Origin of the sequence: Microbispora sp. H11081 (assembly GCF_012999535.1) — a bacterium.
Lineage (GTDB): Bacteria > Actinomycetota > Actinomycetes > Streptosporangiales > Streptosporangiaceae > Microbispora.
Genome location: NZ_JABBWV010000009.1, coordinates 171,258 through 270,670, shown reverse-complemented (window position 1 = coordinate 270,670; position 99,413 = coordinate 171,258). Strand labels below are relative to the sequence as shown.

Sequence of the window (99,413 nt, the reverse complement as noted above, 5' to 3'; positions counted from 1 at the left end):
TGAACCGGGTGCGGCAGCAGGTGATCCAGTTGCTGCACGGGTATCAGGGTAAGGAGCCGGCGGCGGCGGGGGGCCCGCAGGAGTCGGCGCCGTCGACGTCGCTGGTGCTGGACCAGTTCGGGCGGAATCTGACCCAGGCGGCGCGTGAGGGCAAGCTCGACCCGGTGATCGGCCGGGACAAGGAGATCGAGCGGGTCATGCAGGTGTTGTCGCGCCGGACGAAGAACAACCCGGTGCTGGTGGGTGAGCCGGGTGTGGGCAAGACCGCGGTGGTGGAGGGGCTGTCGCAGAAGATCGTCAAGGGTGAGGTGCCCGAGACGCTGAAGGACAAGCAGCTGTACACCCTGGATCTGGGTGCGCTGGTCGCGGGGTCGCGGTATCGGGGTGATTTCGAAGAGCGGCTGAAGAAGGTGCTCAAGGAGATCCGTACCCGGGGCGACATCATCTTGTTCATCGACGAGCTGCACACGCTGGTCGGTGCGGGCGCGGCCGAGGGCGCGATCGACGCGGCGAGCATTTTGAAGCCGATGCTGGCCCGTGGTGAGCTGCAGACGATCGGCGCGACGACGCTGGATGAGTATCGCAAGCATCTGGAGAAGGACGCGGCGTTGGAGCGGCGGTTCCAGCCGATTCAGGTGGCCGAGCCGTCGTTGTCGCACACGATCGAGATTTTGAAGGGGCTGCGGGATCGGTACGAGGCGCATCATCGGGTGTCGATCACCGATGGGGCGTTGGTGGCGGCCGCCACCTTGGCCGACCGGTATATCAGTGACCGGTTCCTGCCGGACAAGGCGATCGATCTGATCGATGAGGCGGGGTCGCGGATGCGGATCCGGCGGATGACGGCGCCGCCGGATCTGCGGGAGTACGACGAGAAGATCGCGAATGTGCGGCGGGAGAAGGAGTCGGCGATCGATGCGCAGGACTTCGAGAAGGCCGCGGCGTTGCGTGATCAGGAAAAGCAGTTGCAGCTGAAGCGGGAGCGGCGGGAGAAGGAGTGGAAGGCCGGCGACATGGATGTCGTGGCCGAGGTGACCGAGGAGCTGATCGCTGAGGTTCTGGCCACCGCCACGGGTATCCCGGTGTTCAAGCTGACCGAGGAGGAGTCGCAGCGGCTGCTGCGGATGGAAGATGAGCTGCACAAGCGGATCATCGGCCAGGATGATGCGATCAAGGGGTTGTCGCGGTCGATCCGGCGTACTCGTGCGGGGTTGAAGGACCCGAGAAGGCCGGGTGGGTCGTTCATCTTCGCGGGCCCGTCGGGTGTGGGGAAGACCGAGTTGTCCAAGGCGCTGGCGGAGTTCCTGTTCGGGGACGAGGACGCGCTGATCATGCTGGACATGTCGGAGTTCATGGAGAAGCACACCGTTTCGCGGTTGTTCGGCTCTCCGCCCGGTTATGTCGGGTATGAGGAGGGTGGTCAGCTGACCGAGAAGGTGCGGCGCAAGCCGTTCTCGGTGGTGCTGTTCGACGAGATCGAGAAGGCCCACCCGGACATCTTCAACTCGTTGTTGCAGATTCTGGAGGACGGCCGGCTGACCGACGCGCAGGGCCGGGTGGTGGACTTCAAGAACACCGTCATCATCATGACGACCAACCTCGGCACCCGCGACATCTCCAAGGGTGTCGCCCTCGGCTTCGCGAAGTCCAACGACGAGGAGAGCACGTACGAGCGGATGAAGGTGAAGGTGCAGGAGGAGCTCAAGCAGCACTTCCGGCCCGAGTTCCTCAACCGCGTCGACGACATCGTGGTCTTCCACCAGCTCACGCCCAAGGAGATCATCCAGATCGTGGACCTGATGCTCGCCCAGGTGGCCGAGCGTCTCAAGGACCGCGACATGGGCCTGGAGGTGTCCCCCGCGGCCAAGCAGGTGCTGGCCGACCGCGGGTACGACCCGGTCATGGGCGCCCGACCGCTGCGCCGTACGATCCAGCGGGAGCTGGAGGACACGCTGTCGGAGAAGATCCTCTACGGCGAGCTGCGGCCCGGCCAGGTCGTCAAGATCGACATCGAGGGTGAGGGCGACGCCGCGAAGTTCACCTTCGCCGGGGAGGCCGCACCGGCCGCCGTCGCCGCGCCGACCACCACCGCGTCGAACGGCTGATCCCGGCGGATGGCCGGCCAGCAGGCGTTCTGGATCGACGGGCGATCCGACCGCGAGCGCGCCCGCTACAGCGGCGTCAGCCACTACACGGAGCGGGTGTGGGAGAGCATCGGCGAGTTCGAGGGGGTGTGGGGTGACATCGCCCCGGTCGCGTTCGCGTGCGCGGCCTGGCGGATCGCCACCCCGCCCCTGACCTCGCCGGGGTTCGTGCGCTGGCATCGGCGGATCCTGTCGGCCACCTGTGAGCGCAACGGCTGGGACGGGTCGCTGACGGCGCGAGTCACGATCGTCTCCCCGCCGCCGGCCGCGCTGACGGTGTCGCGTGACTGGTGGCGCGACCGCGGCTGGCGGGGCTGGCCGGAGATCTTCGGCCAGTTCGTCGAGCCCGCCGAGCAGGACCTCGCGAAGATCCCCTACCTGCGTCCGACCCTGATGGTGGACGCCCCGGTGCCGCTGGACGACCTGCCCGCCGCGCCGGAAGGACCCGCGCACGACCTGGCCGAGACGGCACACCGGGCGCTCACGGTCCTCGTACGCGAGTTGAACGACCTCCTGGCCCCCGTCATCGCCCACCTCGAACAACCCCCCCGCTAACCCCCCACCCCCTCGCCGTGATCTTGTAGTTTGTCGCAGCGGGTGCCTCCCACCTGGGCATCCATCCTCCGTGATCATGCACGATTTCGTCGGCCGTCTGGCTGACCAGGGGCGTAGCCGTTCGTGATCATGCAATTGCATGATCGCGAACGATGAATGCCCAGGCCGGAAGGGCTGCTGGTGATTATTTGCATGATCACGGACGGTTTCCCCGCAGGTCACGGCCTCGGCTGCGACTAACTACAAGATCACGGCCTGGGGTGGGGGCCTTGACATGGGGGGTGGGCGGCCTCAATCTGTTGCGCATAGTGCTATGTGTTTCGTCTTGCACAACCAGCGCAGATTCGAGGGAAAGAGGCCATGGCGCACGAAGTCCGTGGGGTCGTCGCGAGGGGCAAGGGGCAGCCGGTCAGTCTGGAGACGATCGTCGTCCCCGATCCGGGCCCGGGTGAGGCGCTCGTCGCCGTGCGGGCCTGCGGGGTGTGCCACACCGATCTGCACTACCGCGAGGGCGGCATCAACGACGACTTCCCGTTCCTCCTCGGGCACGAGGCGGCCGGCGTGGTCGAGGCCGTCGGCGAGGGGGTGACCGACGTCGCCCCCGGCGACTTCGTCATCCTCAACTGGCGCGCCGTCTGCGGCGCCTGCCGGGCCTGCCTGCGCGGACGCCCCCAGTACTGCTTCGCCACCCACAACGCCACCCAGAAGATGACGCTGGCCGACGGCACCCCGCTGTCCCCGGCGCTCGGGATCGGCGCGTTCGCGGACAAGACGCTGGTGGCGGCCGGTCAGTGCACGAAGGTCGACCCGAGCGCGTCGCCGGTCGCGGTCGGCCTGCTCGGCTGCGGCGTCATGGCGGGCCTCGGCGCGGCCATCAACACCGGCGGCGTGACCCGCGGCGACTCGGTCGCCGTCATCGGCTGCGGCGGCGTGGGCGACGCGGCCATCGCGGGCGCCCACCTGGCCGGGGCGACCAGGATCATCGCCGTTGACGTGGACGACACCAAGCTCGACTGGGCCCGCCGTTTCGGCGCCACCCACACCGTCAACTCCCGCGAGACCGACCCGGTTGAGGCCATCCGCGAGCTGACCGGCGGGTTCGGCGCCGACGTCGTGATCGAGGCGGTGGGCCGCCCCGAGACGTACAAGCAGGCGTTCTACGCCCGCGACCTGGCCGGGACCGTCGTGCTGGTCGGCGTGCCGACCCCGGAGATGACGCTGGAACTGCCGCTGCTCGACGTCTTCGGCCGTGGCGGCGCGCTGAAGTCCTCCTGGTACGGCGACTGCCTGCCCAGCCGCGACTTCCCCATGCTCGTGTCCCTCTACCAGCAGGGCAGGCTCGACCTGGACGCGTTCGTCACCGAGACGATCGCGCTCGAGGACGTCGAGGCGGCCTTCGAGAAGATGCACCACGGCGAGGTGCTGCGCTCCGTCGTGGTCCTGTGACCGGTCTCCCCCTGATCACCTCGATCCCCGACGTGCGACGTACGACCTTCAGGAGCCACCAGTGAGCACCACGAGCCTGCCCCCGAGCCTGATGGCCACGCTGCCGGGCGAGCACTACACCGACCCCGGGGTCTTCGCGTCGGAGCAGAAGCGCATCTTCGAGTCGATGTGGTTCTGCGCGGTCCTGGCCGCCGACCTGCCCAAGCCGGGGTCGTTCAGGACCGTCCAGGTCGGCACCGAGAGCATCCTGATCACGCGGGCGCGGGACAACTCGATCCGCGCGTTCTACAACGTCTGCCGCCACCGCGGCGCCCGGATCAGCACGGAGGAGTGCGGCGAGGTCAAGCGGGCCTTCCAGTGCCCCTACCACGCCTGGACGTACGACCTGGAGGGCAAGCTCATCGCGGCCCCCAACCTCACCAAGATGCCCGACCTCGACCGGGTCGAGTACGGCCTGGTCAACGTGGCGGTGCGCGAGTGGCTGGGCTACGTGTGGGTGTGCCTCGCCGACGAGCCGCCCTCGTTCGAGGACACCGTGCTCGGCGAGGTGCGTACGCGCCTGGGCGACGTGGCGTCCCTGGACAACTACGACGTCGCCAACCTGGCGCTCGGCCGCCGGATCGTGTACGACGTGAAGGCCAACTGGAAGCTCATCGTCGAGAACTTCATGGAGTGCTACCACTGCGCGACGATCCACCCCGAGCTGACCGAGGTGCTGCCGGAGTTCGCCGACGGCTACGCGGCGCAGTACTACGTGGGCCACGGCGCGCTGTTCGGCGAGGACATCCAGGGGTTCACGGTGGACGGCTCCGAGGGGCTCGACCGTATCCCCACTATCAGCGCGGACCAGGACCGACGCTACTATGCCATCACTATCAAGCCGCAGGTGTTCGTCAACATGGTGCCCGACCATGTGATCATCCATCGGATGTTCCCACTCGCGGTGGACCGGACGGTGGTGGAATGCGACTGGCTGTATCTGCCGGAGGTGGTGGCAGAGGGCAGGGACATCAGCCGGTCCGTGGAGTTGTTCCACCGGGTCAACGAGCAGGACTTCGAGGCCTGCGAGCGCACCCAGCCCTCGATGAGCTCCCGTACGTATGCCAAGGGCGGGGTGCTGGTGCCAAGTGAGCACCACATCGGCCTGTTCCATGATTGGGTGCGCGGCAGGCTCGGCGAGTGAGGTCGCCGGGCTGGTGAAGTGAGGTTGGAGGAGATGCGGGGTGACGCGTAGGGCGCCTCGGGAGGACGTCGGAGACGAGGGGCTGGAGGTCGGTTCGCCCAAGAGCTGGGCGGGCGGGATCCCGGCGGTCGGTCACGCGCTGGGCACGGCGTACCGCCAGATGGGCGCGGGGCGGACGCTGCTGACTCTGTTGCGGGTCAACCAGAAGACCGGCTTCGACTGCCCAGGGTGCGCCTGGCCGGAGGGCGAAGGACACCGCAGTCCCGCGGAGTTCTGCGAGAACGGCGCGAAGGCGGTGGCCGAGGAGGCGACGGTCCGCCGGGTCACCCGCGACTTCTTCGCCGAGTATCCGGTGGACGAGCTGGCCCGGCGCAGCGACTATTGGCTGGGTCAGCAGGGCCGGCTCACCGAGCCGATGTACAAGCCGGCCGGCTCCGACCGTTACGAGCCGATCTCTTGGGAGGACGCCTTCGGCGTCGTCGCTCGTGAGCTGCGCGCGCTCGACGACCCCGACCAGGCCGTCTTCTACACCTCGGGCCGTACGTCCAACGAGGCCGCCTTCGCCTACCAGCTCCTCGTCCGCAGGTTCGGCACCAACAACCTGCCCGACTGCTCCAACATGTGCCACGAGTCGAGTGGTTCGGCGCTGACCGAGACGCTCGGCATCGGCAAGGGCACGGTGTCGCTGGAGGACCTGCACCGGGCCGACCTGGTCTTCGTGGTGGGCCAGAACCCGGGCACAAACCATCCGCGCATGCTCACCGCGCTGGAACGCGCCAAGCGGGGCGGCGCGCGGATCGTGGCGGTCAACCCGCTGCCGGAGGCCGGGCTGCTGCGGTTCAAGAACCCGCAGAAGGCCTCCGGTCTCGCCGGGACCGGGACGGCGCTGTCCGACCGGTTCCTGCAGATCCGCCTCGGGGGCGACCTGGCGCTGTTCCAGGCGCTGTCGCTGCTCCTGCTGGAGGCCGAGGACGCCGCGCCCGGCACGGTGGTGGACCGCGAGTTCGTCGAGGCGCACACGCACGGCTTCGACGCCTGGGAGCAGCACGTACGCGGGCTCGACTGGCCCGAGGTGCTGGAGGCGACCGGGCTGACCCGCGCCGAGATCGAGGAGACGGCCCGCGACGTGCTGGCCGCCCGCTCGGTCGTGGTCTGCTGGGCGATGGGCCTCACCCAGCACCGCAAGTCGGTGCCGACGATCAGGGAGATCGTCAACTTCCTGCTGCTGCGGGGCAACGTCGGGCGTCCCGGCGCGGGCGTGTGTCCCGTACGCGGGCACTCCAACGTGCAGGGCGACCGGACGATGGGCATCTACGAGAAGCCCAAGCCGGAGTTCCTCGACGCGCTGGCCGCGGAGTTCGGCTTCGCGCCGCCGCGCGAGCACGGCCACGACACCGTGGAGGCCATCCGGGCCATGCGGGACGGGCAGGCCCGGGTGTTCTTCGCCATGGGCGGCAACTTCGTCTCGGCGACGCCGGACACGGCGGCGACCGAGGCGGCCCTGCGCCGCTGCCGGCTCACGGTGCAGGTGTCGACCAAGCTGAACCGGTCGCACGGCGTGTGCGGCGAGCAGGCGCTGATCCTGCCCACGCTCGGCCGTACGGAGCGGGACGTCCAGGCCGGTGGCGAGCAGTTCGTCACGGTGGAGGACTCGATGGGCATGGTGCACGCCTCGCGCGGCCGGCTGAGCCCCGCGTCGGACACGCTGCTGTCGGAGGTGGCGATCGTGAGCCGGCTGGCCCGCGAGCTGTTCGGCGACGACCCGCACGTGCCGTGGGCGGAGTTCGAGGCGGGCTACGACGCGATCAGGGAGCGCATCGAGCGGGTCGTGCCCGGGTTCGACGACTTCAACGCGAGGGTGCGCGGGTCTGGCGGCTTCGCGCTGCCGAACGCGCCGCGCGACGAGCGCCGTTTCCCCACGGCCACGGGGAAGGCGAACTTCACGGTGAACCCGCTGGAGGTGCTGCGGGTGCCGCCGGGCCGTCTCGTGCTGCAGACGATCCGCAGCCACGACCAGTACAACACGACGATCTACGGCCTGAACGACCGCTACCGCGGCATCAAGAACGGGCGGCGGGTGATCTTCGTCCACGCCGACGACCTGGCCGAGCGCGGGCTGGCGGACGGCGACATGCTCGACATCATCAGCGAGTGGGCGGACGGCGAGCGCGTGGCCGAGGGGTTCCGCGCGGTCGCCTATCCGACGGCGCGGGGCTGCTGCGCGGCGTACTTCCCCGAGACGAACGTGCTGGTGCCCCTGGACTCGGTGGCGGAGACGTCGAACACGCCGACGTCCAAGAGCGTCGTCGTACGGCTGCGCCGCGCGGCGGCACCGGCCGTGGAAGCCGGCGGGGGAGAGGAAGGCTAGCCGCCGAGGCGGTGACTGATCTCCTCGGCTCCCTTGACGAGGACGGGGGCCAGTTCGCGCATGCGGCTTTCGCTGAACCGGTAGGCGGGCCCGGACGCGCTGACCGCCGCCACGACCTCTCCCCTGAAGGAGCGGACGGGGGCGGCGAGCGCGTTCAGGCCCGCCTCCAGTTCTTCGAGCGTGAGCGCGTAGCCGTGCTCGCGCACCTCCGCCAGTTCGCGTTCGAGGTCCTCCACGGAGGTCACCGTGCTGGGGGTGTAGCGCTGGAGGCCCGCGGCGCGCAGCAGGTCGTCGCGGCGCTGCCGGTCCACGTGCGCGAGCAGGACCTTGCCGCTCGACGTCGCGTGCAGGGGGGTGAGCTGGCCCACCCAGTTGTGGGCGGTGACGGCGGAGGGGCCGCGCACCTGGTCGAGGTTGACCGCGTAGTGCGAGCGCAGGACGGCGATGTTCACGGTCTCGCCGATCTCCTCGGCCAGCCGCCGGCAGACGGGCCTGCTCTGCTGGGTGAGGTCCATCCGCGTGGAGACGCTGCCGGCGAGCCGGACGAGCCCGAAGCCGAGGCGATACTTGCCGCGGTCCTCGGTCTGCTCGACGAGGCCGCGCGCCTCCAGGGCGCCCAGCAGCCGGAACGCGGTCGACTTGTGCACCTCGATCTCGGCCGCGATCTCGGTGACTCCCGCCTGCCCGCGATCGGCCAGGATCTCCATGATGCTGATCGCCCGGTCCACGGACTGCACGCCGCCGCCGCTGGCCTCGGTTCTGCCGGAAGCGTCGTTGCTCATAGCCGGACTGTAGCGCTTGAGCCTCCACGCCGCCCGGCCCACGGAAGCGGCCCTTCCGCGCGGACGCCGCACACCCGGGAAGGTGCGGTTTCGTGCCGTCTTTGACGCTTGACACCCGCGATATGACACGTCACGCTTGTTGCGTTAAACGCATAATGTTGCAAATTGCGCAACAGAATATGCAGCAACGGAGGTGGGTATGACGGGCCCGCGCGTCGTCATCATCGGAGCAGGCGTCGTCGGTGCGGCACTCGCCGACGAGCTGTCGGCCCGAGGCTGGACGGACGTCACCGTGGTCGACCAGGGCCCGGTGCCCGCGACCGGTGGCTCCTCCTCGCACGCGCCGGGACTGGTCTTCCAGATCAACGGCTCGAAGACCATGACCGAGATGGCGCGCTACACCGTCGAGAAGTTCAGCTCGCTCGACCTCGACGGCGAGCCCTGCTTCCTCCAGGTCGGCGGCCTGGAGGTCGCGACCACTCCCGAGCGGCTCGCCGAACTGCACCGCAGGCACGGCTGGGCCACCTCCTGGGGCGTCGAGTCGCACCTGCTCACCCCCGCGGAATGCGCCGGCCTCTTTCCACTGCTCGACCCCGGCGCCGTGCTCGGCGGCCTGCACATTCCCACCGACGGCATCGCCAAGGCCGTACGCGCGGTCGAAGCGCAGCTCAGGCGGGCGCGGTCCCGCGGCGTACGGGTGCTGGAGCGGCACGAGGTGCTCGACGTCCGCACCGAGGACGGCCGGGTGACCGGGGTGGTGACCGACCAGGGTGAGATCGCCGCCGACGTCGTGGTCTGCTGCGCCGGCATCTGGGGGCCGAAGGTCGCCGGCATGGCCGGGATGCCGCTGCCGCTGACCCCGCTCGCGCACCAGCTCGCCTGGACCGGCCAGGTGCCCGATCTCGCCGGGCGTGAGGAGGAGGCGACGCTGCCGATCCTGCGGCACCAGGACGCCGACCTCTACTACCGCCAGCGGTTCGACGGCGTCGGCATCGGCTACTACGGCCACCGCCCGATGCCGGTCAGGGCAGAGGACCTGCTGCCGGTGGACGAGGCCGAGGTCATGCCGTCGGTCCTGACGTTCACGCCGGAGGACTTCGAGGACGCCTGGACCGAGACCCGGCGGCTGCTGCCCGGCACCGGAGCCGCGAAGATCGACGAGGGCATCAACGGCGTCTTCTCCTTCACCCAAGATCACATGCCGCTCCTGGGCGAGTCGTCGGAGGTCAAGGGCTTCTGGGTCGCCGAGGCGGTCTGGGTGACCCACTCCGCGGGCGTGGGCAGGGCGATGGCCGAGTGGCTGGTCGACGGCCACTGCTCGTCGTTCGACCTGCACGAGTGCGACGTCAACCGGTTCGAGCCGCACCAGCTCGCGCCCGACTACGTGCTGGCCCGCGACTGCCGGAACTTCGTCGAGGTCTACGACATCATCCACCCGCTCCAGCCGATGGAGGAGCCCCGGCCGCTCCGCCTCAGCCCCTTCCACACCCGCCAGCGCGAGCTGGACGCCTTCTTCCTGGAGGCCGTCGGCTACGAACGGCCGCAGTGGTACGGCGCGAACGCCCGCCTGCTGGAGGGCCGCGACATCCCCACGCCGGGCGACTGGGCGGCGCGCTACTGGTCCCCGATCGTCGGCGCGGAGGCCCAGGCGACCCGCGAGTCCGTCGCGCTGTACGACATGACCGCGCTGAAGCGGCTGGAGGTCGCGGGCCCCGGCGCGCTCGCCTTCCTGCAGCGGCTGACGACCGGCCAGATGGACAAGTCGGTCGGATCGGTGACCTACTGCCTGCTGCTCGACACCGACGGCGGCATCCGCAGCGACGTGACCGTCGCCCGGCTTGGCCGCGACGTGTTCCAGGTCGGCGCCAACGGCAACCTCGACCTCGACTGGCTCCACCGCCACCTGCCCGCGGACGGCTCGGTCATGGTCCGCGACATCACGGCGGGCACCTGCTGCCTCGGCGTCTGGGGCCCGCGCGCCCGCGACCTCGTCCAGCCGCTGACCGACGCCGACTTCTCCAACCAGGGTTTCCGCTACTTCCGCGCGAAGAAGGCGTACATCGGCACGGTGCCGGTCACCGCGCTGCGGCTGTCGTACGTCGGGGAGCTGGGCTGGGAGCTCTACACCACCGCCGACCTGGGCGCCAAGCTGTGGGACACGCTCTGGGAGGCCGGGCAGCGGCACGGGATCATCGCCGGTGGGCGCGGCGCCTTCGCGAGCCTGCGGCTGGAGAAGGGCTACCGGTCCTTCGGCACCGACATGACCTTCGAGCACGACCCGTACGAGGCCGGGCTCGGGTTCGCGGTGAAGCTCGACAAGGGCGACTTCATCGGCCGTGAGGCGCTGGAGCGGCGCAAGGAGAACACGCGCCGCCGCCTCGCCTGCCTGACCGTCGACGACCCTGCCCAGGTGGTGATGGGCAAGGAGCCGGTGTACGACGGCGGCAGCGCCGTCGGCTACGTCACCAGCGCGGCCTTCGGCTACACGATCGGCAAGGGCATCGCGTACGCCTGGCTGCCCGCCGAGCTCGCCACGCCGGGACGCACGCTGGAGATCGGTTACTTCGACCGGCGGGTGACCGCCGTGGTCGCCGAGGAGCCACTGTTCGACCCCGCCATGGAACGGCTGCGCAGCTAGTGAGGACTGAAGTGAACGATTCGGTGATGGACGTGCCGCTCGCCGAGGCCGACCCGGAGGTCGCGGCGGCGATCGGCGCGGAGACGCGCCGCCAGCGGTCCACCCTGGAGATGATCGCCTCGGAGAACTTCGCGCCCGTCTCTGTCATGCAGGCGCAGGGCTCGGTGCTCACCAACAAGTACGCGGAGGGCTACCCGGGCAGGCGCTACTACGGCGGCTGTGAGCACGTCGACGTGATCGAGCGGCTGGCGATCGACCGGGTGAAGGCGCTGTTCGGCGCCGAGGCCGCGAACGTGCAGCCCCACTCGGGGGCGCAGGCCAACGCGGCGGCCATGTCCGCGCTGCTCGAACCGGGTGACACCATCCTCGGTCTCGACCTCGCGCACGGCGGTCACCTCACCCACGGCATGCGGATCAACTTCTCCGGCCGGCTCTACAACGTCGTGGCCTACCACGTGCGCGAGAGCGACAGCCTCGTGGACATGGACGAGGTCGAGCGGCTCGCCCGCGAGCACCGGCCCAAGCTGATCATCGCGGGCTGGTCGGCCTATCCCCGCCACCTCGACTTCGCGGCGTTCCGGCGGATCGCCGACGAGGTCGGGGCGTACCTGATGGTGGACATGGCGCACTTCGCCGGGCTGGTCGCGGCGGGGCTGCACCCGTCGCCCGTCCCGCACGCGCACGTCGTCACCACGACCACGCACAAGACGCTCGGCGGGCCCAGGGGCGGGGTGATCCTGTCCACCGAGGACCTGGCGAAGAAGATCAACTCGTCGGTGTTCCCGGGCCAGCAGGGCGGCCCGCTCGAGCACGTCGTCGCGGCCAAGGCCGTCGCGTTCAGGATCGCGGCGGGGGAGTGGTTCCGCGACCGGCAACGCCGCACGCTGGAGGGCGCGCGGATCCTCGCCGACCGGCTGCTCGCCCCCGACGCCGCCGAGGCGGGCGTACGCGTGCTGTCCGGCGGGACGGACGTCCACCTGGTGCTGGTCGACCTGCGCGCGTCGGAGCTGGACGGCCGCCAGGCCGAGGACCTGCTCCACGAGGCCGGGATCACGGTCAACCGCAACGCGGTGCCGTTCGACCCCCGGCCCCCGATGGTCACCTCGGGGCTGCGGATCGGCACCCCTGCCCTGGCCACCCGGGGCTTCGCCCGCCCCGAGTTCGCGGAGGTGTCGGACGTCATCGCCCAGGCGCTGCGTCCCGGCGCCGACCTGACGGCCCTGCGCGCCCGGGTCGAGGCGCTCGCGGCCAAGCACCCGCTCTACCCCGGCATGAACGGAGAGACTCGGTGAGTCCCGGAACTCAAGGGCGCAGGACGCCGGGAGCCGACCTCCCCGATCACCCCGACCGGCTGTGGCGCTCGGCCGAGCCCAGGCGCGCGTACGACGTGGTGATCGTCGGCGGCGGCGGCCACGGCCTGGCCACGGCCTACTACCTGGCCAAGAACCACGGGATCACCGACGTCGCGGTGCTGGAGCGCGGATGGCTCGCGGGCGGCAACATGGCCCGCAACACCACGATCATCCGGTCCAACTACCTGTGGGACGAGAGCGCGGGCATCTACGAGCACGCGCTGAAGCTGTGGGAGGGCCTGGAGGAGGACCTCGGCTACCCCCTGCTGTTCAGCCAGCGCGGCGTGCTCAACCTCGCGCACAGCCTGCAGGACGTGCGCGACAGCGTGCGCCGGGTCAACGCCAACCGGCTCAACGGCGTGGACGCCGAGTGGCTGACGCCGGAGCAGGTCAAGGAGGTCTGCCCGATCGTCGACGTCTCGCCCGATGTGCGCTACCCGGTGCTCGGCGGCACCTACCAGCCCAGGGCGGGCATTGCCAAGCACGACTACGTCGCGTGGGGCTTCGCCAAGGCGGCGGCCGACCTCGGGGTCGACATGATCGAGCACTGCGAGGTGACCGGACTCGACGTGCGCGACGGCCGGGTGACCGGCGTCCAGACCACCCGCGGCCCCATCGCCGCCAAGAGGGTCGCGCTCGCCGCCGCCGGGCACTCGTCGGTCGTCGCCGGGCACGCCGGGGTGTCGCTGCCGCTGCAGAGCCACCCGCTGCAGGCGCTGGTGTCGGAACTGCTGGAGCCGGTGCACCCCACCGTCGTCATGTCGAACGCGGTCCACGTGTACGTGAGCCAGGCGCACAAGGGCGAACTGGTCATGGGCGCGGGCATCGACGCGGCCAACTCCTACCGGCAGCGCGGCGCGTTCCACATCATCGAGCGGCAGATGTCGGCCGCGCTGGAGCTTTTCCCGGTCTTCGCCCGGGCGCACGTGCTGCGGACCTGGGGCGGCGTGGTGGACGTGACCCCCGACGCCTCGCCGATCGTCGGGCTCACCCCCGTCGAGGACCTGTACGTCAACTGCGGGTGGGGCACCGGCGGCTTCAAGGCCACGCCGGGCGTCGGCTGGTGCTTCGCCCACACCGTCGCCACGGGCGAGCCACACCCGCTCAACGCCCCCTTCTCCCTTGAGCGGTTCACCACGGGGAAGCTCGTCGACGAGCACGGCGCAGCCGCCGTCGCGCACTGATACGGAGAGGTACATGCTGCTGATCCCCTGCCCGTGGTGCGGGCCCAGGGACGAGGCCGAGTTCCACTACGGGGGGCAGGCCCACGTCGCCTACCCGGAGGAGCCCGCCGCCCTCTCCGACGAGGAGTGGGCCCGCTACCTGTTCTTCCGTGACAACCCCAAGGGCCTGTTCGCGGAGCGGTGGAGCCACGCCGCCGGGTGCCGCCGCTGGTTCAACGCCGTACGCGACACCGCCACCAACGAGGTCCACGCCGTCTACCGGGTGGGCGAGCCGCGGCCGGTGATCGCATGAGCGAGCGAAGCGAGCAAACCAGCAGGGCCGGGCAGCCCTACCGTCGCGAGGGCGCGACGGGCAAGACGCTGCGCTTCCGGTTCGACGGCCGGGACTACGAGGGCCTGGAGGGCGACACGCTGGCCTCGGCGCTGCTGGCCAACGGCGTGCGCGCGGTGGCGAGCAGCATCAGGTTCGGCCGTCCGCGCGGCGTGTACGCCGCGGGCAGCGAGGAGCCGAACGCGCTCGTGCAGATCGAGGAGCCCTTCCCCGAGCCCATGCTCCAGGCGACGACCGTCGAACTGTACGACGGACTGGTCGCCACGGGCCTGCCGGGGCAGGGCAGGCTGGCCGACCGCCCCGACCCCGCCCGCTACGACGCCGTGCACGCCCATTGCGACGTGCTCGTCGTGGGGGCGGGACCGGCCGGCATCGCCGCGGCCGGCGTGGCCGCGCGGGCCGGCGCCCGGGTGATCCTGGCCGACGAGCGGCCCGAGCCGGGCGGCAGCCTGCTCGGCACCGCCGAGACACTGGACGGCAGGCCCGGCCGTGAGTGGGCGGCCCGGGAGGTCGCCGCGCTGGCCGCACTGCCGGAGGTGCGCGTGCTGCGCCGCACCACCGTGCTCGGCCACTACGACGACAACTACGTGGTCGCGGTCGAGCGCCGGACGAACCACCTGGGCGCCGCCGCCCCCGCCGGCGTGGCGCGCGAGCGCGTGTGGCGGATCCGCGCCAAGCGCGTGGTGCTGGCGACCGGCGGCCACGAGCGGTTCGTCGCCTTCGCGGGCAACGACCTGCCCGGGGTGATGCTGGCCGGCGCGGCACGCGCGTACGCGAACCACCACCGCGTCCTGCCCGGACGCCGGGCGGTCGTGTTCACCACCAACGACAGCGCGTACGCCGCGGCGCTCGACCTCGCCGGCGCCGGGGTGGAGATCGCCGCGATCGCCGACGTACGGCAGGCCCCCGGCGAGACGTGGGCCGCGCGCTGCGCCGAGCGCGGCATCGAGGTCCTGACCGGGCACGTGGTCACCGCCGCCAGGGGCGAGGGCGAGGTCTCCTCGGTCGACGTCGCTCCGCGCCCGGAAGCACAGGGCTCGGGCGGCGAGGCCCGGGAGATCCCCGCCGACCTGCTGCTCGTGTCCGGCGGCTGGACACCGGTGGCGCACCTGTTCAGCCAGGCCGGGGGCACGCTGCGGTACGACGAGGCGCTGGGCGCGTTCACCCCCGGCGAGACCCGCCAGGCGGTGGAGGCCGCCGGCTTCGCCCGGGGCGTGGCGACGCTGCGCGGCTGCCTGGAGGACGGCGCGGAGGCGGGCCGCCGCGCGCTCGCCGGAGCCGGTCTCACCGCGCCGCCCGAGATCGACGTCCCCGCCGCAGAGGAGGAGCCCGCCGCCGCGCCCGCCGAGCATGTGTGGCTCGTGGAGAGCGGCGACTACGGCACGCACTTCGTGGACCTGCAGCGGGACGTCACGGTGGGAGAGGTGCTGCGCGCGGTCGGCGCGGGCCTCAGCTCGGTCGAGCACGTCAAGCGCTACACCACGGCGGGCACCGCGCACGACCAGGGCAAGACGTCCGGCCTGCTGACCAGCGGCGTCGTGGCGCACGCGCTCGGCGTCGACGTCGCGGAACTCGGGACCACGACGTTCCGCGCGCCGTACACGCCGGTCTCGTTCGCCGCGCTCGCGGGCCGGGACCGGGGGCCGCTGCACGACCCGGTCCGCGTCACCGCGATGCACGAGTGGCACGTCGCGCGCGGGGCGCTGTTCGAGAACGTCGGGCAGTGGAAGCGGCCCTGGTACTACCCGCAGCATGGTGAGGACCCGGGTGAGGACATGGAGGCCGCCGTGCTGCGCGAGTGCCGGGCGGCGCGCGAGGACGTCGCGGCGATGGACGCATCCACGCTCGGCAAGATCGAGGTGGTCGGCCCGGACGCGGCCGTGCTGCTCGACCGGCTCTACACGAACATGATGAGCACGCTCAAGGTCGGCTCTATCCGCTACGGCGTGATGTGCCGCCCCGACGGCATGGTCTTCGACGACGGCACCGTCATCCGCCTGGCGGACGACCGCTTCCTCGTCACCACGACCACGGGCAACGCGGCGGCGGTGCTCGACTGGATGGAGGAGTGGCTGCAGACCGAGTGGCCCGGCCTGCGGGCGCACTGCACCTCGGTCACCGAGCAGTGGGCCACCGTCGCGCTCGTCGGGCCGCGCTCCCGCGAGGTGCTGGCGCGGCTCGCCCCCGGCCTCGCGGTGGACAACCCGAGCTTCCCGTTCATGACGTGGCGGGACGCCGAGGTCGCCGGGATCGGGGCGCGGGTCTGCCGGATCAGCTTCTCCGGCGAACTGGCCTACGAGATCAACGTGTCCTCCTGGGCCGGGCTCGCCCTGTGGGAGTCGATCATGGCGTCCGGCGAGGTCACGCCGTACGGGACCGAGACCATGCACGTCCTGCGCGCGGAGAAGGGGTTCCCCATCGTCGGCCAGGACACCGACGGCACGGTCACGCCGCAGGACCTCGGCATGGAGTGGATCGTGTCGAAGAAGAAGGCCGACTTCGTCGGCAAGCGGTCCTTCGCCCGGGCGGACACCTCCAGGCCAGACCGCAAGCACCTGGTCGGCCTGCTGCCGGAGGACCCCGGCGTGCTGCTGCCCGAGGGCGCTCACCTCGTGGAGACCTCGGCGCTGCCCGAGCCGCCGGTGCCGACGCTCGGCTTCGTCACCTCCAGCTACCGCAGCGCCGCGCTGGGCCGTACGTTCGCGCTCGCGCTGGTGAGCGGCGGGCGCGAGCGGGCCGGTGAACGGCTGTACGCGCCGGTCGGGGCGGACCTGGTGCCCGTCACCGTGACGTCCCACGTGCTGTACGACCCGGAAGGAGCGCGCCGCGATGGCTGAGCCGACGGTTGTGCGCAGGAGTCCGGCCGCGGCGTTCGCGGCGAGGTTCGAGGCGGCGAGCGCGGGCGGCGGCCTGCGCCTGGCCGAGATCCCCTTCCTGTCCCAGATCAACCTCCGGGTGGACCCCAAGAGCCCGGCGGCGGAGCGCATCGGGACGGCGATCGGGGTGCCGCTGCCGATGGAGCCCGGCACCGCGGCGGGCGGCGGCGACCTGGAGGTCCTGTGGCTCGGGCCGGACGAGTGGCTGGTGCTGGGCCCTGACGGCGCCGCCCCCGGCCTGGTGGAGCGGCTCACCGAGGCGGCGGCCGGCGAGCACGTGTCGGTGGTCGACGTGTCGGCCCAGCGCACCACCCTGGTGGTCGCGGGGGAGCGGGCGCGGGACGTGCTGGCCCACGGCTGCGCCCTGGACCTGCATCCCCGGGCGTTCGGCCCGGGCCGGTGCGCCCAGACCACGCTGGCGAGGACCGGAGTCGTCCTGGTCGCGGACGAGGACGGCTTCCGGCTGCTGGTCCGCTCGTCCTTCGCCGCGTACGCCGCGGAGTGGCTGCTGGACGCGTCCGTGGAGTACGTCAAGCCCCCGGCCAGGGAGGCCGGACCGGCCTGACGACGGGCGGTGGTCCTGCCGGTGAGGCACGTGACATACCATCGAGGGCGCTCGAAGGAGGGCAGTCCGCACCCCGGTGGGAGATCATGTTCCGCACGCTGATGAAGTCGAAGATCCACCGCGCCACCGTCACGCAGGCCGATCTGCACTACGTCGGCTCGGTGACGATCGACGCGGACCTGATGGCCGAGGCCGATCTCGTCGAGGGCGAGAAGGTCGACATCGTGGACATCGACAACGGCAACCGCCTGTCCACCTACGTGATCGAGGGCCCGGCGGGCTCCGGCGTCATCGGCATCAACGGCGCGGCCGCCCGCCTCATCTCGGTCGGCGACCTCGTGATCATCATCGCGTACGCGCTGGTCGCCGAGGACGAGGTCAAGGCGCTCAAGCCCCGCGTCGTCTTCGTGGACAAGGACAACAGGCCGCTGCACGTGGGCTCCGACCCCGCCGCCGTGCCCGACGGCATGGGCCTGACCCCCGGCGACCTCGCCCCGCCCGCCCTTCCCTGACCCGACTTGCCCACCCCAGGCGCGGCCAGCGATGGCAAATGGCGAAACGTAACGTGGTTGGTCCGTTACTCTTCGGCGTGTGACCCCCGCACATGCTACGACCTACACTCGCGACATGAGTGAGAACGCGTTCGAGGTGCCGCTGGACGAGGCCGATGGCCACCTGCCCGACGTCATCGCCGCCGCTGCCCAGCGACACACGATCGCCTATCTCACTGATCAGGGTCGCCGAGTCGCCGCCATCGTGCCGACGGACGAAGCCTGGTACTGGACGCCCGGGTGGCAAGAGGCCGAGGCCGAGGCCGAGGCCGATATCCGAGAGGGTCGGATCCGATCCTTCGACAGCATGGATGATCTCTTCGCGGAAATAGACGCGGTCCGCGGACTTCGCCTCGCCTGACGGCAGGGCGACGTTCGAGTTCGACACGGCCGATGACGGTTCACCCCTCCTTCGCTGGCGCCGCATCGGTGATCATTCCATTTACGACCGGCCTTGACGTCGGCTGCTGCCGGTCCGGGCGGGTGGGGCTGCCGGTCAGAGGAGGGTCATCTGGCCGGTGCCGGCCAGGGGGTCGCGGTGCTTGCGCAGGTGCCGCCACCGGGGGAGGTCGTCGAGGTACGACCACGACAGCCGGTGGTGCGGTGTCGGTCCCGTCTCCGCCAGCGCCTGCTGGTGCACGGGGGAGGGGTAGCCCGCGTTGGCGGCGAAGCCGTACGCCGGGTGCGCCTCGCCGATCTCCGCCATCATGCGGTCGCGGTGGACCTTGGCCAGCACCGACGCGGCGGCCACCGACACCGACCGCTGGTCGGCCTTGACCTCGCAGCGCACCCGCCACGGCCGGCCGAGGAAGTCGTGCGCGCCGTCGAGGAGCACCACGTCGGGCCGTAGTGGCAGGGCCTCCAGAGCCCGGCACGCGGCCCGGCGCAGCGCCTCGGTCATGCCGACCTCGTCGATCTCCTCCGGACCCGACTCGCCGTACGCGTGGCAGGTGACCCAGCCCGGCAGGACCGCGGCGAACGCCTCACGCTGGGCCGGGCCGAGCAGCTTGGAGTCGGTCAGCCGGACCGTGCGCTCCCCGCGTCCTGCCAGCTCGGGCGGCGGGCCGAAGGCGGTGACGGCGGCGCAGACCACCACCGGGCCCGCCCACGCGCCGCGGCCCACCTCGTCCACGCCCGCGATGTGGATCGCCCCCGCCGCGCGCAGCTCGTCTTCGATCTCGTATCCGGCCGCCCGCCGCGGTGGCGCGGCGGGCGCGGATTCGGCACCGGTCTCAAGCCCGGGCAAGGCGTCGGTCATGCCGCCATCATCCCAGGAGCCCGCGCGCTGATCCCGGTGGTTCGCTCAGGAGCAGGTGGTGCCGTTGAGGGTGAAGGCGGCCGGGCTGGCGTTCGTACCGGTGTAGGTGCCGTTGAAGCCGATGTAGACCGACCGGCCGGGCTGGATGGTCTTGTTCCAGTCGAGGTTGGCGGCGGTGACGTTCGCTCCGGTCTGGGTCCAGGTGGCCGACCAGCCGGGCGGGGTGACCTTCTGGGTGCCGGGGAAGGTGAACGCCAGGGTCCAGCCGTTGATCGCGGTGGTGCCGGTGTTGGTGATCGTCAGGGACGTGGTGAACCCGCCGCCCCAGGTGGTGGGCGCGTACGTCACCTTGCACGCGGTATCGGACGGGGTCGGGCTGGGCGAGGACGTCCCGCCGGGCTGCGCGACGGCGGTGTACGGCGCCGAGGGGAGGCTGAGGTTGCCGGCGGCGTCGCGGGCCACGACCTGGAAGGTATACGGCCGGCCGCCTTCGAGGCCGGTGACGATGTCGCGGGGAGTGGCGTTCTCGCCTTCGTAGGCGTAGCCGTGCTCGGTCCGCCGGAACAGGTCGTACCGAGGTGGCACGCCGCTGTTGTCGCTGACGGTGTTCCAGGTCAGGTAGACCCCGCCGGGCACGGACATCCCGCTCGAGGCGGTCAGCCCCGTCGGCGTGCCGGGTGGCGTGGTGTCGGTCCCCGGGCTCGGGCTGGCGCCCGGGGGCTCCACCATGGCCCGCTGGCGGACCAGGTCGGAGGGCCCGCTCAGGTTGCCCGCGGCGTCCTTCGCCACGACGTAGAACAGGTAGTCGCGTCCGGGGGTGAGGTCGCCCACGATCGCGAGGACCTTGTCGTCGGACTGGTTGGAGACCTGGGCCGGCACCTTGCTGAAGGCGCCGTCGATCCAGGCGTACACGTCGTAGCCGGAGACCGCCACGTTGTCGGTGGAGCGGGTCCACGTCAGGCCCGCCGCTCCGTTGACGTAGACGCTGTACGGTCCCAGCCCCTCCGGACGGGTCGGCGGCGTCGTGTCCACCGGAGCGGACGGGGACGGGCTGGGCGGGGGAGCGGACGGCGACATGCCGCTGAGATAGTTCGCGGCCTGCGTCACCTCGTTGGACGGCGGGCCGGCGTTCCCGGCCGCGTCCCTGGCGATGACCCGGAACGTGTACAACTGCCCAAGGGTGAGGCCGCTGACGATGGAACCCGGGTCGGTCGTCGTACGGATGGCCGTGAAGACGCCGTCCTGCTTGACCTGGACGTCGTAGCCGGTCACCCCGACGTCGTCGGTGGCGGCGCCCCAGCACAACGACACGCCGACGCCGAGGCTCGACCCGGGCGCGCCGGGCAGCGGGCAGTGGAACAGTGTCCCCGGAGCGCTGGGCGGGGTGGTGTCCGCGCTGCCGGCGGCGGGTGCGGCGGACGCGGCGAGCGAGAGCCCGGCGCCCAGAACCGCTGCGACCGAACGAAGGCCCTTCAGGGGCATGTGGTTCACCTTTCTGATTGGGACGGCCCGGCGCGTCGCAGGACGCACCGGGCCGAGGCTGGATCAGGAGCAGGTGGTGCCGTTGAGGGTGAAGGCGGACGGGCTGGGGTTGGCGCCGGTGTAGGTGCCCTGGAAGCCGATCTGGGTGGACTGGCCGGGGTTGATGGTCCGGTTCCAGTCGAGGTTGACGGCGGTGACGCTGGTGCCGGTCTGGGTCCAGGTGGCCGACCAGCCGGGCGGGCTGATCTTCTGGGTGCCGGGGAAGGTGAACGCCAGGCTCCAGCCGTTGATCGCGGTGGTGCCGGTGTTGGCGATCGTGATGTTCGTGGTGAACCCGCCGCCCCAGTCGTTGGGCGTGTACGTCACCTTGCAGCCGGCCCCAGCAGAGGGAGAAGGCGACGGACTGGGGGACGGAGACCGGGTCGGGGACGGGCTGGGGGAAGGCCAGCCGCTCTGGGCGGTCGCGGTGAGCGTGGCCGAGGGCTGGCTGGTGTTTCCGGCCGCGTCCCTGGCCACCACGTAGAAGGTGTAGCTCGTGCCGGCGACCAGTCCGTCCGCGACGTGGAGGGTCATGGTGGTCGAGCCGATCTTGGTGAAGCCGGTGCCCTGCCGCATGTACACGTCGTAGCCCGTGACGCCGGTGTCGTCGGTCGAGGCGTTCCAGCACATCGGCACCGCGTTGGTGAAGTCCGCCCCGCAGACCCACAGCCCGGTCGGCGCGCTCGGCGGCGTCGTGTCCACCGGAGCGGACGGCGACGGGCTGGGCGGGGGTGCGGACGGCGACATGCCGCTGAGATAGTTCGCGGCGTGCGTCACCTCGTTGGACGGCGGGCCGGCGTTCCCGGCCGCGTCCTTGGCGATGATCCGGAAGGTGTACAACTGCCCGAGGGTGAGGCCGCTGACGATGGAACCCGTGCTGGTCGTCGTGCGGATGGCCGTGAAGACGCCGTTCTGCTTGATCTGGACGTCGTAGCCGGTCACGCCGACGTCGTCGGTGGCGGCGCCCCAGCACAGCGACACGCCGACGCCGAGGTTCGATCCGGGCGCGCCGGGCAGCGGGCAGTTGAAGAGCGTCCCCGGAGCGCTGGGCGGGGTGGTGTCCGCGCTGCCGGCGGCGGGTGCGGCGGACGCGGCGAGCGAGAGCCCGGCGCCCAGGACCGCTGCGACCGAACGAAGGCCCTTCATGGGCATGTGGTTCACCTTTCTGACGGGGGCGGCCCGGCGCGTCGCAGGACGCACCGGGCCGCGGGGGGTTCAGGAGCAGGTGGTGCCGTTGAGGGTGAATGCGGACGGGCTGGGGTTGGCGCCGGTGTAGGTGCCCTGGAAGCCGATCTGGGTGGACTGGCCGGGGTTGATGGTCCGGTTCCAGTCGAGGTTGACGGCGGTGACGCTGGTGCCGCTCTGGGTCCAGGTGGCGGACCAGCCGGGCGGGCTGATCTTCTGATTACCGGAGAAGGTGAACTTCAGCGTCCAGCCGTTGATCGCGGTGGTGCCGGTGTTGGCGATCGTGATGGTCGTGGTGAACCCGCCGCCCCAGTCGTTGGGTGTGTACGTCACCTTGCAACCCGCGCCAGCCGACGCGGACGGCGACGGCGACGGGCTGGGAGAGGGGGACGGGCTGGGAGAGGGAGACGGGCTGGGAGAGGGGGACGGGCTGGGAGAAGGAGACAGGCTCGGTGAGGGGCTGGGTGAAGGCATGCTGCTCTGGGCGGTCGCGGTCAGCGTGGCCGAGGGCTCGCTGGTGTTGCCGGCGGCGTCCCTGGCCACCACGTAGAACGTGTACGAGTTCCCGGGCGTCAGGCCGCCCGCGTAGTAGATCCTTTGCGTGGTCGACCCGAACTTGACGAATTCGGTGCCCTGTTGGATGTAGACGTCGTATGCGACGTATCCGGAGTCGTCGGTCGAGGCGCTCCAGCACATGGGCACCGCGCCCTGGAAGTGGTAATCGCACACGTGCAGATTCGTAGGCTGGGTCGGCGGCGTGGTGTCCACCGGAGAAGGCGAGGCGGACGGCGACGCCGACGGCGAGGGGCTGGGCGAGGCGGTGCCGCCGGGCGGCGTGCCCCAGATGAGGCGGCCGTCGTTGCCGTAGAGGGTCATGTGGTCCGCGCCCTTGGCCGACCAGTCGTTGGACGGGTCCCAGGACGCGCCGTCGGCGACGCCGATGCGGAGTTGCACCTCGCGGCGGAACTCCGACTGGCCGCCGGGGAAGATGAGCGTCCCGGTGCAGTCGACCTCGGCGTAGTAGGTGCGGCCCTCGAGCAGGTGCGGCCCGGTGGGCTGCTTGCACTGCGTGTACGACGAGCTCACCGTGACCTGGCTCGCCATGGTCGAGCCGTCGAGCGTGAAGTAGTAGCGGAACTTCGCCTTGTCGAGCACGGTCGCCGGCCAGGCCGACTTGTTGATGACGAACGTCTTGGCCGCGGTCTCCCGGGATGTGTGGGTGATCGTCGGCTCCAGGTAGAACTCGGGGCCGTCGGGCGTCTCGCGCGGGAGCGTGGCCAGGGGCGTGCCGCCGTACTTGCCGTAGAGGACGGCGAGCGAGCTGGTGATGCCGGAGTTGAAGTCGAGCGCGACCTCGTTCTTCACGTAGTCGCCGCGGCTGTCGGTGTAGGCGTCGGTGCCGTCGGGGCCGCCCACGAGTGCGCCGTACAGGATGTGCCTGCTGACGGCGGGCTCGCTGTCCGGGCCGGCGTTCGTCCAGGCGCCGTGCGCGCCGCGGTGGTGCGGGTTGCGCGGCGGATTGGTGCCAAAACCGATCATGTAGCTGGAGCGGCGCGGGTTGTCGCCGAGCGCGTAGTCGACCTGCCGCTTGCCGAAGTCGTGATAGCGGGAGTAGAGCGGGTCGCCGGAGCCGAGGAAGTCGGCGTACCTCATCGCGACGAAGGCCGTGTTGGCGGCCATGCGCAGCGAGGCCCAGTAGAAGATGTAGGCGAGGCCGCCCGGGGTGATCGTGCCCTTCTTGCCCTTGTAGCCGACCGTCCAGTAGTCGAGGTAGCGCTGGACGTCGTCCTTGTACTTCTGCTCGCCGGTGAGCTCGGCCATCTGCTCGTAGACGGCGTACTGCTTGTCGTTCCAGCCGAAGCCGAAGTTGAACACCGGCACCTGGACGCCGTTGCTTCCCGGGTCCTCCTGCGTGCCCATCTTGGGGTAGAACTCGCGCGCCCGGTCGAGGTAGCTCGCGGTTCCGGTGGCCCGGTAGAGCCAGACGGAGGCCCAGGCCAGCTCGTCCCAGTACATCTTGGTCGCGCCCTCGACCTGGCCGCCCTCGCCGGTGGAGTTGTAGAAGCCCTGCGCGGCGCTGACGCAGTTCACGTACGCCGTGTCCCGGCCGTTCGTGCCCTTGGTCGTGTCGGCGAACGTGAACAGCTGCTTGGCGTGGGTGAGCAGCGTGTCGGCGTAGGCGGGGTCGGTGGGCCGGAAGACGACCGACGACGCGGCCATCGCGGCGGCGGTCTCGGCGGCGACGTCGGTCCCCGGGCACGACGCGGTGATCTTGTAGACCGGCCGCTTGTGGCCCTTGGCCTCCACGGTCTCCGGCGCGCCCCAGTAGGAGTGGTCCTCACCGCCGTCGCCGACCTGGACGTAAAGGACGTTCGGCTCGGGGTGGGCGTTGATGAAGTAGTCGTTCGACTGCCGGAGCGTGTTCAGCAGGTACGGCAACTGGCCCGAGCGCTCGTACGCCGCCCGGTAGTCCGCGCCGCCCCAGGCCAGGGTGGTGGTCATCGACGCCATCGGGAAGCCGAACTTCACATGGTCGCCGGCGTCGTAGAAGCCGCCCGACAGGTCGACCCCCGCGGACTTGCCGTCGTTGACGGTCGAGTCCGCGCGCCAGGTCACCCGGTTGGTGGACGGGAGGCGCCCCGACTCCTGCGCCTCGTAGAACAGGAACGACTTCTGCAGCGCCTCGCCGTAGTTGAAGGTGGCGGCCGCAACGGGGGTGGAAGTCGAGGTGACGGCCAGCAGGGCGCCGGCCAGTGCGGTCGCCGTGCTCGCGCTCAGCAGCCGTCGCGGTAGTCGCATCACGTGCCCCTCGAAAGGACGACGGGCCGGCCCCGCCGTGCGGGGCCGCCCCGGAAGCGGGCGGGACGATCTCGGGAAGGCTCCCGCCCGGATCGTGTGTACGCGAGGCGGCCCGATCCAAGCACGCTCCGGTCACGGAGACGTACCACCAGGTCGGAGCGGGGAAGGCAGGTCGCGGAGCTGAAACTTTCAGCTCGCCGCCCACCGGCGCGATCGGCAGCCGGCGGGCGGCGGCTCGGGCGGCTACGCCTGTACGGGGGCGGGTGAGTACGACTCGACGTCGTCGTGCCGTATCCGGTGGATCAGCGTGTCCAGCGCCCAGGCGCCGGGCCCGAAGACGGCGATGAGGAAGAACGACCAGCAGAACATGGCTGCGGCCTCGCCGCCGTTCAGGAGCGGGAACAGGTCCTGGGGCGCGTGGACCACGAAGTAGGCGTACGCCATGGAGCCCGAGCAGAGCAGCGCGCTGACGCGGGTGAGCAGCCCGGCGAGCACGAGCGCCCCGAACACCAGCTGGATCGCGGCCGCCCACCAGCTCGGCCACGTGCCGAACGGCACGGCCTGGCCGGTTCCGCGGGCGCCGCCCAGCACGCCGAAGATCGTCGCCACACCGTGGCAGACGAACAGCAGCCCCGTCACCATGCGGAATAGCGAGAGGACCGGTCCGCGGATCTGTTCCGCTTTCATGTGATCACCTTTCTTGTCGTGCGTGCGGGATGGGCGTCGCCGCGTACGCGTGATCGCGCTCCGGGCAGCCCAAGGGAACGCGCCGGGAAAGAACCGGCGAAAGGGAAAAGGGAAAACTCCGGCCGCGCCTATCAGGAGTCAGGGCACAGTAAACAGGCCGTCATTTCCGTCGTCCCGTGGCTCACATTGTCGGCGAATGAGATGTCAGGCGGCGGGAAGCCGCGCGGGCGCGTGCCCAAGACGCGGATCACCTGGTCAAAGCCTGAAGAACACAGCGTCGTCGCTGATCGTGCAGTGTTTCGCCCGTGGACCACGGCGGCCGCTCATCCGCTTATTCAACGTTGAATACGCGTAGGCGGCGTAGCACAAAGATTGCTTATGCAGGCGCCACTAGTCAAGGGTTCAAGTATTTTTCTGTCAGGTTCCTGTCACGAGTCGTCGATACGCGCGTGGCGCGTCCCGGTCACCTGCCGCTTTTTCGATGGATGCTCCGCCGAATTCCGGGAGCCCGCCTGAAACTTTCTTCGGAACGCCTTCGTGACCAGCGGGTCACCTGGTCCACAGGCACTCCTGCGCCGTGCGCACCAGCGCCATCAACTCGGCCGACAGCCGTTCGCCCCGCCATGCCAGCGCGTACGTCAGGCGGAGGTCGTCCGCGTCCAGGGGGACGAAGGCGACGTCGTCCCTGCGGACGGAGGTGACGATCAGGAGCGGAGCAGGCAGCAGGCCGACGCCGGCCGCGACCAGGTCGAGCGCGGCGGCGAAGTCGTCGATCTCGTCCGCGACGACGTGCCGCCGGTGCGGCGGGACGCGGGCGGCGAGCCGTGCCCACACCCCGCCGGGCGGGCGTTCGCGCGGCATCAGCACCCGGCCGCGCGTCAGCCGCTCCGGCCGCAGGCAGGGCAGGCCGGCGAGCGGATCGCCGGCCGGCACGGCCAGGTGACCGACGGGCACGTGGAAACGGGCGGCCGTGGTCAGCTCCCGGGGGAAGGGCGCCGCGAGGACGGCCGCGGTCACCTCGCCGGCGGCGAGGGCCGCGACGGCGGCGGCACGGCCGGCCGGGCGCAACTCCACCTCGGCCGGGGGATCGTGGCGCGCCATCCGGCGGGCGATCCGCGCCGCGAGGCCGCCGGCGAGCGGGGGATAGGCCAGGCGGACGCCGCCGCCCTCGGTCGCCGCCAGCCGTCTCGCCTCGGCCGAGAAGACGGCCGCCGACTCCAGCAGTGCCTCGGCGTGCGGCAGCAGCGCCTTGCCGGCCGGTGACAGGTGGACCTCACGGCTCGTCCGCTCGAACAGGCGGACGCCTAGCACGCGCTCGAGACGGCCGACGGCCTGGCTCGCGGCGGGCTGGGAGACGCCCAGCTCGGCGGCGGCGCGGGAGAAGCTGAGGTGCCGGGCGACGACGGCGAAGCAGCCGATGTCGCGCAGCGGCGGGCCGGAGTCCACGCTCCAGTATGGGAGATCAGCCGGGCCGGCGCAGCCGCAGGTCGTAGCCCGTCTGGCGGTAGAACGTCAACTGGTCGTAGTAGACCCGCCCGCTGGCGAACACGCCGTCGTCGCCCATCGTGTACGCGCTCGCCGCGGGGACGACCACGCGGCGGCCGGTGCCCATGACCTCCGTGCCGCCCGGCAGCAGCAGCGGGCCGGTGTGGGTGCCGTTGAACGTCCACTCCACGACGACGGTGTCGTCGAGGACCGCCTGTGCGGTGGACTCGTTGCGCAGGTCGGGAAACGCGATGAAGAGCTGCCGGAAGTACCAGCCGATCTGCTCGTGACCCTCCGTCACCCCCGCGGGCGTCACGAAGACGGCCCTCGGGGTGAAGCAACGGACCAGCCGCTCCTCGTCGTGGTGGTTGATCGCGTCCGCGAGGGTCTCGATCAGCACGGCGATCTCGGCCATCGGTCTCCCACCCCCTCCTGGAACTCCTACCCCTGGCGACGGACGACGACGCCGGGGCGCGCGGCCCCAGGGCTCAGTGGGGGGCCGGATGAGGGCTCAGGGCTTGCGGGCGACGCCGCACAGCGCGTCGACCTCGGGCGCCTCACCGAACTGGCTGGGCTCGAGCCGCCACCGCGACACCGACACCACACCGGGCTCCAGCAGCGTGAGACCGTCGAAGAAGCGCGCGATCTGCTCGGGCGTACGCAGCCGGTAGGGGTCGCCGCCCTCGCGGCGGATGCGCTCCGCCTCGTCGGCGGCATCGGGCGCGACGACCTTCGTGCCGTCCTCGAACACCAGGTGGCTGCCGGACGGCAGGGCGTCCATGAGGTGACGCACGATGCCGTACGCCTCCTCGTCGTCGATCACCTGGCCCATGATCCCCAGCAACATGAGCGCCACCGGCTCGCCGAAGTCGAGCGTCTTCGACGCCGCCCGCAGGATCTTGTCCGGGTCGCGTACGTCGGCCTCGATGTAGTCGGTCACGCCGGGCGGGCTGCTGGTCAGCAGGGCGTTGGCGTGCACCAGCACCAGGGGGTCGTTGTCGACGTACACGACCCTCGACTCCGGCGCCACCCGCTGGGCCACCTGGTGGGTGTTGTCGGCGGTCGGCAGGCCGGTGCCGATGTCGAGGAACTGCCGGATACCGGCCTCGCCCGCCAGGTGCCGTACGGCACGGCCGAGGAAGCCCCGCGACTGCCGGGCGATGTCCACGATGCCGGGGTAGGCCTGCTGGATCTGCGCGCCGAGTTCCCGGTCGACGGTGAAGTGGTCCTTGCCGCCCAGGAAGTAGTTCCAGATGCGCGCCGAGTGGGGCACGCTCGTGTCGAGTGTGGGACGGTGCTCCTCGCCGGGGCCGTCCGCCGGGACTTCGCTCACCGGTCCTCCTACCGTCGGGATGATCACTCCACACCCTAGATAGTCGGGCGTCCCGGTGCGAAAGCCGCACCGGCATGCCGGTGCGCACGATCTGGTGATCAACGGCCGGGAGCCCAAGCCGTCGCACGCGGACGACTACGCCTGGCTACTCGAAGCCCTGCGCGCTCATCCCTGAGCCTTGGCACGGCCGGTCGAAGCGGAACGTCCGGACGCCGCCGCCCGGCTCAGACCCGGGCGCCGCCGTCGACCCGAAGGACGGCGCCGGTCACGAAGGAGGAGCGGTCGCTCAGCAGCCACGCGGCGGCCTCGGCGATCTCGGCGGGGTCGGCTCCCCGGCGCAGCGGGGTGTGCGCCTTGAGCCGCTCCTGGAGACCCGGGGACTCCGCCTCCCAGGCGCGGATCATCTCGGTGAGCGTGTTGCCGGGAGCGATCGCGTTGACGCGGATGCCCTCGGGGCCGTAGGTAACGGCGGCCGACTCGGTGAGGCTGTTGACCGCCCGCTTCATCGCCCCGTACGCCGGAAGCTCAGGGTTGCCTCCCCAACTGCCGACGGACGAGTTGTTGACGATGGCGCCCGTGCCCGCGGTGGCCCGGATCGCCTCCACCTCCGCGGCCATGGCCAGCCAGACGCCCTTGAGGTTCACGGAGTAGAGCAGGTCGAAGTCGGCCTCGGCCAGCCGGTCCATCGGGCCGGGCGGCTGGCTGACCGCCCCGTTGTTGAACGCGACGTCGAGCCGGCCGTACAGGTCCACGGCGCGGCGCACGGCGGCCCGCACGCTCGCCGCGTCGGCCAGGTCGCACACGACGTGGTCCGCGGTGCCGCCCGCCGCCCGGATCTCCTCGGTCACGGCCTTGAGCTGGGTCTCGGTCCGGGCCGCGAGCAGCACCCGGGCGCCCTCCCAGGCGAACAGCCGCGCCGCCGCGGCTCCGATGCCGCGTCCCGCGCCGCTGATGAAGGCGACCTTGCCGGCCAGCAGGCCCGAGGCGGTGGGAAAAGTGCCAGTGGTCGTTGTGTCAGTGGTCGTTGTGTCAGTGGTCGTTGTGTCCATGGCATCTGAGCCTTCTCCGGCTCGCGCGGCCGATCCAGGCACCGGTTGTACCTGGATCGCCGTCGCGCTTCGCGCACACTGAAAGGTGTGGACCGTAGAGAACTGGCCGAATTCCTCCGCAGCAGGCGTGAGCGGATCACCCCTGCCGACGTGGGACTGCCCGCCGGGCCCCGGCGCCGCACCCCCGGGCTGCGTCGTGAGGAGGTGGCGCGGCTGGCCTTCATCTCGGTCGAGTACTACACCCGGCTGGAGCAGGCCCGCGGTCCGCGTCCGTCCGGCGAGGTGCTGTCGGGGCTGGCCCGGGCCCTGCGCCTGTCGGACGTGGAGCGCACCCACCTCCACCACCTCGCCGGCGCCTCGCTCGCCGCGCCGCCCGGGCCCCCGCGCGAGGTGCGGCAGAGCATCCTGGACCTGCTGCGGAGGCTGCCGCAGACCGCCGCGTTCGTGACGTCGGCGACGCTGGAGGTGCTCGCCTGGAACGACCTGGCCGCCGCCCTGATGGAGGACTTCTCCGCCCTGCCGCCGCGTGACCGCAATCTGGTGCGCCGCGTCTTCATCGGGCCGCACCACGAGGGACGGCGGTTGTACGGGGCCTCCGACGCCGACGAGTTCGCCCGCCACGCGGCCCGGCGCCTGCGGGCCGCCGCCGCTCGCTACCCCGGCGCGCCCGAGGTGACCGAGCTGGTGGACGAGCTCCTCGCCAAGAGCGACGAGTTCGCGCGGCTGTGGCGGTCCCACGACGTGGGGAGCGGACGCACTCTGTGCAAGACCTTCGCGCACCCGATGGTCGGCCAGGTCACCGTCAACTGCGACGTCCTCGACATCGCCGACCGCGACCAGCAGATGGTGATCTACACCGCCGTGCCCGGTTCGCCGTCGGAGGAGGCGCTCCGGCTGCTGTCGGTGATCGGCACGCAGCGCATGGACGTCCCCCACTGACCGTGCGGCCTCGCCGCTTATGAATGCCGGCGGCTTATCAGGACGACGGCGAGCTGATCCATAAGCACCGGCAATGGATCGGGCGGGAGCGGGTCCGGCGCGGAGAGGATGCGTGGCGTCCTGTCCGACGAACGAGGAGTCGTGATGACGTCGTCTTTTCCCGCGTCGACCGTGCTGGGGTATCCGCGGATCGGCCCGGACCGGGAGCTGAAGCGGGCACTGGAGGCGTACTGGGAGGGGCGCGCGGACCGGCGAGACCTGGAGAGCACGGCACGGTCGCTGCGGGAGGACACCTGGCGGCGGCTCGCCGGGCTGGGCCTGGACGGGCTGCCGTCGAACACCTTCTCCTACTACGACCAGGTGCTCGACACGGCGGTGCTGCTCGGGGCGGTGCCGGAGCGTTACCGGCAGGCCGACGACCTGGCGACCTACTTCGCGATGGCCCGCGGCGCCGACGGGCTCGCCCCGCTGCGCATGACCAAGTGGTTCGACACCAACTACCACTACATCGTCCCCGAGATCGGTCCGGAGACGGTCTTCTCCCTCGACGCGGCCAAGCCGCTGGCCGAGGTGCGCGAGGCCCGCGCCCTGGGCCTGGAGACCCGGCCGGTGGTGGTCGGGCCGGTGACGTTCCTGCTGCTGGCGCAGGCCTCCCCGGACAGCCCTGACGGCTTCGCCCCGCTCGACCGGCTGGACGACGTCGTCGAGGTGTACGCGCGGCTGCTGGCGGACTTGGCCGCGGAGGGCGTCGGCTGGGTGCAACTAGACGAGCCCGCCCTGGTCGCCGACCGCACCCCCGCCGAACTGGCCGCGGCAGGAACGGCGTACAGACGGCTCGGACGGCTGGAGCACCGGCCCGCGCTGCTGGTGGCGTCCTACTTCGGGGATCTCGGCGACGCGTTGCCGGTGCTGGCGGGGACGCCGGTCGAGGCCGTCGCGCTGGACCTCGTCCGGGGCACGGGCCACGGGATCGAGGCGCTGGCCGGCAAGACGGTCGTCGCCGGTGTGGTGTCGGGCCGCGACGTCTGGCGCACCGACACGGACCGGGCCCTGGCCACCCTGCTCGCGGTGCGGGAGCGCGCGGGCCGGGTGGCGGTGGGCACGTCGTGCTCGCTGCTGCACGTGCCGTACGACGTGGAGCGGGAGACCGGTCTCGATCCCTCGCTGCGGGAGCGGCTGGCGTTCGCCGAGCAGAAGGTCGCCGAGGTGGCCGGGCTGACGCGCCTGCTCGCCGCCGCATCTGGCCCGCACCTGCCCGGCTCTCATCTGCCCGGCGAATCCGTGGTCCAGGGCCGTCCGCCCGCGTACGGACGCCGGACCGGGCAGGGCCGGGCCCCCTACCCCGTACGGGCGGCGGCGCAGGCGGAACACCTCAAGCTGCCGCTTCTCCCTGTCACCACGATCGGCTCGTTCCCGCAGACGGGAGCGCTGCGCGGGGCCAGGGCCGCGCTGGCGGCCGGGGAGATCGGCGAGGCGGCGTACGAGAGCGTGGTCCGCACCGAGATCGAGCGGGTGATCGCGCTGCAGGAGCGGCTCGGGCTGGACGTCCTCGTGCACGGCGAGCCGGAGCGCAACGACATGGTGCAGTATTTCGCCGAGCATCTCGACGGCTTCGCCGTCACCCGGCACGGCTGGGTCCAGTCGTACGGCTCGCGCTGCACCCGCCCGCCGATCCTGCACGGCGACGTGGGGCGGTCCGAGCCGATCACCGTTCGCTGGGCGAGGTTCGCGCAGTCGCTCACGAGTAAGCCGGTCAAGGGCATGCTCACCGGCCCCGTGACGATCGTGGCGTGGTCGTTCGTCCGCGACGACCTGCCGCTTCGCGAGGTGGTCCTCCAGGTCGCCGACGCCGTCAGGGAGGAGGTGGCAGACCTGGAAGAGGCCGGCATCCGCGTGATCCAGGTCGACGAGCCGGCCCTGCGGGAGCTGGTGCCGCTGCGGCGGGCCGAGCAGGACACCTACCTGGAGTGGGCCGTCGCGGCCTACCGATGGGCCACCTCGGGCGCGAGCGAGCGCACGCAGATCCACACCCACCTGTGCTACTCCGACGCCGACCAGATCCTCGCCGCGATCGACGCCCTCGACGCCGACGTCACGAGCATCGAGTCGGCCCGCTCGCGGGGACGCGTGCTGGGCGTGGTCGGCGGCTTCTCCCGTGGGCTCGGACCCGGCGTCTACGACATCCACTCGCCCCGGGTGCCGGGCGTGGACGAGGTGGAGGGCCTGCTCACGGAGGCGCTGCGGGCGGTGCCTGCCGAGCGGCTCTGGGTGAACCCCGACTGCGGGCTGAAGACCCGGTCGTACGAGCAGGTCGAGGCAGCGCTCGCCAACGTGGCGGAAGCGGCGGCCCGCCTGCGTGCGCGGCACGCCTGAGCCCTCGCTCAGCGAGGCGTGCCGGAACCCCGGGGGACCACCAGGCCGGATTCGTAGGCGAACACGACGAGTTGGGCGCGGTCCCGCGCGCCCAGCTTCGTCATCGCCCTGCTGACGTGGGTCTTGGCGGTGAACGGGCTGATCACCATGTGCGCGGCGATCTCCTCGTTGGTGAGGCCGCGCGCGACCAGGGCGACGACCTCCCGTTCGCGGTTCGTGAGCTCCGCCAGGGAGGCCGTCGGCACGGCCTCCGGCGGGCGGGAGACGTACTCGCTGATCAGCGTGCGGGTGACGGCGGGGGACAGCAGGGCGTCGCCGCGCGCGGCGACCCTGATCGCCTGGAGTAGCTCCACGGGTTCGGTGTCCTTGAGCAGGAACCCGCTCGCGCCCGCGCGCAGCGCGTCGAACACGTACCGGTCGAGCCCGTAGTTGGTCAGGATCACCACCCGCGTCGCGGCCAGGCGGGGGTCGGCGGCGATGCGGCGGGTCGTCTCTATGCCGTCCATGACGGGCATCTGGATGTCCACGAGCGCGATGTCGGGCAGGTGCCGCTCGGCCAGCGCCAGGCCCCGCTCGCCGTCGCCCGCCTCGCCGACCACCTCGATGCCCTCCTCGGCGTCGAGCAGCGCCCGGAACCCGGCCCGGATGAGGGACTGGTCGTCCACGAGCAGCACTCTGATCACGCCGCGCCCTCCTCGGCCGTGGGCACGTCGTCGGACCCGGTCGCCGCGGCCGGCAGCGGCAGTTCGGCGTGGACGGTGAAACCGCCGTCCGGCCCGGGACCAGCCTGGAGCCGCCCGCCGAGCGCGGTCACCCGCTCCCGCATGCCGGTGAGTCCCACGCCCGTGCGAACAGGTCCGGGCCGCTGCGCGCCGTACGGCTCCCCGGGCAGGCCAGGGCCGTCGTCCTCGACGCGTACGACGAGGGCGCCGGGCCGGTAGCCGACGTGCACAGACGCGGAGGCGGGGCCCGCGTGCCGCGCCACGTTGGTGAGCGCCTCCTGCACGATCCGGTAGGCGGCCAGGTCGACCTCGGGCGGCAGCGCGTGGGGTGTGCCGGTGACCGCCAGCGTCGCGGGCACGCCCGCCGACCGCGCCCGCTCGACGAGTTCGGCGATCCGGCCGGCCCTGTCCGTGCCGGAGGCGTCGTCGTCGCCGGGCTCCCGCAGCACCTCGAGCGTCGCGCGCAGTTCCCGCATGGCGTCCGCGCTCGCGTCCTGGATGGCCAGCAGCGCGGGAGGCACGTCCTCGCCCCGCTTGCGCGCCAGGTGGACGGCCACCCCGGCCTGCACCTTGATGATCGAGATGCTGTGGGTGAGCGAGTCGTGCAACTCCCTGGCGATGCGCAGCCGCTCCTCGCCCGCCCGGCGCAGCGCGGCCTCCTCGCGGGTCCGCTCAGCCTCGGCGGCGCGCTGCTCGGCCTGGCGCAGGTACGCCCGCCGCTGCCGCGAGACGACCCCCGCCACGTTGGCGGCGACGAACCAGCCGAGCAGCAGGCCGACCCGGTCGACCTCCTCACGCGGGCTCCGCGCGCCGACGTCCGACAGCTCCACGAGCAGGACACCGGCGAGGTAGACCGCGCTCGCCGACGCCGCCCACACGCGCCGGCCCGCGTTCGCGGCGGAGAAGACGGCGACGATCACGGGGAAGGCGGTCGGGGTCTCGGGCGACACCCGCAGGGCATAGCCCAGCATGCAGGCCGCCGAGACGACGAGCGCGGTCACCGGCGCGGTCCGCCGCACCGCCAGGGCGGCGGCCCCGCCCACCAGGAGCAGGTAGCCGGCCACCCCCACCTGCGCGGGGCCGCTCGGCGCGCCGGGCACCAGGGTCCCGCCTACGAGCAGCGCCGCCACCGCGCCCGCGATCGCGACGTCCGAGGCGTGCGTCCCGGCGAGGCGCCGCGCGCCCGACCGGCCGTCCGGCGTTCCCGCGTCATGGGGCGCCGTCCGGTCCGGGGTAGCGGGCGGGCCGGAGGAGGACTGCCGTCCGCGATCGCCGTCCATGCGCGAAGCGTAGACCGTGACCGGTTCGCGCCGCCTCCTCCCGCCGGACCGATCCCGCGCTACTCCCGCCGGAGTACGGCGCACGCGTGCCGCCGTTCCGGGGAGCGGCGCGGAACGCCTCCCGCCGTACGACGACCGGGGACGCCGGCGCCAGGCAGGATCGGGCCCCATGACAGCACGACCGATGGGGAGGCCAGGATGCCCACGCCGTACCGCTATGTGACCCCGGTGCCGAGGGAGGCCGCGACCGGCAGGGTGGCCGAGGTGTATGCCCAGATCGCCCGGGACTTCGGCATGGCCCGCATGCCGCTGTTCATGACGCTGTCCCCGGCTCCGGACGTGCTGGCCGCCACCTGGGCCGTGCTGCGCGAGTCGCTGCTCGCCGGCCGGGCGTCGCGGGCGGGCAAGGAGGTCGTCGCCGCCGGGGTCTCGCTCGCCAACAAGTGCCCGTTCTGCGTGGACGCGCACACCGTGCTCCTGCACGCGACCGGTGAGCACCGGCTGGCCGAGACCGTGGCGCGGGGGGAGCGGCCGTCCGATGCCGGGCACGCGCGGCTGTTCGACTGGGCCACCGGCACGGCGACGGCCGGACAGGCGCCGCCGTGCCCGCCGGATCAGGCGGCCGAGCACATCGGCACGGCCCTCGCCTTCCACTTCATCAACCGCATGGTGTCGTCGCTGCTCACCGACGACCTCCTGCCCGCCGGCCTGCAGCGGTCGCGGCTCGTCCGCGGTCTGGGCGGCATGGCCATGGCCAGGACGGTGCGCCGCAGGCTGCCGGTGGGCGAGGCGCTGCCCCTGCTGCGGGGGCTGCCGCCTGGCAGGGTCAGGGCCTGGGCGGCGGGCACGCCCATCGGGACGGCGTTCGCCGCGCTGCACGCCACGGCGGGGGAGGGGGCCGCCCTCCTGGGCGGCACGGCGGGTGAGGCGGTCGTGGAGGCCGTCGCGGCCTGGGACGGCGAGCATCCTGCTCTGTCCGGCTGGCCGTCCGGCCCACTGGCGCGGGTGGCGCCCGCGGAGCGTCCCGCGGCCAGGCTCGCGTTGCTGGCCGCCCTCGCGCCCTACCGGGTGACCGACGCCGACGTCGCCGCCTGGCGGGAGACCGGGGGCGGGCGGTCCGACGCCGACCTCGTGCGACTGCTGGCGTTCGGGGCGATCACCGCCGTGTGGCGGATCGAGGCCGCCCTCGCCGTGGCGGCCACGTCCTGACCATCGGGAACTCGGCCTCCGGTCAGACCTCCAGCTCGCCGGACCAGATGGTCACGGCCGTCCCGGCGAGTTCGACCCGGTCGCCGCGCAGGGTCGTGCGCACGGTCCCGCCGCGCCGCGACAACTGCTCCCCGACGAGCGTGTCCCGGCCGAGCGCGGCGGACCAGTACGGCGCGAGCACGCAGTGCGCCGAGCCGGTGACGGGGTCCTCGGGCACGCCCACCCGGGGCGCGAAGAACCGGGAGACGTAGTCGGCGGAGGCGCCCTCGCCCGGCGCCGTCACGATGACGCCCCTGGCGTCGACCTCGGTCAGCCGCGCCATGTCGGGGTCCGCGGCCCGCACCTCCTTGGCCGACCCGACCTCGACCAGGACGTCGAACCGGCTGCGCCCGGTCCTCAGCGGGGTGACGCCGAGGGCCTCGGCGAGGCCCTCCGGGGGCGGGCACGGCGTGGCCGGGTTCGCCGGGAAGTCCATCGTGATCAGGCCGCCCTCCTCCTGGTCGGTGGCGAGCACGCCGCTCTTGGTGGCGAACTCCAGCCGCCCGGACTCGCCCAGCGAGTAGAGGACGTGCGCGGTGGCCAGGGTGGCGTGCCCGCACAGCGCGACCTCGACCTCGGGGGTGAACCAGCGCAGTGAGCACGGACCATCGCCCTGCGACAGCACGAAGGCCGTCTCCGAGTGACGCATCTCGGCGGCCACGGCCTGCATCCACTCGTCCGGCACGGTCTCGTCGAGGAGGCAGACCGCGGCGGGATTGCCCCGGAACGGCCGGTCGGTGAAAGAGTCAACGGTGAAGATGCGCATGCCCGCGGATTCTACGGCCGACCGGCCACACCGGCGGAACGGCCGAGCGCGGCGAGTGTCTCCCGGGCGAGCTGGAGCTCCTCCCGGGGCCGTACGACGAGGACCGGCACGCGGGCGCCCGGCGGGCTGACGACGAGGTCCCGGTCGGCGTCGGTCACGGCGGGCGGCTCCACGCCGAGCAGCGACAGCGCGCCGCACACCGCCTCGCGCACCTCGGGCTGGTCCCAGCCGATCTCGCCGGTGAACACGAGCGCGTCGAGCCGGTCGAGCGCGGCGGTGGCGGCGGCGATCTCGCGGCTCACCCGGTAGGCGAACACGCCGAGCGCCAGGGCGGCGGCCTCCTCCTTCGAGGCGACCAGGTCGCGGGTGTCGCCGGACAGGCCACCGGAGAGCCCGAGCAGGCCGGAGTCGTGCTCAAGCCCCTCGCGCAGTTCGTCGAGCGTGAGGCGCGAGCCCGACAGCAGCCACAGGAGCATGCCGGGATCGACGCTGCCCGACCGCTTGCTCATCGGCACGCCCTCCAGCGGCGTGAACCCCATCGAGGTGTCCACGCTCCGGCCGTCCCGTACGGCGCAGACCGAGCACCCGCCGCCGAGATGCGTGAGGACCAGACTGACCTCACCGGCCGGCCGCCCGAGCAGTTCGGCCGCCCGCCTGGCCGCCCACGCGTACGACAGCCCGTGGAAGCCGTAACGGCGAAGGCCCCACCGTCGCCGCCACTCGGCGGGCAGGGCGTAGGTCGCGGCGGCGGCGGGCAGCCCCGCGTGGAAGGCGGTGTCGGGACACAGCACGTGCGGCGCCGACGGCAGCACCCGCCGGGCCGCCTCCACCAGCGCGAGCGCGGGCGGCACGTGCAACGGGGCGAGATCGGCGTATCCGCGCACCGCCTTGACCACGTCGTCGTCGGCCACGACCGGCGCGCGTACGGCCTCGCCGCCGTGCACGAGCCGGTGGCCGACGGCGGTCACCTCGGCGTCCGCCCGGGCCAGGAAGTCCGACAGCGTGCGCTCCGCCGCGGCGGGATCCGGGCCGTGCTCGCTGTGCTCGGTGCGCAGGACGCGGTCGTCGCGCACCAGATGCAGTTGCAGGCTGCTGGAGCCGGCGTTGACGGTGAGCACGACCGGTGTCATGGCGTCCGTCTCCCCGGCGATCCGGCGGGCAAACCCGAAGGCGGCCCGCCGGAGGTCCCTGCGGACTACGGGCGCACGGCGCAGAGCAGGCGGTTGTGGCCGCGCTGCCAGAGCGTCCCGATCTCGCCGAAGCCCGCCGCGCGGAGGGCTTCGACGTGGGTGGACAGGTGGAGCGACTCCGAGCCGTGGTGCGACGTGGTGGCCGGCCGGGGTGTTGCGACGCCCGCGAGGTCGGGGTCGGCGGTGATCGCGTCCCACCACTGCCGCCAGTCCTCCGGCCTGCCCTCGGCGAAGCGCCGTCGCTCCTCGCTCTCGTGCACGGCCTGCTCCAGGCGGGCCAGCGTGGGGGTGACGTCCTCGGAGACCAGGTGGTCGCCGTTGAGGAACAGCCCGCCAGTCCGCAGCACGGCCGCCAGTTCGGCGTACACGGCCCGCAGGTCCGGCTCGGCCAGCCAGTGCAGGGCGGTCGTGCTCACCGCCGCGTCGGCGGGGCGGTCGAGGCCGAGCGCCTGGCTCCACCCCGGTTCGCGCAGGTCCAGGTCGGCGAAGCGCAGGCCGTCGCGGTCGCCGTACGCGGCCCGGCCGAGCGACAGCAGCAGGGGGTCGGTGTCCACCGCGACGACGGTGGCCCGGGGCAGGCGTGCGAGCAGGCGGGCCGAGAGCGAGCCGGGTCCGCAGCCGAGGTCGATCACCAGTGGGTCCGGGCGGCCGACGCCCGCCTCGACCGCGTCGATCAGCGCCGTGAACCGCTCCTCCCGGTCGGGGAGGTAGCCCTCCTGCTGGCGGTCCCAGCGGTCGATCCACCGGGCGGCGACGTCCAGAGTGAGCATGCTGCCTCCATGTAACTGGCGTGTATGCTTTCGGCAGTTACAACGTAGAGCGCAAGGGTGTAACTGGTCAAGTGAACTTCAACAGTCACACCGATGCGGTGGTGTCGGTCGCCGTGGGCCTGGTCAACGCGCTGACGGCGGGTGAGGCGCGGGGCCGGCCGTACGAGCCGCCGACGGGCGAGGCGCGGACGGCCGCGGTCGCCGACGTGCTCGCGAGCGGCGACAGGCGGGCGCCCACGGTGGCCGAGGCGGAGGCGGGCGCGCTCGCGGAGATCGCGGGGCGGCTGCGCCGCGTGTTCGAGGCGGTGACGAGCGGCGATGTGGACGCGGCGGCGCTCGCCGTGAACGAACTGCTGGCGGAGACGGACGCGCGCCCGCACCTCGAACGGCACGACGGGGAGCCCTGGCACCTGCACTTCCACGGCGCGGGCGGCACCCTGGCCGCCAACTACGCCGCCGGCTGCGCGACCGGCCTCGCCGTGGTGCTCGGCGGCGAGTTGCACGACCGGCTCGGCGTGTGCACCGCGCCCCACTGCGACCGCGTCTACGTGGACACCTCCCGCAACGGCACCCGGCGCTTCTGCTCCACCGCCTGCCAGAACCGGGTGAAGACCGCCGCCTTCCGGGCGCGCGGCGCCTGACAGTACTGTCGCCTGTCTCGCGGGCCTGGCGGTCGGAACGCGAGGTCCGATCGCCGCCGGATCTCCCCGTGGCGCCGCCGCCATGCTCGACATCATGAACGAAATCGACGACATGAACGGCAGGGCGGCCCTGGTCACCGGGGGTGGCCGGGGGATCGGCGCGGCGATCGCGCTCAAGCTGGCCGAGCGCGGCGCGGACGTGGCGCTTACCTACGAGCGCGACGATGACAGCGCGGCGGCCGTGGCCGAGAAGGTGACGGGGATGGGCAGGCGAGCGCTGGTCATCCGGGCCGACAACGGTGACGCGGCGGCGGTCACCGCGGCCGTGGACGAGGCGGCCGCGGAGCTCGGCCGGCTCGACGTCCTCGTGAACAACGCGGCGGTCTTCCACGTCGCGCCCATCGAGGATCTGGGGCAGGAGGAGGTCGACCGTACGCTCGCGGCCAACGTGCGCGGGCCGTTCCTGGCCGCGCGGGCGGCGGCGGCTCACATGACCGAAGGCGGCCGGATCATCACCATCGGCAGCAACATGGCCGAGCGTGCCGTCTTCCCGGGCTTCGCCCTGTACGCGATGAGCAAGACGGCCATGACCGGAATGACCAAGGGGCTCGCCCGTGACCTCGGGCCGCGCGGCATCACGGTCAACCTCGTCAATCCCGGCCCGACCGACACCGCCTCGAACCCGGCGGACAGCCCCATGGCGGACACGATCCGGGGGCTGACGGTCCTCGGCCGCTACGCGGAGCCGGGCGACATCGCCGAGACCGTGGCCCACCTGGCGGGCGACGGCGAGCGCTACGTCACCGGAGCGACGATCAACGTGGACGGCGGCTGGGCCGTCTGACGTCCGTCCGGGCCCACCTGGGCCCACCGCCCGGGTCCACCGGCACACCCATCGCCCGGCCGGACGCCACTCGCGGCCCGGTCACGTGATCGAGCCGCGTGCGGCGGCCCGCGATTCGCGTGATGGTTCTCACGTATGAAGGTCTGCGCGCGGCGTGCCTGCACGTACACCCACGATCTCGTCGACTTTTTACGTTCTGAACCCTGTGTCGACAGCATTGGTGCAAGATAGTGTGAGCTCATGTTGATCAGATTCGGAGTGTCGAACTACCGATCCATCTGGGGGGCGGCCGAGCTATCCATGGTCGCGATCGATCGAGATCGGGAAGAGGCGCGTCCCGCGCCATTGCTGGGCGAGAGCCTCTTGCCGGTTGCGGCAGTGTATGGGCCGAATGCCTCCGGTAAGTCCAATTTTGTGGCAGCTCTTTCCTGGCTCCGCGACGCGATCCAGCATTCTCTTCGTTTCTGGGAGGATGAGATACCGATCGAACTCTTCGCCTTCGGCGATGGCCTCAGCTCCACGAGTGAGTTCAGTATCGATGTCACGATCAACGACATCCGCTATGAGTATGTGCTTGAGTTGAACCGGCAGCGTGTGCTCTATGAGGGTCTATTTCACTACCCGGAGAAAAAGCGAAGGCGAATATTCGAGCGTGAAGAGACGGATTTGAAGCTGCAGAGGGGCCTCGGCAGCCTGTCCGGAACGCGCGAGCTCCTCACGGACAGGACGCTGGCGCTCTCGATCGCCCGGCGTTTCGACGAACCGCTGGTGTCGGAGTTCGCGCGAGAGATCCTGAGGGTGCAAAACCTCGGCCACGCGCCCAGGCGCAGGCCGCAGGGGTTTTACGGCGGGCTGCTTCCTCGCTCCACCGTACGCTGGTTCGAAGAGGCGAACGACCAACCCTCTCTCTTCGCGAACGAAGAGCTTGGAGTTATCGGATCTCGCCAGCAGGCGTTGGCGCTTCTGCGGATGGCCGACCTCGGCATCGAAGACGTGATCATAGATCACCAGGAGATAAGTTTTCCCGACTCGGAGGTGCGTACACAGCGTAGAGTTCGGCTGCTACATAAAACCACGGAGGAGAGTGTGCCGTTCGAGTTGAGCGTCGAGTCGGAAGGCACCAGAACTTGGTTCGCTCTGATCGGTCCTATCCTGACCGCTCTGAGGCAAGGCTCCATCGTGCTTTTCGACGAACTTGACGCCAGCCTGCATCCCACATTGTCCGCGGAGTTGCTGCGCCTCTTCCATAGTCCGGTGACCAATCCCCGGGGGGCTCAGCTGATCTTCACGTCTCATGACACGAGCCTCCTCAATCATCTGAACAGGGACGAGGTATGGCTGACGGAAAAGCGCGCCGACGGCTCGACTCGCCTCGGAGCTCTTGCCGACTTCGCCGGAGAGCGCGTGCGTAAATCGCAGAATCTAGAGAACGCCTACCTCCATGGCAGATTCGGTGCTCTCCCTCAAGTGGATCAGACTCCTCTGCTGCGTGCGCTCGGGTTGATCGGCTGATGGCACTCAACAGGCGGCAAAGAGGCGGAAGGCCGCTCAAGAGGACCGCCGAGAAACGCCCCGAGCTACGCACGATCATGGTTTTCTGTGAGGGCCGGAGTTCGGAGCCGGACTACATCAATGGCCTGAAGCGGCTCCCGCACATAGCCGAGAACACCATGCTGAACATACAGATACATCCCGAACAAGGTGTGCCGATCACACTGGTCAGGAAGGCTGTGGAATGCGCGAGCGATCCGGAGATCGATGAATGCTGGTGCCTCTTCGACGTCGAATGGCCGCGAAATCACCCCAATCTGGCGCAGGCGATTGACCTCGCTCGGTCGAATGAGATCAATCTCGCAATCTCGAACCCATGTTTCGAGCTGTGGCTGATATTACATTTCGGCAACTGTGGCGCGTTCATGGAAACGGATGCGGCGGAGCGTCGCTCTCGGTCGCTGGACGGCCGACCGGGGAAGAGCATTGACCCCGGCGTCTACATGCCTCTGCGGAAGAATGCCGCCCGACATGCGGAGCGCCTTGACGTACGTCACGCCGAAAATGGCACGATCTTTCCGCACGATAATCCATCTTCGGGCATGTATAGATTCCTACGGAGTCTGGAAGGCGAGCAGGTGCGCCCCAACGGCGTTGGCGGATGACGGCTCAGGCGTCGGCGGGTTCGACGTCGGCGACGACGCAGGAGATGTTGTCGGGTCCGCCGCCCTCGTTGGCGAGTTCGATGAGCCTGCGGACCGCCTCCTGCGGATCGGTCACGGTGGAGAGCACCTGGTGCAGGACCTCGGGTTCGAGCACGGAGGTGAGCCCGTCGGAGCACAACAGATAACGGTCGCCCGGGTACGCCTCGCGCAACGACAGGTCCGGCTCGGCCAGGCCGCTCGTCTCCAGCGCCCGCAGCAGCAGGGAGCGGCGGGGGTGGCGGGCGGCCTGGTCGGGGCTCATCCGGCCGTCGTCCACCAGCGACTGCACCAGCGTGTGGTCGCGCGTGATCTGGTACAGCGCGCCGTCCCGCAGCATGTACGCCCGCGAGTCGCCCACGTGGGCCAGGGCGAACTTCCCGTGGCCGTCCCACAGCATGGCGGTGACGGTGGTGCCCATCCGTTCGAGCGTCGGGTCCTGTGCGGCGAGGTCGCCGAGGCGCTGCCCCGCCTCCCGTACGGCGTCCGCGAGGGTGGCCACGGTGTCGGCGGGGGCCGGGCCGTCCTCCAGCCTGGCCAGCGTGGAGATGACGGCCGCGCTGGCGACCTCACCGTGTCCGTGCCCGCCCATCCCGTCGGCGATGGCGAGCAGGCGCTCGCCGGCGTGCACCGAGTCCTCGTTGTTGGCACGCGAACGCCCGACGTCCGACCCAGCGGCGTACCGAATACGGTTGTGCGTCATGGTTTTGAGTAAACCATTGGTTGAGCCACTTCACAAGCATAGTGCTAGGCTCGTGTTCATGAGCCACGACGCCCAGGCGGACAACGCGCCGGACACGTCGGCGCGCCCGGCAGCCGCGAGCCCGCTCGAGGCCGCTCTCGACGCGGCGGTCGAAGCGACCGTGAACGCGGGCGACATCGCCCGGCTCGCCGACGTCGGCAGGGCCGCGGTCAGCAACTGGCGCCGCCGCTACGAGGACTTCCCCCAGCCGGTCGGAGGTACCGCGTCCAGCCCGCTTTTCTCGCTTCCCGAGGTGGAGGCGTGGCTGCGCAGGAACGGCAAGTCGTTCGAGGTGTCCCAGGGCGACCGCGTCTGGCAGCGGCTGCGCGCGTCGGCCGACGACCTGCGCCTGGGCGAGGTGCTGGGTGAGGTCGGCGCGTTCCTGCTCTACATCCTGCGCGATCCCGACGACTGGAAGCGGCTGTCGGCCGCCCCCGACCTCGCCGTACGGCTCCCGCGCGCGGTGGCGCGGGCGACCGCCGACCTGCCAGGACGCGGCGGTGACCCGGTGCCGGTGGAGCCCGGCCTGCTCCGGCTGGTGGCCGAGATGGCGGAGCGGCACGGCGCGGCCGGCGCCTTCGAGTTCCTCTGCGAGCGGTACGCCGAGGCGCACAGCCGCAGGCTGGGGCTGACCAGGCCGGACGTGGCCGCCCTGATGACCCGGGTGGCCTGCGCGGGGGCGCGTACGGTGCTCGACCCCGCCTGCGGCATGGGCACCCTCCTGCTGGACGCCGCGGCGGGGGCAGGCGCGGCGGCGGACGAGGTGCGGCTGCTCGGCCAGGAGGTCAACGAGACCGTCGCGCTGCTCGCGGCGTTGCGCCTGCTGCTGCGCGGCGCGGACGCGCGGGTCGTCCCGGGCGACGCGCTGCGGCACGACGCCTTCCCCCCGGACCGGCCGGCCGACGGGACGGGCGAGGAGCCGGGGGACGCGCTCGTGGACGCCGTCGTGTGCGACCCGCCGTTCAACGAGCGCGCCTGGGGCCACGAGGACCTCATCGGCGATCCCCGCTGGCAGTACGGCATGCCCCCGCGCGGCGAGCCGGAGCTGGCCTGGGTGCAGCACTGCCTCGCCCACGTGCGGCCGGGCGGGCTGGTGTCCATCCTGATGCCGGCCGCCGCCGCGAGCCGCCGCCCCGGCCGCCGCATCCGCGCGAACCTGCTGCGGGCGGGCGCGCTGCGCGCGGTCCTCACGCTGTCGCCCGGGGGCCCCGACCTCTGGCTGCTGCGCCGCCCCGAGCCCGGGGAGCGGCAGCCGGGCACGATCCTCGTGGCCGACGCGGGCGACGACCCGGCCTCCCTCGACCTCGCCTCCGTCGAGCGGGCATGGCGGGCGCACCTCGCGGAGGCCGAGCCGCCGGCCGGGGGCCGCGCGGTGCGGATCATCGACATCCTCGACGACGAGGTCGACGTGAGCCCGGCGCGGCACCTGTCGCCCCGGGCCGACACCCGTGGCTTCCCCGAGGCGGGGGAGCGCTTCAGGCAGGCGGCCGAGGCGCTGGCCGGCGGCGTGCCCGACCTCGAGGTGCTCACCGGGGCCGAAGCGGGCTGGGACGCGTCGTGGGCGACCGTGGCCGAGATGGCCAGATCCGGGCTGGTCGCCATCCGGCACTCGACGCTGCGGGCGCTGCCCGCCGACTCCTCCGCCGACGTCCCCGCCGACTCCTCCGCCGACACCCCCGCCGACACCTCTGAGGGCGAGACGCCCGACGGCGGGGTGCCGGTGCTCACCGCCGACGACGTGGCGGCCGGGACGGCGCCGTCGCGGCGGACGCCGCCCGGCCCCGGCCTGGTCGCGGTCCGCAAGGGAGACGTCGTGGCGTCGGCGGTCACCGTCCGGGTGGTCACGGCGGAGGGCGCGGTCCTCGGCCCGCACCTCAGCCTGTTCCGCGTCGACCCCGACAAGGTGGATCCCGAGTTCCTCGCGGGGTTCCTGCGCCACGCGGCGGGCGGCGGGCGGCCGCATCTGGGCAGCAGCCGGATGGAGGTCCGCCGGGCCCGCGTCCCCCAGCTTCCCCTGGACGTCCAGCGGTCGTACGGCGCGGCCTTCCGGCGGCTGCTCGCGCTCGAGGACGGCCTGCGCGAGGCCGCCGCCGCGGGGGAGGCACTCGCCCGGCTCGGGGCCGAGGGACTGGTCGACGGGCGTCTGCGCCCTCGCCGGTGACGCGGCCACGGCTCCGCACGGGCGACGGGGTGCTGCCCACCCGGTCGCCGAGCCCGAACATGGTGCACAAATCCGGTAGCTTTTCCCCGATAGGCCGACGGGAGGGGGCGCATGGTCATCGGCGACCGGTATGAGCTGGACGACCTCCCCCTGGGCCAGGGCGGCATGGGCGCCGTGTACGGCGGGTACGACCGGCGGCTCGACCGCAAGGTGGCGGTGAAGTTCCTGCGGCTGCCCGACGGCCCCGACGAGGAGTTGCAGCGCCGGTTCCTCCGCGAGGCGCGGATCCTCGCCAAGCTCGACCACCCCGGCGCGCCCGTGCTGTACGACTCCGGCACCTACGAGCAGCGGCTCTTCCAGGTCATGCAGTTCATCGAGGGGGTGACGGTCGCCGACCTGCTGAGCGAGCACGGCCCGCTGCCGGTGCCGTGGGCCGCGGCCATCGCCGCCCAGGCGTGCGCCGTGCTGACCGCCGCGCACGCGCTGTCGATCTGCCACCGGGACCTCAAGCCGACCAATCTCATGCTCTGCCCGGACGGCAGCGTGAAGGTGCTCGACTTCGGGCTCGCCATGCTGCGCGAGGCGGATGGCGGGCGGGGGACGGCGCAGACCACCCGGATCGGGCAGATACTCGGCACCCCCGCGTACATGTCGCCCGAGCAGATCCAACGCGGTGTCGCCGGCCCTAAGAGCGACCTGTACTCCCTCGGCTGCGTGCTGCACGAGATGCTGACCGGCGACCAGCTGTTCACCGGGCCGACGGACTACGCCGTGTTCGACAAGCAGGTGAAGGAACGGCCGCCCCGGGTGCCCGGGGTCCCCGCGGAGCTGGACCGCCTGATCGCCGAACTGCTGGAGAAGGAGCCGGACGACCGGCCGCCCGACGCGCACACGCTGTTCGAGCGGCTGCGGCCGTTCGCGGTCGACCTGCCTCCGCTGCCCGGTTTCCTCGACCCCTCGTCGGTCCCCAGCCCGGGACGCATGTACGCCCAGATGGTCGGCCGCGTCCGATAAGGGCGACGCTCAGCCGCGCCAGGCCGTAAGGACCTCCTCGACCCGCGGCCGGATCCGCTCACGGGCGACCATCCGCGGAACTCCGGACATCAGCAGTTCGTCGTAGTCGGTGTCCAGGTGGCGCACGCTCGCGATGACGGCGAGCGTGACGGCGCTCTCGTCCAGCACGCGGGCGGCGGCGGTGCGGCCGACCCGCCCGCTGCCGCGTACGGCGGCGTGCGCGGCGACGGCCTCGGCCCGCCCGGCCGGGCAGCGGGGGAACAGGCGGCGGATCTCCGCCGCCATCCTCGCCTGGAACTCGGCGTCCTCGCCGGCCCTGCGCTCGCGGTCGCGGTCGCGCCGGCGCAGCCGCGCCTCCTCGTCGGCCAGGCACTGCTCCTCGGCCCGGGTCAGCGCCTCCTCCTCGACCAGCACGCCGAGCCGCTCGTATCTCTTGCGCCGCCGGTTGAAGCGGACCACCACCGCCGACAGTCCGCTCTCCTTCTTGGCGCGGCGGCTCAGCGCCGCGTTGCCCGCGGGAAGGAGACACAGGTGGTCCATGTCGGCGCAGGCCAGGCAGTGCGGCCGGTCGTCCTCCATGATCAGGTAGGGCCCGGTCTCCCCGCAGCCCGCGCAGGTCCACGCGTCCAGCGGCGCGACCACGACGAGGTCGGGGGCCTTGCTGTGGCGTTCGGCGATCTGCCGTCGCCGCGCCTCGCTCAGCTCGGGCGAGAGCCAGTGGACGCGGAAGGCGCGCTCCAGGCTCTCGTCGCCCTCCTCCGTGAAGCGCAGGGGCCGCCGGTCGCGGGTGCCCGCCGTGTAGGCCGCCTCGCTCTCCAGCAGGTTCCTGGACAGGGCCCACGCGCGCAGATGCGACAGCGCCTCCTCCATCCGTACGGCGTCCACGGCGGCCAGCCGCTCCAGGCTGTCGGCGCGGCCCTGCCGCCAGGTCTCCACATGGCGGTCGTGCAGCCACCGCAGGCCGGTGAGGACGTCGATGGGGGTCACGTACCGGCGGGTGGCCAGGGCGATCTCCGCCGCCTGGGCCACCCGGCCGCCGAGCTTGCTGCGCATTCCGCCAAGCCTGCCCTATCCGGGCGAGCGCGTACGCCGGTTCACGGCGGCCAGCAGCCCCACGGCCACCAGGCTGGAGATCGTGGCCGACCCGCCGTACGACACGAACGGCAGCGGCAGCCCGGCGACCGGCAGCAGGCCCATGGTCATCCCCACGTTCACGAACGTCTGGAACGCCAGCCAGCACACCACCCCGCCGGCCACGGCCGTCCCGAACGGCGTGGGGCTCTTGGCCGCGATCCACAGGCCACGCCACAGCAGGGCGAGCATGAGCAGGATCACGCAGGCGGCGCCGACGAAGCCGAGTTCCTCGCCCGCGACCGTGAAGATGAAGTCGGTGTGCTGCTCGGGCACGAAGTGTCCCGCCGTCTGCTCGCCCTGGAACAGCCCCTTGCCCAGCAGGCCCCCTGAGCCGATCGCGATCCTCGCCTGGGTGGCGTTGTAGCCCATGCCCATCGGGTCGGCGTCCGGGTCGGCCAGCACCATCAGGCGCTGGAGCTGGTAGGGCCGGATGAGGTCGAGCCGCCACACCAGGAACAGCACGGCGGCCCCGGCGGCGGCGAACGCCGCGAACCACCTCTTGGGCGCGCCGGACACCGCGATCACGCCGACGGTCACCACCAGGAAGACGAGCGCGGTGCCGTAGTCGGGTTGCAGCGCGATCAGGCCGACCGGCAGCGCGGCGAGGCCCAGGGCGAGCAGCACCGCCCCGGCGCCCGGCCTGCGCTCGCCGTCGCGCGGCTCGCCGAGCGCCGTCGCCAGCGCGAGCACCATGGCCGCCTTGGCGATCTCGGACGGCTGGAACTGGAACCCGTCGCCGAACACGATCCACGCGTGCGAGCCGTTGACCGTACGGCCCAGCGGGGTCAGCACGGCGACCAGCCCGGCCAGCCCGAGCAGGTAAAGCACCGGCACGTAGGCCCGCAGCACCCGCAGGTCGATCCGCGAGACGGCCCACATGAGCACGAATCCGATGCCCACGCTGAGCGCCTGCCGCTGCGGCAGCGTCGAGCCCGGCTCGTTGCGGGTGGCCGACCACACGAGCAGCAGCCCGATGCCCGACAACGCGGCGGCGGGCAGCGCCAGCCCCCACGTGGGGGACAGGGCGAGGAGCGCCTGCGACCGGCGCCGGGTGGCCCGGCCCACCGGCAGCCGCACCGGCGCGGGACCGAGTGCCGTCATCGCGTGCCTCCAACCAGTCGGGCTCCAACCATTCGGGCTCCGGCCGCGAGGGCGCGCGGCGGGGCCGCGCCGGCGGGCGGTCGGCCGGTCACCGCCGGCCGTCCTTCTTGTGCTTCTTCCGGTCATGGGAGAGGGCGGCGATGCCCTCCCAGATCTCCCGGGCCGCGGGGGCCGCCGTGCTCCCGCCCGTGCCGCCCTGCGAGACGACGACCACCACGACGTACTTGGGCTTCTTCAGGGGCCCGAAGGAGGCGAACCACGAGGTGTCCTGCCTGCCGTACGCCTCGGCGGTGCCGGTCTTGCCCGCGATCGGCAGCCGCTCGAACGCGTACCCGTCGAACGCCCCCGCGGCCGTGCCCGAGCGCGGCACGTCGGCCAGCGCGTCGCGGATGAACCGCAGCGTCTTGCGGGACGCGCCGACCTTGCCCACGACGGGCGGGGTGATCGTGCGGACCACGGTGCCGTCGGGCCGCACGATCCGCTTGCCGATCCTGGGGCTGAAGACCTTGCCGCCGTTGGCGAGGGCGGCGTATCCCCGGGCGAGCTGGAGCGGCGTCACCAGCACGTCGCCCTGGCCGATCGAGAAGTTGGCCGCGTCACCGGCCCACCAGACCCCGCCGGAGCGGCAGTTGTCGGCGGCGATCGCCTTGAGGTAGGCCGCCCGCTTGCGGTCGGTCATCTCCGGATAACCGGTCTTGGCCCGGCGGCAGGAGTCGGCTCTGGTCCGCTCCCAGTTGGCCTTCTTCCAGGCGCGGCCGGGCACCCTGCCCGCCGCCTCGTGCGGCAGGTCGACGCCGGTGGCGGTGCCGAAGCCGAACTCCTCCGCCATCGCCCGCATCGGGTCCTTGGGCCGTTTGACCGGCGCGAGCCCGCCGTCGCGCAGCCACATCTTCTCCGCGAAACGGTAGAAGATCGTGTCGCACGACACCACCAGGGCCTGGTGCATGTCCATCCGGCCGAGTTCGGCGCTCTCGAAGTTGTGGAACACCCGGCCGCCGATCTTGTAGCCGCCGGGGCAGTCGTAGGAGGCGCGCAGAGAGTAGCCCGCCTTCGCCGCGGCGGCGGTCGAGGTCACCTTCCACGTCGAGCCGGGCGGCCACTGCCCCTGCACGGCGGCGCTGACCAGCGGCAGGTTCTCGTAGTCGCGCTGCGAGATGCCCTCGGCCCACACGCCCGGGTCGTAGGTGGGATAGTTGGCGATCGCCGTCACCCGCCCGGTCTTCGCCTCCAGCACCACCGCCGCGCCGCTGTCGGCGGGCTCGCCCCGCTTGCGCGCGGCGGTCACCGCCCGGGCCAGCGCCCGCTCGGCCGTCTCCTGGACGCGCGCGTCGATGCTGGTCACCAGCGTGTCCCCGGCGACGGCGGCCTCCTCGCGGACCAGGCCGGTGACCTTGCCCGTGCTGTCCACCGCCATCTGCCTGATGCCGGTCCGTCCGGACAGTTCGCGGTCGTACTCCGCCTCCAGGCCGTCGCGGCCGATCAGCTCCCTGCCGCCCGCGGGGTCGTCCGGGGAGGGCGGCTGCAGGTAGCCGAGCATGTGCGCCCCGGCCGAGCCGAGCGGGTAGGTCCTGACCGGCCGCAACGCCGTGCTGACCCCGGGGAACTCGCTCTGCCGCTCGGCGATCCACAGTGCCGTGCGCACGCTCACGTCGTCGGCCACGACGATGGGCTGGTAGGGCGAGCCGGGCCAGCACGGCCGGGGTACGTCCCTGCCGCACAGCCGGGCCCGGTCGGCGATCTCCTGGTACGGCCGGCCCAGCGCCGCCGCGAGCCGGGTCAGCACGTCCTTCCCGCCGTCGGGCTGGTGGATGAGGGCCATGTAGTCCACCGACACCTGCGGTTTGGTCTCGTTGGCCACCAGCGGCCGGCCGTTCACGTCGAGGATCTGCCCCCGCACGGGCGGCAGGACGACCGAGCGCACCCGTGCCTCCGTGGCCGCCTTCACGTACGACGGCCCGGTGACGACCTGCAGGTGCCACAGGCGGCCGAGCAGGGTCAGCATGAGCGCGGTCACCACGACGAACACGAGCGTGAGGCGGCCGCGGTGGGCACTTCTACGCAAGCCGCCTCCCTGGCGGATACGGATCGCGTGGCCGGTGGCGTGGTCCGCGCCCCCGTCCGAACGACCGGCGGCGGGGCGGCAGGGAGAGCGCCGCGGTCACGAGCACGGCCAGGCCCGTGGTCCAGGCGAGGACGCCGGGCGCGAGCGCCGTTCCCCAGGGCGTCCCGTCGAGCAGGGCCGCGAGCACGCCCGCGGCGAGCGTCGCGCCCAGGGCCACGGCGGCGGCGACGGCGGCGCGCCGCCCGGCGCCGGCGTCCTCGGGGATCCGCGCGCACACCCACCCGGCCAGGCACATGACCAGGGCGAGCCGTCCGATGGTGTGGTCGGCGGGCGGCGCGACGTCGGCGGCCAGGCCCGCGGCGAAGCCCAGCGACGCCCCCGCCCCCGGCCGCAGCATCGGCGCGAGCGCGATCACGCCGATCAGCACGATGTCGGGCCCGCCGCCGGGTAACGCCAGCCCGTTGACCACGGAGACCTGGAGCACCGGCGCGAGGAGGACGACGAGCACGGACAGGACGACCGCCCTCATCACGCCGCCTCCGGCTTCTCCGCGCCGCCCTTGTCAGCGCCGCCCTTGTCCGATTTCTTCTTGTCTGAACTGCCCTTTTCCTTGTCGCGCTTCGCGGGGTCCTTGCCGCCCGCCGCGTCCACCGCCGGGGTGGCGTCGTCCGGCAGCGGCCCGAGGACCACGGTGACGAGGCCCAGCGCGGTGAACCGGGCGAAAGGCCGCACGAGCGCCGTCCTGGTCAGCGCGTCCGACGCCGGCTCCGCCTCGACCACGGTCCCGATCGGCACGTCCGGCACGTACGGCCGCATGTCGCGCGAGCCCAGCGTCACCACCCGGTCGCCCGGTTTCACCTCGGCGGCGGGGTTGAGCAGGCTCAGCCGCAGCAGTCCTCGCTCGGGGACGCCCGTCACCAGGCCGACCTCCCGCGAGCCCTCGAGCCGTGCGCCGATCGAGGCGCCGGCGGCGGTGGCGAGCTGGACCGTCGCCGTACCGGGACCGGACCGCAGGACCCGGCCGACGAGGCCGTCGCCGTCGAACACGGTCATGTCCTGGCCCACGCCGACCTCGGAGCCCGCGTCGACGGTGACCGTGCCGTCCCTGCCGAAGCCGACCACGTGGGCGGGGACGGCTTGGTAGCCGTCCGCGGGAGCGGGGGAGGAGGCCACGCGGCGGGCGGCGAGCAGTTCGGCGCGCAGCCGGGCGTTCTCGGCTTCGAGTTCCGCCACGTTGCGCTCTCCGCGCGCCCATCGGAGGCCGGCGGACGTCGCGTCCTCCAGCCCGCCGTACGTGGCCGACCCGAAGGCCCGCAGCGGGCCGAGCGGCGTCAGGGTGTCGGTGACGATCAGGGCGACGGAGGCGAGCGCCAGCAGCGCCGGCACCCGGCGACCGGCCCTCATCGACGCGTTTCTGGGACGAACACGTCCTGCATCTCGTCGAAGCGCTCGACGCACCGGCCCGCGCCCAGCACGACCGACTGGAGCGGCTGGTCGACGAGGTTGATCGGCATGCCGACGGCCTCTCCGAGCCGATCGGCCAGCCCGTCGAGCAGCGCGCCGCCGCCGGTCAGCACGATGCCGTTGTCGATGAGATCGCCCGCGAGCTCGGCCGGGCACTGGTCCAGCGTGCTCTGCACGGCGTCGACGATCGTCTGGACCTGGTCCTCGATCGCGTCCCTGACCTGGGCTCGGTTGATCGTCGCCGTCTTGGGCAGGCCGGTCACCAGGTCGCGGCCACGGACCGGCATCGAGGTGTCGTCGTCGCCGCCCGGCAGCGCGCTGCCCATCTTGATCTTGATGTGCTCGGCGGTGCGCTCGCCGAGCATCAGGGAGTACTCCTTCTTCACGTAGTTGACGATCGCCTCGTCCAGTTCGTCACCGCCGACGCGTACGGACTTCGAGACGACCACCCCGCCGAGCGAGACGATCGCGACCTCCGTGGTGCCGCCGCCGATGTCCACGACCATGTTGCCGGTCGTGTCGCCCACGTTGAGCCCTGCGCCGATCGCCGCCGCCATCGGCTCCTCGATGATGTGGACGCGGCGGGCGCCCGCCTCGTACGCCGCCTCCCTGACCGCGCGCTGCTCCACGCTCGTGGTGCCGCTCGGCACGGCGACGACGATCCGGGGTTTGGCCAGATAGCGGTTCTTGTGCGCCACCTGGATGAAGTGCCGCAACATGCGCTCGGCCGCGTCGAGGTCGGCGATCACACCGTCCTTGAGCGGACGCAGCGTGGCGATGTGGGGCGGGGTCCGCCCGATCATCTCCTTCGCCGCGGTCCCGACCGCCACGATCCTGTCCGTGTGCAGATTGATCGCCACCACCGAGGGCTCGTCGAGGACGACGCCCTTCCTGCGCACGTACACGAGCGTATTGGCGGTGCCGAGATCGACCGCCATGTCCCGGCCGAGCAATCCCCACGGGAAACCCATCGCCGACCAGCTTTCAGAGAGGAGGGAGAGCACGCGTGATCGCTGCCCGACGGCCCCGCCTCTAAACGGAACGGTCCCTTCCGTACGAACCGGACACGCTAGGCGAGGCTGAGATAGAGGTCTCTCGCCAGCTTCGTCACCCGCTCCGCCGACTTCGTGAAGGACGCCCCCGAGGGCTGCAGGGTGAGAACCACCATGATCAGCCGGTCGCCGATCACGCCAGTAGTGTGGAGCACGGGACGGCCGAAATCAACCGGGTTGCCGCCCATTGTGACCGCCCCGATACGGTACGACGCCACCGTAGAACGGACGCACCTGACCGGTGGAGTCGCGCCGTAACCCGACCAGCCCTGCTTGATCGCCCAGGGCCGGGGCGCGGCGCGCGGAATGCCGAAATACTGGTCGAAGCCGTCGCTCGCGCACTTCGACGCCTTACGCAGTTCGCCGAGGACGAAGTCGCGGACGCGGGGTTCGGCCCGCCGCAGCAGATACCGGTAGACGAGCGCGATGTCGGCCGCGCTGATCGCGGTGTATCCCCAGAATCCCGGTTTGGCGGCGGGCGGCGGGGCGGTTTCGGCCAGGCCGATCCGGCGGGCCACGCGGCGGACGATCTCGCCCTGGCCGCCGCGCCGCCACAGGGCCGTCGCCGCGTCGTCGTCGCTGCCGCGCAGCATGCGCGTCAGGAGCGCCCTGTCCCCGGCGGGGACGGCCCCCCTGCGCCGCTCCAGGTAGTCGACGGCGATGAGGATCTTCACCACCGACGCCGACCTGAACCGGTGGTGCTGCCGCGCCTGAGCGACCGTCTTACCCGTGGTCACGTCGACCACGGCGTACCCCGCCGTCACTCCGGTCGGCACCGGCACCGGCTTCGCGGACACGGGTTTAGCGGACAGGGGGTTCACGGACGCTGGGTTCGCGGCCGATCCGGCCGCCGCGGATCCCGAGGTCGCCGCGCCGGATCCCGGCGTCACCTGGGCAGGGGCGGCTTCGCGCGTGCCTGCCGCGCCGCCACCCGCTGCCGTGCTGACCCCCGTGGTGCCGCCCGGGGAGCAGCCGGTCAGCAGCGCCGGGAGGGCCGCGGCAACGACCAGGAGTGCGGCGGTTCTCGATCGCGTCACCCGACCATGCCTACCAGATCACGCTTTTTCAGGATGCGTGTTTCCGGCCGCGCGTGTTTCCGGCAGCTCAGGGGGCGGGAGGCGCGGCGGGCGGGCTCGGCCGGCGGCCGTCGAGGAGGGGCTGTCTCGGGTCCCAGCGGGTGCCATCGGCGGCGTCCGCGCGGCGGCGGGCGATCGCCGACAGCGCCTCCAGGACGACCCGGTTGCCGAGGTACGCAGTGATGTCCGCGTGGTCGTACGGCGGGGCCACCTCGACGATCTCCAGGCCGACGACGGGCAGTTCGTAACAGGTCCTGCGCACGGCGTCGAGAAGCTGGCGGGCCGACAGGCCGCCCGGCTCCGGCGTGCCCGTGCCCGGCGCGTGGCCGGGGTCGCAGACGTCCACGTCCACCGACAGGTAGACCCCGTCGCAGTCGTCGAGCGCGATCGCGTACGCCTCGGAGAGGCACTCGTCGAGGCCCCTTGCCACGATCTCGGTCATCTCGTACGACCGCATGCGCTGCCCGGCCATCCAGTCGAGGATGTCGGGCCCAGGCCAGTAACCCCGCAGCCCGACCTGCAGGAAACGGTCGCCCCGGATGGCGCCCGACTCGATGAGCCGCCGCATCGGCTGCCCGTGGCCGTGCAGGTGGCCGAACTCGATGTCGCCCGTGTCGGCGTGCGCGTCGAAGTGGATCATCGAGATCCGGCCGAAGCCGTGGTGACGGGCGACGCCGGTCGCGTCGGGCAGGGCGATCGTGTGGTCGCCGCCGAGAACGACGGGGATCGCCCCGGATGCCGCGATCGTGGCGACCGCGTCCTCGATCGCGCGCAGGCTGCCCTCGATGTCGCCGGCGTAGGTCTCCACGTCCCCGGCGTCCAGCACCCGCAGGTCCTTCAGCGCGTCCACGCGCAGCGCGAGGCTGGGGCGGGAGCCGTCGTGGGGGAGATAGCAGGTCTGGCGGATGGCGTTCGGGCCGAAGCGCGCACCCGGGCGGTGGGAGGTGCCGCCGTCGAACGGCGCGCCGAGGATGACCACGTCGGCGTCCGCGTAGCCGGCAGGGTCGTCGAGGTCGCACCGTTCGACGCCGAGGAACGTGATGTCGGGGCCGAACATCTGGCCGTAGCGGGACAATCCAACTCCTGACGAATAACCGGTTTTACCAGGCATTACATGCTATTGGCCGACAGCTCGGGTGTTGGACGGGCGTCGACGAGGAACTCGTCGAGCAGACCGGGGGTGCCCGCCGCGGCCAGGCGCAGCACCTCGCCGAGGCCGGCGTCGCGCACCTGGTAGCCCTGCTTGCCCGCCGCGGTGGTCGCCGTCAGCGTCGCCAGGCGGGCCCGGCGCTGGAAGAACGACCGCTGGATGTTCCAGCCGATGACGCCGTCGCACTCCAGCGCCACCCGCCGGCGCACGATCGAGCCCCAGCGGGTGACCAGATAACCGGAGGTCAGCGCGTGGCCAAGCGAGCGGTAGCGGTCGGCGGCCAGCAGGGCCGTCAGCGGCAGCAGGGCGGCGGCGGTGAGCCACGTCCACGAGGGCAGGCCGGCCCACCGCCACGACGCGAGCAGCGCGGCCAGCACCAGCGCGTGCACGCCGTACGCGCGGGTGAACCTGCGGCGCAGCGCGGCCGGGCCGTGCGCGGTCAGCGGCGCGGTGACCGGGGAGACAGCGGGGTCGTGGGCGGCCTCGCCGGTGCCGTCGCCGGTGCCGTCGCGCACGCCGGGGGAGACGCGGGGGAGCACGAGGCCGGCCACCGCCACGGCCTGCTCGCGGGGCGCGGGCGGCAGCAGCAACGACCCGCCGCGCTGGGCGCCCTGCGCCGCGCGCAGGCCGGTCGTCACCGCCGACAGGCGGGCCCCGCGCACGGCCCGCAGCAGCAGCGGCTCGCTGATCTCGACGCCACGCAGCCGCCGTTCCTCGATGGTGGTGGCCCGCGTGGTCAGCAGCCCCCGGGTCACGTGCAGGGTGCCCTCGGCCTGCCGGGTCAGCCGGAAGTTGCCGAAGGCCACCACATAGCCGAGCGTGGAGGCGACGCTCACGAACACGACCAGCACGAGCACCACCGTCGCGATCTCCAGCGGGAGCGACAGCGCGCTGAACCACCGCCAGGTCTCCCTGACCGGCCCGACCCGGCCGAGGTCGACGTTGCCCTCGGAGACCAGGCGGGACACGAAGCCGGCGACGACGCCCACGGTGACCAGTCCGGACATGGTGAACGGCCCGAACCTCACCCACTCGGGGCGCATCCGCGCGAGTTCGTGCTCCGCCGCCGGGGTGCTCCCGGCGGGAGGCGTCGAGTCGAGCGGCTCGGCGGAGGTGACCGGGGAGCGGCGCAGCAGTTCCACGCGCAGGCGGGCGGCCTCGGCGGCGGCCAGCGCGTCGAGCTTGAGCCGGCCCTCGTGCCTGCGCTCCGACGTGCCCGTGCCCACCTCCACCCTGGCCAGGCCGAGCACGCGGTGCAGCACGTGGGAGGTGACGTCCACGGTGCGGACACGGTCGCGGGGCACGGTGAGCACCTTGCGGGTCAGCAGGCCGCGGCGGACCCGCACGTGCTCCGGGGTGATCCGATAGGTCGTGGTGAACCAGCGCAGCACGCCGAGCACGACCATGACTCCCACGCCGGCGATGCTCCACAGGTGGCCCTTCCCGCCGCTGCTCGACCCCGCGACCAGCAGGCCGAGCAGCGCCGGGGCGGCCCGTACGACCTCCTGGACGGGGTGGACCACCAGCATGCGCGGGCTCAGCCGGTGCCAGACCGGTTCCTCGACGGGGTCGATCATGTGGCGTCACCCACCGTGGCCTGCGCGGTGGCCGTGAGCTCGGCGACCAGGCGCTGGGCGGTGTCGCGGTCGAGGCCGGCGATCTTGATCGGGCCCGCGGCGGAGGCGGTCGTCACGGTGACGTTGGCCAGGCGGAAGAGCTGCTCGAGCGGGCCGCGCTCGCTGTCCACGGTCTGGATGCGCGAGACGGGCGCGATGCGCCACTCCTGCTTGAACCACCCTGCCTGGGTGAACACGGCCGTGGACGTGGCCTCCCAGCGGTGCACTCGGTAGCGCCATCGCGGCATGACCGTGACGTGCGCCACCGCGGCGACGGCCGTGACAACCAGAGCGGTCACGTGCGCGGTGAGGGAGACGGCGTTCTCGTCGTCGGCCACGAGCCAGAACACATGGGCGGCGACGATGACGAGCCAGCCGAGGGCGGCCCGGGAGGCCCAGTACCAGACGGCGGTACGGCTTACGCGGTGCCGGGGGGATCGGAGGGTCGGGGTGTCCACGTCCCAACTCTGCCCGATCGTCCGTGTTCCGGCGCAGCGACGCATATCCCGTCCTCGCCGGGACAAATGTCATGGCCCGTGCTCGGCCGTAGATCGGACGGCCCTTCCGGCCAGGGCGAGGCGGCTCTACGAGCTCGACGCCGGGCGGCTCACCGAGCTCTCCGCATGGCTCGGCCAGTTCGTCCGGCCCCTCGGCTGGGAGCACCGCCTCGACGCGCTGGAGACGGAGGTCTACCGGAACCGGCGCGAACGCCGTGCGCGCAGCGCGGCCGGCCAAGCGAAAGAGAACACCGCGTGAACCGACCCCCCACCGGCGAGATCGGCCCGGGCTGGGAGTACTACCTGGACATGCTCGTGGCCGCGCGCGACGGCTCACCCAGGCCGGACTTCGCCGCCTACTATCCCGAGATGCGGCCCTACTACGCCGGACTGCCCGCCCGGACGTGAGGGCCCCCGGTTCCTGACGTAGGGCCTCAGAGTGCGGCCAGGAGGCGGTGGACGTGGGAGAGCGGGTCCGCGCCCACCGGGCGGACGGCGACCGTGGTGACGCCCGCCTCCCACAGCGCCCTGACCAGCGCGCCCGCCTCCTCCGGCGAGCCCGCCGCCATGACGACCTCCTCCGGCGGCACCCGCAGGAACGCCGCCTGCTCCTCCGCCGCGGGCCGCATGGCCAGGCGGGCGTCGTCGCCGACGTGGAGGTAGACGAACGCCACCACCTCGTGGTCGCCGGTCGCGCCGATCCGCTCGACGATCGCCCGCACCTGCTCGGGGCCGAGTCCCTCGGGGAGGATCGTGCCCTGGGCCACCCGCCCGGACAGGGCCAGCGAGCGCGGGCTCACCACGCCGGCGAGGACGGGCGGCGGCTCGGCCGGAGGGTGGACGAGACGGACGCCGTCCAGACGCACCTCGCGTCCGTCCAGGGTGACGGTCTCGCCACGCAGCAGCGCCCGTACGGACGTGATGGTCTCCTCAAGCAGCGACATCGGCGACGAGGCGGCGGCGCCGGCCTGGCGCATCCAGTCCTGCACGCCGTGCCCGATGCCCGCGGCGAGCCGTCCGGGGTGGAGGCGGGCCAGGTTGGCCAGTTCCATCGCCAGCAGCATCGGATTGCGCAGCGGCGCCGGGGCGATGCCGATGCCCACGCGCAGGCGCGTGGTCGCGGCCAGCGCCGTCGCGGCCGAGGAGATCGCGCCCGTCCAGCCGAGGTCCTCCACCACCCACAGGTCGGAGACCGCCGTGCCGTCGAGTTCCCCGGCGAACGCGGGGAGCGATTCCGGCGGGAGACCGCGGTCGAAGACGACTCCAATCCTCACGGGTGGCCCTCCAGGTCGTGCGTGATCGGCGCTACGGCGTTCCGAGTATCCAGGACCGTGAGACGCGTCGCACACGGGGGCCGTACGGGTGTGAGGCGGCGCGGGCAGGGCAGAGCGGACGTGAGGGTGCGAGAGGGGCCGGGCCCGCGAAGGGCCCGGCCCGCATCACGGGGTCGCCGCGGAGCGGATCACTCGCCCTCGGCGGGACGGTTGGCCTTCTTGGCCTGCTTGGCCGAGCGGGCTTCCTTGATGGCCGTCTTCTTCGCCTTGCCGGTGGACTTCGCCGGCTTCTTCTTCTGAGCGTCGTCAGCCATGATCCCCCCGGATGTACGAGGATGCGCCCTGTATGCGCATCTGGGGGGATTGGTACCCAAGAGGGCGGTGTGGCATCCGGTCCGGTACGGGCCCGCGCCACCGAGGGGACGCGGGCCGAACAGAGCGGGGGAGTGGGGGTCAGACCATCTGGTGCTGTTCCGAGCTGAGCGGGGCGGCGATGTCCTCCAGCGAGCGCCGGGCCGCCTCCACGCCCATGAACCACTGCGTCAGCCCGGCCGCGATCATCAGGACGGCGCCGATGACGTAGCCGACGACGACGTTGCCGACGACCCCGCTCTCCACCAGTCGGCCGAAGAGCACGGGGCCGATGATGCCGCCGAGGCCGGTGCCGACCGCGTAGAACAGCGCGATCGCCAGGGCCCTGGTCTCCATCGGGAAGATCTCCGACACGGTCAGGTAGGCGCTGCTCGCCCCCGCGGAGGCGAAGAAGAACACCACCATCCAGCAGGCCGTGAGGGTCGCCGGGCTCAGCACCTCCGCGTTGAACAACGCGGCCGTGCCCAGCAGGAGCAGGCCGGACAGCACGTAGGTGCCCGCGATCATGGTCCGGCGGCCGATCGTGTCGAAGAACCGGCCGAGCAGGACAGGGCCGAGGAAGTTCCCGATGGCGATCGGGATGAGATACCACGGCGTGGTGCCGTCCGGCACCTTGAAGAAGGTCGACAGCACCAGCGCGTACGTGAAGAAGATCGAGTTGTAGAGGAACGCCTGGCCGATGAACAGGGCGAGGCCGACGGTCGTGCGCTTGGGGTAGCGGCGCAGCAGCGTCGCGGCCACCTCCGTCAGCGGGGTGCGCTCCCGCTGGGTGATCCTGATCTCCCCGTGCGCCGGTTCGAGCGTCTTGCCGCTCTCCTCGCGGACCTTCCTCTCGATGTCCGCGACGATCTCCTCGGCCTCGCGTTCGCGGCCGTGGATGAACAGCCAGCGCGGGCTCTCCGGCACCGTACGGCGGACCAGCAGGATGCCCACGCCGAGGACGGCGCCCATGCCGAACAGCAGGCGCCAGCCGAGATCGGCCGGCAGCAGGCCGGTGTCGAGCGCCGGGATCGCGATGAGCGCGCCGAGCGCGGTGCCCAGCCAGAAGGAGCCGTTCACGACCAGGTCGACGGTGCCGCGTACGCGGGCCGGGATGAGTTCGTCGATCGCCGAGTTGATCGCGGCGTACTCGCCTCCGATGCCGGCGCCGGTGAAGAACCGGCAGAGGTAGAAGTACCAGGCGTCGTGGGCGAAGGCCGTGGCCACGGTGGCGGCCAGGTAGAGGGCGAGGGTCGCCAGGAAGAGTTTCTTGCGCCCGAACCGGTCGGTCAGGTGGCCGAAGAAGAGCGCGCCGAGACAGGCTCCCGCGACGTAGACGCCCGCGGCGATCCCGACCTCGCTGTCGGTGAGTCCCAGCCCGCTGTCCGGATCCGTGATCCGGGGGCCGATGACTCCCACGATGGTCACTTCGAGCCCGTCGAGGATCCAGACGGTGCCGAGGCCGATGAGCACGAGCCAGTGCCAGCGGGCCCAGGGGAGTCGATCAAGCCGCGCGGGAATGTCGGTACTTATTTGCGCCATATCGTCCCCTTCTTCGGAAGATATGGCGCCCGTCTACCCCGTATCGGGCCGGAAATTCGTTCCGCTTCTCACGGATACCGGCCGCGGGTTGTGCGAACCGGTTCAGGCCGTCCTCGTGCCCTCGCTCTCCACATCCCTCGGCGGCGGCACCGCGGCGTCGTGCCCGAGCTCGAACCACACGCAGACTCCGGTGCGGCTGGCCGACACGCCCCACCGCCGGGTGAACAGGTCCACGAGATGGACGCCACGGCCCGGCGTCAGCTCCGGGGACGTCCAGCACCCGCACCCCTGGGTGGACAACGTGACGCGGGCCCCGCCGGGCGTGACCAGCACCGCCACGCCGTACCCGGGGGGACGCCCGCACGAGACGGCGTGCCGCAGCGACTCGGCGACCAGCTCGCCGATCAGCTGCACGGCGTCGTCGCGACAGGGGTGGCCGTCACCGAGACTGCTCGCCACGAACCGGCGGGCGGCCCGCACCTGGGAGGGGGCTCCCGAGAAGGGACGTGAGATCGCGATTCTCCCCGAGAGGTTGAGAATTGTCATCCCGTGATAACTCCCTGTGCACCCGTCTATGGATGGCGATTCGAGGTCCGTGCAAGACTTCGTTCATCCTGCACTTTGCAAAACGGCTACGCAATATGGCGAATGCACGATGGCATAGATTCCTTTTGCGGCGAAAGAGACAGTGAAGGAGATGGCAGCGGCGATGAGGGGACTCGTACCGGCGGACGACCTGGCGTGCGCGGTCTGGCGCAAGGCGGGGCGCTCGAACACCGCCGGCGACCAGTGCGTGGAGGTGGCGCGTCTGTGCGACGGCGTCGCCGTACGCGACTCGAAGGATCCCCAGGGGCCACGGCTGATGTTCACCCCCGGCGAGTGGGAGGCGTTCATCGAAGGGGTGAAGGGCGGGGAGTTCGACCTGGCCTGAGGCCTTCGTCGTGTACGTCCTGTCCTGTCGCGCGTTGCCGCGCTGGGCGGCCTCGGGCCGTTCGAGGGCTTCGCGGGCCTGGTCCGGTATGGCGGGCGATTCACCGGGCAGGAGACCTGCATGCGGCAAGAAGACGACCGATACATCGATACCGAGGACGAGCCGGACATCGCCGGCGAGTGGACTCCGTCCGCCACGGACCCGCCCAACGCGGAGCCGGACGACAAGAACCCCGACGAACGCTGGGACAAGCCCACCGAGGTATGAGGGAGGATCTCATGACCATGGGAGTCGACCCGCGGGACCTGGGCGACGAGGACCTGGTCCGCGAGCTGCGGCACCTGCACGAGACCCGATCGGAGGCGTTCTTCCACGGGTCGGACGACGCGCTGGAGCGCCACACCTCGCGTACGCAGGAGCTGGAGGCCGAATACCTCCAACGCAACCCGGACCGGCAGGTCGATCCGGAGCGGCTGCGTGAGGGGGCGAGACAGCGGAGTGCCTGACGAAAAGAGCCTGCAGGACGCCCAGGAGATGACGTCGGCGGAGATGACGGTCTACGAGGCCGTCGCCGCCCTGAACGTGAAGGAACAGGCCGCGACCGTCGCGGAGATCGCCGGGATGACCGGGCTCCCCGAGGACGACGTACGGCGGTGCCTCGACGACCTGGCCGCAGGCGGCAGGCTGGTGCCAGAGGGCGGTGCCTACCTCCTCGGCGACCACGACTGGGGCCTCGAATACTGACGCCGCCGCCGCTCGGCCGTCGGCGCGGGCGGCAGGCGGGCAGCGGAGGTCAGGAGCAGGCGGAGGCGAGCTGCTGTGTCGCCTCTGTCGTCTTCTGGCCGAACTCGGCGAGCTTGGTCGCGGCGTTCGGGTCCGTGAGGTCGAGCTTGAAGGAGCCCCACGAGTCCGCCATGCCGGCCAGGGCCACCTGCAGGTCGCCGTCGGCCTTGCCCGACAGCTCATCAAGCCGCGCGGCGAGGTCGCTGGTCGCGGTGTTGATGCCCTTGAGGTCGCCCGCCGCGGCCGCGGCCTTGGTGCTGTAGTCCGTGAACGCCTTCGTCGCCTCTTCGCAGACGGCCGCCCGGCTCCCGCCGCAGGCGGTGGCAAGGCCGAGAAGGGCGGACACCGCGACGACGGCGAGGCTGTTCCTGATGATGTTCATGATGCCTTCCTGAGTGTTCTCTGACGCGGCAGACACTAGGAATGGCCTCTTTCAGCGGGCTTTCAGGCCGCTTGCACCCGTGAGACTGATCATCCTCGGACCGGCACGTCCGCATCGTATGCTTGCGGCCATGACGCGACGGCTTGCGGAGGTTGCGAAGAAGGTCGGAGTCAGCGAGGCCACGGTGAGTCGCGTCCTCAACGGCAAGACCGGGGTCTCCGAGGCCACCAGGGAGGCCGTGCTGACGGCCCTCGACGTGCTCGGTTACGAGAGGCCCACGCAGCTGCGCGGCGAGCGCGCCCGCCTGGTCGGGCTCGTCCTCCCCGAGCTGCAGAACCCCATCTTCCCGGCGTTCGCCGAGGTCGTCGGTGGGGCGCTGGCCCAGCAGGGGTTCACTCCCGTGCTGTGCACGCGTACGGTCGGCGGGATCTCCGAGGCCGACTACGTCGACCTGCTGCTGCAGCAGCAGGTGTCCGGCGTGGTGTTCGCCGGTGGGCTCTACACGCAGAGCGGCGTCGTCCACGCGCACTACCTGCGGCTGGTCGAGCGGCGGTTACCCACCGTGCTGGTCAACGCGGCCGCCGATCACTGGGACTTCCCCCGCGTCTCCTGCGACGACACGATCGCGGTGGAGCAGGCGCTCGGCCACCTGCGCGCGCTCGGCCACCAGCGGATCGGTCTCGTCGTCGGCCCGGCCGACCACATGCCGTCCGCCCGGAAACTGGAGGCGTTCCGCGCGGCGGGCGGCGAGCTGGTCGAGCACACCATGCACTCGCTGGAGGGCGGCCACGCGGCGGCGCTGAAGCTCGTACGGCAGGACGTCACCGGCATCATCTGCGGCAGCGATCCGCTGGCCCTCGGGGCCATCCGCGCGGCGCGGCGGGCCGGTCGGCGGGTGCCCCAGGACGTGTCCGTCGTCGGCTACGACGACTCCGCGCTCATGACCTGCGTCGACCCGCCCCTGACGACGGTGCGCCAGCCGATCGAGGCGATGGGCAGGGCCGCGGTGGAGCTGCTGGTCAGCCAGATCGAGGGCGCCGCCGTCGCGACGGGCGAGCTGCTGTTCGAGCCGGAGCTCGTCGTCCGCTCCTCCACCGGCCGGGTCGGCGTCCCCGTCACCTGAGCACGTCATGCCGGACGCGGACCCCGGAGGAGGAGGCGTCCACTCCTCCTCCGGGCGTCCCGCTCCGGGCTACGAGGCGTAGGCCTCGAACTCGGAGATCTGCGCGGCCGGCCAGCCGGTGTTGCCGGTGACGTTGAGCCGCAGGTAGCGCCGGGCGCCGGTGGGCACGGTGACCGTGACGGTGTTGCCGGTCGCGGGGTCGAATGTGCGGCCGGCCGAGGCGGACAACGTGGTGTAGTTCGTGCCGTCGACGCTGCCGAGGACCGCCAGCGTCTGGGTGCGGGTGGCCCAGGCCGCGCTGGGCGGCAGCTTGAGCACCACCCGGCCGACCGTGAAGGACGCGCCGAGATCGACGGTCAGGGTCTGGGGGAAGGCGTTGCCGGCCGACTCCCAGTAGGTCGATGCGTTCCCGTCGGCGGCGTTGCCCGCGACGTACACGTCGGTGTGACTGCTCGCGCTGACCGCCTTGCCCGCGGCGAGATTCCCCGTGGGCAGCGGACTGGGGGAGGCGCTGGGCGACGGTGACGGGCTCGGGGTGCCCGCGGTGCCGTACACCTCGAAGGCCGACAACTGCGCGGCCGGCCAGCCGGTGTTGCCGGTGACCGTCACCCGGACGTGGCGGACGCCCGCGCCGCCGAGCGGGATGGTCACCGTGTTGCCGGTGGCGGGGTCGAAGGTGCGGGCCGCCGAGGCGGACAAGGTGCTGTAGTTCGTGCCGTCGACGCTGCCGAGGACCGCCAGCGTCTGGGTGCGGGTGGCCCAGGCCGCGCTCGGCGGCAGCTTGAGCACCACCCGCTGGACCGGCGTCACCGCGCACAGGTCCACGGTGATCGACTGCGGGAAGGCGTTGTTTGCCGACTCCCAGTAGGTGTTCGCGTCGCCGTCGGTCGCGTTCGCCGCGACGTACGACTGGGTGTTGCTCGTCGCCGTGGCCGCCTTGCCCCTGGCGAGGTCGCCGCTGCCGGGAGCGCAGCCCGTCGGGCCGGGCGACGGGGAAGGGCTGGGCGACGATGAGGGGCTGGGTGAGGCGGACGGCGACGGGCTCGGGCTGGGGCTCGGGTCGCCGCCCTCGTAGATGTAGTTCGGCGTGGGCCACTGGCCGGTGCAGGTGGTGGAGCTCAGGCTCCAGCCGGAGTTGCCGCTGCCGTAGGTGGGGGCGAAGCCGGTGCCGACGCAGTTGTGGATGGCCACACCCGCGCCGATGCGGGCCGCCCTGACGTTGGTGAAGGTCGCCTTCGCCGCCGCCTGCGCCTGGATCATGTACGTCCCGGTGCCGTCGATGTTCACGTTCGAGAAGTTGACGGTCTGGGTGCTGCCCTCGATGAACTGGATGGCCTCGTAGGAGCTGTCGATGATGTCGGTGTCGGTCACGTTGATCGTCGCGTTGACCGGCTCGTTGAGGGCGTCGAACCAGATCGCGCCGACGCCGAAGTTCCAGTTGTAGTCGCTGTTGCCGGCCCGGATGAGCGTGTTGCGGGCGACCGTGATCGTGCCGGCCACGGCGGTGCCCTGACCGGAGTTCACTCCGGGGTAGCGGTTGGCGACGTGGATGCCGCCGCCGTTGGTGACCGTGTCGCTCACCACGTTGTCGGTGATCTTTATGTCCCGGCCGCCGTACGTCACGATGTTGTTGGCCAGGACCGGCGCGACGACCGTGTTGAACGTGAACGAGTTGTTCACGTTGGCGATCCGGTCGGGCCACATCGCCAGGCCGTCGTCGCCCGCGTTGCGGACGAACGTGTTGGTCACCATGGAGTTCGTGACCCCGGTGTGGAAATTCACCCCGTCGGCCGTCTGGTCGAGGACGCGGCTGTTCTTCAGCGTGAAGCCGTCCATCGGGCCGTCCATCCAGGCGCCGACCTTGGTGTGCTGGATCCACAGGTTGTCGACCACGGAGTCGGTCATCGCGCCCCCGAGGGCGTTGACCTGGTCCTCGTCCACCCGCTCCGTGATGTCGCCGATGATCGCGAAGTCCCGCAGGGTGACGCCCCGGCTCGGGCCGCCCGCTTCGTGCGGTCTGATCGCGCCGGTGTAGCCGCCGCCGCTGACGTACTTGCCGTAGACGCCGACGGCCCGGTTGCGCTGGGTGGGGTGGCGGCCCGTGAGGACGCTGTACCACGGCCCGGCCCCGCGCAGCGTCACGCCGTCCACGACCACGTGGTCCCACAGGGTGTAGGTGCCGGACGGGATGTAGACCTCCTTGCCCTGGGCCCGGCCGGCGTCGACGGCCGCCTGGAAGGCGGCGGTCGAGTCGCTCGTGCCGTCGCGGTCGGCGCCGAAGTCGTCGACGGACAGCGACCCCGCCGGCCGGGGGATCGCGTCCGGCACAAGTTCGAAGTCGGCGAGGTCCACGACGACCCACGGCGCGACCGAGGTGGAGGCCACCTGGATCCGCACCTTGGTCCCCGCCGCCAGCGTCGATCCGAACATCGTCCTGGTCTCGTCGTAGAAGTGGTGCGGCCTGTCGCCGGGCGTGTTGCCGAACGGGTAGCCGCCGTAGAACCAGCCGTACCGGGAGGTGAACCGCAGGTCCTTGAGCTTGGTCCCGTTGATCCTCAGATCGACCGGCGCCGTGATGCCCGTTCCGGCCGCGTTGTCCGGCACGCTGTAGCGCACGGTCATCGCGTTGGCGGGCTTGGGCAGGGTGAACTCGACGTACTCGCCGGGCGCGTCGAGGCGTACGGCCCGGCGGCCCGAGGCCTCGGACGGCAGGCGCGTGTAGACGCGGTCCGGGCCGATCTGCTCGCCGTTGGTCACGGCGGCCTCGGCCTCGATCTCCGTGAACGGCACGGTCGCGCCTCTTCCCGGCACGGAGAACGGCGACGGTGACGCCGCGGCCGACGACATGCCGGGGAACGCCACCACGCCACCCGCGGCGATCAGCGCCCCCGCCACCGCGATGGCGGCTCCGGATCTTCTCATCAGGATCCTCTCTGCATGAGATCCGGGAGATGCGGCGTGGACGCTGAAACCGCCACACCTCCGAAGAAGGTGAGTGGCCTCACGATAATTCGGCGGATAATCCTCTGCAATATTTCGACTAAAAGTCGCAAGATGTTCAGCATGTAACGACGTACGGCGAGGTGCGGAGGTGTGACCGTGGGCGGTTGGTGCTTCTCGGAGGGCTCAGGCGGGGAGCGAGCTCCCTTGCGGACGGTGACCACTGGCAGTGTGCGCAAGCGGATGAAAATGTTTGCGCTGTCTGTCGTATAGTTGCGCTCATGACACGACGGCTTGCGGAAGTGGCCAAGAAGGTGGGCGTGAGCGAGGCGACCGTAAGCCGCGTGCTCAACGGCAAGCCGGGCGTCTCCGAGGCCACCAGGGAGGCGGTGCTCACCGCGCTCGACGTGCTGGGGTACGAACGGCCCACGCAGTTGCGCGGCGATCGCGGCCGGCTCGTCGGCCTGGTCCTTCCCGAGCTGCAGAACCCGATCTTCCCGGCGTTCGCCGAGGTCGTGGGGGGTGCGCTGGCCCAGCAGGGGTTCACGTCCGTGCTGTGCACCCGCACCGTGGGCGGCGTCTCCGAGTCCGACTACGTGGACCTGCTCCTCCAGCAGCACGTGTCAGGGATGGTCTTCGCCGGCGGCCTGTACGCGCAGGCGGACGCCTCCCACAGCCACTACCGCAGGGTGCTCGAACGCAAGCTGCCGACCGTGCTCGTCAACGCGGCGGTCGAGCATCTCGGGTTCCCGCAGGTCTCGTGCGACGACGTGACCGCGGCGGAGATCGCGCTCGCCCACCTCATGGCGCTCGGGCACCGGCACGTCGCGATGCTGCTCGGCCCGCCCGACCACGTGCCGTCCCGGCGCAAGCTCGCCGCCTTCCGCGCGTACGCCGCCGCCAACGGCCTGGAACTCGAACCCGACCACGTCGAGCACACGATGTTCTCGCTGGAAGGCGGGCATGCCGCCGCCGCCCGGATGATCGCGGGAGGCGTGACCGGCATCATCTGCGCCAGCGACGTGCTCGCGCTCGGCGCCATCAGGGCGGCGCGCCGGGCGGGACTGTCGGTGCCCGGGGACGTCTCCGTCATCGGCTACGACGACTCCGCGCTGATGAACTGCGTGGACCCGCCGCTGACCACGGTCCGCCAGCCGATCGACGCGATGGGCAGGGCGGCCGTCGAACTGCTGGTGGCCCAGATCGACGCGGCCGTGGTCACGGGCGACGAACTGCTCTTCGAGCCGGAACTGGTCGTGCGCGCCTCCACCGCCCCGGTCGCCGCCCCCCGCTCCTGAGGCGGCCTCGCGCGGGCCGTTCCCTTCCTTCCGGCCGCCCCGGCCGTGCTGTCCGGCCGTCTCGTCATGCCGTCCTGAGTCCCGTCCACGATCACTGTCACTTTTTTGCAGAGTTAATGGCGGACTATTGCTGAGCCATGCATGGCTCTGTATGTTTCTCGCAACCGAGCGGATCGGGGCGCTCCAGTCGGCCCCGAGCCGGGTGCTTCGACGGGTCGTGGTGCGCGGTTCCAGAAGGGAACGAGGATGAAATCCCACAAGCTCTCGATACTGCTGGTCTCGGGACTTGCCATCGCGGCGGCCGCGGCCTGCGGCGCCGATGACGGCGGCGGCAGCGGCGCCAAGGCCAGTGCGGCGCCCGGCGCCGCAGGGCCGGTGTCGATCTCGGTCAACTGCGAGCCGCCGAAGACGAACAAGGCGGAGCGCGCGACGTTCGAAGAGGACCTGGCGGCCTTCCAGCAGCTGAACCCCACCATCAAGATCTCGAAGGTCACCGACGCCTTCCCCTGCTACGACCCGCGCACCTTCGAGCCCAAGCTGGCCAGCGGCGAACTGGAGACGGTCTTCTACGTCAACTTCCCCAACGTGGGCCGCCTCATCGAGAGCGGGCAGGCCGCCGACATCACGCCGTACGTCAACGAGATCAAGACGTTCCAGGACTACAACAGCTCGATCGACCTGTTCAAGAAGGACGGCAAGATCTACGGCCTGCCGACCGACGGCTACGGCATGGGCCTCGTCTACAACAAGGCCGTCTTCACCAAGGCCGGCCTCGATCCGAACAACCCGCCCAAGACCTGGGCCGACGTACAGGCCGCCGCGAAGAAGATCGCGGGGCTCGGTCCCGGCTACGTCGGGTACGGCGAGTACAGCGGCAACAACGTCGGCGGCTGGCACTTCACCGCCTCCATCTACGGCCGGGGCGGATCGGTCATCACCGACGACGGCACGAAGGCCGCCTTCAACACCCCCGAGGGCAAGGCCGTGCTGGAGAACCTCCACCAGATGCGGTGGGCCGACAACAGCATGGGCTCCCAGCTCTACATCGACTGGCCGGCCCTGATGAAGGCCATGGCCGGCGGCAAGATGGGCATGATGCTGGGCGCGCCCGACGTGCTCATCTCGCTGCGCAACGACTTCGGCGGCAAGTTCGAGAACTATGCCATCACCGCCCAGCCCGAGGCCAAGGCCCTGTTCAACGGCGGCGCCGGTTACATGATCAACCCGAAGGCCACCCCGGAGCAGATCAAGGCCGGCCTCAAGTGGATCGAGTACAAGTTTCTCACCCCCGGTAAGGGCCAGTTCGACTACGTGCGGGCCAAGGGCGCGAACCTGACGGTCGGTCAGCCGTACCCCGACCTGTACGGCGCGGACACGCCGTCCGGCCAGGCCGTGACCGACCTGCGGCAGCAGAACGCGAACATCGACGCCGCCCAGTTCGCCGGCTGGGTCGAGGGCTCCAAGGGCATCCCGCCGAAGGCCGAGCCCGGGCCGTACGCCCAGGAGATCTACAAGATCCTCGACACTCCGATGTCGGCCGTGCTGACCCGTAAGGACGCGAACATCGACCAACTCCTGGCCGACGCCGAGTCGAAGGTCAACTCGCTGCTGGCCTCGAAGGGCTGACCGCCGTGATAAACCGGGGCGCCGTCCGCGGCCGTGACCCGCGCGCGGCCGGCGCCCCGGCGGATCGCGCAGGGCGAGTCGAGTGCAGGGCAATCACGTCGAGATCGGATCCACAACGATGACCACAGCCGGCATCCCGGTAGCGAGCGGCAGAGGGCGCCAGCCGACGAGCAGAGGGCGGCAGCCGACGAGACTGCGGCGCGCCGTACGGCGCAATGTGACCGCCTACGGCTTCCTGTGCGGCGCTCTGATCTGTTTCGCGTTCTTCTCCTGGTATCCGATGGTCCGCGAGGTCATCCTCAGCTTCCAGAAGACGAACTTCGTCGACCCGCCCCAGTGGGTGGGGCTGGACAACTTCCGCACCGTCGTCAACGACCCCGCCTTCTGGCCCGCCTGGGTCAACACCGCGGTGTTCACCCTGCTCGCCCTGGTGTGCGGCTACGGGATCCCGTTCGTCACCGCGATCGTGCTGAACGAACTGCGGCACGCGAGGGCGTACCTGCGTTTCGTGGTCTACCTGCCGGTCATGCTGCCGCCCGCGGTGAGCGTCCTGCTGTTCCAGTGGTTCTACAACCCCGACTACGGGCTGTTCAACCAGGCGCTCGGCCTGGTCCACCTGCCGGGCCTCCAGTGGCTCAACTCGACGAGCACCGCGCTGATCTCGCTGGTCATCGTCTCCACCTGGATGAACATGGGCAGCGGCACGCTCATCTACCTGGCCGCCCTGCAGACCATCCCGAGCGAGCTGTACGAGGCCGCCGAGCTCGACGGCGCCGGGCTGTTCCGGCGCATCTGGCACGTCACCATCCCGCAGACCAGGCTGATCCTGCTGGTGATGCTGCTCCTGCAGATCGTGGCGACCATGCAGGTCTTCATCGAGCCCTACCTGCTCACCGGCGGCGGCCCGGAGAACGCCACGATCAGCGTCGTCTACCTCATGTACCAGTACGCCTTCAACTTCGGCAATCTCAACGCGGGCAACGCGCTCGGCCTGATGCTCATGATCGTCCTCATGGTGTTCTCCGCGATCTACCTGCGCGTCTCGCGCGACAACACGGTGTGAGGGGAGCCCGGCCATGACCGACGTCACCGTGATGCCCGACCGCCCGGCGGGGACGCCCGCCGCCCCCGCGGGGAACGAACGCCGCGGGCCGCGGCGGCCGCGCAAGCCGTTCCAGACGCAGTTCCGCACCGCCGTCTCACCGCACCAGCTCAACACGGCCCGCGGCCGGACCGTCTACTGGATCGTGCTGGCGATCGTGGTGGTGAGCTTCACCGCCGCGTTCGTCTTCCCGCTCTACTGGATGGTCACCGGTGCGATGAAGTCCACCGAGGAGCTCAACTCGATCCCGCCGTCCTTCCTGCCGTTGCACTTCTCACTCGACGGATACCTGGAGGCGTGGGATCTGCTCGGCCTGGGCACGCTGCTCGGCAACACGGCCCTCTACGCCGGCGGCGCCTGGCTGCTGACGCTCGCGGTGGACGTCTCCGCGGCGTACGCCCTGTCGAAACTCCGCCCGGTGCTCGGCAAGGTCGTGCTGGCGCTGATGCTGTCGACGCTGATGATCCCGCCCATGGTCATCATGCTCCCGGCGTACCTGACGGCGAAGGAACTGCCGATCTTCGGGTGGAACCTGCTCAACACGCCCTGGGCGATCTGGCTGCCGGCCGCCGCCAACGGCTTCAACGTCTTCCTGCTCAAGCGCTTCTTCGACTCGATCCCCCGGGAACTGCTCGAAGCCGCCGAGATCGACGGGGCGTCGCCCGGCCGCATCCTGTGGTCGGTGGTGATACCGATCTCCCGGCCCATCCTCGGGGTGGTCTCGATCCTCACCGTCGTCAACGTCTGGCGCGACTTCGTCTGGCCCCTCCTGGTGCTGCCGGACAGCGACAAGATGTCGGTGAGCATCGGCATCGCCTCGCTCTCCTCGCAGATGCCGCAGAACGTGCTGGTCGCCTCCCTGGTGATCGCGAGCATCCCCACCATCGTCGTCTTCTTCCTGTTCCAGCGGCACATCATGGCCGGTCTCACCGGCGGCGGTCTCAAGGGCTGACAACGACCCACCCCTGCCGCAGTCACCCGTAAGGAGTTGTATCCAGCATGCCCGGCAACACCTCGACCCCCGATTGGTGGCGCGGGGCCGCGATCTACCAGGTCTACCTGCGCAGCTTCGCCGACGGGAACGGCGACGGGACGGGTGACCTGGCGGGGCTGCGGTCGCGCCTGCCGTACCTGGCCGACCTCGGCGTCGACGCCGTCTGGCTGAACCCGTGGTATCCCTCGCCCATGGCCGACGGCGGCTACGACGTCGCCGACTACCGCGGCATCGAGCCGGTCTTCGGCACCCTCGCCGAGGCGGAGAAGCTGATCCAGGAGGCCCACGAGCTGGGCATCCGTACGATCATCGACGTCGTCCCCAACCACGCGTCCGACCAGAACGCCTGGTTCCAGGAAGCCCTGGCGGCCGGTCCCGGTTCGGAGGCCCGGGAGCGGTTCTGGTTCCGCCCCGGCGTCGGCGACGGCCCGCCCAACGGCTGGCGGTCGATCTTCGGCGGCCCGGCATGGACACAGGTGCCGGACGGCGAGTGGTACCTCCACCTGTTCGCGCCGGAACAGCCCGACTTCAACTGGAACAACCCGGCCGTACGCCAGGAGTTCCTGGACGTGCTGCGGTTCTGGTTCGACCGAGGTGTGGACGGCGTCCGCATCGACTCGGCGGCCGTCCTGGTCAAGGACCTCGACAGCGTGGAGGAGTCGTACACCGACCACGACGGCGTCCACGAGATCTACCGCGAGTGGCGGCGGCTGTCCGACTCGTACGGCGGGCGGATCCTCATCGGCGAGGTGTGGCTGCCCGACCAGGAGCGGTTCGCGAACTACCTGCGCCCCGACGAACTCCACACCGCGTTCAACTTCGACTTCCTGTCGAGCGCGTGGGAGCCGGCCGCGCTGCGCGGCAGCATCGACCTGACCCTCGCCACGCACGTGCCGATCGGGGCACCCGCGACCTGGGTGTTGTCCAACCACGACGTCGCCCGTCCCGTCACGCGGTACGGCAGGGCCGTCACGTCCTGGGACAACGCCGAGCGCCGGGACGGCATGCCGTCCGACCTGGAGCTCGGCCGGCGCCGGGCGCGGGCGGCGGCGCTGCTGGCGATGGCCCTGCCCGGGAGCGTCTACGTCTACCAGGGGGAGGAGCTCGGCCTCAACGAGGTCGAGGACATCCCCGAGGAGCTCATCGACGACCCGATGTGGGAGCGCTCCGGCCACACCGTACGCGGCCGCGACGGCTGCCGGGTGCCGCTGCCGTGGTCGGGGGAGGAGCCGCCGTTCGGCTACGGCACGGGCGAGCCCTGGCTGCCCCAGCCGGTAGCTTGGCGCGACCTCACCGTGGAGGCCCAGCGGGCCGATCCCGGCTCGATGCTGTGCCTGTACCGCTCCGCCCTGCGCCTGCGGCGCGAACTGCTCGGCGACGGCACGATGACCTGGCTGCCGACCACGGACGACGTGATCGCGTTCCGGCGCGACTCAGGTCTCGTGTGCGTGGTGAACCTCGGCACGGAGCCCGTGCCGTTCCCGGTCAGGGGATCGGTCGCGCTGGCCAGCGGCCCTCTCGACGGAGACCTGCTCCCGTCCGACACCGCGGTCTGGATCATGGAGGCGAGATGAGGATCCTGCTGGCGGCGGCCGTCGCCCTCACCGGGCTCGTGGCGTTACAGGCTCCGGTGTCAGCCTCGGCGAAGGCGCCCTTCGTGACCCGGGCCGCCCTCGACCCGGCCCTCGTGGCCGGCCGCGGAGCCGAGGTCGACTTCGCCGAGCAGGAGGCGGAGAACGCCGCCACGAACGGGACGGTCATCGGCCCCGGCCGCGACGCGTACACGCTGCCGGCGGAGGCGTCGGGCCGCAGGGCGGTGAAGCTCGCCCCAGGCCAGTACGTCGAGTTCACGCTGCCGAAGGCGGCCAACGCGATCACCGTGCGCTACAGCATCCCCGACGCGCCCAGGGGCGGCGGCATCACAGCGCCGCTCGACGTCTCGGTCGGCGGCCGCAAGCGGGCCACGATGACCCTGACATCGCAGTACGCCTGGCTCTACAACCAGTATCCGTTCTCCAACGACCCGGACGCCGGCCTGCTGCACCCCGACTGGTGGATCACCGAGTGCTCCTGCGTGCCTGACGCCACCACACCGGCCCCGGAGATCGCCAAGCCGTTCCGCCCGAACCACTTCTACGACGAGCAACGCCTCCTGCTCGGCCGTACGTACCGGGCGGGCGACACCGTACGGCTGACCGCACCGGCCGGGAGCAACGCCGCGTGGACCGTCGTCGACCTGCTCGACTCGCACCTCGTCGGCCCGCCGCGGGTGGAGGTCGTCGCGGCGAACGTGCTGGCCTTCGGCGCCGACCCCACCGGCAGGCGCGACTCGGCGGGGGCGATCGACAAGGCGATCGCCTTTGCCAAGCGCGCCCGACTGAAGGTCTACATCCCGCCGGGCACCTATCAGGTGAACCGGCACATCGTCGTGGACGACGTGACGATCAACGGCGCCGGAAGCTGGTACACGATCATCAAGGGTCGTCAGGTCGGCCTGGACACCCCGGCCCCGGACGGCTCGGTGCACACCGGCGTCGGGTTCTACGGCAAGGACGCCGCGGCCGGCGGCAGCAGGAACGTCCACCTGTCCGGCTTCGCCATCGAGGGAGACGTACGGGACCGCGTCGACACCGACCAGGTCAACGGCGTCGGCGGCGCGATGAGCGACTCGACCATCGACGGGCTCCACATCCGCCACACCAAGGTCGGCATGTGGTTCGACGGCCCGATGCGAGGCCTCAAGATCACCAACAACGTGATCGTCGACCAGATCGCGGACGGGCTCAACTTCCACACCGGCGTGACCGACTCCGTCGTGTCGGGCAACTTCTTCCGCAACACGGGTGACGACGCCCTCGCCCTGTGGTCCGACAGGACCGCCGACGCGCGCAACAGGATCGAGCGCAACACCGTGCAGACGCCCGTGCTGGCCAACGGCATCGCGATCTACGGCGGCACGGACAACACGATCGCTAACAACCTGATCGCCGACCCGATCAGGGAGGGCAGCGCCATCCAGGTCGGCTCCCGGTTCGGCGCGGAGCCGTTCGCCGGGAAGCTCCGCATCACCGGCAACACCACCGTACGCGCCGGCACCTACGAGCTGAACTGGAACATCGGCCTGGGAGCCATCTGGTTCTACGCGCTGGAGAAGGACATCGACGCCGACATCGAGGTCAGCGGCGACCACTACCTCGACAGCACGTACAACGCGATCATGCTGGTCAGCGAGTGGTCGGTGAAGGACCTGTACGCCATCCCGAAGGTCAGGTTCAAGGACATCCGGGTCGACGGCACGGGCACCTCCGTGGTCAGCGCCCGTGTGAAGGGCTCGGCGTCCTTCCAGAACGTGGACGCCCGCAACGTCGGCGCGGTCGGGGCCAACAACTGCGGCGCCTTCAACTTCCCGCCCACCGGATCGGAGTTCTCCCTGACCGACCTCGGCGGCAACGACGGCGGCTGGCTCGCCCCCTGGATGCTGCCGAACACCATCACCTGCGACGACCGCCCCCCGGTCGTCCCCCCACCCCCACCGTCCCGCTGGTGAGCCCCTTCACCCGCTGAGAGGGCTTCCCCGGCCATTCATCCGGGGAAGCCCTCAAGGCCATCCCATACGAGCGTCAGGGGACGTCGAAGCGGCCCGCTTTCACTTCCTGGACGAACGCCTGCCATTCCTCGGCGGTGAATGTCAGCACAGGACCGTCATCGCCCTGCTTCCCATCGCGGACGCCGACCCATCCGTCCTGGAGGGTGACCTCCACGCAGTTGCCGTTGTTGCATGCCTGGTGCCACTCGACACCGTCGAACGAAGGTCGGCGTGCCATGCACTCTCCCGGAAGCCGTCCACTCGTAGAGTGAGATATCACCCGGAAGCATTGTAATCCATCCGCTTTTTGGAAAGCTGTCCTGTTTGCCGTGGTCACGCGCTGTGTTGGCAATCCTCCAGGTTACTGTGGCAGATCGTACGAACCTTCCTTCACGGACGCCACAAAGCGACGCCACTCCTCACGAGAGTAGAACTGCGTGCCCTGTGCTGGGTTTTTCGAGTCGCGTATGGCGACCATTCCGTCAACGATGGCCACCTGTACGCAGTTGCCGCCGTTGCATCTCGTGGAGATGCGCCATTGCGATTCTGTTATCGGCATGTCTGGCCGGAGCTCCATGTGATCCTCTGTCTCTACGCTATTGTTCTCCCGGAGACAGATGGTCACTGCGGGGCAGCGCAGCACTAAAGTCTGATTTAGCCTTCGCGATCCGTTGGATGGACTCGTTCGGAGGCAGGGCGGCCGCACGGATGATCTCGACGGCCTCCCGGTAGATTTCCAGCTCCGCTGGCTTCTCCAGGTATTCCACCCGGTTGAGCATCTCGACGTAGACGACTTCGGATACGGTCGGATCCTTCATCCTGAACATCACAAACGGGCCGTCCGCGGACATGTAGGCGCCTGCTTTGAACGGAACGACTTGCACGGTTACGTGAGGCGCCTGCGCGAGCCTGAGCACATGGTCCAGCTGGTCCGCCATGACCGTGGCGTCACCGACCTGCCGGAGCAGGGCGGCCTCGTCTATGAAAGTCCAGTAGCGGGGCGGTTCCTTCTGGGTGAGAAGCAGTTGGCGCTTCATTCGCGCTTCGACCCGCCGCTCCAGAAGCTCCTGGTCGATCCGTGGAAGCAGCCCGTGGATGAGCGCTCGTGCGTACTCCTCCGTCTGGAACAGGCCGGGGATATAGGCGGTCTGCAACTCGGTGATGGACACCGCCGCCGCCTCCAGGTCCATATAGACGTAGATGGCGTCGTTGCCGAGGTCCCCCCACTCCTGCCTCAGGCCCGGCTGGCGGGATTCTCGAGCGAGTGTCATCAGCTGAGTGACGACTCTCTCGTCCGAGACAGCGTAGATCCGGCACAGATCCCGGACGTCACGCTGACTCACGCCGCGCTGGCCGGTCTCCATGCGGCTGATTTTCGCGGGGCTGCAGAGGAGTTCCTGCGCCACCTGATCGACGGTCATGCCGGTCGCGCGTCGCAGCTCTCGAAGACGGCTCGCCAGTTGGCGCCGCCGGAGCGTCAGGTTCGTCCCGGCCATAGCGGTCACCTTCTGCGTACGCGTTCTGTGGTGGGCCCGAAAGGTGCAGCGTAGCATCCCGCTGGCAGTTGCCGCAGGAAAACGTCAATGGCAATTGCCAAATGAAGGTTGCCAACGGCAACTGCGGGTAAAGCTAGGACATAAGCCTCAACGTGGCGGCTGGACCAGCCGGTTCCCGGAGGGAGGCGATGCGAATCAGGGGCCAGTCTTCCGGCCCTTTTCTTCTGAAACGCGCTGCTGGGCCGATGGTGGCACATCGACCCAGCGCAGACGACCATCCGACCTGCTTGCAAGGCAAAGGGATGATCCCGTGAACTCTAACAACAAGAACATGCGCGCTCCTTCCCTCACGGGGTTACGGATGCGCATCGTCGCCCTCCTCTGGAGGGTAGGCGAGGAGGCGTTCGCCGAGATCGACGCGTTCGCCTGGGTTCAGCGCTGGGAGATCCGGCGCACCTGGCACGCCCACACCTACCGCGACCCCCGGTTCGACGCTCTGGCCCCCTGCCGCGTCTGCTCGGCGAAGGGGCGGTGCCCGACCGGCCTGCCCTGCCGCCGCTGCCGGGGGACCGGACGGGTGAACCTGCTGGAAACCCCCTCCTCCCGCAAGCCCGAGCGCCCGTCAGGCGGCCGCGCATGAGGCACCCGATCAGGCGGAACACGCATCTGGTTCTGCGGTTCATCGAACGGGAGACCTCTCCCGTCGCCCGGCCGGGGCCGCTGGTGGTGCTGTGGAGATGGCGCTACGAGACGGTGCTGCTGGTGGGAGGGCCGGCGGTGGTGGTCGTCACGGTGCGTACGGCGGGGCCGGCCGTAACGATCATCACAGGCTCCCTGGCCTGCCTGTTCGTACTGATCTCGCCGCGGGCCCGGCGGGAGGTGGCCGGCCGGTTCTGGTGCGTGGTGACCCCCCACCGCGTACGGAAGGCCTGCGCCGAGGCGTTGGTCGTCAACCGGCGAGGGAAGCTGCCGGTCATCCTCCGCACGAGGCCGGAGCCGTTCGGCGAGCGCCTGTGGGTGTGGTGCAGGGCGGGGACCAGCCCGGGAGACCTCGAACAGGCCCGCGACATGATCGCCGCCGCATGCTGGCTGGCCCGAGAGGTGCGGATCACCAGGGACCCGCACCGGACGTCTCTCGTCATCGTGGACGTGCTGCGGTACTCGGGCAGTCCCGTTCCCCAGGAGCCCGCGGAGGCGGGCGAGCGGACGCGGACGCGTTTCACGCCCTGACGGGGCCTCGCGAGAGGTCAGGCAGGGGGCTTCTCGGCGGCTGCCATGGTGGACAGTTCGACCGTGCAGAACGCGCAGCGCCGGGCGTCGACGGGGATGTCCGACAGGCACTCGGGGCACTTCTTCTCGGTGGCCTCCTTGTCCCGGTCGAAGAGGCTCAGGAACCGCGTCATGGGCAGGACGACCAACCAGTAGACGACGGCCGCGATGATCATGAACGTCAGCAGGTGGTTGACGAAGTCGCCGTACTTGAACACCGCGCCGTTGACGGTGAACGTATAGCTGGAGAAGTCGGGCTGCTTGCCGCCGGTGACGGCCGCGATCAGGGGGGTGATCAGGTCCTCTACGAGCGCCTGGATGAGCCCGCTGAACGTCGCGCCCACGACGACGGCGACGGCGAGCTCCACCAGGTTGCCTCGCATGAGGAACTTCTTGAATCCGCTCATGGGAGAACGAGGTATCCGGTTTGCCCGGTCTTATGCAAGGGGGTACGCGGGGAAGCCGCCCTCCCGGGCTGCGGTCGGCGCGGCCTGGATGCCGGAGAGCGGGGCGCCGTCGGGAGCCCGCGCGGAGCGGGCGATTATTTCGGTCCCCGTGGGGACGCTTATCGGACGCCATCCGACTTACGGTCCTGACGAAACTCGACCGCTCCTTGTTCTGGGAGCGCTCCCACTTCAGGTATTGCGAGCCTGTGCCAACGCGGCTTCGACCCGGTCGAGCGCGGCCAGCAGATGCCCCTTCAGCACGAGGGGCAGCCGTCCCTCGCGGTGCCGAACCTCGATCTTCTCCCGCAAGGCGGCCAGGCCCTGGCCGCTGTCTACGGAGTTGCGCAGCACCTGCTTGAGGTCCAGGGCGACGTCGTCGTCGATGTCGTGGGTGGCCTCCGCGCCGTCCACCAGCAGGTTGAACTGCCGGACCGCGGCGTCGACCCCCAGGGGCGGGGCCGTGGTGGCCAGGGGCAGGGGTGCGACCTCGGATTTGCCGGTGGCCGAGTGCCTCGGCCGCCTGGCGGTGTCTTCCGAGGTCCGCTCCTTCTTGACGACCTTGACACTGCCCGTGGGGGAGGGGCGGTGCCGGGCCGGCCCGGTCGTGCGTACCGGGTCCGCGACGGGCGCGACCGTGTGCCGTGGCTTGGCGGCGGGCGCGCTGACGGGACCGGCGACGGTCTCGACCTGCGGCGGCGGTGACGGCAACGGCGAGGCGGTGGCCTGCGCGTACGCCCCTGAAGGGGTGGGCTGGACGGCTCCGGCCGAGATCTCGGGGCCACCCGTCTGGGTGAACCAGAGAACGCCGCCCAGAGCGGCTGCTCCGACGGCGGCGGCGCCCCAGCCGCTCCCGCGCGGGCCAGGCGGCTTCTTCACCGCGCTCAGGGCGGCGGCGACCGCCCGCGCGCTCGGCCGGTCCACGGGGTCGGGGCACAGGCAGCGCCGGCACAGGTCGGCGACCTCCTGCGGCAGGCCGGGCACTCCTTCGGGGACCGGAGGCGGTCCCTCCCGTCGTGCCGCCTCGATGGCCTCCCAGGTCTTCTCGGGGTACGGCAGCGCCCCCGTCAGCATCTCGAACAGCAGCACGCCGAGCGCGTAGACGTCCACGGCAGGGTCGGCCGTCGTCCCCTTCAGCCGCTCCGGCGCGACGTACGGCGGCGTGCCGAAGTCGGCGACGAGCTGGTCGTCGGCCTCGCCGATGAAGGCGGCGATGCCGAAGTCGAGCAGTTTGGGCCCGTCGTCGGCGAGCAGCACGTTCTCCGGGGTGACGTCCCGGTGGACGATGCCCCGGTCGTGCGCGGCCGCCAGCACCTTCGCCAGCCCGGCGGCGATCTCCGTCGCCTCGGCCCAGGGCAGCGGGCCCTCCATGATCCGGTCGGCCAGCGACCGGCCCTCCAGCAGGCGCATGACCACGAAGGACGCCAGCCTGCCGCCGTTCGTGACCGTCTCGCCGTAGTCGTAGACCTCGATCGCGTCCGGGTGGATCAGCCGGGCGGTGGCCCTGGCCTCCCGGCGCATGAGTTCTCGTCCTGGGCTGTCGTCGTCGAGCGAGCCGTCCAGCACCTTGATGGCGACCAAACGCTGGAGTGACTGGTCGAAGGCACGCCAGATGACCGACATCCCCCCCGTCGCTATCCGCTCCTGGAGCAGATAGCGACGGGTCAGGACGTCGCCTTCTTGAAGCTCAGGCCGATTCACGAACCACCAGTTCCGTGGGCAGCACCGGATTGCCCTTTGGATTGTCGCCGTCCCCGAGTGTCATGAGAAGCAGTCGTGCGGCGAGCGTGGCCATTTCCTCGACGGGCTGTCGTACGGTGGTCAGCGCCGGCGAGGTGTGCCTGGCCACGGGCGCGTCGTCGTATCCGATGACGGCCACGTCGTCCGGCACCTTCCGCCCGGCGCGGCGCAGCGTCTGCATCGCCCCGGCCGCCATCACGTCCGACGCCGCGAACACGGCGTCGATGTGCGGCGCCCGTTGCAGCAGCCACTGCATCGCGTGCGCGCCCGAGGCGTGCGTGAAGTCGCCGTACGCCACGGGCATGTCGAGCACACCGGCGTCGCGAAGCGTCTGCCGGAAGCCCTCCAGCCGGTCGCGGGCGGCCGGCAGGGTCGGCGGCCCGGCGATCGTGGCGATGTGCTTGCGGTTGCTGAGCAGCAGGTGCTCGGCCGCCTGTCGTCCGCCGTCATGGTTGTCCATGTCGACGAACGGGAGGTCGATGCCGTCCGGCGGTCGCCCGGCACAGCGCACCGGGACGCCAGAGGCTGCCAGCGTGACCGCGAGGGGGTGCCGCGCGCGTGCGCCGATCAATAGGACTCCGTCGACGGAGCCCGCGACCAGCGGTGGCGCGGCGATGGAGGCGGTCGCCGGGGTCGCGGTCATCACGACCATGGGGACCCCGTGCGTCGTCAGCACCTCCTCGCAGGCGGACAGGAGCCTGGCGTAGAACGGCTCGGTAAAAAGGCGTGGACTGTGCTCGCAGACGACCGCGGCGATGATCTGCTCGGCTCGCCTGCCCGCCGACCCCCTGGGGGCGCGGCGCCTGACATAGCCCAGACGCGACATCGCGTCGTGGACTTGTCGGCGAGTCGACGTGGTCACGCGTACCGAGCCGGTCAAGACCCGGGAAGCTGTTGCCGGGGAGACGCCGGCTGCGGCGGCTACCTCTGCGAGGGTGGGAAGATCGGCCATCCGGTCTCCTCGGCCCGAAGGTTCACACGGCTTGGGAGCGCTCCCAAGCGAAAGTATCACTGTTTCGCTCGTGTCAACAGAGGTTTCCTCGGTGTGAAACCTTTCGTAGAGTTTCGCTCCCGTTTAGCACAGTTGGAGGCTAGAGCACGGGCGTGCTTCAGGGAAGTGAGCGGGAATTTTGACACGTATAGACCTGCTTGTCCGATAATGATCGTAAATATGCCGAAATGCCATGCTGGGGACGACCGGAACCGCCCGGCGGTAGGGTCCTGCGGCAGAGGGATCATGGACGGACGGATCGCGCCCGGCCCTCAGAGATGGGCGCGGCCGTCCCCGAGCCAGAACCGGAAAGGCCTCCAGTGACGACCACTATCCACCGGCTCACCGCAGTGACGGCTCGTGCGACGGGCGCGCTGAGCGGCGTGCTCGCGACGGTGCTGCTCGCCGGGTGCGGCGCACCGGACCCCGCGAACCGGGCCGGGTCGCCGTCTCCCGCGGTCCCGGCCGTCGCGGAAAGCGCCGCGGAACCCGCTGCCACTCCTGATGCGGCGCTCACCTCGCAGGCCGCCCCGGAGACCCCGCCCACCGCCGCACCGGACGAGACCGGCCCCGCGGAGGGGTCAGACGGCAGGAACGCCGCCGACGTGACGTTCGCCAGGAAGATGGTCCCGCACCACCTCCAGGCCCTGGAGATGGCCAGGCTCGCGGAGACGCGGGCGGGCGACCCGTGGGTCAGGGAGTTCGCGGCGAAGGTCGCAACGGCCCGCGACACCGACATGCGTACGTTCAGGGACTGGCTCGACATGTGGGGCGAGGAGCCGCTGCCGCGCGACCACGCGATGCCGGGCATGCTGACGAGGGCCGAGATCGAGGCGCTCGCCAAGCTCGACGGCCCGCGGTTCGACCGCAAGTACGTGACGCTGATGATCGAGCACGACAACGGCGCGATCAAGCTCGCCCGGGCCGAGCAGGCCGAGGGCGTCTTCGCGGGAGCCAGGGCGCTGGCCGTCGCCACCACGACGGCCCTGAGCGCCGAGGTCGAGGAGCTGAAGAAGTACCGCACCCTGCTCGACTGAGCGTTCCCCCGCTCGGGCCCGTCAGTTCTCGTACGTGTCGAGCCTGGGCGGCAGGGCGTTCCACACGCAGAACGCCGACGACTCGTGGGTGTCCATGAGGAACGCGATCCGCAGCCACTGGTCGGCCTCCCACACCCTGACTTCGTAGCCGTCGTTGGGGGTCGCCGTCACCACCCGGCAGTCCCTGGAGGTCACCGACACGGTCGCCCGGCCGCCCCGCAGCGTGAACGTGTGCAGGCTCTCCCCGCCGGAGGTCCTGCGCGGCCGCGCGACGGGCGAGGGCTCCGCCGGCCCGGGCGGCCGGGTGGAGGGGGCCGGCCGCGGCGCGGGAGCGGTCAGCGTCCGGGCCGGCGTGACGGCGGCAGGGGCGCGGGAGGGGGACGGGCGGCCGGACGCGGGGGAGGACGGCCGTGCCGACGGCTTCCCGGACGGCGCGCCGTCCGGGGTGTCCTGCGGCGAGGGAGCGGGGGCGGCCGGCGAGGCGGAGAGCGGCACGGCGACGGCCACCACCGGGGCGAGCGGGGCCTCGTCCAGGATCGCGCTGCGCAGCACGTCGCGCACGCCGAGCCAGGACACCCCTACGGCGAGCGCGGTGGCCCCGCACCAGGCGATCAGGTAACCCGCGGTCCTTCTCATGGGCCGCACACTCTATCCCCTCGCCAGTTAATGGCGCTCGGCCCTTTTCGGTCATCCATTACGGATTTGTGACTGCCTTAAATCACTGCGAATCTGTACGTTTCGGATCGCCTTACCGGACGCCATAAGGAGTGGGAGTGTACGTTTCTGCCCCATGGCGACCGTTCTGGTGGTTGAGGACGACGAGTTCGTCCGATCCGCGATCATCCGCGACCTGACAGGGCGCAGCCATGCGGTCCGCAGCGCGGGCCGCGCGCTCGACGCCCTGCGGGAGATCGCCCACGCCGCTCCCGACGTGGTCGTCCTCGACCTGGGCCTGCCCGACCTCGACGGCGCGGAGGCGCTGAAGATGCTCAGGGCGATCTCCGACGTGCCGGTCATCGTGGCCACCGCGCGGGACGACGAGGCGGAGATCGTGCGCCTGCTGCGCGGCGGCGCGGACGACTACCTGGTCAAGCCGTTCTCCGGCGACCATCTCAACGCTCGTCTCGAAGCCGTGCTGCGCCGGGCCAGGCCGGGCACGCCGTCGTCGGTCGCGCGGGTGGGCGGCCTGGTCGTCGACGCCGACCGCAGGGAGGCCCGCCTGGACGGCGTGCCGCTCGACCTCACCCGCAGGGAGTTCGACCTGCTGGCCTACCTCGCGGCGCGGCCCGGCCGGGTGATCTCGCGCAGGGAACTGCTGACCGAGGTGTGGCGGCAGTCGTACGGGGACGACCAGACGATCGACGTCCATCTGTCCTGGCTGCGGCGCAAGCTCGGCGAGAGCGCGTCCCGCCCTCGTTATCTGCACACGGTGCGGGGGGTCGGCGTCCGCCTCAGCCCTCCCGCCGAGGGCTGAGGCCCCGAGTCCTGAGCGGAGGCCGCGGTGAGACGCAGCCTGGCCCTGGTGGCGGTGGCCGTGACGGCGATGGTCGCGCTGGCCTTCCTCATCCCGCTGGCCGTGGCGGTCAAGGAGATCGCCGAGAGCCGGGCGCTCGCGGACGCCGAGCGCCAGGCCGCCACGATCGTCCCCGCGCTCGTGGTGACCGACGACGCGGCGGCGCTGGAGCGCGCGCTCGCCAGCACCCCGGCGGGGGCCGCGCGGCTGGCGGTCCACCTGCCGGGCGGGCGGACGGTCGGCCGTTCCAGGGTCGCGCCCGCCGACGTCGCGAGCGCGGCGGAAAGCGCCAGGACCGTCCCGGTCGGCAGGGGATACGTGTTGCTCAGGCCCGTCGCGCTGGGCGGCGGGCGGCGGGCCGTCATCGAGGCGTACGCGCCGGAGGCGGACGCGAGGAAGGGCGTGTCGGCCTCCTGGGCGGTGCTGACCGGCGTCGCGGTCACCCTCGTGGTGGGGTCGGTGGTGGTGGCCGACCGGCTCGGGGCCCGGGTGGTCAGGGCGGCGCGGCGGCTCGGGCAGGCGGCGGCGGCCCTCGGGGCGGGCGACCTAACGGTGCGGATCGTCCCGGACGGCCCGCCTGAGCTGGTGGCGGCCGGGCGCGCCTTCAACACGATGGCCGACCAGGTGGCGGGACTGCTCGCGGCCGAGCGTGAGCTCGCCGCCGACCTGTCGCACCGGCTGCGCACCCCGCTGACCGCGCTGCGGCTGAACATCGGCGGCGCGGGCCCCGAGGCCGAGCAGCGCAGGCTCGCCGTCGACCGGCTCGAACAGGCCGTGGACGAGATCATCGAGGCGGCCCGCCGGCCGTCCATGCCCGCGCCGGCCGGCTGCGACGCCGCGCTCGTGCTGCGGGAGCGGCTCGCCTTCTGGTCGGCGCTGGCCGAGGACCAGGCGAGGCCGTGGCAACTGGTCGGCGCGGACGAGCCGAGCCGGGTGCCGGTCGCCGCCGCCGACCTGGGCGCGGTGGTCGACGCGCTGCTCGGCAACGTCTTCCGCCACACGCCGCAGGGCACGGCCTTCCGCGTCACCCTGCACCGGGGAAGCGGCATGGTGGGCGTGCTCGTCGCGGACGCCGGCCCGGGGATCCCCGATCCGGAGCGGGCGCTGCGCCGGGGCAACAGCGGGGCGGGGTCCACAGGGCTAGGCCTGGACATCGCCAGGCGCCTGGCCGAGTCGACGGGCGGCGGGGTGCGGGTCGAGACCTCGGCGCTCGGGGGGACCGGCGTCAACGTGTGGCTCCGCACCGATGGCAGGGCCGCGGGCCCGCGCCGCGGGCTGCTGCGCCGTACCCGCGCACGGGGATCCCGCCACTGACCCCTTTATTGCGGATTGTCCGGCCGATACATTTCGGTGACCGCAACCGGAGGAGATCAGGGTGGAGTTCCGCGTGCTCGGCCCGGTCGTCGTGCTCGACGACGAGGGGACGCCGCTCGAGATCGGGCCGTCCCAGCAGCGGGCGGTGCTTGCGCTGTGCGTGCTGGCCGCGCCGCGTCCCGTGAGCACGGCCAGGATCGTGGACGCGCTCTGGGAGAGCGAACCCCCGCCGGGTGCGGTCAACACGGTGCAGGCGTACGTGTCCAAGCTGCGGCGCGTGCTCGAACCCGGCCGCGTGCGCAGGGCGAGGCCGTCGGTGCTGGTGAGCCGGCCAGGCGGGTACGCCATCGAGTGGCCGCAGGAGAGCATCGACCTCGGCCGCGCCCGGGCCGCCGTCGCGGCGGGCAGGCGGTCGCTGGAGACGGGCGACCACGCGGAGGCCGCGAGGTCGCTCCGCCTGGCGCTGGCGGAGTGGCGGGGCGAGTCGCTCGCGGGGTTCGAGGAGGAGCCCTGGGCGCGCGACGAGATCGCCCACCTGGCCGAGCTCCGGCTCTCCGTCACGGAGGACCTGGCGGAGGCCGAGCTCGCGCTCGGGCTCGGCCGGGCGCTGGTGCCCGAGCTGACGAGGCTGGTGGCGGCGCATCCGCTGCGCGAGCGGCTGCGCAGGCTCGGCGCGCATGCCCTCTATCAAGCAGGCCGCCAGGCGGACGCGCTCGCCCTGCTCTCCGAGGGGCGCCGCCTGCTCGTCGACGAGCTGGGCCTGGATCCCGATCCCGGTTCCCGTGAGCTGGAGCGGCGGATCCTGGCGCAGGATCGCGCGCTGACGCCCTCGCCCTCGACTCCTCGCCACCCCGCGCCGGCGGCCGCGGACCCGGAGAGGTCCGGACAGCGGGAGAGCGCGCTCGTCGGCAGGGCGGCGGAGTCGGGCGTGCTGCGCCGCGCCGTCACGGCGGACGGCGCCCGCGTCGTGCTCGTCGCGGGCGAGCCGGGCATCGGCAAGACCAGCCTGGCGGAGGACGCCGCGGCGCACGCGCCCGTGGCGGTGTTCGGCCGCTGCTGGGACGGCACGGGCGCGCCGCCGTTCTGGCCCTGGGCCCAGGCCGTACGGCAGCTCACCGGGCGGCATGGCGAGCTGGCCGAGATGCTCGGCGCGACCGGGGAGTTCGCGTTGTACGACGCCTTCGCCCGGCTCGTCGTGGAGCACGCCGCCGTGCACGGCAGGGTGCTCGTCGTCCTCGACGACCTCCAGTGGGCCGACGCCTCGTCCCTGCGGCTGCTGGAGTTCCTCGCCACGACGCGGGCGTGCCAGGAGCTGACCGTGATCGCGACGTACCGCGACACGGAGGTCGGCGGCCCGCTGGCCCGTACGCTCGCCACACTCGTACGGCTCCCGCACGTCGAGCGGATCACGCTGGACGGCCTGGGCGAGGACGCCATCGCCGAGTATCTGCGGCGGGCGGGCGCGGACGTCACGAGGGCGGCCGAGGTGGCGGGCCGGACCGGCGGGAACCCCTTCTTCCTCGGCGAGCTCGTCCACCTGGACGGCGGCGAGGTCCCTGGCGCGGTCGCCGACGTGCTGCGCGGCAGGATGGCGGCGATGCCGCCCGGAGCGTCGGGAGTGTTGTCGGCGGCGGCGCTGCTGGGCCGCGACGCCCCGCTCGACGTGCTGCTCGACGTGGTGCGGGACGTGGCGCAGGTGCCGCGTGACGAGGTGCTCGACGTGCTCGACGCGGCCGTCAGGGCGCGCCTGCTCACCGAGCACGACCTCGTCTACCGGTTCGCCCACGACATCGTCCGCGACGTGCTGCGCGAAGGCCTCGCCCCGCTGCGCAGGCGCCGCCTGCACGCCGGCATCGCGGCCGCGCTGGAACGGCGCGGCACGCACCTGGCCGAACTGGCGCACCACTACCGCGAGGGCCTGGTCATCTCCGGCATGGCGGCCAAGGCGATCGAGTACGCCCGGCAGGCGGCCGCCCACGCCATGGCCCAGTTCGCCTACGAGGACGCGGTCGAGCACCTGCGGCACGCCGTCGCCCTCACCGCCCAGCTTCCCGTGCCGGACCAGGAGTTGCGCTGCGACCTGCTGCTCGCTCTCGCCGAGGCGCAGTCGGCGGCGGGGATGAGCACGCAGGTCCACGCCACGCTCGACGAGGCGGCGGAGACGGCCGACGCGCTGGGGGACGACGACCGGCTTGCCCGCGCCGCGCTCGGGTTCTCCGATCCGCTGTCGTGGGCCATGTACGAGGAATGGGTCGCCGGCGGGGCGCTGACCGGGCGCGTCGAGCGGGCGCTGCGGAGCCAGGGGGAGGGCTCGCCGTGGCGGTCCCAGCTCCTGGCGGCCTTCGCCATCACGGGGTCGTTCACCCGCCCGGTCGAGGAGAGCGTCGCGCTGGCGGCCGAGGCCGTACGGGAGGCCCGCGCGCGGGGCGACGACGTGCCGCTGCTGCGGGCGCTGAGCGCGTACGAGATCCTCTCGCGGGGCGTCGAGGGCCAGGCCGGGCGGATGGCCGCCATCGAGGAGATGATCGAGGTGGCCCGCCGTACGGGCGACCTGGTGGCGGAATGGCTGGCCCGGGAGGCCGAGCACGTCGAGCTGGTCAAACAGGGCGAGCTGGAGCGGGCGGCCCGGCTGCTTACGTGGCTGTCGGACACCGCCCGAGGGATCAGGCAGCCCGCCCTGCTCAGCCTCGCCGCCTGGCTGTCGGCGATCGACGCCCATCTGCGCGGTGACACCGGCCGCGCCCTGGCGGAGGCGGAGGAGTCGGTCCGGCTCCACCCGGAGGGCGCGCTCGGCCGTGACCACGCCGAGAGCCGCGCCGCCGTCTTCCGCTGCCTGGCGGCGCGGGCGAGGGGCGACGCGGCGGCGGCGCTGGCGGTGGCGGAGGAGGCACTGGCGGGGCGGCCCGGCCAGCCCGCATGGCTGGTGCTGCGCTGTGCCGTCCTGCTCGACCTCGGCAGGAGGGAGGAGGCGGCCGAGGAGCTCGCCGGGCTGGCCGGTGACGGCTTCGCCGGCTCGCGGGGCGACCTCGCCTACCGGTTCGTCCCCGACCTGCTGAGCGAGGCGTGCCTGGCGCTGCGCGACACGGCCGCGGCGCCGGTGCTGCACGACCTGCTCCTGCCGCAACTGCTCCCTCACCGGGGCCGCCTGCTCGGCTGGTCGGTGGCCGACCTGTGCCTGGCCCGCCTGGCGCTCGTCCGCGACGACAGCGACGCCGCTCGCGACCATCTGCGCGACGCGCTCGCCCTCGTGCGCGGCTCAGGGGCCGCCCTGTTCGAGAAGCCGATCCTGGCCCTGCTCGACCGCGCCACGGGATGATCTTCCTATGACGGATGTGGTCTTCTTCGACCTGGACGGCACCCTGGTCGATCACCGAGCGGCGGTCATGGAGGCGGCCCGCGTGGCTCGCGCGGGCTGGTCAGCCGAGCTTGAGCAGCAGTTCGGTGAGCTCGGCCGGCATGGTGATCATGCAGTCGTGGCCCGTCTCCAGTTCCCACACCTGTGACGGGCTGCCGTTCGGCTGCATCGCCGGGACGGGCCGCCGCTCAATGCCCTCCGGTACGCCGGCGACGCAGTGGATGTGCGTTCGCGCGATCGTACGCACGGCCGGGTTGTCCAGCCGGACCGGTTGCCGGAAGCAGAGCACCGGCTGATCCGACAACATCGTCCGCAACCACGCCACGTCCTCCGGGTCGGTGACCCCGAACAGGCCCAGGGGCGGCGGCAGCTCAGGCATCGGCGGGATCCGCCAGGCGGCCTCGGACTCCGCGGCGCGGTCGAGGAGGGCCTGGGTCATGGGTTGCACATCGAGCGCGCTCTCGCCGTCCTCCGGGACCATCGCGTCGAGATAGACCAGATGGGCGATCCGATCCGGGATCCGGTTGGCGGCGGACGAGATGACCAGCCCGGCGTAGCTGTGGCCCACCAGGATCACGTCGGCGAGGTCCTCCTCGGTGATCAGCCTGACGATGTCGTCGACGTGCGTGTCCAGGCCTACCTCGGGGCCGAGCAGATGCGCCTTGTCGCCGTAGCCGGTCAGCGACGGAGCGACCACCCGATGCCCGGCCGATGCCAGCAACGGGACCACCCGCTCCCAGCATTGCCCGCTGTGCCAGGCCCCGTGTACGAGCAGAAATGTCGACATGGTGTCGCTCCTTGTTCGCCGTGTTCGTCCCGGAAGTGAGGTTTCCGCTCACCCGCTGGCGGAGCCAGAGCCCTCGCGATCCTGGGGGTGACAGGACCAGGCACGCACGAAAGTGCGCGAATTACAGTGAGGACATGAGCGACGAATCCAACCTTCTGGGCGATTACGTACGCGCCCGCCGGGAGCTCGTCACTCCTGAACAGGCCGGCATCCCCTCCGTGGGCATACGGCGCGTACCGGGCCTGCGCCGGGAGGAGGTCGCGATGCTCGCCGGCATCAGCGCCGACTACTACCTGCGCCTGGAACAGGGCCGCGACCGCAACCCCTCCGCGCAGGTCCTCGAGTCCCTCGCCCGCGTGCTGCTCCTCGACGACGACGCGACGGCCTACCTGCTACGCCTGGGGGCGGGGAAACCCCGGCGGCCACGGCGGCGGCCCCGGAGGGAAACCGTCCCTCCCGGCGTCGCCAAGCTCGTCGTCACGCTTCCGTTCCCCGCGTACGTGGAGGGCCGCTACTTCGACGTCCTGGCCGCCAACGCGCTGGCGACCGCTCTGTCGCCCCGACTGGTGGCAGGAGGCAACCGCCTGCGGGACGTGTTCCTCGACCCGGCCGAGCAGGCCCTCTACCCCGACTGGGAGGACGCCGCGCAGGGCATGGTCGCCGGCTTCCGCGAGTCCGTCGGCACCGACACGGACGACCCCCGAGTCATCGAACTCGTCGGCGAACTCTCCCTCGCCAGTCCTCTCTTCAGCAGGCTCTGGGCCCGTCACGACGTGAACACATGCGAAGGCACACCCAAGCGCATCGACCATCCCCAGGTCGGTGGCCTGTGGCTGAACCGGGAGAGACTGGGCGTCAGCGGCGCGACAGGTCAGACGCTCGTCCTCCTCCACCCGGACCCCGGCACCGACAGCGCCGACAAGCTGGCGCTCCTCGCGTGCATCGTTGGGACCTGACCCCGCTGAGGTGGGACAGGTCCGCCGAGCCAGCCGCCGGCGATGTCGGCGTCGACCCGGGCTGCCGGGCCGCCGCGATGTAGTTCTCCTGATATCCAGCCGTTGCGCAGGAAGGCGAAGGGCAGCCCGCTCGCGCGGATGTACTCCTCGGGATCGGCCGGATCGTCCAGGCCGCGCCGAACGCGACGGCTCCACCCGGCGAACTGGTGGCGCTTTGGTGGACGCTGGAGGGTCGGCACATGCGGGAGTACCTGGATGGCCGGTGCTCCTTCGCCGAGCAACGCCGCCGCAGGCTCCGTTCCTTCCTGCCGATGCTCGGCGAGCCGGTTCCCGAGAGCCCCGGCCTCCTGGACGCCTGGTTCGCCGAGCGCTACCTCACGGCGTTCGAGGAGTCCTGGCGGAGCTATCCCGATGTCCGGCCATGCCTGGAGGCCCTGAAGCGGCTTCCTCGGGCACCGCGTCTGGCCGTACTCACGAACGGGGACCCCGAGCAGCAGCGCGCCAAGCTCGCCCGCTTCGGCCTCCTCGAATACTTCGAAGCCGTCCTGACCCCGACAGAGCTCGGCGAGGCCAAGCCCGACCCCGTCGCGTTCGCCGGCGCCTGCCGGCGGATGCGGACGGACCCCGCACGGGCGGTCAACGTGGGCGACATGCTGGAAAGCGACGCGAAGGCGGCCACCCTCGCCGGGCTCACCGGCATCTGGCTGGACCGCGGCATCGACTTCGTCACCGGCGGGCCACCGCCGGCGGCGGACGAGGCGGTGCTCCGCATCGAACGGCTCACCGACCTCCCCGGCCGGCTCTCACGCGCGAACGCCTGACCGGCACTGCCGCCGCACGCCCCGCGGCGCCACGAGGCGACGGGCAAGCCCGCGCCAAGTTCGGAACAAGACCGGCCACGGAGCCTGTAGGCATGGACACACAGCTGACGGGTCCCTGGCGGATCGCGCCCGACGTGGTGCTCGTCCCGGTGATAGAGCAGGCCGGGGCGGGATACGCCCACACCAACTCGATGGTCATCACCGCCCGCGAACCGGTGATCGTGGACACCGGCGCGGCCGGGCACAGGGAGCGCTGGACCGAGGACGTCTTCTCGGTCGTGGAACCGCGCGACGTGCGGTGGATCTTCCTGAGCCATGACGACCCCGACCACGCGGGCAACCTGGAGATCGCCCTGGAGATGTGCCCGGCCGCGACCCTGGTCACCGGCGCGCCTGTGCGCTCCGGCCCGGCACGCGGGTTCGCGCCGCCACCGGGCCGCACGCGCCGGATCGCCGAAGACGAGTGGTTCGACGCGGGTGACCGGCGGCTGACCGCGGTGCGGCCCCCGCTCTACGACGCGCCTGCGACCCACGGCCTGTACGACGACCGCAGCGGCGTCTACTGGGCGGCCGACTGCTTCGGCGCCCAAGTGCCGGTGGCGGCGGCGGACGCCGGGGACGTCCCGATGGAGGACTACCTGGACGCCGTGCGCGGGTTCTGCGCCGGGCTCAGCCCCTGGCACCGCTGGCTCGATCCGCGGCTCTTCGGCCGGCACGTCGACCGGCTCGCGGCCATGGAGATCATCGCCATCGCGTCGGCGCACGGGCCCACCGCGACCGGGGACCGCGTCGCCCGGGTGATCGGCGCCGTACGCGGCCTGGCCGGGGCGTCCGGTCCCCTGCAGGGTGGTTGCGAAGCGTGACGGACGGAGGACCGCGCGGCACCCGGGGGCGGCGAGTCGGTCCAGGTCACCGGTGCTTTGCTCACCGATGGCCGGTTCAGCCTGTTGCCATACACGCAGTTAACGTGGCGGGACTGTCGAAGCCTTTTGCGGGCAGGCACGATGTCTTGTGAACGACATTCAGCATCACGATCTCTCGTACGGGGTTCCGGGAACGGGCCGGACCGTGAGCGAGCGCGACCATAGAGCCGGTGGGCTCCGGGGTCTCCCCGGCGTGGCCGCCGAGCCGGAGGGCGAGGAGGTCCAGTGAGGGAGATCTGGCCGGGGGATTCCTATCCGCTCGGAGCGACGTACGACGGCGCGGGCACCAACTTCGCGCTCTTCTCCGAGGTGGCAGAGCGGGTCGAGCTGTGCCTGTTCGACGACGAGGGCAACGAGGAACGCGTCCCGCTGAGCGAGGTGGACGGCTTCGTCTGGCACTGCTACCTGCCCGGCGTGGGGCCGGGCCAGCGGTACGGCTACCGCGTCCACGGGCCGTACTCACCCGCCGACGGGCTGCGCTGCAACCCCAACAAGCTGCTGCTGGACCCGTACGCCAAGGCACTGGAAGGCTCGATGCAGTGGGACCAGGCGGTGTACGGCTACCGCTTCGGCGAGCCCGACAGCCGGGACGACAGCGACTCGGCGCCGTACATGCCGCGGTCGGTCGTGGTCAACCCCTTCTTCGGGTGGGGGCACGACCGGCCGCCGGCCACGCCGTACCACGACACCGTGATCTACGAGGCCCACGTGCGCGGGCTGACGATCAGCCATCCGAAGATCCCCGAGCGGATCAGGGGCACGTACGCCGCCCTGGGACACCCGGAGATCATCGACCACCTGACCTCGCTCGGGGTCACGGCGATCGAGCTCATGCCCGTGCACCAGTTCGTGACCGACCACATCCTGGAGAAGCGGGGGCTGTCGAACTACTGGGGCTACAACACGATCGGCTTCTTCGCGCCGCACAACGCGTACTCCAGCTCCGGGCAGCGCGGCGGTCAGGTGCTGGAGTTCAAGGCGATGGTGAAGGCCCTGCACGAGGCGGGCATCGAGGTCATCCTCGACGTCGTCTACAACCACACGGCGGAGGGCAACCACCTCGGCCCGACCCTGTCCATGCGGGGCATCGACAACGCGAACTACTACCGCCTGGTCGAGGACGACCGGCGCTACTACATGGACACCACAGGCACCGGCAACAGCCTGCTGATGCGCAGCCCGCACGCGCTCCAGCTGATCATGGACTCGCTGCGCTACTGGGTGCGCGACATGCACGTGGACGGCTTCCGCTTCGACCTCGCGGCCTCACTCGCCCGCGAGCTGCACGAGGTCGACCGGCTGAGCGCGTTCTTCGACCTCGTCCAGCAGGACCCGGTGCTGTCGCAGGTGAAGCTCATCGCCGAGCCGTGGGACGTCGGCCCCGGCGGCTACCAGGTCGGCAACTTCCCGGCCCGCTGGACCGAGTGGAACGGCCGCTACCGCGACACGATCCGCGATCTGTGGCGGGGCGAGCAGGCCGCGCTGCCGGAGTTCGCCAGCCGCCTGACCGGGTCGAGCGACCTCTACCAGGACGACAGCCGCCGTCCCGCCGCGTCGATCAACTTCGTCACCTGCCACGACGGCTTCACCCTGCAGGACCTGGTGTCGTACAACGACAAGCACAACGAGGACAACGGCGAGGACAACCGCGACGGCGCCGACGACAACCGCTCCTGGAACTGCGGGGTCGAGGGCCCGGCGACCGGCCCGGTCGCGCGGCTGCGTGACCGGCAGAAGCGCAACTTCCTGGCCACGCTGTTCCTCTCGCAGGGCGTGCCGATGCTGTCGCACGGCGACGAGATCGGGCGCACCCAGCTGGGCAACAACAACTCCTACTGCCAGGACAACGAGATCAGCTGGGTCGACTGGGGCGCGATCCTCGACGCCGGGGCGGGGGACGACGCGGGCGCGCGGGAGAAGCGCCAACTGCTCGACTTCACCCGGCGCCTGGCCAGGCTGCGCCGCGACCACCCGGTCTTCCGCCGCCGCCGCTTCTTCTACGGCAGGCCCGTACGCGGTTCCCACGACGAGCTGAGCGACATCGCCTGGCTCACGCCGTCGGGCACGGAGATGGCCGACGCCGACTGGACGAACGGCTACGCCAAGGCGCTGGCGGTGTTCCTGAACGGCGACGCCATCACCGAGCCCGACCGGCGCGGCAGGCGGATCGTGGACGACTCGTTCCTGCTGCTGTTCAACGCCCACCACGAGGTCATCAAGTTCACCATCCCCGACGACTACGGCGAGCTGTGGGCGACCGAGCTGGACACGGCGATGCCGGTGCTCAGCGAGTCGCGTGTGTGCCGGGCCGGGGAGGCCGTGCCCGTGAGCGGCCGGTCGGTGCGGGTGCTGCGCCGCGTCTGACCCGCCCGCGCCGGGCTGAGTGCGGATGCCGCGCCGCGTCCGAGCGGGTTGCGTGCGGGGGCGTCGCCGCCCTCGCACGCAGCCCGGCAATGGTCCTGACCAGCACCGATGCGGCAATAGAGTGCCCATCGGGTGTTAGCGCGCGCCCCGCCGGGCAAGAGGGGTTCCAGTCCGGCGCTCCGGTCGGCCGCCGTGGTGGTGGCAGGGGCGCGCACTGACATGCACTATGAACACGACCTCGGGGAACGCGTCGCGAAAGGCGGTTCGGTGACCTCTACCTACCGGGTGCAGCTGACTCCCGACTTCGGATTCGCCCAGGCCGCGAGCCTCGTCGGATACCTCCGCGAGCTGGGGGTCGGCCACCTCTACCTGTCGCCGATCCTCCAGGCCTGCCCGGACTCCCAGCACGGGTACGACGTGACCGACCACGGCCGCGTACGCGAGGAGTTCGGCGGGGAGGCGGGCCTGCAGGCGCTGGCGGCCGAGGGCATGCCGCTGGTGTCCGACATCGTGCCCAACCACATGACGGTGCCGGTGCCGGAGTCGGACAACGCGCAGCTCTGGGCGGCGCTGCGGGACGGCCCGGGGTCGCCGGCCTCCCGGTGGTTCGACTTCCAGTGGCCGGTGACCCTGCCGCTGCTCGGCGACGACGCCGGCCAGGCGCTCCGGGTGGACGACGGCGTCGGCGGCAGGGTGCTGCGTTACCACGACCACGCGTTCCCGATCAGGCCGGGCACCGAGCACCTGCCGCTGCCGGAACTGCTGGAGGCCCAGCACTACCGGCTGGCCCACTGGCGGGAGAGCCCCGGCTACCGGCGGTTCTTCGACGTGTCGTCGCTGATGGGCCTGCGCGTGGAGGACCCCGAGGTGTTCGAGGCCACCCACTCCGTCACCTTCCGCCTCATCGAGGAGGGGCTCGTCCACGGCCTGCGCGTCGACCACCCGGACGGCCTGGCCGACCCCCGCGGCTACCTGCGGCGGCTGCGCCCGCACGTGCCGGGCCCTCTGTGGGTGGAGAAGATCCTGATCGACGGCGAGCGGCTGCCCGCCGACTGGCCGTGCGACGGCACGACTGGCTACGACGCGCTCAACATGATCACCCGGCTGTTCGTCGACCCGGCGGGCCGCGACGCGCTGGTCGAGACGTTCGGACGCCACACCGGCGTGCGCGACGACTACGAGACCGTGCGCCACGACGCGAAGAAGCACGTCATCGACCTGTTCTTCACCGGCGAGGCCGACCGCCTGACCGACGACCTCGGCGATCCCGGGCTGCGCGAGGCCGTCGTTGAACTGCTGGCCGCGATGCCCGTCTACCGGGCGTACGTGAACCCGGGCGAGCAGCCGTCCGCCGCCTCCGTGGCGATCGTCCAGGAGGCGGCCGCGCTTGCGGCCACCAGGACCGACCCCGACGCGGTGGCCAAGGCCGCCAACCTCGTCCTGTACGGCCCGCCGGAGGCGGTGACCCGCTTCCAGCAGACCTGCGGGCCGGTCATGGCCAAGGGCGTCGAGGACACCGCGCTCTACCGGTGGTATCCGCTGGCCTGCCTCAACGAGGTGGGCGGGGAGCCCGACAGGTTCGGAGTTCCCGCGGCCGAGTTCCACGCGTTCTGCGCCGGGCTGCCGCCGCGGACGATGACCACGCTGTCCACCCACGACACCAAGCGGTCGGAGGACGTGCGCGCCCGCCTCGCGGTGCTGTCGGAGATGCCGGAGGAGTGGACGATGGCCGTCGACTCCTGGGCCGCGGCGGTGTCGTTCGACCCCAAGCTCGACTACCTCGCCTGGCAGTCGCTGATGGCGGCCTGGCCGATCTCGCTCGACCGTTTCACCGGCTACCTGCTCAAGGCCGCGCGCGAGGCCAAGACGGCGATCTCCTGGCTAGACCGCGACCCGGCGTACGAGGACGGGATCAGGGACTTCGCCCGGCGGGCCATGGACGCCTGCGGCTACTCGGTCGCCGCGTTCACCGAGGTCGTGGACCGGTACGCCCGGGTCAACTCGCTGGGGCAGAAGGCCGTCCAGCTCCTCATGCCGGGCATTCCGGACGTCTACCAGGGCAACGAGATCACCGACTTCTCCCTGGTCGACCCGGACAACCGGCGGCCGGTCGACTTCGAGCGGCGGCGACGGCTGCTGGCGGAACCCGACGACAGCTGGGACGGCCAGAAGATCCGGGTCACCGCCGCCGCGCTCGGCCTGCGGCACCGGCTCGACCCCGAGGCGCCGTACGCGCCGGTCGAGGCGGGGGACCACGCGGTGGCCTTCATGAGGGGGGTTCCCGGGCGGGGGACCGCCGCCGTCGTGGTCGCGACCCGGCTGCCGGTCGGGCTGGAGCGCCGGGGCGGCTGGGGGAGTGAGACGATCACGCTGCCGCCGGGGCGATGGCGCGACCTGCTCGGCGGCGCCGAGCACGCGGGCGAGGTGCGGATGGCCGACCTGCTGTCGGCGTATCCGGTCGCGATTCTCGAAGCCTGATCAGTGGGGGGAGACGACGCATGTTCGAGGTCTGGGCGCCCGCGGCGGAGCGGATCGAGGTCGAGTACGGCGGTTCCCGGCACGCGATGACGCGGGGTGAGGGCGGCTGGTGGACCGCCCCAGGAGACGAGCACGACCTCGACTACGCCTTCCACGTGGACGGCGACGGGCCGTTCCCCGACCCGAGGACGCGGCGGCAGCCGTACGGGGTGAGCGGCCCGAGCCGGGTCTACCACCACGACAGGTTCGCCTGGACCGACCAGGGCTGGCGCGGCCGTGACCTGCGTGGCGCGGTGATCTACGAACTGCACGTCGGCACGTTCTCGCCCGAGGGCACTTTCGGGGGGGTGGCGGACCGGCTCGGCCACCTGGTGGACCTCGGCGTCGACTTCGTCGAGATCATGCCGGTGGCGCCCGTGCCGGGTAAGCGCAACTGGGGCTACGACGGCGTGGACCTCTACGCCGTCTTCGAGGAGTACGGCGGGCCGGACGGGCTGAAGAGCCTGGTGGACGCCTGCCACCGGGCCGGTCTCGGCGTGATCCTCGACGTCGTCTACAACCACCTCGGTCCTTCGGGCAACTATCTGGCCAGGTTCGGGCCGTACTTCCACGACGCCAAGGGGTCCTACTGGGGCGACGCGGTCAACCTCGACGGGGCCGGCTCGGACGAGGTGCGGCGCTACTTCGTCGAGAACGCCCTGCAGTGGCTGCGCGACTACCACGTCGACGGGCTCAGGCTCGACGCCGTGCACGCCCTGCACGACAAGCGAGCCGTCCACCTCCTCGAGGAGCTGTCCGCCGAGGTCGACGCGCTGTCCACCGCCGTCGGGCGGCCGCTCACGCTCGTCGCCGAGTCCGACCTCAACGACCCCCGAATGGTCACCCCGCGTGAGGCCGGCGGCCTCGGCATGCACGCGAGCTGGAACGACGACGTCCACCACGCCATCCACGCGAACGTCACGGGGGAGAGCAACGCCTACTACGGCGACTTCGCGACGCTGTCGTCGCTGGCCAAGGTGCTGACCGCGGGCTACTTCCACGACGGCGGCTACTCGTCGTTCCGGGGCCGCTCCCACGGCAGGCCGGCGACCGGGATCCCCGGTCACCGCTTCGTCTGCTGCGTGCAGAACCACGACCAGATCGGCAACCGGCCCGAGGGCGACCGCATGCGGCCCGAGCAGCTCCGTCTCGCCTCCGGGCTGCTGCTGACCTCGCCGTTCACGCCCATGCTGTTCATGGGCGAGGAGTGGGGGGCGACCACGCCGTTCTACTTCTTCACCGACCACTTCGAGCCACACCTCGCCGAGGGCGAGGGCGAACGGCGCAGGAAGGAGTTCGAGGGCTTCGGCTACGACTGGAACGCCCCCGAACCGGGTGACGAGGACACCTTCCTGCGCTCCAAGCTCGACTGGCAGGAGTTGTCGAAGGACGAGCACGCCTCGCTGCTGGGCTGGTACCGCGACCTGATCGCGCTCCGCAGGTCACACCCCGACCTCACCGATCCCCGTCTGGACCGGGTGCGGGTCGAGGTGGACGAGGACCGGCGCGTCGTGGTCGTCGAGCGCGGCTCGCTGCGGGTCGCGGCCAACTTCGCCGGCGGCCCGGCCGCCGTACGGCTGGCCGCGTCACGCGTCCTGCTGGCCTCCGACGAGTCGGCCCGCCTTTCCGGCGGCGTGCTCGACCTGCCCGGCCGCTCCCTGGCCATCGCGGAGGCCTGAGGCCCCTGATACAGGGCCGAAGCGCACTTCCCTGCGCCTAAGCCGGGAGCAGGGCGAGCGCGGGTACATGGACGGGGCGGATCACTGAGAAGTCGCGGATGTCGGTGGTCATCACTTCGGTGACCCGCATCCGCTCCGCCACGGCCACTACCGAGGCGTCGGCAGCGCCTAATGGAAGATCGTGGTAGCGCTCGATGAGGACTGCGATTCGTGAGAGGTCGGACTCGCTCAGATCGATCAGCTGAAACCAGCCGGACTCGAGTAGCCGGAGGAAGGCCGCTTCTGCTCTTGCGCCACCAAGCTTGCCGAGCATGTAGCAGCTCTCACCGGCGACGAAGCTGGGGACGAGCAGTGGCCGGTTGGCTTTTCTGATCCGGATGAACTCCTGTATGCAGCGTTCATGATTCTTGTCGTCCTGAAAAGTAGCGGCCACGATCGGGCCGGTGTCGACGACGATCACGCCTCGCGACCGTAGCCCTCGGCGAGGATCTCTTCCACCTGTTCGGATGCGTCGCTCCTGCCGGCGCGGAAGGCGCCGAAGAGTGCGGGGAGACCATCAGGGCCGAGTTCCGGCTTCTCCGTGCGTGAGTGGACCAGCTGGAGGAGCCGCGCACGCTCCTCACGCACCTGATCCGGCCGGAGCTGATCGACCAGCCGGTGAAGATCTTCGTACTCTTCCAGCGGCGCTGTCATGTCTCCGAGTGTACGTGTCGAATGTGATCGTTTCCGCACGTGCGGTTATACGGTATGCCCACCGTCGCGAGGACCCGTTCCGCGTCCGCGATCGACCGGGTGATGTCGGCAATTGCGCCGATGGAGTCACCGCTGAGTAACGCACGCTTGGTCTCCGTCACGATGAGTATCCTTCCGTATCTCCTGTCGCCCGGTCTTACGGTTGTGATCAGTGAGTGCACGAGCGAGGACATTCGCCAGGAGCGGGGAACGGTCGA

At 71.4% G+C, this 99,413-nt stretch carries 88 protein-coding genes and 2 pseudogenes; 47 read left to right on the top strand and 43 right to left on the bottom strand.

The annotated features are described in order from the left end of the window. The 5 genes from HHX31_RS23125 to HHX31_RS23105 all read left to right on the top strand — a co-directional run. Window positions 1–2,105 (top strand): ATP-dependent Clp protease ATP-binding subunit (locus HHX31_RS23125; protein ID WP_169950421.1); only part of this gene is annotated, 2,105 nt, incomplete at its 5' end. A gap of 9 nt (window positions 2,106–2,114) precedes the next feature. Beyond that, window positions 2,115–2,699, top strand: a complete 585-nt coding sequence (locus HHX31_RS23120) for a hypothetical protein (protein ID WP_169950420.1) — start codon at window positions 2,115–2,117, stop codon at window positions 2,697–2,699. Window positions 2,700–3,059: 360 nt separating this feature from the next. Then, window positions 3,060–4,145 (top strand): S-(hydroxymethyl)mycothiol dehydrogenase, encoded by a 1,086-nt coding sequence (locus HHX31_RS23115; RefSeq protein WP_169950419.1) that lies wholly within the window; start codon window positions 3,060–3,062, stop codon window positions 4,143–4,145. Between the two features lie 91 nt (window positions 4,146–4,236). After that, complete coding sequence (locus HHX31_RS23110) at window positions 4,237–5,328, top strand: aromatic ring-hydroxylating dioxygenase subunit alpha (RefSeq protein WP_211590220.1); 1,092 nt, start codon at window positions 4,237–4,239, stop codon at window positions 5,326–5,328. Window positions 5,329–5,368: 40 nt separating this feature from the next. Next, window positions 5,369–7,696 (top strand): FdhF/YdeP family oxidoreductase, encoded by a 2,328-nt coding sequence (locus HHX31_RS23105; RefSeq protein WP_169950417.1) that lies wholly within the window; start codon window positions 5,369–5,371, stop codon window positions 7,694–7,696. Here the strand turns inward: HHX31_RS23105 and HHX31_RS23100 are convergent. Next, on the bottom strand, window positions 7,693–8,478 hold the full coding sequence (locus tag HHX31_RS23100) for an IclR family transcriptional regulator (RefSeq protein ID WP_211590181.1): 786 nt from the start codon (window positions 8,476–8,478) through the stop codon (window positions 7,693–7,695). The two genes, HHX31_RS23105 and HHX31_RS23100, sit on opposite strands and share 4 nt — an antisense overlap. Before the next feature lie 199 nt (window positions 8,479–8,677). Between HHX31_RS23100 and HHX31_RS23095 the strand changes: the two genes are divergently transcribed. The 8 genes from HHX31_RS23095 (at window position 8,678) to HHX31_RS23060 (ending at window position 18,336) form a co-directional block, all read left to right on the top strand. After that, window positions 8,678–11,116: an FAD-dependent oxidoreductase gene (locus tag HHX31_RS23095; protein ID WP_169950416.1), complete on the top strand. Its 2,439-nt coding sequence runs from the start codon at window positions 8,678–8,680 to the stop codon at window positions 11,114–11,116. A gap of 26 nt (window positions 11,117–11,142) precedes the next feature. Continuing rightward, the gene (gene glyA, locus HHX31_RS23090; protein ID WP_169950443.1) at window positions 11,143–12,408 is read left to right on the top strand and encodes a serine hydroxymethyltransferase; all 1,266 of its coding nucleotides are present in this window, start codon (window positions 11,143–11,145) and stop codon (window positions 12,406–12,408) included. Next, complete coding sequence (locus HHX31_RS23085) at window positions 12,405–13,652, top strand: sarcosine oxidase subunit beta family protein (protein WP_169950415.1); 1,248 nt, start codon at window positions 12,405–12,407, stop codon at window positions 13,650–13,652. The genes glyA and HHX31_RS23085 overlap by 4 nt, the downstream gene beginning before the upstream one ends. A gap of 13 nt (window positions 13,653–13,665) precedes the next feature. Next, window positions 13,666–13,944: a sarcosine oxidase subunit delta gene (locus tag HHX31_RS23080; protein WP_169950414.1), complete on the top strand. Its 279-nt coding sequence runs from the start codon at window positions 13,666–13,668 to the stop codon at window positions 13,942–13,944. Next, a complete protein-coding gene (locus HHX31_RS23075) occupies window positions 13,941–16,820 on the top strand; it encodes a 2Fe-2S iron-sulfur cluster-binding protein (RefSeq protein WP_169950413.1) in 2,880 nt (959 codons plus the stop codon). Before HHX31_RS23080 ends, HHX31_RS23075 begins: the two co-directional genes overlap by 4 nt. After that, window positions 16,813–17,424 carry a sarcosine oxidase subunit gamma gene (locus HHX31_RS23070; RefSeq protein ID WP_169950412.1) on the top strand — a complete coding sequence of 204 codons (612 nt, stop codon included), beginning with the start codon at window positions 16,813–16,815 and terminating at the stop codon, window positions 17,422–17,424. The genes HHX31_RS23075 and HHX31_RS23070 overlap by 8 nt, the downstream gene beginning before the upstream one ends. Before the next feature lie 86 nt (window positions 17,425–17,510). Beyond that, a complete protein-coding gene (gene panD, locus HHX31_RS23065) occupies window positions 17,511–17,936 on the top strand; it encodes an aspartate 1-decarboxylase (protein WP_169950411.1) in 426 nt (141 codons plus the stop codon). Between the two features lie 115 nt (window positions 17,937–18,051). Continuing rightward, complete coding sequence (locus tag HHX31_RS23060) at window positions 18,052–18,336, top strand: hypothetical protein (protein ID WP_169950410.1); 285 nt, start codon at window positions 18,052–18,054, stop codon at window positions 18,334–18,336. A gap of 135 nt (window positions 18,337–18,471) precedes the next feature. Here HHX31_RS23060 and HHX31_RS23055 read toward each other — a convergent pair whose 3' ends face one another. The 4 genes and pseudogenes from HHX31_RS23055 to HHX31_RS36010 all read right to left on the bottom strand — a co-directional run. Then, on the bottom strand, window positions 18,472–19,233 hold the full coding sequence (locus HHX31_RS23055) for a ribonuclease HII (protein WP_169950409.1): 762 nt from the start codon (window positions 19,231–19,233) through the stop codon (window positions 18,472–18,474). A 45-nt stretch (window positions 19,234–19,278) separates the two neighbouring features. After that, on the bottom strand, window positions 19,279–20,715 hold the full coding sequence (locus tag HHX31_RS34580) for a cellulose binding domain-containing protein (protein WP_169950408.1): 1,437 nt from the start codon (window positions 20,713–20,715) through the stop codon (window positions 19,279–19,281). Window positions 20,716–20,778: 63 nt separating this feature from the next. Continuing rightward, entirely contained in the window at window positions 20,779–21,906 is a 1,128-nt protein-coding gene (locus tag HHX31_RS23045) for a cellulose binding domain-containing protein (RefSeq protein ID WP_169950407.1), read from the bottom strand. Between the two features lie 63 nt (window positions 21,907–21,969). After that, a pseudogene (locus HHX31_RS36010) lies at window positions 21,970–22,266 on the bottom strand (cellulose binding domain-containing protein); the annotation flags it as partial. Here HHX31_RS36010 and HHX31_RS36005 point away from each other — a divergent pair. Then, the gene (locus HHX31_RS36005) at window positions 22,226–22,489 is read left to right on the top strand and encodes a hypothetical protein (protein WP_396711507.1); all 264 of its coding nucleotides are present in this window, start codon (window positions 22,226–22,228) and stop codon (window positions 22,487–22,489) included. The pseudogene HHX31_RS36010 and the gene HHX31_RS36005 sit on opposite strands and share 41 nt — an antisense overlap. On the opposite strand, the pseudogene HHX31_RS23040 reads toward HHX31_RS36005, so the two are convergent. The 6 genes and pseudogenes from HHX31_RS23040 to HHX31_RS23015 all read right to left on the bottom strand — a co-directional run. Then, window positions 22,441–24,738 (bottom strand): annotated as a pseudogene (locus tag HHX31_RS23040) (glycoside hydrolase family 9 protein); the annotation flags it as partial. The gene HHX31_RS36005 and the pseudogene HHX31_RS23040 sit on opposite strands and share 49 nt — an antisense overlap. Window positions 24,739–24,981: 243 nt before the next feature. Continuing rightward, window positions 24,982–25,425: a DoxX family protein gene (locus tag HHX31_RS23035; protein WP_169950405.1), complete on the bottom strand. Its 444-nt coding sequence runs from the start codon at window positions 25,423–25,425 to the stop codon at window positions 24,982–24,984. Window positions 25,426–25,974: 549 nt separating this feature from the next. Further along, a complete protein-coding gene (locus HHX31_RS23030) occupies window positions 25,975–26,871 on the bottom strand; it encodes a LysR family transcriptional regulator (protein WP_169950404.1) in 897 nt (298 codons plus the stop codon). A gap of 16 nt (window positions 26,872–26,887) precedes the next feature. Then, window positions 26,888–27,325, bottom strand: a complete 438-nt coding sequence (locus HHX31_RS23025) for an ester cyclase (protein WP_169950403.1) — start codon at window positions 27,323–27,325, stop codon at window positions 26,888–26,890. A 96-nt stretch (window positions 27,326–27,421) separates the two neighbouring features. After that, a complete protein-coding gene (locus HHX31_RS23020; protein WP_169950402.1) occupies window positions 27,422–28,243 on the bottom strand; it encodes an SAM-dependent methyltransferase in 822 nt (273 codons plus the stop codon). A gap of 224 nt (window positions 28,244–28,467) precedes the next feature. Continuing rightward, window positions 28,468–29,292 (bottom strand): SDR family NAD(P)-dependent oxidoreductase, encoded by an 825-nt coding sequence (locus HHX31_RS23015; RefSeq protein ID WP_169950401.1) that lies wholly within the window; start codon window positions 29,290–29,292, stop codon window positions 28,468–28,470. Between the two features lie 87 nt (window positions 29,293–29,379). On the opposite strand from HHX31_RS23015, the gene HHX31_RS23010 reads away from it, so the two are divergent. Both HHX31_RS23010 and metE read left to right on the top strand, forming a co-directional pair. Continuing rightward, window positions 29,380–30,231 carry a helix-turn-helix domain-containing protein gene (locus HHX31_RS23010; protein WP_169950400.1) on the top strand — a complete coding sequence of 284 codons (852 nt, stop codon included), beginning with the start codon at window positions 29,380–29,382 and terminating at the stop codon, window positions 30,229–30,231. A 144-nt stretch (window positions 30,232–30,375) separates the two neighbouring features. Continuing rightward, complete coding sequence (gene metE / locus HHX31_RS23005) at window positions 30,376–32,604, top strand: 5-methyltetrahydropteroyltriglutamate--homocysteine S-methyltransferase (protein ID WP_169950399.1); 2,229 nt, start codon at window positions 30,376–30,378, stop codon at window positions 32,602–32,604. Window positions 32,605–32,612: 8 nt separating this feature from the next. Here metE and HHX31_RS23000 read toward each other — a convergent pair whose 3' ends face one another. Together HHX31_RS23000 and HHX31_RS22995 are read right to left on the bottom strand one after the other, a co-directional pair. Then, complete coding sequence (locus HHX31_RS23000) at window positions 32,613–33,287, bottom strand: response regulator transcription factor (RefSeq protein ID WP_169950398.1); 675 nt, start codon at window positions 33,285–33,287, stop codon at window positions 32,613–32,615. After that, on the bottom strand, window positions 33,284–34,606 hold the full coding sequence (locus tag HHX31_RS22995; protein WP_169950397.1) for a sensor histidine kinase: 1,323 nt from the start codon (window positions 34,604–34,606) through the stop codon (window positions 33,284–33,286). The genes HHX31_RS23000 and HHX31_RS22995 overlap by 4 nt, the downstream gene beginning before the upstream one ends. Window positions 34,607–34,804: 198 nt before the next feature. On the opposite strand from HHX31_RS22995, the gene HHX31_RS22990 reads away from it, so the two are divergent. Further along, entirely contained in the window at window positions 34,805–35,815 is a 1,011-nt protein-coding gene (locus HHX31_RS22990; protein ID WP_169950396.1) for a carboxymuconolactone decarboxylase family protein, read from the top strand. Window positions 35,816–35,837: 22 nt separating this feature from the next. Here the strand turns inward: HHX31_RS22990 and HHX31_RS22985 are convergent, their stop codons facing one another. From HHX31_RS22985 to HHX31_RS22975, 3 genes are all read right to left on the bottom strand, one after another. Beyond that, window positions 35,838–36,620, bottom strand: a complete 783-nt coding sequence (locus HHX31_RS22985) for a PhzF family phenazine biosynthesis protein (RefSeq protein ID WP_169950395.1) — start codon at window positions 36,618–36,620, stop codon at window positions 35,838–35,840. An 11-nt stretch (window positions 36,621–36,631) separates the two neighbouring features. Further along, a complete protein-coding gene (locus HHX31_RS22980) occupies window positions 36,632–37,750 on the bottom strand; it encodes an acetate/propionate family kinase (protein ID WP_169950394.1) in 1,119 nt (372 codons plus the stop codon). 65 nt (window positions 37,751–37,815) lie between these two features. Beyond that, complete coding sequence (locus HHX31_RS22975; protein WP_169950393.1) at window positions 37,816–38,580, bottom strand: trans-aconitate 2-methyltransferase; 765 nt, start codon at window positions 38,578–38,580, stop codon at window positions 37,816–37,818. A gap of 71 nt (window positions 38,581–38,651) precedes the next feature. On the opposite strand from HHX31_RS22975, the gene HHX31_RS22970 reads away from it, so the two are divergent. From HHX31_RS22970 to HHX31_RS22955, 4 genes are all read left to right on the top strand, one after another. After that, the gene (locus HHX31_RS22970) at window positions 38,652–39,221 is read left to right on the top strand and encodes a CGNR zinc finger domain-containing protein (protein WP_169950392.1); all 570 of its coding nucleotides are present in this window, start codon (window positions 38,652–38,654) and stop codon (window positions 39,219–39,221) included. 94 nt (window positions 39,222–39,315) lie between these two features. Then, complete coding sequence (locus HHX31_RS22965) at window positions 39,316–40,065, top strand: SDR family NAD(P)-dependent oxidoreductase (RefSeq protein WP_211590179.1); 750 nt, start codon at window positions 39,316–39,318, stop codon at window positions 40,063–40,065. 240 nt (window positions 40,066–40,305) lie between these two features. Beyond that, window positions 40,306–41,577, top strand: coding sequence for an ATP/GTP-binding protein (locus HHX31_RS22960; RefSeq protein ID WP_169950390.1), 1,272 nt, complete (start codon window positions 40,306–40,308; stop codon window positions 41,575–41,577). Next, entirely contained in the window at window positions 41,577–42,221 is a 645-nt protein-coding gene (locus tag HHX31_RS22955; RefSeq protein ID WP_211590178.1) for an RloB family protein, read from the top strand. Before HHX31_RS22960 ends, HHX31_RS22955 begins: the two co-directional genes overlap by 1 nt. Window positions 42,222–42,225: 4 nt before the next feature. Here the strand turns inward: HHX31_RS22955 and HHX31_RS22950 are convergent, their stop codons facing one another. Further along, window positions 42,226–42,960 (bottom strand): PP2C family serine/threonine-protein phosphatase, encoded by a 735-nt coding sequence (locus tag HHX31_RS22950; RefSeq protein ID WP_169950389.1) that lies wholly within the window; start codon window positions 42,958–42,960, stop codon window positions 42,226–42,228. A 58-nt stretch (window positions 42,961–43,018) separates the two neighbouring features. Here HHX31_RS22950 and HHX31_RS22945 point away from each other — a divergent pair, with 58 nt between their 5' ends. Both HHX31_RS22945 and HHX31_RS22940 read left to right on the top strand, forming a co-directional pair. Next, a complete protein-coding gene (locus HHX31_RS22945) occupies window positions 43,019–45,160 on the top strand; it encodes an N-6 DNA methylase (protein ID WP_169950388.1) in 2,142 nt (713 codons plus the stop codon). A 111-nt stretch (window positions 45,161–45,271) separates the two neighbouring features. Next, window positions 45,272–46,174, top strand: coding sequence for a serine/threonine-protein kinase (locus tag HHX31_RS22940; RefSeq protein ID WP_169950387.1), 903 nt, complete (start codon window positions 45,272–45,274; stop codon window positions 46,172–46,174). A gap of 9 nt (window positions 46,175–46,183) precedes the next feature. Here HHX31_RS22940 and HHX31_RS22935 read toward each other — a convergent pair whose 3' ends face one another. From HHX31_RS22935 to HHX31_RS22890, 10 genes are all read right to left on the bottom strand, one after another. Continuing rightward, window positions 46,184–47,227 (bottom strand): DUF2293 domain-containing protein, encoded by a 1,044-nt coding sequence (locus HHX31_RS22935; protein ID WP_169950386.1) that lies wholly within the window; start codon window positions 47,225–47,227, stop codon window positions 46,184–46,186. Between the two features lie 15 nt (window positions 47,228–47,242). Then, window positions 47,243–48,409: a rod shape-determining protein RodA gene (gene rodA, locus HHX31_RS22930; RefSeq protein WP_169950385.1), complete on the bottom strand. Its 1,167-nt coding sequence runs from the start codon at window positions 48,407–48,409 to the stop codon at window positions 47,243–47,245. A gap of 88 nt (window positions 48,410–48,497) precedes the next feature. Then, window positions 48,498–50,471: a penicillin-binding protein 2 gene (gene mrdA / locus HHX31_RS22925; RefSeq protein ID WP_249346300.1), complete on the bottom strand. Its 1,974-nt coding sequence runs from the start codon at window positions 50,469–50,471 to the stop codon at window positions 48,498–48,500. Continuing rightward, window positions 50,464–51,000 (bottom strand): rod shape-determining protein MreD, encoded by a 537-nt coding sequence (gene mreD, locus HHX31_RS22920; RefSeq protein ID WP_169950384.1) that lies wholly within the window; start codon window positions 50,998–51,000, stop codon window positions 50,464–50,466. The genes mrdA and mreD overlap by 8 nt, the downstream gene beginning before the upstream one ends. Then, on the bottom strand, window positions 51,000–51,875 hold the full coding sequence (gene mreC, locus HHX31_RS22915; RefSeq protein WP_169950383.1) for a rod shape-determining protein MreC: 876 nt from the start codon (window positions 51,873–51,875) through the stop codon (window positions 51,000–51,002). Before mreC ends, mreD begins: the two co-directional genes overlap by 1 nt. Then, window positions 51,872–52,906: a rod shape-determining protein gene (locus HHX31_RS22910; protein ID WP_249346299.1), complete on the bottom strand. Its 1,035-nt coding sequence runs from the start codon at window positions 52,904–52,906 to the stop codon at window positions 51,872–51,874. Before HHX31_RS22910 ends, mreC begins: the two co-directional genes overlap by 4 nt. A 98-nt stretch (window positions 52,907–53,004) precedes the next feature. Further along, complete coding sequence (locus HHX31_RS22905; RefSeq protein WP_311932174.1) at window positions 53,005–54,024, bottom strand: hypothetical protein; 1,020 nt, start codon at window positions 54,022–54,024, stop codon at window positions 53,005–53,007. Between the two features lie 67 nt (window positions 54,025–54,091). Continuing rightward, a complete protein-coding gene (gene speB, locus HHX31_RS22900; RefSeq protein ID WP_169950382.1) occupies window positions 54,092–55,138 on the bottom strand; it encodes an agmatinase in 1,047 nt (348 codons plus the stop codon). Window positions 55,139–55,173: 35 nt separating this feature from the next. Continuing rightward, a complete protein-coding gene (locus HHX31_RS22895; protein ID WP_169950381.1) occupies window positions 55,174–56,790 on the bottom strand; it encodes a PH domain-containing protein in 1,617 nt (538 codons plus the stop codon). Further along, window positions 56,787–57,287: a PH domain-containing protein gene (locus HHX31_RS22890; RefSeq protein ID WP_311932173.1), complete on the bottom strand. Its 501-nt coding sequence runs from the start codon at window positions 57,285–57,287 to the stop codon at window positions 56,787–56,789. The genes HHX31_RS22895 and HHX31_RS22890 overlap by 4 nt, the downstream gene beginning before the upstream one ends. A gap of 294 nt (window positions 57,288–57,581) precedes the next feature. Between HHX31_RS22890 and HHX31_RS22885 the strand changes: the two genes are divergently transcribed. Beyond that, complete coding sequence (locus HHX31_RS22885) at window positions 57,582–57,734, top strand: hypothetical protein (RefSeq protein WP_211590177.1); 153 nt, start codon at window positions 57,582–57,584, stop codon at window positions 57,732–57,734. 26 nt (window positions 57,735–57,760) lie between these two features. Here the strand turns inward: HHX31_RS22885 and HHX31_RS22880 are convergent, their stop codons facing one another. The 4 genes from HHX31_RS22880 to HHX31_RS22870 form a co-directional block, all read right to left on the bottom strand. Continuing rightward, window positions 57,761–58,600: an LLM class flavin-dependent oxidoreductase gene (locus HHX31_RS22880; RefSeq protein WP_169950379.1), complete on the bottom strand. Its 840-nt coding sequence runs from the start codon at window positions 58,598–58,600 to the stop codon at window positions 57,761–57,763. A 188-nt stretch (window positions 58,601–58,788) separates the two neighbouring features. Continuing rightward, on the bottom strand, window positions 58,789–58,914 hold the full coding sequence (locus HHX31_RS35260; RefSeq protein ID WP_283244593.1) for a hypothetical protein: 126 nt from the start codon (window positions 58,912–58,914) through the stop codon (window positions 58,789–58,791). Window positions 58,915–59,053: 139 nt separating this feature from the next. After that, window positions 59,054–60,493 (bottom strand): MFS transporter, encoded by a 1,440-nt coding sequence (locus HHX31_RS22875; RefSeq protein ID WP_169950378.1) that lies wholly within the window; start codon window positions 60,491–60,493, stop codon window positions 59,054–59,056. A 102-nt stretch (window positions 60,494–60,595) separates the two neighbouring features. Then, window positions 60,596–61,039, bottom strand: a complete 444-nt coding sequence (locus tag HHX31_RS22870) for an ATP-binding protein (RefSeq protein WP_169950377.1) — start codon at window positions 61,037–61,039, stop codon at window positions 60,596–60,598. A gap of 163 nt (window positions 61,040–61,202) precedes the next feature. Between HHX31_RS22870 and HHX31_RS22865 the strand changes: the two genes are divergently transcribed. From HHX31_RS22865 to HHX31_RS22850, 4 genes are all read left to right on the top strand, one after another. Next, window positions 61,203–61,424: a DUF397 domain-containing protein gene (locus HHX31_RS22865; protein WP_211590176.1), complete on the top strand. Its 222-nt coding sequence runs from the start codon at window positions 61,203–61,205 to the stop codon at window positions 61,422–61,424. A 120-nt stretch (window positions 61,425–61,544) separates the two neighbouring features. Next, entirely contained in the window at window positions 61,545–61,691 is a 147-nt protein-coding gene (locus HHX31_RS22860) for a hypothetical protein (protein WP_169950375.1), read from the top strand. A gap of 11 nt (window positions 61,692–61,702) precedes the next feature. Next, window positions 61,703–61,930: a DUF6158 family protein gene (locus HHX31_RS22855; RefSeq protein WP_169950374.1), complete on the top strand. Its 228-nt coding sequence runs from the start codon at window positions 61,703–61,705 to the stop codon at window positions 61,928–61,930. Next, window positions 61,923–62,168, top strand: a complete 246-nt coding sequence (locus HHX31_RS22850; protein ID WP_169950373.1) for a hypothetical protein — start codon at window positions 61,923–61,925, stop codon at window positions 62,166–62,168. The genes HHX31_RS22855 and HHX31_RS22850 overlap by 8 nt, the downstream gene beginning before the upstream one ends. 49 nt (window positions 62,169–62,217) lie before the next feature. Here the strand turns inward: HHX31_RS22850 and HHX31_RS22845 are convergent, their stop codons facing one another. After that, window positions 62,218–62,589, bottom strand: a complete 372-nt coding sequence (locus HHX31_RS22845; protein WP_169950372.1) for a hypothetical protein — start codon at window positions 62,587–62,589, stop codon at window positions 62,218–62,220. 130 nt (window positions 62,590–62,719) lie between these two features. Here HHX31_RS22845 and HHX31_RS22840 point away from each other — a divergent pair, with 130 nt between their 5' ends. Further along, window positions 62,720–63,712 carry a LacI family DNA-binding transcriptional regulator gene (locus HHX31_RS22840; RefSeq protein ID WP_169950371.1) on the top strand — a complete coding sequence of 331 codons (993 nt, stop codon included), beginning with the start codon at window positions 62,720–62,722 and terminating at the stop codon, window positions 63,710–63,712. Window positions 63,713–63,781: 69 nt separating this feature from the next. Here HHX31_RS22840 and HHX31_RS22835 read toward each other — a convergent pair whose 3' ends face one another. Then, entirely contained in the window at window positions 63,782–66,634 is a 2,853-nt protein-coding gene (locus HHX31_RS22835; RefSeq protein WP_169950370.1) for a discoidin domain-containing protein, read from the bottom strand. 299 nt (window positions 66,635–66,933) lie between these two features. Between HHX31_RS22835 and HHX31_RS22830 the strand changes: the two genes are divergently transcribed. The 6 genes from HHX31_RS22830 (at window position 66,934) to HHX31_RS22805 (ending at window position 75,219) form a co-directional block, all read left to right on the top strand. Further along, window positions 66,934–67,950, top strand: coding sequence for a LacI family DNA-binding transcriptional regulator (locus HHX31_RS22830; RefSeq protein ID WP_169950369.1), 1,017 nt, complete (start codon window positions 66,934–66,936; stop codon window positions 67,948–67,950). A gap of 246 nt (window positions 67,951–68,196) precedes the next feature. After that, entirely contained in the window at window positions 68,197–69,576 is a 1,380-nt protein-coding gene (locus HHX31_RS22825; protein ID WP_169950368.1) for an extracellular solute-binding protein, read from the top strand. A 118-nt stretch (window positions 69,577–69,694) separates the two neighbouring features. Continuing rightward, entirely contained in the window at window positions 69,695–70,639 is a 945-nt protein-coding gene (locus HHX31_RS22820) for a carbohydrate ABC transporter permease (protein ID WP_169950367.1), read from the top strand. Between the two features lie 13 nt (window positions 70,640–70,652). After that, window positions 70,653–71,630 (top strand): carbohydrate ABC transporter permease, encoded by a 978-nt coding sequence (locus HHX31_RS22815; RefSeq protein ID WP_169950366.1) that lies wholly within the window; start codon window positions 70,653–70,655, stop codon window positions 71,628–71,630. Window positions 71,631–71,677: 47 nt separating this feature from the next. Next, entirely contained in the window at window positions 71,678–73,246 is a 1,569-nt protein-coding gene (locus tag HHX31_RS22810) for a glycoside hydrolase family 13 protein (RefSeq protein ID WP_169950365.1), read from the top strand. Beyond that, window positions 73,243–75,219, top strand: coding sequence for a glycosyl hydrolase family 28-related protein (locus HHX31_RS22805; protein ID WP_169950364.1), 1,977 nt, complete (start codon window positions 73,243–73,245; stop codon window positions 75,217–75,219). The genes HHX31_RS22810 and HHX31_RS22805 overlap by 4 nt, the downstream gene beginning before the upstream one ends. A gap of 73 nt (window positions 75,220–75,292) precedes the next feature. Here the strand turns inward: HHX31_RS22805 and HHX31_RS22800 are convergent, their stop codons facing one another. The 3 genes from HHX31_RS22800 to HHX31_RS22790 form a co-directional block, all read right to left on the bottom strand. Beyond that, a complete protein-coding gene (locus HHX31_RS22800; RefSeq protein WP_169950363.1) occupies window positions 75,293–75,496 on the bottom strand; it encodes a DUF397 domain-containing protein in 204 nt (67 codons plus the stop codon). 123 nt (window positions 75,497–75,619) lie between these two features. Next, window positions 75,620–75,817, bottom strand: a complete 198-nt coding sequence (locus HHX31_RS22795) for a DUF397 domain-containing protein (RefSeq protein WP_169950362.1) — start codon at window positions 75,815–75,817, stop codon at window positions 75,620–75,622. 37 nt (window positions 75,818–75,854) lie between these two features. After that, a complete protein-coding gene (locus tag HHX31_RS22790; protein WP_169950361.1) occupies window positions 75,855–76,754 on the bottom strand; it encodes a helix-turn-helix transcriptional regulator in 900 nt (299 codons plus the stop codon). A 310-nt stretch (window positions 76,755–77,064) separates the two neighbouring features. Between HHX31_RS22790 and HHX31_RS22785 the strand changes: the two genes are divergently transcribed. Further along, complete coding sequence (locus HHX31_RS22785) at window positions 77,065–77,394, top strand: hypothetical protein (RefSeq protein WP_169950360.1); 330 nt, start codon at window positions 77,065–77,067, stop codon at window positions 77,392–77,394. Next, window positions 77,391–77,984 carry a hypothetical protein gene (locus HHX31_RS22780; protein WP_169950359.1) on the top strand — a complete coding sequence of 198 codons (594 nt, stop codon included), beginning with the start codon at window positions 77,391–77,393 and terminating at the stop codon, window positions 77,982–77,984. The genes HHX31_RS22785 and HHX31_RS22780 overlap by 4 nt, the downstream gene beginning before the upstream one ends. Before the next feature lie 17 nt (window positions 77,985–78,001). On the opposite strand, the gene mscL is transcribed toward HHX31_RS22780, so the two are convergent. The 3 genes from mscL to HHX31_RS22765 form a co-directional block, all read right to left on the bottom strand. Further along, window positions 78,002–78,430: a large conductance mechanosensitive channel protein MscL gene (gene mscL / locus HHX31_RS22775; protein ID WP_169950358.1), complete on the bottom strand. Its 429-nt coding sequence runs from the start codon at window positions 78,428–78,430 to the stop codon at window positions 78,002–78,004. A 228-nt stretch (window positions 78,431–78,658) separates the two neighbouring features. Then, window positions 78,659–80,167, bottom strand: coding sequence for a serine/threonine-protein kinase (locus HHX31_RS22770; protein WP_169950357.1), 1,509 nt, complete (start codon window positions 80,165–80,167; stop codon window positions 78,659–78,661). Beyond that, the gene (locus HHX31_RS22765) at window positions 80,154–81,158 is read right to left on the bottom strand and encodes a LacI family DNA-binding transcriptional regulator (RefSeq protein ID WP_169950356.1); all 1,005 of its coding nucleotides are present in this window, start codon (window positions 81,156–81,158) and stop codon (window positions 80,154–80,156) included. Before HHX31_RS22765 ends, HHX31_RS22770 begins: the two co-directional genes overlap by 14 nt. Window positions 81,159–81,517: 359 nt before the next feature. On the opposite strand from HHX31_RS22765, the gene HHX31_RS35255 reads away from it, so the two are divergent. Next, a complete protein-coding gene (locus HHX31_RS35255) occupies window positions 81,518–82,234 on the top strand; it encodes a DUF305 domain-containing protein (RefSeq protein ID WP_169950355.1) in 717 nt (238 codons plus the stop codon). A 21-nt stretch (window positions 82,235–82,255) separates the two neighbouring features. Here HHX31_RS35255 and HHX31_RS22755 read toward each other — a convergent pair whose 3' ends face one another. Further along, window positions 82,256–82,870, bottom strand: a complete 615-nt coding sequence (locus HHX31_RS22755; RefSeq protein ID WP_169950354.1) for a hypothetical protein — start codon at window positions 82,868–82,870, stop codon at window positions 82,256–82,258. A 154-nt stretch (window positions 82,871–83,024) separates the two neighbouring features. On the opposite strand from HHX31_RS22755, the gene HHX31_RS22750 reads away from it, so the two are divergent. From HHX31_RS22750 to HHX31_RS35245, 3 genes are all read left to right on the top strand, one after another. Then, window positions 83,025–83,708, top strand: coding sequence for a response regulator transcription factor (locus HHX31_RS22750; RefSeq protein WP_169950353.1), 684 nt, complete (start codon window positions 83,025–83,027; stop codon window positions 83,706–83,708). A 27-nt stretch (window positions 83,709–83,735) separates the two neighbouring features. Next, on the top strand, window positions 83,736–85,061 hold the full coding sequence (locus tag HHX31_RS22745; protein ID WP_169950352.1) for a sensor histidine kinase KdpD: 1,326 nt from the start codon (window positions 83,736–83,738) through the stop codon (window positions 85,059–85,061). Between the two features lie 61 nt (window positions 85,062–85,122). Next, entirely contained in the window at window positions 85,123–88,377 is a 3,255-nt protein-coding gene (locus HHX31_RS35245) for a BTAD domain-containing putative transcriptional regulator (protein WP_169950351.1), read from the top strand. Window positions 88,378–88,477: 100 nt separating this feature from the next. On the opposite strand, the gene HHX31_RS22735 is transcribed toward HHX31_RS35245, so the two are convergent. Next, window positions 88,478–89,203 (bottom strand): alpha/beta fold hydrolase, encoded by a 726-nt coding sequence (locus tag HHX31_RS22735; RefSeq protein ID WP_169950350.1) that lies wholly within the window; start codon window positions 89,201–89,203, stop codon window positions 88,478–88,480. 134 nt (window positions 89,204–89,337) lie between these two features. Here HHX31_RS22735 and HHX31_RS22730 point away from each other — a divergent pair, with 134 nt between their 5' ends. The 6 genes from HHX31_RS22730 to treZ all read left to right on the top strand — a co-directional run bounded on the left by HHX31_RS22730 (window position 89,338) and on the right by treZ (window position 98,463). Next, complete coding sequence (locus HHX31_RS22730) at window positions 89,338–90,159, top strand: helix-turn-helix domain-containing protein (RefSeq protein ID WP_169950349.1); 822 nt, start codon at window positions 89,338–89,340, stop codon at window positions 90,157–90,159. Between the two features lie 239 nt (window positions 90,160–90,398). Beyond that, window positions 90,399–90,980, top strand: coding sequence for an HAD family hydrolase (locus HHX31_RS22725; protein ID WP_396711480.1), 582 nt, complete (start codon window positions 90,399–90,401; stop codon window positions 90,978–90,980). A gap of 92 nt (window positions 90,981–91,072) precedes the next feature. Then, a complete protein-coding gene (locus HHX31_RS22720) occupies window positions 91,073–91,843 on the top strand; it encodes an MBL fold metallo-hydrolase (protein WP_169950348.1) in 771 nt (256 codons plus the stop codon). Between the two features lie 285 nt (window positions 91,844–92,128). Next, the gene (gene glgX, locus HHX31_RS22715; RefSeq protein ID WP_169950347.1) at window positions 92,129–94,267 is read left to right on the top strand and encodes a glycogen debranching protein GlgX; all 2,139 of its coding nucleotides are present in this window, start codon (window positions 92,129–92,131) and stop codon (window positions 94,265–94,267) included. Between the two features lie 267 nt (window positions 94,268–94,534). Continuing rightward, window positions 94,535–96,745 carry a malto-oligosyltrehalose synthase gene (gene treY, locus HHX31_RS22710; protein WP_311932172.1) on the top strand — a complete coding sequence of 737 codons (2,211 nt, stop codon included), beginning with the start codon at window positions 94,535–94,537 and terminating at the stop codon, window positions 96,743–96,745. Between the two features lie 20 nt (window positions 96,746–96,765). Then, complete coding sequence (gene treZ, locus HHX31_RS22705; protein WP_169950345.1) at window positions 96,766–98,463, top strand: malto-oligosyltrehalose trehalohydrolase; 1,698 nt, start codon at window positions 96,766–96,768, stop codon at window positions 98,461–98,463. 37 nt (window positions 98,464–98,500) lie between these two features. On the opposite strand, the gene HHX31_RS22700 is transcribed toward treZ, so the two are convergent. Together HHX31_RS22700 and HHX31_RS22695 are read right to left on the bottom strand one after the other, a co-directional pair. After that, a complete protein-coding gene (locus HHX31_RS22700; protein ID WP_169950344.1) occupies window positions 98,501–98,923 on the bottom strand; it encodes a PIN domain-containing protein in 423 nt (140 codons plus the stop codon). Further along, window positions 98,920–99,156: a hypothetical protein gene (locus HHX31_RS22695; RefSeq protein WP_169950343.1), complete on the bottom strand. Its 237-nt coding sequence runs from the start codon at window positions 99,154–99,156 to the stop codon at window positions 98,920–98,922. The genes HHX31_RS22700 and HHX31_RS22695 overlap by 4 nt, the downstream gene beginning before the upstream one ends. Window positions 99,157–99,413 lie beyond the last annotated feature (257 nt).

Excerpts from the sequence above, each read along its gene's own strand:
- HHX31_RS22735 (WP_169950350.1), bottom strand. The coding sequence starts at position 89,203 with ATGTCGACATTTCTGCTCGTACACGGGGCCTGGCACAGCGGGCAATGC.
- HHX31_RS22720 (WP_169950348.1), top strand. The coding sequence starts at position 91,073 with ATGGACACACAGCTGACGGGTCCCTGGCGGATCGCGCCCGACGTGGTG.
- HHX31_RS23080 (WP_169950414.1), top strand. The coding sequence starts at position 13,666 with ATGCTGCTGATCCCCTGCCCGTGGTGCGGGCCCAGGGACGAGGCCGAG.
- HHX31_RS22990 (WP_169950396.1), top strand. The coding sequence starts at position 34,805 with ATGCCCACGCCGTACCGCTATGTGACCCCGGTGCCGAGGGAGGCCGCG.
- treZ (WP_169950345.1), top strand. The coding sequence starts at position 96,766 with ATGTTCGAGGTCTGGGCGCCCGCGGCGGAGCGGATCGAGGTCGAGTAC.
- HHX31_RS22950 (WP_169950389.1), bottom strand. The coding sequence starts at position 42,960 with ATGACGCACAACCGTATTCGGTACGCCGCTGGGTCGGACGTCGGGCGT.
- HHX31_RS23110 (WP_211590220.1), top strand. The coding sequence starts at position 4,237 with ATGGCCACGCTGCCGGGCGAGCACTACACCGACCCCGGGGTCTTCGCG.
- mreD (WP_169950384.1), bottom strand. The coding sequence starts at position 51,000 with ATGAGGGCGGTCGTCCTGTCCGTGCTCGTCGTCCTCCTCGCGCCGGTG.
- HHX31_RS22695 (WP_169950343.1), bottom strand. The coding sequence starts at position 99,156 with ATGACAGCGCCGCTGGAAGAGTACGAAGATCTTCACCGGCTGGTCGAT.
- HHX31_RS22935 (WP_169950386.1), bottom strand. The coding sequence starts at position 47,227 with ATGCGCAGCAAGCTCGGCGGCCGGGTGGCCCAGGCGGCGGAGATCGCC.
- HHX31_RS22855 (WP_169950374.1), top strand. The coding sequence starts at position 61,703 with ATGACCATGGGAGTCGACCCGCGGGACCTGGGCGACGAGGACCTGGTC.
- HHX31_RS22730 (WP_169950349.1), top strand. The coding sequence starts at position 89,338 with ATGAGCGACGAATCCAACCTTCTGGGCGATTACGTACGCGCCCGCCGG.
- HHX31_RS22875 (WP_169950378.1), bottom strand. The coding sequence starts at position 60,493 with ATGGCGCAAATAAGTACCGACATTCCCGCGCGGCTTGATCGACTCCCC.
- HHX31_RS22975 (WP_169950393.1), bottom strand. The coding sequence starts at position 38,580 with ATGCTCACTCTGGACGTCGCCGCCCGGTGGATCGACCGCTGGGACCGC.
- HHX31_RS23095 (WP_169950416.1), top strand. The coding sequence starts at position 8,678 with ATGACGGGCCCGCGCGTCGTCATCATCGGAGCAGGCGTCGTCGGTGCG.
- HHX31_RS22980 (WP_169950394.1), bottom strand. The coding sequence starts at position 37,750 with ATGACACCGGTCGTGCTCACCGTCAACGCCGGCTCCAGCAGCCTGCAA.
- HHX31_RS22755 (WP_169950354.1), bottom strand. The coding sequence starts at position 82,870 with ATGAGAAGGACCGCGGGTTACCTGATCGCCTGGTGCGGGGCCACCGCG.
- HHX31_RS22845 (WP_169950372.1), bottom strand. The coding sequence starts at position 62,589 with ATGAACATCATCAGGAACAGCCTCGCCGTCGTCGCGGTGTCCGCCCTT.
- panD (WP_169950411.1), top strand. The coding sequence starts at position 17,511 with ATGTTCCGCACGCTGATGAAGTCGAAGATCCACCGCGCCACCGTCACG.
- HHX31_RS22940 (WP_169950387.1), top strand. The coding sequence starts at position 45,272 with ATGGTCATCGGCGACCGGTATGAGCTGGACGACCTCCCCCTGGGCCAG.
- HHX31_RS22835 (WP_169950370.1), bottom strand. The coding sequence starts at position 66,634 with ATGAGAAGATCCGGAGCCGCCATCGCGGTGGCGGGGGCGCTGATCGCC.
- HHX31_RS22995 (WP_169950397.1), bottom strand. The coding sequence starts at position 34,606 with ATGGACGGCGATCGCGGACGGCAGTCCTCCTCCGGCCCGCCCGCTACC.
- HHX31_RS22960 (WP_169950390.1), top strand. The coding sequence starts at position 40,306 with ATGTTGATCAGATTCGGAGTGTCGAACTACCGATCCATCTGGGGGGCG.
- HHX31_RS22945 (WP_169950388.1), top strand. The coding sequence starts at position 43,019 with ATGAGCCACGACGCCCAGGCGGACAACGCGCCGGACACGTCGGCGCGC.
- HHX31_RS23075 (WP_169950413.1), top strand. The coding sequence starts at position 13,941 with ATGAGCGAGCGAAGCGAGCAAACCAGCAGGGCCGGGCAGCCCTACCGT.
- HHX31_RS23025 (WP_169950403.1), bottom strand. The coding sequence starts at position 27,325 with ATGGCCGAGATCGCCGTGCTGATCGAGACCCTCGCGGACGCGATCAAC.
- HHX31_RS23015 (WP_169950401.1), bottom strand. The coding sequence starts at position 29,292 with ATGGACACAACGACCACTGACACAACGACCACTGACACAACGACCACT.
- HHX31_RS22780 (WP_169950359.1), top strand. The coding sequence starts at position 77,391 with ATGAGGCACCCGATCAGGCGGAACACGCATCTGGTTCTGCGGTTCATC.
- HHX31_RS22985 (WP_169950395.1), bottom strand. The coding sequence starts at position 36,620 with ATGCGCATCTTCACCGTTGACTCTTTCACCGACCGGCCGTTCCGGGGC.
- HHX31_RS22870 (WP_169950377.1), bottom strand. The coding sequence starts at position 61,039 with ATGACAATTCTCAACCTCTCGGGGAGAATCGCGATCTCACGTCCCTTC.
- HHX31_RS22765 (WP_169950356.1), bottom strand. The coding sequence starts at position 81,158 with ATGGCCGATCTTCCCACCCTCGCAGAGGTAGCCGCCGCAGCCGGCGTC.
- HHX31_RS22815 (WP_169950366.1), top strand. The coding sequence starts at position 70,653 with ATGACCGACGTCACCGTGATGCCCGACCGCCCGGCGGGGACGCCCGCC.
- HHX31_RS22955 (WP_211590178.1), top strand. The coding sequence starts at position 41,577 with ATGGCACTCAACAGGCGGCAAAGAGGCGGAAGGCCGCTCAAGAGGACC.
- HHX31_RS22965 (WP_211590179.1), top strand. The coding sequence starts at position 39,316 with ATGAACGAAATCGACGACATGAACGGCAGGGCGGCCCTGGTCACCGGG.
- HHX31_RS23100 (WP_211590181.1), bottom strand. The coding sequence starts at position 8,478 with ATGAGCAACGACGCTTCCGGCAGAACCGAGGCCAGCGGCGGCGGCGTG.
- HHX31_RS22820 (WP_169950367.1), top strand. The coding sequence starts at position 69,695 with ATGACCACAGCCGGCATCCCGGTAGCGAGCGGCAGAGGGCGCCAGCCG.
- HHX31_RS36005 (WP_396711507.1), top strand. The coding sequence starts at position 22,226 with ATGGTCGTGGTGAACCCGCCGCCCCAGTCGTTGGGTGTGTACGTCACC.
- mscL (WP_169950358.1), bottom strand. The coding sequence starts at position 78,430 with ATGAGCGGATTCAAGAAGTTCCTCATGCGAGGCAACCTGGTGGAGCTC.
- HHX31_RS22865 (WP_211590176.1), top strand. The coding sequence starts at position 61,203 with ATGAGGGGACTCGTACCGGCGGACGACCTGGCGTGCGCGGTCTGGCGC.
- HHX31_RS22725 (WP_396711480.1), top strand. The coding sequence starts at position 90,399 with ATGCGGGAGTACCTGGATGGCCGGTGCTCCTTCGCCGAGCAACGCCGC.
- HHX31_RS22790 (WP_169950361.1), bottom strand. The coding sequence starts at position 76,754 with ATGGCCGGGACGAACCTGACGCTCCGGCGGCGCCAACTGGCGAGCCGT.
- HHX31_RS23060 (WP_169950410.1), top strand. The coding sequence starts at position 18,052 with ATGAGTGAGAACGCGTTCGAGGTGCCGCTGGACGAGGCCGATGGCCAC.
- HHX31_RS23045 (WP_169950407.1), bottom strand. The coding sequence starts at position 21,906 with ATGCCCATGAAGGGCCTTCGTTCGGTCGCAGCGGTCCTGGGCGCCGGG.
- glyA (WP_169950443.1), top strand. The coding sequence starts at position 11,143 with ATGGACGTGCCGCTCGCCGAGGCCGACCCGGAGGTCGCGGCGGCGATC.
- HHX31_RS22805 (WP_169950364.1), top strand. The coding sequence starts at position 73,243 with ATGAGGATCCTGCTGGCGGCGGCCGTCGCCCTCACCGGGCTCGTGGCG.
- HHX31_RS22830 (WP_169950369.1), top strand. The coding sequence starts at position 66,934 with ATGACACGACGGCTTGCGGAAGTGGCCAAGAAGGTGGGCGTGAGCGAG.
- HHX31_RS23035 (WP_169950405.1), bottom strand. The coding sequence starts at position 25,425 with ATGAAAGCGGAACAGATCCGCGGACCGGTCCTCTCGCTATTCCGCATG.
- rodA (WP_169950385.1), bottom strand. The coding sequence starts at position 48,409 with ATGACGGCACTCGGTCCCGCGCCGGTGCGGCTGCCGGTGGGCCGGGCC.
- HHX31_RS22860 (WP_169950375.1), top strand. The coding sequence starts at position 61,545 with ATGCGGCAAGAAGACGACCGATACATCGATACCGAGGACGAGCCGGAC.
- HHX31_RS23070 (WP_169950412.1), top strand. The coding sequence starts at position 16,813 with ATGGCTGAGCCGACGGTTGTGCGCAGGAGTCCGGCCGCGGCGTTCGCG.
- HHX31_RS22800 (WP_169950363.1), bottom strand. The coding sequence starts at position 75,496 with ATGGCACGCCGACCTTCGTTCGACGGTGTCGAGTGGCACCAGGCATGC.
- HHX31_RS23055 (WP_169950409.1), bottom strand. The coding sequence starts at position 19,233 with ATGACCGACGCCTTGCCCGGGCTTGAGACCGGTGCCGAATCCGCGCCC.
- HHX31_RS35260 (WP_283244593.1), bottom strand. The coding sequence starts at position 58,914 with ATGGCTGACGACGCTCAGAAGAAGAAGCCGGCGAAGTCCACCGGCAAG.
- HHX31_RS22750 (WP_169950353.1), top strand. The coding sequence starts at position 83,025 with ATGGCGACCGTTCTGGTGGTTGAGGACGACGAGTTCGTCCGATCCGCG.
- HHX31_RS22840 (WP_169950371.1), top strand. The coding sequence starts at position 62,720 with ATGACGCGACGGCTTGCGGAGGTTGCGAAGAAGGTCGGAGTCAGCGAG.
- HHX31_RS34580 (WP_169950408.1), bottom strand. The coding sequence starts at position 20,715 with ATGCCCCTGAAGGGCCTTCGTTCGGTCGCAGCGGTTCTGGGCGCCGGG.
- HHX31_RS22810 (WP_169950365.1), top strand. The coding sequence starts at position 71,678 with ATGCCCGGCAACACCTCGACCCCCGATTGGTGGCGCGGGGCCGCGATC.
- HHX31_RS22795 (WP_169950362.1), bottom strand. The coding sequence starts at position 75,817 with ATGCCGATAACAGAATCGCAATGGCGCATCTCCACGAGATGCAACGGC.
- HHX31_RS22895 (WP_169950381.1), bottom strand. The coding sequence starts at position 56,790 with ATGATCGACCCCGTCGAGGAACCGGTCTGGCACCGGCTGAGCCCGCGC.
- HHX31_RS23115 (WP_169950419.1), top strand. The coding sequence starts at position 3,060 with ATGGCGCACGAAGTCCGTGGGGTCGTCGCGAGGGGCAAGGGGCAGCCG.
- mreC (WP_169950383.1), bottom strand. The coding sequence starts at position 51,875 with ATGAGGGCCGGTCGCCGGGTGCCGGCGCTGCTGGCGCTCGCCTCCGTC.
- metE (WP_169950399.1), top strand. The coding sequence starts at position 30,376 with ATGACGTCGTCTTTTCCCGCGTCGACCGTGCTGGGGTATCCGCGGATC.
- HHX31_RS22825 (WP_169950368.1), top strand. The coding sequence starts at position 68,197 with ATGAAATCCCACAAGCTCTCGATACTGCTGGTCTCGGGACTTGCCATC.
- HHX31_RS23120 (WP_169950420.1), top strand. The coding sequence starts at position 2,115 with ATGGCCGGCCAGCAGGCGTTCTGGATCGACGGGCGATCCGACCGCGAG.
- HHX31_RS22910 (WP_249346299.1), bottom strand. The coding sequence starts at position 52,906 with ATGGGTTTCCCGTGGGGATTGCTCGGCCGGGACATGGCGGTCGATCTC.